The sequence below is a fragment of the Vibrio sabulosilitoris genome (genome assembly GCF_055391395.1).
On sequence record NZ_AP029599.1, the window covers coordinates 2068718 to 2183281 of the forward strand.

At 47.9% G+C, this 114564-nt stretch carries 114 protein-coding genes, 3 tRNA genes, 1 pseudogene and 1 riboswitch (2 of these 119 only partly in view); of the genes and pseudogenes, 84 read left to right on the plus strand and 34 right to left on the minus strand.

The features are described 5' to 3' along the window. The 16 genes from cobT to ACZ5R2_RS09805 form a co-directional block, all read left to right on the plus strand. Nucleotides 1-200: the end of a nicotinate-nucleotide--dimethylbenzimidazole phosphoribosyltransferase gene (gene cobT, locus ACZ5R2_RS09730; protein WP_464902064.1), read on the plus strand. It extends 826 nt beyond the left edge of the window; only the last 200 of its 1026 coding nucleotides appear in the window; the start codon falls outside the window, past its left edge; its stop codon occupies nucleotides 198-200. Nucleotides 201-502: 302 nt separating this feature from the next. Continuing rightward, nucleotides 503-634, plus strand: a riboswitch (cobalamin riboswitch). Between the two features lie 112 nt (nucleotides 635-746). Next, entirely contained in the window at nucleotides 747-1934 is a 1188-nt protein-coding gene (locus ACZ5R2_RS09735; RefSeq protein WP_464902065.1) for a cobalt-precorrin-5B (C(1))-methyltransferase, read from the plus strand. A gap of 47 nt (nucleotides 1935-1981) precedes the next feature. Further along, complete coding sequence (locus tag ACZ5R2_RS09740; RefSeq protein ID WP_464902066.1) at nucleotides 1982-2662, plus strand: precorrin-8X methylmutase; 681 nt, start codon at nucleotides 1982-1984, stop codon at nucleotides 2660-2662. Next, complete coding sequence (cbiE, locus tag ACZ5R2_RS09745; protein WP_464902067.1) at nucleotides 2659-3942, plus strand: precorrin-6y C5,15-methyltransferase (decarboxylating) subunit CbiE; 1284 nt, start codon at nucleotides 2659-2661, stop codon at nucleotides 3940-3942. Before ACZ5R2_RS09740 ends, cbiE begins: the two co-directional genes overlap by 4 nt. A gap of 57 nt (nucleotides 3943-3999) precedes the next feature. Beyond that, nucleotides 4000-4797 (plus strand): precorrin-2 C(20)-methyltransferase, encoded by a 798-nt coding sequence (gene cobI / locus ACZ5R2_RS09750; RefSeq protein ID WP_464902068.1) that lies wholly within the window; start codon nucleotides 4000-4002, stop codon nucleotides 4795-4797. Between the two features lie 21 nt (nucleotides 4798-4818). Further along, a complete protein-coding gene (locus tag ACZ5R2_RS09755; protein WP_464902069.1) occupies nucleotides 4819-6450 on the plus strand; it encodes a cobalamin biosynthesis protein in 1632 nt (543 codons plus the stop codon). Further along, nucleotides 6447-7286, plus strand: coding sequence for a sirohydrochlorin cobaltochelatase (locus ACZ5R2_RS09760; RefSeq protein WP_464902070.1), 840 nt, complete (start codon nucleotides 6447-6449; stop codon nucleotides 7284-7286). The genes ACZ5R2_RS09755 and ACZ5R2_RS09760 overlap by 4 nt, the downstream gene beginning before the upstream one ends. Further along, nucleotides 7279-8121, plus strand: a complete 843-nt coding sequence (gene cobJ / locus ACZ5R2_RS09765; protein ID WP_464902071.1) for a precorrin-3B C(17)-methyltransferase — start codon at nucleotides 7279-7281, stop codon at nucleotides 8119-8121. Before ACZ5R2_RS09760 ends, cobJ begins: the two co-directional genes overlap by 8 nt. Further along, complete coding sequence (gene cobM / locus ACZ5R2_RS09770) at nucleotides 8118-8894, plus strand: precorrin-4 C(11)-methyltransferase (protein WP_464902072.1); 777 nt, start codon at nucleotides 8118-8120, stop codon at nucleotides 8892-8894. Before cobJ ends, cobM begins: the two co-directional genes overlap by 4 nt. Before the next feature lie 104 nt (nucleotides 8895-8998). Further along, nucleotides 8999-9979, plus strand: coding sequence for an adenosylcobinamide-phosphate synthase CbiB (gene cbiB, locus ACZ5R2_RS09775; protein ID WP_464902073.1), 981 nt, complete (start codon nucleotides 8999-9001; stop codon nucleotides 9977-9979). Between the two features lie 11 nt (nucleotides 9980-9990). After that, entirely contained in the window at nucleotides 9991-11067 is a 1077-nt protein-coding gene (cobD, locus tag ACZ5R2_RS09780) for a threonine-phosphate decarboxylase CobD (RefSeq protein ID WP_464902074.1), read from the plus strand. After that, a complete protein-coding gene (cobU, locus tag ACZ5R2_RS09785) occupies nucleotides 11057-11599 on the plus strand; it encodes a bifunctional adenosylcobinamide kinase/adenosylcobinamide-phosphate guanylyltransferase (protein WP_464902075.1) in 543 nt (180 codons plus the stop codon). The genes cobD and cobU overlap by 11 nt, the downstream gene beginning before the upstream one ends. Before the next feature lie 57 nt (nucleotides 11600-11656). Further along, nucleotides 11657-13132 carry a cobyric acid synthase gene (locus ACZ5R2_RS09790; protein WP_464902076.1) on the plus strand — a complete coding sequence of 492 codons (1476 nt, stop codon included), beginning with the start codon at nucleotides 11657-11659 and terminating at the stop codon, nucleotides 13130-13132. Then, nucleotides 13129-14463, plus strand: a complete 1335-nt coding sequence (locus ACZ5R2_RS09795) for a cobyrinate a,c-diamide synthase (protein ID WP_464902077.1) — start codon at nucleotides 13129-13131, stop codon at nucleotides 14461-14463. Before ACZ5R2_RS09790 ends, ACZ5R2_RS09795 begins: the two co-directional genes overlap by 4 nt. Continuing rightward, complete coding sequence (locus ACZ5R2_RS09800) at nucleotides 14460-15014, plus strand: histidine phosphatase family protein (RefSeq protein WP_464902078.1); 555 nt, start codon at nucleotides 14460-14462, stop codon at nucleotides 15012-15014. Before ACZ5R2_RS09795 ends, ACZ5R2_RS09800 begins: the two co-directional genes overlap by 4 nt. A gap of 546 nt (nucleotides 15015-15560) precedes the next feature. Further along, entirely contained in the window at nucleotides 15561-16049 is a 489-nt protein-coding gene (locus ACZ5R2_RS09805) for a DUF6392 family protein (protein WP_464902079.1), read from the plus strand. A gap of 61 nt (nucleotides 16050-16110) precedes the next feature. On the opposite strand, the pseudogene ACZ5R2_RS09810 reads toward ACZ5R2_RS09805, so the two are convergent. After that, nucleotides 16111-16332: pseudogene (locus ACZ5R2_RS09810) on the minus strand (IS3 family transposase); the annotation flags it as partial. Nucleotides 16333-16810: 478 nt separating this feature from the next. Between ACZ5R2_RS09810 and ACZ5R2_RS09815 the strand changes: the two are divergent. From ACZ5R2_RS09815 to ACZ5R2_RS09850, 8 genes are all read left to right on the plus strand, one after another. Continuing rightward, nucleotides 16811-17470, plus strand: coding sequence for a GntR family transcriptional regulator (locus ACZ5R2_RS09815; RefSeq protein WP_464902080.1), 660 nt, complete (start codon nucleotides 16811-16813; stop codon nucleotides 17468-17470). Nucleotides 17471-17596: 126 nt separating this feature from the next. Continuing rightward, nucleotides 17597-18298 carry a type 1 glutamine amidotransferase gene (locus tag ACZ5R2_RS09820; protein WP_464902081.1) on the plus strand — a complete coding sequence of 234 codons (702 nt, stop codon included), beginning with the start codon at nucleotides 17597-17599 and terminating at the stop codon, nucleotides 18296-18298. A 34-nt stretch (nucleotides 18299-18332) separates the two neighbouring features. Further along, entirely contained in the window at nucleotides 18333-19364 is a 1032-nt protein-coding gene (locus tag ACZ5R2_RS09825; protein WP_464902082.1) for an ABC transporter substrate-binding protein, read from the plus strand. Nucleotides 19365-19367: 3 nt separating this feature from the next. Beyond that, nucleotides 19368-20504, plus strand: coding sequence for a M24 family metallopeptidase (locus tag ACZ5R2_RS09830; RefSeq protein WP_464902083.1), 1137 nt, complete (start codon nucleotides 19368-19370; stop codon nucleotides 20502-20504). After that, nucleotides 20501-22189: an ABC transporter permease subunit gene (locus ACZ5R2_RS09835; RefSeq protein WP_464902084.1), complete on the plus strand. Its 1689-nt coding sequence runs from the start codon at nucleotides 20501-20503 to the stop codon at nucleotides 22187-22189. Before ACZ5R2_RS09830 ends, ACZ5R2_RS09835 begins: the two co-directional genes overlap by 4 nt. A 1-nt stretch (nucleotide 22190) precedes the next feature. Further along, a complete protein-coding gene (locus ACZ5R2_RS09840; RefSeq protein ID WP_464902085.1) occupies nucleotides 22191-23192 on the plus strand; it encodes an ABC transporter ATP-binding protein in 1002 nt (333 codons plus the stop codon). After that, nucleotides 23189-24100: a dihydrodipicolinate synthase family protein gene (locus tag ACZ5R2_RS09845; protein ID WP_464902086.1), complete on the plus strand. Its 912-nt coding sequence runs from the start codon at nucleotides 23189-23191 to the stop codon at nucleotides 24098-24100. Before ACZ5R2_RS09840 ends, ACZ5R2_RS09845 begins: the two co-directional genes overlap by 4 nt. Further along, on the plus strand, nucleotides 24097-24885 hold the full coding sequence (locus ACZ5R2_RS09850) for an SDR family oxidoreductase (RefSeq protein ID WP_464902087.1): 789 nt from the start codon (nucleotides 24097-24099) through the stop codon (nucleotides 24883-24885). Before ACZ5R2_RS09845 ends, ACZ5R2_RS09850 begins: the two co-directional genes overlap by 4 nt. A 193-nt stretch (nucleotides 24886-25078) precedes the next feature. Here ACZ5R2_RS09850 and ACZ5R2_RS09855 read toward each other — a convergent pair. The 4 genes from ACZ5R2_RS09855 to ACZ5R2_RS09870 form a co-directional block, all read right to left on the minus strand. After that, nucleotides 25079-25155: transfer RNA gene (locus tag ACZ5R2_RS09855), tRNA-Val, on the minus strand. A gap of 35 nt (nucleotides 25156-25190) precedes the next feature. Beyond that, a tRNA-Val gene (locus ACZ5R2_RS09860) sits at nucleotides 25191-25267 on the minus strand. Between the two features lie 40 nt (nucleotides 25268-25307). Then, nucleotides 25308-25384, minus strand: a tRNA-Val gene (locus tag ACZ5R2_RS09865). 168 nt (nucleotides 25385-25552) lie between these two features. Then, on the minus strand, nucleotides 25553-26746 hold the full coding sequence (locus ACZ5R2_RS09870) for a class I SAM-dependent methyltransferase (RefSeq protein WP_464902088.1): 1194 nt from the start codon (nucleotides 26744-26746) through the stop codon (nucleotides 25553-25555). A 170-nt stretch (nucleotides 26747-26916) separates the two neighbouring features. On the opposite strand from ACZ5R2_RS09870, the gene yccX reads away from it, so the two are divergent. Further along, complete coding sequence (yccX, locus tag ACZ5R2_RS09875) at nucleotides 26917-27189, plus strand: acylphosphatase (protein WP_438459390.1); 273 nt, start codon at nucleotides 26917-26919, stop codon at nucleotides 27187-27189. A 53-nt stretch (nucleotides 27190-27242) separates the two neighbouring features. Here the strand turns inward: yccX and ACZ5R2_RS09880 are convergent, their stop codons facing one another. The 6 genes from ACZ5R2_RS09880 to ACZ5R2_RS09905 all read right to left on the minus strand — a co-directional run bounded on the left by ACZ5R2_RS09880 (nucleotide 27243) and on the right by ACZ5R2_RS09905 (nucleotide 32881). Further along, on the minus strand, nucleotides 27243-27572 hold the full coding sequence (locus ACZ5R2_RS09880) for a TusE/DsrC/DsvC family sulfur relay protein (RefSeq protein ID WP_464902089.1): 330 nt from the start codon (nucleotides 27570-27572) through the stop codon (nucleotides 27243-27245). A gap of 127 nt (nucleotides 27573-27699) precedes the next feature. Continuing rightward, a complete protein-coding gene (locus ACZ5R2_RS09885; protein WP_464902090.1) occupies nucleotides 27700-28362 on the minus strand; it encodes a Bax inhibitor-1/YccA family protein in 663 nt (220 codons plus the stop codon). A gap of 269 nt (nucleotides 28363-28631) precedes the next feature. After that, nucleotides 28632-29378, minus strand: a complete 747-nt coding sequence (locus ACZ5R2_RS09890; RefSeq protein WP_464902091.1) for an amino acid ABC transporter ATP-binding protein — start codon at nucleotides 29376-29378, stop codon at nucleotides 28632-28634. Nucleotides 29379-29398: 20 nt separating this feature from the next. Beyond that, entirely contained in the window at nucleotides 29399-30496 is a 1098-nt protein-coding gene (locus tag ACZ5R2_RS09895) for an amino acid ABC transporter permease (RefSeq protein ID WP_464902092.1), read from the minus strand. Nucleotides 30497-30513: 17 nt separating this feature from the next. Further along, nucleotides 30514-31725, minus strand: a complete 1212-nt coding sequence (locus tag ACZ5R2_RS09900; protein WP_464902093.1) for an amino acid ABC transporter permease — start codon at nucleotides 31723-31725, stop codon at nucleotides 30514-30516. 127 nt (nucleotides 31726-31852) lie between these two features. Then, nucleotides 31853-32881 (minus strand): amino acid ABC transporter substrate-binding protein, encoded by a 1029-nt coding sequence (locus tag ACZ5R2_RS09905; RefSeq protein ID WP_464902094.1) that lies wholly within the window; start codon nucleotides 32879-32881, stop codon nucleotides 31853-31855. A gap of 479 nt (nucleotides 32882-33360) precedes the next feature. Here ACZ5R2_RS09905 and ACZ5R2_RS09910 point away from each other — a divergent pair, with 479 nt between their 5' ends. Next, nucleotides 33361-34269 (plus strand): precorrin-2 dehydrogenase/sirohydrochlorin ferrochelatase family protein, encoded by a 909-nt coding sequence (locus ACZ5R2_RS09910; protein WP_464902095.1) that lies wholly within the window; start codon nucleotides 33361-33363, stop codon nucleotides 34267-34269. A gap of 58 nt (nucleotides 34270-34327) precedes the next feature. Here ACZ5R2_RS09910 and ACZ5R2_RS09915 read toward each other — a convergent pair whose 3' ends face one another. The 3 genes from ACZ5R2_RS09915 to ACZ5R2_RS09925 all read right to left on the minus strand — a co-directional run bounded on the left by ACZ5R2_RS09915 (nucleotide 34328) and on the right by ACZ5R2_RS09925 (nucleotide 36676). After that, nucleotides 34328-34792 (minus strand): fasciclin domain-containing protein, encoded by a 465-nt coding sequence (locus ACZ5R2_RS09915; protein WP_464902349.1) that lies wholly within the window; start codon nucleotides 34790-34792, stop codon nucleotides 34328-34330. A gap of 330 nt (nucleotides 34793-35122) precedes the next feature. Next, nucleotides 35123-35605, minus strand: coding sequence for a YajQ family cyclic di-GMP-binding protein (locus ACZ5R2_RS09920; protein WP_464902096.1), 483 nt, complete (start codon nucleotides 35603-35605; stop codon nucleotides 35123-35125). A gap of 9 nt (nucleotides 35606-35614) precedes the next feature. Further along, nucleotides 35615-36676, minus strand: coding sequence for a 3-deoxy-7-phosphoheptulonate synthase (locus ACZ5R2_RS09925; RefSeq protein WP_464902097.1), 1062 nt, complete (start codon nucleotides 36674-36676; stop codon nucleotides 35615-35617). Between the two features lie 226 nt (nucleotides 36677-36902). Between ACZ5R2_RS09925 and ACZ5R2_RS09930 the strand changes: the two genes are divergently transcribed. Together ACZ5R2_RS09930 and ACZ5R2_RS09935 are read left to right on the plus strand one after the other, a co-directional pair. Continuing rightward, nucleotides 36903-37721: a putative PEP-binding protein gene (locus ACZ5R2_RS09930; protein ID WP_464902098.1), complete on the plus strand. Its 819-nt coding sequence runs from the start codon at nucleotides 36903-36905 to the stop codon at nucleotides 37719-37721. A gap of 230 nt (nucleotides 37722-37951) precedes the next feature. Continuing rightward, complete coding sequence (locus ACZ5R2_RS09935) at nucleotides 37952-38989, plus strand: IS110 family RNA-guided transposase (protein WP_464900814.1); 1038 nt, start codon at nucleotides 37952-37954, stop codon at nucleotides 38987-38989. A 366-nt stretch (nucleotides 38990-39355) separates the two neighbouring features. On the opposite strand, the gene ACZ5R2_RS09940 is transcribed toward ACZ5R2_RS09935, so the two are convergent. Further along, nucleotides 39356-40741 (minus strand): hypothetical protein, encoded by a 1386-nt coding sequence (locus ACZ5R2_RS09940; protein ID WP_464902099.1) that lies wholly within the window; start codon nucleotides 40739-40741, stop codon nucleotides 39356-39358. 249 nt (nucleotides 40742-40990) lie between these two features. On the opposite strand from ACZ5R2_RS09940, the gene ACZ5R2_RS09945 reads away from it, so the two are divergent. Next, entirely contained in the window at nucleotides 40991-41833 is an 843-nt protein-coding gene (locus tag ACZ5R2_RS09945; RefSeq protein ID WP_464902100.1) for a CvfB family protein, read from the plus strand. A gap of 460 nt (nucleotides 41834-42293) precedes the next feature. On the opposite strand, the gene rsmF is transcribed toward ACZ5R2_RS09945, so the two are convergent. The 3 genes from rsmF to ACZ5R2_RS09960 all read right to left on the minus strand — a co-directional run bounded on the left by rsmF (nucleotide 42294) and on the right by ACZ5R2_RS09960 (nucleotide 48140). Beyond that, nucleotides 42294-43715 carry a 16S rRNA (cytosine(1407)-C(5))-methyltransferase RsmF gene (rsmF, locus tag ACZ5R2_RS09950; protein ID WP_464902101.1) on the minus strand — a complete coding sequence of 474 codons (1422 nt, stop codon included), beginning with the start codon at nucleotides 43713-43715 and terminating at the stop codon, nucleotides 42294-42296. Nucleotides 43716-44146: 431 nt separating this feature from the next. Continuing rightward, nucleotides 44147-46777, minus strand: coding sequence for a PqiB family protein (locus tag ACZ5R2_RS09955; RefSeq protein ID WP_464902350.1), 2631 nt, complete (start codon nucleotides 46775-46777; stop codon nucleotides 44147-44149). Between the two features lie 94 nt (nucleotides 46778-46871). Next, nucleotides 46872-48140: a PqiA/YebS family transporter subunit gene (locus ACZ5R2_RS09960; RefSeq protein ID WP_464902102.1), complete on the minus strand. Its 1269-nt coding sequence runs from the start codon at nucleotides 48138-48140 to the stop codon at nucleotides 46872-46874. 472 nt (nucleotides 48141-48612) lie between these two features. Here ACZ5R2_RS09960 and ACZ5R2_RS09965 point away from each other — a divergent pair, with 472 nt between their 5' ends. From ACZ5R2_RS09965 to rmf, 14 genes are all read left to right on the plus strand, one after another. Then, nucleotides 48613-49086, plus strand: coding sequence for a GAF domain-containing protein (locus tag ACZ5R2_RS09965; protein WP_464902103.1), 474 nt, complete (start codon nucleotides 48613-48615; stop codon nucleotides 49084-49086). Between the two features lie 98 nt (nucleotides 49087-49184). Next, nucleotides 49185-49805, plus strand: coding sequence for an RNA chaperone ProQ (gene proQ, locus ACZ5R2_RS09970; RefSeq protein WP_438459372.1), 621 nt, complete (start codon nucleotides 49185-49187; stop codon nucleotides 49803-49805). 17 nt (nucleotides 49806-49822) lie between these two features. Next, nucleotides 49823-51817 (plus strand): carboxy terminal-processing peptidase, encoded by a 1995-nt coding sequence (prc, locus tag ACZ5R2_RS09975; RefSeq protein WP_464902104.1) that lies wholly within the window; start codon nucleotides 49823-49825, stop codon nucleotides 51815-51817. 158 nt (nucleotides 51818-51975) lie between these two features. Beyond that, complete coding sequence (locus tag ACZ5R2_RS09980) at nucleotides 51976-52647, plus strand: hypothetical protein (protein ID WP_464902105.1); 672 nt, start codon at nucleotides 51976-51978, stop codon at nucleotides 52645-52647. 235 nt (nucleotides 52648-52882) lie between these two features. After that, nucleotides 52883-55495, plus strand: a complete 2613-nt coding sequence (gene pepN / locus ACZ5R2_RS09985) for an aminopeptidase N (protein WP_464902106.1) — start codon at nucleotides 52883-52885, stop codon at nucleotides 55493-55495. Between the two features lie 76 nt (nucleotides 55496-55571). After that, entirely contained in the window at nucleotides 55572-55793 is a 222-nt protein-coding gene (locus tag ACZ5R2_RS09990) for a DUF2835 domain-containing protein (protein ID WP_464902107.1), read from the plus strand. 234 nt (nucleotides 55794-56027) lie between these two features. Continuing rightward, entirely contained in the window at nucleotides 56028-60866 is a 4839-nt protein-coding gene (locus tag ACZ5R2_RS09995; RefSeq protein ID WP_464902108.1) for an NAD-glutamate dehydrogenase, read from the plus strand. A gap of 43 nt (nucleotides 60867-60909) precedes the next feature. Next, on the plus strand, nucleotides 60910-61920 hold the full coding sequence (gene pyrD / locus ACZ5R2_RS10000; RefSeq protein ID WP_464902109.1) for a quinone-dependent dihydroorotate dehydrogenase: 1011 nt from the start codon (nucleotides 60910-60912) through the stop codon (nucleotides 61918-61920). A 242-nt stretch (nucleotides 61921-62162) separates the two neighbouring features. Continuing rightward, entirely contained in the window at nucleotides 62163-62711 is a 549-nt protein-coding gene (locus ACZ5R2_RS10005) for a cell division protein ZapC (protein ID WP_464902110.1), read from the plus strand. Nucleotides 62712-63419: 708 nt separating this feature from the next. Beyond that, the gene (gene rlmKL, locus ACZ5R2_RS10010; RefSeq protein ID WP_464902111.1) at nucleotides 63420-65555 is read left to right on the plus strand and encodes a bifunctional 23S rRNA (guanine(2069)-N(7))-methyltransferase RlmK/23S rRNA (guanine(2445)-N(2))-methyltransferase RlmL; all 2136 of its coding nucleotides are present in this window, start codon (nucleotides 63420-63422) and stop codon (nucleotides 65553-65555) included. Between the two features lie 73 nt (nucleotides 65556-65628). After that, nucleotides 65629-65874, plus strand: coding sequence for a glutaredoxin family protein (locus tag ACZ5R2_RS10015; RefSeq protein ID WP_464902112.1), 246 nt, complete (start codon nucleotides 65629-65631; stop codon nucleotides 65872-65874). Continuing rightward, on the plus strand, nucleotides 65852-67771 hold the full coding sequence (locus ACZ5R2_RS10020) for an ABC transporter ATP-binding protein (RefSeq protein WP_464902113.1): 1920 nt from the start codon (nucleotides 65852-65854) through the stop codon (nucleotides 67769-67771). Before ACZ5R2_RS10015 ends, ACZ5R2_RS10020 begins: the two co-directional genes overlap by 23 nt. 4 nt (nucleotides 67772-67775) lie before the next feature. After that, the gene (locus tag ACZ5R2_RS10025) at nucleotides 67776-69497 is read left to right on the plus strand and encodes a DUF3466 family protein (protein WP_464902114.1); all 1722 of its coding nucleotides are present in this window, start codon (nucleotides 67776-67778) and stop codon (nucleotides 69495-69497) included. 278 nt (nucleotides 69498-69775) lie between these two features. Next, on the plus strand, nucleotides 69776-69949 hold the full coding sequence (rmf, locus tag ACZ5R2_RS10030; protein ID WP_438459360.1) for a ribosome modulation factor: 174 nt from the start codon (nucleotides 69776-69778) through the stop codon (nucleotides 69947-69949). 181 nt (nucleotides 69950-70130) lie between these two features. On the opposite strand, the gene fabA is transcribed toward rmf, so the two are convergent. Both fabA and ACZ5R2_RS10040 read right to left on the minus strand, forming a co-directional pair. Next, nucleotides 70131-70649 (minus strand): bifunctional 3-hydroxydecanoyl-ACP dehydratase/trans-2-decenoyl-ACP isomerase, encoded by a 519-nt coding sequence (gene fabA, locus ACZ5R2_RS10035; protein WP_464902115.1) that lies wholly within the window; start codon nucleotides 70647-70649, stop codon nucleotides 70131-70133. A gap of 88 nt (nucleotides 70650-70737) precedes the next feature. Beyond that, a complete protein-coding gene (locus ACZ5R2_RS10040; RefSeq protein WP_464902116.1) occupies nucleotides 70738-72414 on the minus strand; it encodes a S16 family serine protease in 1677 nt (558 codons plus the stop codon). A 224-nt stretch (nucleotides 72415-72638) separates the two neighbouring features. On the opposite strand from ACZ5R2_RS10040, the gene matP reads away from it, so the two are divergent. Together matP and ACZ5R2_RS10050 are read left to right on the plus strand one after the other, a co-directional pair. Beyond that, nucleotides 72639-73088, plus strand: coding sequence for a macrodomain Ter protein MatP (gene matP / locus ACZ5R2_RS10045; RefSeq protein WP_464902117.1), 450 nt, complete (start codon nucleotides 72639-72641; stop codon nucleotides 73086-73088). A 273-nt stretch (nucleotides 73089-73361) separates the two neighbouring features. After that, nucleotides 73362-73742, plus strand: coding sequence for a hypothetical protein (locus ACZ5R2_RS10050; RefSeq protein ID WP_464902118.1), 381 nt, complete (start codon nucleotides 73362-73364; stop codon nucleotides 73740-73742). Between the two features lie 293 nt (nucleotides 73743-74035). Here the strand turns inward: ACZ5R2_RS10050 and ACZ5R2_RS10055 are convergent, their stop codons facing one another. Beyond that, nucleotides 74036-74533, minus strand: coding sequence for a hypothetical protein (locus ACZ5R2_RS10055; protein ID WP_464902119.1), 498 nt, complete (start codon nucleotides 74531-74533; stop codon nucleotides 74036-74038). A 409-nt stretch (nucleotides 74534-74942) separates the two neighbouring features. Here ACZ5R2_RS10055 and ACZ5R2_RS10060 point away from each other — a divergent pair, with 409 nt between their 5' ends. Continuing rightward, nucleotides 74943-75461: a hypothetical protein gene (locus ACZ5R2_RS10060; protein ID WP_464902120.1), complete on the plus strand. Its 519-nt coding sequence runs from the start codon at nucleotides 74943-74945 to the stop codon at nucleotides 75459-75461. 587 nt (nucleotides 75462-76048) lie between these two features. On the opposite strand, the gene ACZ5R2_RS10065 is transcribed toward ACZ5R2_RS10060, so the two are convergent. Then, a complete protein-coding gene (locus tag ACZ5R2_RS10065) occupies nucleotides 76049-76312 on the minus strand; it encodes a helix-turn-helix domain-containing protein (RefSeq protein WP_464902121.1) in 264 nt (87 codons plus the stop codon). A gap of 355 nt (nucleotides 76313-76667) precedes the next feature. Here ACZ5R2_RS10065 and ACZ5R2_RS10070 point away from each other — a divergent pair, with 355 nt between their 5' ends. From ACZ5R2_RS10070 to ACZ5R2_RS10160, 19 genes are all read left to right on the plus strand, one after another. Beyond that, nucleotides 76668-76958, plus strand: a complete 291-nt coding sequence (locus ACZ5R2_RS10070; protein ID WP_464902122.1) for a hypothetical protein — start codon at nucleotides 76668-76670, stop codon at nucleotides 76956-76958. A 7-nt stretch (nucleotides 76959-76965) separates the two neighbouring features. Further along, nucleotides 76966-77208 (plus strand): hypothetical protein, encoded by a 243-nt coding sequence (locus tag ACZ5R2_RS10075; RefSeq protein WP_464902123.1) that lies wholly within the window; start codon nucleotides 76966-76968, stop codon nucleotides 77206-77208. Further along, nucleotides 77208-78956 carry a replication endonuclease gene (locus tag ACZ5R2_RS10080; protein ID WP_464902124.1) on the plus strand — a complete coding sequence of 583 codons (1749 nt, stop codon included), beginning with the start codon at nucleotides 77208-77210 and terminating at the stop codon, nucleotides 78954-78956. The genes ACZ5R2_RS10075 and ACZ5R2_RS10080 overlap by 1 nt, the downstream gene beginning before the upstream one ends. Before the next feature lie 30 nt (nucleotides 78957-78986). After that, nucleotides 78987-79160: a hypothetical protein gene (locus tag ACZ5R2_RS10085; RefSeq protein WP_464902125.1), complete on the plus strand. Its 174-nt coding sequence runs from the start codon at nucleotides 78987-78989 to the stop codon at nucleotides 79158-79160. Nucleotides 79161-79169: 9 nt separating this feature from the next. After that, nucleotides 79170-79628: a hypothetical protein gene (locus ACZ5R2_RS10090; protein ID WP_464902126.1), complete on the plus strand. Its 459-nt coding sequence runs from the start codon at nucleotides 79170-79172 to the stop codon at nucleotides 79626-79628. After that, nucleotides 79615-80139: a hypothetical protein gene (locus ACZ5R2_RS10095; protein ID WP_464902127.1), complete on the plus strand. Its 525-nt coding sequence runs from the start codon at nucleotides 79615-79617 to the stop codon at nucleotides 80137-80139. The genes ACZ5R2_RS10090 and ACZ5R2_RS10095 overlap by 14 nt, the downstream gene beginning before the upstream one ends. Then, nucleotides 80114-80842, plus strand: coding sequence for a hypothetical protein (locus tag ACZ5R2_RS10100; protein WP_464902128.1), 729 nt, complete (start codon nucleotides 80114-80116; stop codon nucleotides 80840-80842). Before ACZ5R2_RS10095 ends, ACZ5R2_RS10100 begins: the two co-directional genes overlap by 26 nt. Before the next feature lie 29 nt (nucleotides 80843-80871). Continuing rightward, entirely contained in the window at nucleotides 80872-81789 is a 918-nt protein-coding gene (locus ACZ5R2_RS10105; protein ID WP_464902129.1) for a hypothetical protein, read from the plus strand. A gap of 126 nt (nucleotides 81790-81915) precedes the next feature. Then, a complete protein-coding gene (locus ACZ5R2_RS10110; protein ID WP_464902130.1) occupies nucleotides 81916-82053 on the plus strand; it encodes a hypothetical protein in 138 nt (45 codons plus the stop codon). Further along, nucleotides 82053-82895: a major capsid protein P2 gene (locus ACZ5R2_RS10115; RefSeq protein WP_464902131.1), complete on the plus strand. Its 843-nt coding sequence runs from the start codon at nucleotides 82053-82055 to the stop codon at nucleotides 82893-82895. The genes ACZ5R2_RS10110 and ACZ5R2_RS10115 overlap by 1 nt, the downstream gene beginning before the upstream one ends. 15 nt (nucleotides 82896-82910) lie before the next feature. Beyond that, the gene (locus ACZ5R2_RS10120) at nucleotides 82911-83213 is read left to right on the plus strand and encodes a hypothetical protein (protein ID WP_464902132.1); all 303 of its coding nucleotides are present in this window, start codon (nucleotides 82911-82913) and stop codon (nucleotides 83211-83213) included. Between the two features lie 145 nt (nucleotides 83214-83358). After that, nucleotides 83359-83547 (plus strand): hypothetical protein, encoded by a 189-nt coding sequence (locus ACZ5R2_RS10125; RefSeq protein ID WP_464902133.1) that lies wholly within the window; start codon nucleotides 83359-83361, stop codon nucleotides 83545-83547. Beyond that, the gene (locus tag ACZ5R2_RS10130) at nucleotides 83544-83915 is read left to right on the plus strand and encodes a DNAase (RefSeq protein WP_464902134.1); all 372 of its coding nucleotides are present in this window, start codon (nucleotides 83544-83546) and stop codon (nucleotides 83913-83915) included. The genes ACZ5R2_RS10125 and ACZ5R2_RS10130 overlap by 4 nt, the downstream gene beginning before the upstream one ends. A gap of 3 nt (nucleotides 83916-83918) precedes the next feature. Continuing rightward, nucleotides 83919-84473: a chemotaxis protein gene (locus ACZ5R2_RS10135; protein WP_464902135.1), complete on the plus strand. Its 555-nt coding sequence runs from the start codon at nucleotides 83919-83921 to the stop codon at nucleotides 84471-84473. Beyond that, nucleotides 84470-85198: a hypothetical protein gene (locus tag ACZ5R2_RS10140; RefSeq protein ID WP_464902136.1), complete on the plus strand. Its 729-nt coding sequence runs from the start codon at nucleotides 84470-84472 to the stop codon at nucleotides 85196-85198. The genes ACZ5R2_RS10135 and ACZ5R2_RS10140 overlap by 4 nt, the downstream gene beginning before the upstream one ends. A gap of 2 nt (nucleotides 85199-85200) precedes the next feature. Beyond that, complete coding sequence (locus ACZ5R2_RS10145; protein ID WP_464902137.1) at nucleotides 85201-85968, plus strand: hypothetical protein; 768 nt, start codon at nucleotides 85201-85203, stop codon at nucleotides 85966-85968. Next, on the plus strand, nucleotides 85958-86440 hold the full coding sequence (locus ACZ5R2_RS10150; RefSeq protein ID WP_464902138.1) for a structural protein: 483 nt from the start codon (nucleotides 85958-85960) through the stop codon (nucleotides 86438-86440). Before ACZ5R2_RS10145 ends, ACZ5R2_RS10150 begins: the two co-directional genes overlap by 11 nt. Next, nucleotides 86437-86649 (plus strand): hypothetical protein, encoded by a 213-nt coding sequence (locus ACZ5R2_RS10155; protein WP_464902139.1) that lies wholly within the window; start codon nucleotides 86437-86439, stop codon nucleotides 86647-86649. Before ACZ5R2_RS10150 ends, ACZ5R2_RS10155 begins: the two co-directional genes overlap by 4 nt. Before the next feature lie 9 nt (nucleotides 86650-86658). Continuing rightward, a complete protein-coding gene (locus tag ACZ5R2_RS10160; protein ID WP_464902140.1) occupies nucleotides 86659-86826 on the plus strand; it encodes a hypothetical protein in 168 nt (55 codons plus the stop codon). Between the two features lie 69 nt (nucleotides 86827-86895). Here ACZ5R2_RS10160 and ACZ5R2_RS10165 read toward each other — a convergent pair whose 3' ends face one another. Next, on the minus strand, nucleotides 86896-87318 hold the full coding sequence (locus ACZ5R2_RS10165) for a phage protein (protein WP_464902141.1): 423 nt from the start codon (nucleotides 87316-87318) through the stop codon (nucleotides 86896-86898). Between the two features lie 856 nt (nucleotides 87319-88174). Between ACZ5R2_RS10165 and ACZ5R2_RS10170 the strand changes: the two genes are divergently transcribed. Then, the gene (locus tag ACZ5R2_RS10170) at nucleotides 88175-88519 is read left to right on the plus strand and encodes an NADH:ubiquinone oxidoreductase (protein WP_464902142.1); all 345 of its coding nucleotides are present in this window, start codon (nucleotides 88175-88177) and stop codon (nucleotides 88517-88519) included. 46 nt (nucleotides 88520-88565) lie between these two features. On the opposite strand, the gene ACZ5R2_RS10175 is transcribed toward ACZ5R2_RS10170, so the two are convergent. The 4 genes from ACZ5R2_RS10175 to ACZ5R2_RS10190 all read right to left on the minus strand — a co-directional run bounded on the left by ACZ5R2_RS10175 (nucleotide 88566) and on the right by ACZ5R2_RS10190 (nucleotide 92204). Then, the gene (locus ACZ5R2_RS10175; protein ID WP_464902143.1) at nucleotides 88566-88793 is read right to left on the minus strand and encodes a hypothetical protein; all 228 of its coding nucleotides are present in this window, start codon (nucleotides 88791-88793) and stop codon (nucleotides 88566-88568) included. Between the two features lie 25 nt (nucleotides 88794-88818). Then, the gene (locus tag ACZ5R2_RS10180) at nucleotides 88819-90561 is read right to left on the minus strand and encodes a response regulator (RefSeq protein ID WP_464902144.1); all 1743 of its coding nucleotides are present in this window, start codon (nucleotides 90559-90561) and stop codon (nucleotides 88819-88821) included. Nucleotides 90562-90583: 22 nt separating this feature from the next. Beyond that, nucleotides 90584-91756 (minus strand): FIST signal transduction protein, encoded by a 1173-nt coding sequence (locus ACZ5R2_RS10185; protein WP_464902145.1) that lies wholly within the window; start codon nucleotides 91754-91756, stop codon nucleotides 90584-90586. Between the two features lie 73 nt (nucleotides 91757-91829). Continuing rightward, a complete protein-coding gene (locus ACZ5R2_RS10190) occupies nucleotides 91830-92204 on the minus strand; it encodes a hypothetical protein (RefSeq protein WP_464902146.1) in 375 nt (124 codons plus the stop codon). Nucleotides 92205-92527: 323 nt separating this feature from the next. Between ACZ5R2_RS10190 and ccoN the strand changes: the two genes are divergently transcribed. The 11 genes from ccoN to ttcA all read left to right on the plus strand — a co-directional run bounded on the left by ccoN (nucleotide 92528) and on the right by ttcA (nucleotide 102886). Next, the gene (gene ccoN, locus ACZ5R2_RS10195; protein ID WP_464902147.1) at nucleotides 92528-93955 is read left to right on the plus strand and encodes a cytochrome-c oxidase, cbb3-type subunit I; all 1428 of its coding nucleotides are present in this window, start codon (nucleotides 92528-92530) and stop codon (nucleotides 93953-93955) included. A 10-nt stretch (nucleotides 93956-93965) separates the two neighbouring features. Next, nucleotides 93966-94586 (plus strand): cytochrome-c oxidase, cbb3-type subunit II, encoded by a 621-nt coding sequence (ccoO, locus tag ACZ5R2_RS10200; RefSeq protein WP_464902148.1) that lies wholly within the window; start codon nucleotides 93966-93968, stop codon nucleotides 94584-94586. 8 nt (nucleotides 94587-94594) lie between these two features. Continuing rightward, a complete protein-coding gene (locus ACZ5R2_RS10205; protein ID WP_464902149.1) occupies nucleotides 94595-94780 on the plus strand; it encodes a cbb3-type cytochrome oxidase subunit 3 in 186 nt (61 codons plus the stop codon). After that, nucleotides 94780-95757, plus strand: a complete 978-nt coding sequence (gene ccoP / locus ACZ5R2_RS10210) for a cytochrome-c oxidase, cbb3-type subunit III (RefSeq protein WP_464902150.1) — start codon at nucleotides 94780-94782, stop codon at nucleotides 95755-95757. The genes ACZ5R2_RS10205 and ccoP overlap by 1 nt, the downstream gene beginning before the upstream one ends. A 91-nt stretch (nucleotides 95758-95848) precedes the next feature. Then, complete coding sequence (locus tag ACZ5R2_RS10215) at nucleotides 95849-96328, plus strand: FixH family protein (RefSeq protein WP_464902151.1); 480 nt, start codon at nucleotides 95849-95851, stop codon at nucleotides 96326-96328. Between the two features lie 23 nt (nucleotides 96329-96351). Beyond that, nucleotides 96352-98721 (plus strand): heavy metal translocating P-type ATPase, encoded by a 2370-nt coding sequence (locus ACZ5R2_RS10220; protein ID WP_464902152.1) that lies wholly within the window; start codon nucleotides 96352-96354, stop codon nucleotides 98719-98721. 14 nt (nucleotides 98722-98735) lie between these two features. Further along, nucleotides 98736-98912, plus strand: a complete 177-nt coding sequence (gene ccoS, locus ACZ5R2_RS10225; protein WP_464902153.1) for a cbb3-type cytochrome oxidase assembly protein CcoS — start codon at nucleotides 98736-98738, stop codon at nucleotides 98910-98912. After that, nucleotides 98909-99595 (plus strand): sulfite exporter TauE/SafE family protein, encoded by a 687-nt coding sequence (locus ACZ5R2_RS10230; protein ID WP_464902154.1) that lies wholly within the window; start codon nucleotides 98909-98911, stop codon nucleotides 99593-99595. The genes ccoS and ACZ5R2_RS10230 overlap by 4 nt, the downstream gene beginning before the upstream one ends. Nucleotides 99596-99676: 81 nt before the next feature. Next, nucleotides 99677-100423 (plus strand): FNR family transcription factor, encoded by a 747-nt coding sequence (locus tag ACZ5R2_RS10235; protein WP_438459340.1) that lies wholly within the window; start codon nucleotides 99677-99679, stop codon nucleotides 100421-100423. A gap of 421 nt (nucleotides 100424-100844) precedes the next feature. After that, nucleotides 100845-101786 carry a universal stress protein UspE gene (uspE, locus tag ACZ5R2_RS10240; RefSeq protein WP_464902155.1) on the plus strand — a complete coding sequence of 314 codons (942 nt, stop codon included), beginning with the start codon at nucleotides 100845-100847 and terminating at the stop codon, nucleotides 101784-101786. Nucleotides 101787-101953: 167 nt separating this feature from the next. Beyond that, on the plus strand, nucleotides 101954-102886 hold the full coding sequence (gene ttcA / locus ACZ5R2_RS10245; protein ID WP_464902156.1) for a tRNA 2-thiocytidine(32) synthetase TtcA: 933 nt from the start codon (nucleotides 101954-101956) through the stop codon (nucleotides 102884-102886). A 93-nt stretch (nucleotides 102887-102979) separates the two neighbouring features. Here the strand turns inward: ttcA and ACZ5R2_RS10250 are convergent, their stop codons facing one another. From ACZ5R2_RS10250 to ACZ5R2_RS10260, 3 genes are read right to left on the minus strand one after another with little or no spacing between them, the layout of a single operon-like run. Continuing rightward, the gene (locus tag ACZ5R2_RS10250) at nucleotides 102980-103666 is read right to left on the minus strand and encodes a DUF2987 domain-containing protein (RefSeq protein WP_464902157.1); all 687 of its coding nucleotides are present in this window, start codon (nucleotides 103664-103666) and stop codon (nucleotides 102980-102982) included. Between the two features lie 46 nt (nucleotides 103667-103712). After that, entirely contained in the window at nucleotides 103713-104552 is an 840-nt protein-coding gene (locus ACZ5R2_RS10255) for a glucosaminidase domain-containing protein (protein ID WP_464902158.1), read from the minus strand. Beyond that, entirely contained in the window at nucleotides 104545-105408 is an 864-nt protein-coding gene (locus ACZ5R2_RS10260) for a DUF2189 domain-containing protein (protein ID WP_464902159.1), read from the minus strand. Before ACZ5R2_RS10260 ends, ACZ5R2_RS10255 begins: the two co-directional genes overlap by 8 nt. A 311-nt stretch (nucleotides 105409-105719) precedes the next feature. Here ACZ5R2_RS10260 and potA point away from each other — a divergent pair, with 311 nt between their 5' ends. The 4 genes from potA to ACZ5R2_RS10280 are packed head-to-tail and all read left to right on the plus strand — an operon-like array spanning nucleotide 105720 to nucleotide 109530. Beyond that, nucleotides 105720-106856: a spermidine/putrescine ABC transporter ATP-binding protein PotA gene (gene potA / locus ACZ5R2_RS10265; RefSeq protein WP_464902160.1), complete on the plus strand. Its 1137-nt coding sequence runs from the start codon at nucleotides 105720-105722 to the stop codon at nucleotides 106854-106856. Continuing rightward, entirely contained in the window at nucleotides 106840-107697 is an 858-nt protein-coding gene (gene potB / locus ACZ5R2_RS10270; RefSeq protein WP_464902161.1) for a spermidine/putrescine ABC transporter permease PotB, read from the plus strand. The genes potA and potB overlap by 17 nt, the downstream gene beginning before the upstream one ends. Beyond that, nucleotides 107697-108485, plus strand: a complete 789-nt coding sequence (potC, locus tag ACZ5R2_RS10275) for a spermidine/putrescine ABC transporter permease PotC (protein ID WP_464902351.1) — start codon at nucleotides 107697-107699, stop codon at nucleotides 108483-108485. Before potB ends, potC begins: the two co-directional genes overlap by 1 nt. A gap of 16 nt (nucleotides 108486-108501) precedes the next feature. Continuing rightward, on the plus strand, nucleotides 108502-109530 hold the full coding sequence (locus ACZ5R2_RS10280; protein WP_464902162.1) for an extracellular solute-binding protein: 1029 nt from the start codon (nucleotides 108502-108504) through the stop codon (nucleotides 109528-109530). A gap of 101 nt (nucleotides 109531-109631) precedes the next feature. Here ACZ5R2_RS10280 and cobB read toward each other — a convergent pair whose 3' ends face one another. Further along, the gene (cobB, locus tag ACZ5R2_RS10285; protein WP_464902163.1) at nucleotides 109632-110363 is read right to left on the minus strand and encodes a Sir2 family NAD+-dependent deacetylase; all 732 of its coding nucleotides are present in this window, start codon (nucleotides 110361-110363) and stop codon (nucleotides 109632-109634) included. Between the two features lie 298 nt (nucleotides 110364-110661). Between cobB and ACZ5R2_RS10290 the strand changes: the two genes are divergently transcribed. After that, on the plus strand, nucleotides 110662-110922 hold the full coding sequence (locus ACZ5R2_RS10290; protein WP_464902164.1) for a DUF2960 family protein: 261 nt from the start codon (nucleotides 110662-110664) through the stop codon (nucleotides 110920-110922). A gap of 179 nt (nucleotides 110923-111101) precedes the next feature. Here the strand turns inward: ACZ5R2_RS10290 and nagK are convergent, their stop codons facing one another. Together nagK and ACZ5R2_RS10300 are read right to left on the minus strand one after the other, a co-directional pair. After that, complete coding sequence (gene nagK, locus ACZ5R2_RS10295; RefSeq protein ID WP_464902165.1) at nucleotides 111102-112010, minus strand: N-acetylglucosamine kinase; 909 nt, start codon at nucleotides 112008-112010, stop codon at nucleotides 111102-111104. Nucleotides 112011-112180: 170 nt separating this feature from the next. Next, nucleotides 112181-112918 (minus strand): tRNA-uridine aminocarboxypropyltransferase, encoded by a 738-nt coding sequence (locus ACZ5R2_RS10300; protein ID WP_464902166.1) that lies wholly within the window; start codon nucleotides 112916-112918, stop codon nucleotides 112181-112183. Between the two features lie 90 nt (nucleotides 112919-113008). Here ACZ5R2_RS10300 and ACZ5R2_RS10305 point away from each other — a divergent pair, with 90 nt between their 5' ends. Both ACZ5R2_RS10305 and ACZ5R2_RS10310 read left to right on the plus strand, forming a co-directional pair. After that, complete coding sequence (locus ACZ5R2_RS10305) at nucleotides 113009-113794, plus strand: sterol desaturase family protein (protein WP_464902167.1); 786 nt, start codon at nucleotides 113009-113011, stop codon at nucleotides 113792-113794. 4 nt (nucleotides 113795-113798) lie between these two features. Continuing rightward, nucleotides 113799-114269, plus strand: a complete 471-nt coding sequence (locus ACZ5R2_RS10310) for an NlpC/P60 family protein (protein ID WP_464902168.1) — start codon at nucleotides 113799-113801, stop codon at nucleotides 114267-114269. A gap of 128 nt (nucleotides 114270-114397) precedes the next feature. Here the strand turns inward: ACZ5R2_RS10310 and ACZ5R2_RS10315 are convergent, their stop codons facing one another. Further along, nucleotides 114398-114564, minus strand: partial view of a DUF3802 family protein gene (locus tag ACZ5R2_RS10315; protein ID WP_464902169.1) — the 3' portion only. It continues 178 nt past the right edge of the window; only the last 167 of its 345 coding nucleotides appear in the window; the start codon falls outside the window, past its right edge; it ends in the stop codon at nucleotides 114398-114400.

Here is a 114564-nt window from a genome sequence, read left to right on the forward strand (position 1 = left end):
AGGTGCTATTGTTTGCTCATCAGTCAGATGAACACGCGCACCAAAGCGTATTAAAGTCGTTGCACGCCCAGCCACTGTTATCGCTGAACATGCGTTTAGGCGAAGGGACAGGGGCAGCGTTGGCCTATCCACTGGTGAAAGCCGCCGCAGAATTTTACAACAATATGGCAAGCTTTGAAGACGCTGGTGTGACCGTGTAACTACAGATGGAGCAAAAGCCATCGGTACCCGGTTAGTTTGGGCTTCGGGCTCGACTTCGTGATATTTATGTCACTGCCATGGCATCAGTAAGCTATTGATGGCTTGAGCTATTCTAGAAAATAGGTATATTGTTCTCCATATAGATAGATTACCAATCAGGAGCAGTCGCTGTTCACCTTGGTTAAGGGAGCCCATATAAAACGGCAATGCTAATGATGCATCGAAAGACGCCTCAGAATGTCTTGAGCGTTATGTGTCAACCCACTTATCCAGAGCAGAGAATACCTGAGCTTGGAATAAAACATTTAAAACTGTATTTAGTGGCTGAATACGTTCAGCCTCCAGTGAATCTGGTGAAAATCCAGAACTGTACCCGCAACTGTAAGCGAAATTCGTTTCGTAAGTCAGACCCTGCTAAATACACAGCACCAACACCAAAACTACCTGGGCGGGAGCACTCAGCGTCGTTTATCTTTCGATATCGACACCTGCCCGCATAACTTTTTTTAGGCGGACTCAGTGCATGCGCTGAGCAGAAGTAACTTGTGGGCAAACTCAAACGTTCAACATCCAATCAAGACTTACGCGGTGGTTACACCACAGGCGCGTGCGCGGCAGCGGCGGCCCGTGCGGCGGTGCGCGGCTTGATTGACGGTCAAGTTTCTCACCAAGTCAGTATTCAAATTCCCAACCGAGAGTGGGTCAATTTTACCCTTGCTCGCACCGAAATTGTGGCCAATCAAAATGCGGCGAAAGACGCGGTTGCTGCACACTCTGAGCGCTGCAATGTTAATTGGGCCGCTATCAATTCAGTGCTGTGCGGGGTGATTAAGGATGCGGGAGACGATCCAGATTGTACCCACGGACTCGAAATTCAGTGCCAAGCCCGTTTAGTCAACGCACCAGGTATCCACCTAAAGGGGGGCTTGGGCGTCGCTGTGGTAACCAAGCCGGGCCTTGAACTGCCCGTGGGGGAGCCAGCGATTAACCCTGTGCCACGCGCCAACATCATCGAGATGGCCCGCCTGGAATGGCTAAACGCCAGTGAATTATGGCAAGACCACTATGGCGTTGAGCTGACCATTATTGTTCCCGGCGGCAAAGTCGCTGCCAAAGAGACCATCAATGAGCGCCTTGGGTTAATCGGCGGGATATCCATCTTGGGCACTCGAGGCACAGTCATACCTTATTCAACCTCAGCCTTTGCCGCTTCTGTGCGTCAATCTATTCAAATAGCCCAGGCAAACGGCTTGTCACATGTGGCATTGACCACAGGCAGTCGCTCGGAAAAAGCTGCTCGACAATTGTTACCGCGTCTAGAGCCGATGGCCTTGATCCAGGCAGGAGATTTTATCGGAGTTGGATTGCGCGCAGCAAAGCGTTATGGGCTTGCAAGCGTCACCTTGGTGGTGATGATTGGCAAAATGGGTAAGCTGATTTCTGGGCGAATGATGACCCACGTTTCGGGCCATCGCATCGATTTCACGCGAATGGCCGTGCTAGCAGAGCAATCGGGCCTTCCCAGCGAGCTTTGTCAGCAAATCGCTCAGGCCAATACCGGGCGACATGTGCTTGATTTGGTGCGCAAGCACAGCCCAGAGCGTTATTTCAATCGTCTGTGCGATGAAGCCAAGGCGCACGCAAGCAACTACATAACAGACGCACTGGCCATCGATGTTGTGCTGGTTGATTTTAATGGTCAACCGCTCGGGCGCAGCGCTTCTTATCAATAGGATTAATTCGGATCGAGTTGTCGATTCTCTCACTACGGACTCACACAATGGATACTGTAAAAGCCCCTGCCAGCATGCAACAAATGACGGCGCAAGGGCATCAAATCGAAACGGATTCATTTTCAATTATCGACCGTGAAATGGAGACGTTACACGGTGGGCATCGCTTTGAGCCACAACAATGGCAGGTGGTGCGTCGTGCTATTCATACCACCGGCGATTTTGAATTTGCCAAGCTCTATCAATTTAGTCGTGGCGCAGTCGATGCTGGGATAACGGCGCTGCAGCAGGGTTGCCCGATTGTCAGCGATGTCAGCATGATCATCAGCGGTATCAGCCCGATGCGAACTAAGGTGCATGGTAATCAAACCTACTGCTTTATTAGCGACCCAGAGGTGATCGCTAAAGCCAAGCAAACCGGAGAAACTCGCGCGATTTGGGCAATGCGCAAGGCACGCGATCTCGGGCTATTAGATAGCGCGATTATTGGGGTTGGCAACGCGCCGACCGCCTTATATGAAGTGCTGCGCATGGTCGATGCTGGGGAAATTACTCCAGCCTTGATCATTGGCATCCCAGTCGGTTTTGTTAAAGCGCAAGAGTCCAAGCAAGCGTTAATCGAGCAAAATAATGTGGATTACATTGCCAGTGTCGGTCGCAAGGGCGGTAGCTCGCTGGTGGTATCCACCATTCATGCCTTGCTCTATCAAACGGTGGAGGTGTCATGAACGCGATTGTCAATCGTCCTCAGCCCAACATCTATGTCGTAGGCGTTCCCGAGGACGGCTGCGTCAGCTTGACCAGTAAAGCGGTCTGTATTGTCAGTCAATCTCGCGTGGTTGCGGGCCATCCAAGGCACAGAGCGTGGTTTCCGCAGTTTGACGGTGTGTTTCTCGATATGACGCAAGGGTTCAGCACCTGGCTCAGTCACGTGATTGATGAGAGCGAAGAGGGCGGTGTGGCGATCTTGGCCTCTGGAGACCCGCTATTTTTTGGTATCGGCTCGACCCTATTAAAGCACTTACCGGCTGAAGAGCTTGGCTTTATCCCTACCTCAAGCTCTCCCCAATTGGCGTTTGCTCGCCTTGGCCTTGCGTGGCAACAAGCGCAATTTTTATCGGTGCACGGGCGAGCGCTCAACGGCATCGTGGCGAGGATGCAAACTGGTGACCTGTTTGCGATTCTGACCGACAATCAAAACACACCACAAATATTTGCGGCTCATTTGCTGCAATACGGCCAAGTGGACTGGACATTACATGTGTGTGAGCAGCTAGGGGGCATTGACGAAACCGTTCGGACATTTACCCCGCAAGAGCTTGCCCACAGCATGATAGCGTTCGATAAGCTGAACCTGGTCATTGCCCAGCGCCAGCCATCCACTGTTGGCGCGGCTCAGCGCTGGGGTGGGTGTGGACAGTTTGCATCGGACCAAGATTTTTCCAAACGCATGCCGAAAAACGGCCTGATCACCAAGCAATCGGTGCGCAACCTCGCCCTGACGCAGCTTAAAATCTCCGCCCAAGATGTGGTTTGGGACATTGGCGCAGGCTCTGGGTCGATTGCGATTGAGTCGGCCAAATTTGCCATCCAGGGGCAAGTGTTTGCGATTGAGTCTAACGCCGCCTGCTTTGAGGCGATTGAAGCCAACTGCTTCGCCCATGCGACCGACAATGTCCATTTGATAAAGCACAAAGCGCCGCAAGCGCTGGCAGAGCTTCCCGCGCCCAACGCCGTGTTTATTGGCGGCTCACGCGGGCAGATGGCCGATATTCTCAATCACACATGGCAACGGTTACAACACCATGGACGGCTAGTGGTATCCGCAGTGACCGTGGATACCGTAGGGGAAATTTATCACTGGGCCAAGCAGGCCAACGCGCCGTTTGAGGCTCAGCTGGTCAATGTTTCGTCGCTCAAACCCTTGGCCCATTACCACAGTTACCAAGGTGAAAACCCAATCCATCTATTCACCTTTACTAAAGCACCCTTTGCAGTGTCAGTTTGACAAATCGGGGTCAACCACCCCGACATTATAAGGCTCATCAAAGCCAGGAGAAATTTCATGAGCAATACATCAAGTTGTCAATCAGGGCCACAGGGGCAACTTTACGCGGTTGGCGTGGGCACGGGTGACAGTGAATTATTGACATTAAAAGCCGCGCGCCTGATCCAACAGGCTGATGTGATCGCTATTCCAGAAAAGAACAAAGGCTCGGCGGATTCTTTTGCCTGGCAGATCGTCACCGGTGCCATCGCAGAGACTGATATCCCAGGCGAGCGCTGCTTTCTCCATTTTCCGATGACGCGCGACCCGTCAATTAATGTACCAGCATGGCAGGTGGCTACAGCGACTATCTACCAGTACTTACTGAGCGGTAAGTCGGTGGTGTTCATTACTGAAGGCGACCCCTCGGTGTTCAGTACATGGGCTTATATCCAAGAAGAGCTGGAAGTCCTGGCGCCGCAGATTGAGCCGGTCATTGTCCCGGGCGTTACCTCAATCACGGCCGTGCCAGCGGCGACGAAAATCCCGCTGGCCGACGGGAGAGAGCGTTTTTGTGTTGTGCCTGCCACCTATGGGATTGACTGTCTGGAAACTCTGGTCAAAGACTTCGATACCATCATGTTAATTAAAGTAGGGCGCATGATCCCAGCGCTGTCAGCCCAACTGAAAGCTCTGGGATTAGAGCATTGCGCCACTTACGTCTCACACGCCAGCTGCGATAAACAAGAGATCTACACCAATTTAGACCAGGTGCCACAGGAGCACCGTTACTTTTCGATGGTGCAACTGTCGATTCGTGAGCGCCGTGGCGTGCTGCGCGGCAAGCAGCCAGCCAAGCCCGAGTTGGTGGCTTAAGCGCGATAATGGAATACTAATATGAAAAAAATTGCGATATACGCGATTACCAAGCAAGGCGCCAAGCAGGGCCAGAGGTTAAAAAACAGCTTGCCGTTTGCCGAGCTGTTTGTCGCCCCTATAGGCTTGACGGATGACATGCACGCCACACCGCTGGTGCTGCCGCTGTCCTCCTTTATTGCCCCGCGTTTTGATCAATTTGACGCACATATCTTTATCTGTGCCACTGGTATCGTGATGCGAATGATCGCACCACTTATCAAGGACAAGCGCACTGACCCTGCGGTGGTGTGCCTAGATGAGCAAGCCACCTTTGTCGTGTCGATGCTATCGGGCCACCGAGGCGGCGCGAATCAATTAACCCATCGGGTAGCACACATAGTCAAAGCCACTCCCGTCGTCACTACCGCATCGGATGTGTCTGAAAACGTCTCGGCCGATATGCTGGGGGCCCGTTTTGGCTGGCAACTCGATGCCTTGTGTGAGGATGCCGTGACTAAGGTGAGTGCGGCGATAGTTAATGATCAATCAGTGATCATCGCGCAGCAAGGCGGAGAAAAAAATTGGTGGCAATATGACAAACGTATGCCGTCCAATATCTTGTGTCATCACACCCTTGATGGCATCGACCCGGCTGACTTTGACGCAGCGCTGCTAATAACCGATCAAGCCAGGCCGAACCTCACTCAGTGGCAGGATAAGGTGGTGCTATGGCGACCCAAATCCCTAGTGATTGGAATTGGATGCGATCGCAGTACCCCAATCTCGACCCTGTTAGCCGGCCTTGAGGCGTTCAGCGGCGAGTTCAACCTCTCAATCGACAGCATCAAGTTGATGGCCAGTATCGACCTAAAAGCAGATGAAGTGGGGTTGCAGCAGCTTTCAACGATGAAACAGTGGCCCTTTACCACCTTTGCCCCCTCACAGCTTGACAACCGTGAGGGCATCCAGAACCCATCGGAATACGTTAAAAAAGTGACAGGCAGTAACTCGGTCGCGGAGGCTGCAGCACTCACGCTGAGCCAAACCAAGCAGTTGTTGGTGCCGAAATGGACGTTTAAAAAAGACGGCTACAACATGACCATCGCCTGTTGCCGGCTAGAGTTCACCGAGCCGCTGATAAAACACAAACGCAAAAACTGGTGGGAAGCAAGCAAGCATGCCAGCCATGAGCGTCATGGAAATGCCAAGCTTAACGCACAGCCAATTAAGATCAATTTACACGGCAGTGAAGTGGTGGAGGGTTATCAATGTAAGCCCAAGCATGTCGATCTTGATCGTCCAATGCTGTTTCACACTCATCATGTTTTGCTGTGTGAGGGAACGCGCTGTGCCAAAGCCGGTGCAAAAAATTTAGCCCACGAACTGCGCAGCATTCTGAAAGGCATTGGGCTTGGCGAGGGTGATAAGCGCATTAAGATCAGTCGCACTATGTGCGCGGGTGCGTGTCGCAATCGAGCCACAATGGTGATTTACCAAAGAGCGACGCCTGATGAAGGCGATTTAACCAATCATGGGATTTGGCTGCGCGGTATTGACGAGTTCAGTGAGTCTCAATGGCGAGTGCTGTTTAAGGCCCTTGCCACCCACCAACCCCTTTATGAGGTGATTGAGCCTCGCTATTTTGCACCATTTGAGGAAGCCAAGGCATGAAACGATTACGACACTATACTCAAGGCACGGCGATTGTATTGAGCTGTTTTGGCTCAGTCGTAGAGCAAAAAAGATACATAGAGCTGCAACGCCAAGTGCAAGCTCGTTACCCTGCTTGTGAGGTCCGTTTGGCGGTGAGCTCACGTATGGTGATCAAAAAATTGGCGCAAGACGAGCAGCATTATATGCACTTACCAACGGTAATGGCGCAATTGGACCTGGAAGGCTACCAGCGCATTTTAGTCGTCTCATGCTACTTGTTTCCAACCGATGAACATAAGCAGGTTGAGATGATCACCGAGGGCTTTAAGCAGTTTTCTTTGTCGGCCATAGAGCATACCCCAGCAATTATTCATCATACCCACAACGCCACTGCATTGCTCAGTGCCTTAAATGAACGCTTTAGCCAAGGCAGTGACGTGAACCTATTTGTTCACCATGGTGCGCCCTATTTAGACAATGCCGGGCACCAGGCTATCACCTACTGCGACAGTTTGCTTGGGCAGTTGGCTGAAAAAAATGTCTCTTGCTCGCTAGAGGGGGCGACGCCGTTTAATTTGGTCAAAGGCGTGTTGCGCAATTCACTGACCCAAAGTCGTAGGCCAACCGTGCGGGTTATTCCGTTGCTGCTGGTTTCTGGCAACCATTTTGTCAAGGATATGCACAGCATTAAGCAAGAACTAGAGGCGTTTTGCGATGTTGAGCTGGCGAAAAGTGACAATGGTGATGCCTTTAATCTATTGGCACTGACCGAGGTGACCGACATTATATGTAAGCAGATCGACCAAGGCCTGATAAGACTACGAGCGCCGCAAGAGGAGAGGTCTCATGGCTAAGTTGTATCTAGTGGGTCTTGGCCCTGGTAGCCTCGATCTGATGTCCGTCAAAGCACAGCAAATCATCAAACAGGCTGATGTCGTGGTTGGTTACGGCCCATACGTAAAGCTCATTACTCCGCTGATTGACCAGCAGACGCTAGTGCGCACCGGTATGACGCAAGAGTGGCAACGCGCTGATGCAGCGATTGCCCATGTTCTGCAGGGTAAAAGCGTGGCGCTGGTGTGCTCCGGTGATGCGGGCATGTACGCCATGGCGCCGCTGGTGTTTGAGTTGATTGCGGCGAACAACACCGCGATTGCCGTAGAGACCGTTCCGGGTATCACGGCCGCCAATGCCTGCGCCTCACTGGTGGGGGCCCCGTTAGGCCACGACAGCTGCACTATTTCACTGTCTGATTTGTTGACGCCGTGGGAGGTGATCACGCGGCGTATTGAAGCCGCAGCGATGGCCGATTTTGCGATTACTTTCTATAACCCGCGTTCTAAAAAGCGCCAGCAGCATATCATTGAAGCACAGCGTATCTTGCTCAAACATCGCCCGGCTGATACCCCCGTGGCGGTCGTCAATGCCGCTTATCGTCAAGAGCAGCGCGTTGAACTATCGACCTTGGCTGAGTTTACCCAGCTGGAGTTTGGTATGAACGCGGCGGTGATTGTTGGCAATGAAAGCAGCTATCGTTTTGATGATTGGATTGTGACCCCGCGAGGCTACAAAAACAAATATCGTCTTGAGGATGGCCAAGCCAAAACAGGCCAGACGCCTGGGCGCTCACTGATTGACACCTTAAAGCCTTTTCCAGCGAAGGCTCAAGCTGATAAGGAATTAGCATGACCGTCTATTTTATTGGCGCAGGACCGGGTGACCCGGATTTAATCACAGTCAAAGGCGCAAAACTGATAGAAACCTGTCCTGTGATTTTGTACGCAGGGAGTCTGGTGCCCAAAGCGGTGATTGAACGTGCCAAGCCAGATGCAAAAGTGTTTGACTCAGCCAACATGGATCTCGATGAGATCACAAAGGTATATACCGACGCGCATGCTAAAGGGCAAGATGTAGCTCGCGTGCAAACCGGGGATCTGTCAATTTATTCATCACTCGCCGAGCAAACGCGTCGACTAGATGATTTGGCTATCGGCTACCAAGTTATCCCCGGCGTGTCGTCGTTTCAGGCCTCGGCAGCCGCGCTAAGACAAGAGTTGACGCTACCGGAGGAGTGTCAAACCATTATTCTGTCACGCGCCTCGGGGCGTACGCCGGTGCCGGACAAAGAAAACCTCAAATCACTCGCCAGCCATGAAGCAACACTGTGCCTGTTTTTGAGTGCCACCTTGATCCGTAAAGTCGTGCGTGAGTTGAGTGAGGTGTATCCACAAAACTGGCCGGTGTGTGTGGTCGAGAAAGCCTCACACCCAGAGCAGCGTATCCTGCGTGGCACCTTGGCAGACATCGCAGACAAGATGCATGCTGCTAATATTCGCTCTACCGCGATGATCATTGTCAGCAAGGTGTTTGCGATTGATGATTTCGTCGATTCTAAGCTGTATGACCCGAGCTTCTCTCATGCTTGCCGTAAGGCAAAAGTGGTGGAATTGAATGAGGCCTAAAGGAGTGACGATGAGCCGAGATAAGCTACTGGTGATGGGAACTGCCTTAGTTAGCCTTGGTGACGTTGTCACTAAGGTGAAAGGCTCACAATGCGAGTCGTCAGATGCTACTTGAACTTGGTACTTATTGGCTCAGTAGCGCCTTATCGTTACTCTTCGCGCTGCTTTTGGACCGCTGGTTAGGCGAGCCCAACCGGTTTCATCCTTTAGTGGGGTTTGGTTGGTTAGCCAATCAGGTTGAGCGCAGGATAAGAAGCTTAACAGCGGATCCCTCATCATCTGCATTAAAGTTTCAAGGGGGGATCGCATGGCTACTGGCGGTAGTGCCGATCACGGCGACAGTGGTAACCTTGACTGTGGTTGCGAGTCAAATCTCGATGTTACTGTTATTTTTACTCAATACCTTTGTCTTGTATCTCACTATTGGTGGCCGCAGCTTAGTTGAGCATGCTGAGCGTATTTATCAGCCATTGGTGATGGGTGATATAGAGCAGGCACGTTTTGCGGTGTCGATGATCGTCAGCCGCAACACTGAGCAGATGGGCGAATATGACATTGCCTCAGCTGCCATTGAATCGGTGCTGGAAAATGGCAACGATGCTGTGTTTGCGCCGTTGTTTTGGTTTGCGCTACTTGGCGCGCCGGGCGCCGTCGCACTTCGTTTATCCAATACCCTTGATGCGATGTGGGGCTACAAAAATCAGCGTTACCGCGATTTTGGTTTTGTCAGCGCCAAGCTAGATGATGTACTCGGCTATGTGCCTGCGCGCATTACAGCTTTGGTGTACACACTCCAAGGACAGTCAAGAGCGGCACTGCACTGCTGGCGAACCCAAGCCAAGTCCTGCGCAAGCCCCAATGGTGGTGTGGTGATGACGGCAGGCGCGGGTGCACTGGGCATAACCATTGGCGGCCCGACCTATTACGACGGTGTTCTGCACGATAAAAAACCGATGGGGGTAGGAAAGCTTGCCCAAGCAGAGGCAATCAAAAAAGCCAACGCACTGGTGACATCAGGTAGCTTTGGCCTAGCGATTGTCTGGCTGTTGGTCTGTATCGGTTGCTACACACTGATCACGAGTTAAAAGGAAACAGCATGATTCATCACGGCGGTAAACTTCTCAACGCCATCGCCCAGTATGGGGGCAATCAAGAGACATGGGTGGACCTATCAACTGGGGTAAGTCCTTTTACGTATCCGGTCCCGGCCATTCCAGCACAGGTGTGGAACCGTTTGCCACAAGAGCATGACGGATTAGAGGCTGTGGCGCAGCGTTATTACGGCGCGAGTATCCAGCCCCTCGCTATCGCCGGCTCGCAGGCGGCAATTATGTTACTGCCTGCCACACTCACTGATGCTCTGGGGCGATGCGGGCGTGTATGCTTGCCCGCGGTGGGTTATAAAGAACATCAGCATGCGTGGCAGAGCTTTCAAGCTTATGGTCAGCGTTGGAGCGTAGAGTTTTATCATCAGTTCCCGACACCAGAGCAAATCGCCGCGTCTGATGTGGTGGTGGTGATCAACCCCAATAATCCGACCGGTGACGTGTGCAGCGCTCGCCAACTGCAACAGTTGCAAGCCAGTTTGAGTCAGCGCGGTGGGTACTTGGTGGTCGATGAGGCCTTTATGGATTGCATGCCACAGCACTCATTGCTCAGCCAAGCAGAGCATACCGACTCACTGATTGTGCTGCGCTCAATCGGTAAGTTCTTCGGCTTAGCCGGCGCGCGGGCCGGTTTTGTCTTTTGCTGCTCCAGCATTATGCAAGGGCTTAAGGAGCAACTCGGGCCTTGGACAGTGACAGGGCCGACCCGGTGGGTGGTTACTCAGGCCCTGCAGGACACCGATTGGCAGCAACAGACTCGAAGTAGAATCTGTGAATCAATGCGTCGCTTGTGCTCGCTACTGCGGCAGTATTTCGATGCACCTCTTGCCTCGACCGATCTGTTCGTCACCTTACCGACACGCAATTTGCCAACATGCAATTTACCAACACGCAATGCACCTTGGCTGCATCAGCAGCTGTGCCAGCAGCAGGTGTTCACGCGCCTGTGCGATGAGGGCGACGCGATACGTTTTGGTTTACCGCACACTGAGCAAGAGTGGGTACAACTCCAACAGGCACTCAGTGTCATCACAACAACTCAAGCGGAGGTGAGCCATGCCGAGTGAAGGTGTCAATAAGGTTGAGCTTGTGCTTGGAGGCGCACGCTCAGGAAAAAGTCGTTATGCCGAGGGCGTCGCGAGCGCATCGTGCAAGCCCGTGGTGTACATCGCCACCTCTGAGGTGCGAGACGACGAAATGGCAAAGCGAGTGCAATTGCATCAGCAGCAGCGCCCCAAACAATGGACAGTGGTGGAAGAGCCCTATGGCTTAGCCGATGCGCTGCGCAAACACAGCCATGCTGACAATTGCGTCTTGGTGGATTGTCTCACTCTTTGGCTGTCCAACAGCTTATTTGGACAGTCACAGCAAGCCTGGACCGATATTAGGCAAGATTTTCTGCAAGCGTTGCTTGAGGTCTCCGGACAGGTATTGCTGGTAAGCAACGAAGTGGGCTGCGGCGTGGTGCCGATGGGCAAAGAAACGCGCCAATTTGTTGATGAGGCGGGATGGCTGCACCAAGCCATCGCCCAGCAGGTGGCAAAAGTGACGCTGGTGACCGCAGGGTTGCCCATGACTCTCAAAGGCGGTGAGTCTTGAGTCGGTCGATTTACATTTAATCTCGCTGCGTGATAGAAGCCAATAAAGGAAAGACAGATGCAATCAAGCTCAAAAGTACTCATGGTACAGGGCACCACATCAGACGCGGGGAAAAGCGTCCTTGCCACAGGCTTATGCCGCGTGCTGACTCGCAAACAGATTGCTGTGGCCCCGTTTAAGCCACAGAACATGGGGCTAAATAGTGCGGTCACCAGTGACGGCGGCGAGATTGGTCGAGCCCAAGCACTGCAAGCGTATGCGTGTGGCATCGAACCGACCACGGATATGAATCCAATTTTGCTAAAGCCCAACACCCATACTGGCTCGCAGGTTATCGTACAGGGTAAGGCGCTGCAGGACATGGACGCGGTGAGTTACCATGCCTTCAAGCCCAAGGTCATGAAATACGCGCTTGAGTCGTTTGAGCGTCTCAAGCTGCAATACGACACTATCGTCGTTGAGGGTGCAGGCAGCCCTGCCGAGATTAATCTGCGTGACCATGACATCGCTAATATGGGGTTTGCGACAGCGGCGGATGCCCCCGTGATCATCGTGGCTGATATCGACAAAGGCGGCGTTTTTGCCCATCTGTTTGGCACCTTAGCGTTATTGAGTGAGTCAGAGCAGCAGCGTGTCGTAGGCTTTGTGATAAACCGCTTTCGTGGTGATGTTACTCTGCTAAAAAGTGGCTTAGATTGGCTAGAGGAGAAAACGGGCAAGCCAGTGCTCGGCGTGTTGCCATTTTTGCATGGCTTGATGCTAGAGGCCGAAGATGCGATTAACGTCTCTCAGTTAAAGTGTGGTGAGCCTCAATTGAAAGTCGTGGTGCCTATGCTGCCGCGCATCAGTAATCACACCGACTTTGACCCTCTGCGTATGCACCCCAATGTTGACCTGATGTTTGCGCAAAAGAATCAACCGTTGCCCCATGCAGATTTGATTATTCTACCGGGCTCTAAGAGTGTACGCAGCGATCTCGCGTTTCTTCGTGAGCAAGGGTGGGCAACGCAAATTGAGCGCCATTTGCGCTTGGGAGGCAAAGTGATGGGGATCTGCGGCGGGTATCAGATGCTGGGCGAATCGATCTCAGACCCATTGGGCATTGAGGGCTCACCCGGCGAGAGTCGCGGCTTGGGCTACCTTGCGATAACCACAGAACTGCACAATACCAAGCAGCTTAAGCGTAGCCAAGGCTCTTTGAGCATGCCTGACCAAGACAGTGTTGATGTGCATGGCTACGAAATCCACGCCGGGATGACCCATGGCGTGTCGAGCGACGCACCGCTGAAGCTAGAGTGTGGCCCGGATGGTGCTATTGGGCTTGATAATCAAGTATTTGGTTCATACCTACACGGTATTTTTGAGTCACAAGCGGCATGCGGCGCAATCTTAAAGTGGGCCGGCCTGGAAGAGGCGACAGGTGTTGATTTTGAGCAGATGCGCGAAGAGGGCATCAATCGCGTGGCCGATGCCATCGAACAGCACCTAGATCTAACTAAGCTTTGGCCTGATATGAAGGAGTTTGCCGAATGAGTACGGTTCGTTGTCCAGCATTGGTGGTCGCCGCGCCAAGCTCTGGGAGTGGTAAAACCACCGTGGTCGCGGCGCTAGCGCGCTATTTCACTCTGCGTGGTAAAAAGGTACGGGTGTTTAAAACGGGGCCTGACTTTATCGACCCGGCATTTTTAGCATTGGCCTCTAACCAGCCCGTGTATCAGCTCGATTTTTGGATGTGCGGAGAGGAACACTGTCACAACTTAGTTGCGCAAGCAGCAGCCGAGGCAGATCTGATTTTGATCGAAGGTGTGATGGGCATGTTTGATGGCAAGTGTTCGAGCGCCGATATAGCGGCAACGCTTGGCATACCAGTGTTGGCCGTGATTGATGCGGGCAAAATGGCGCAAACCTTTGGCGCGGTGGCGCATGGGCTCGCCACCTATAGATGCGATGTTACTATGTTCGGTGTATTTGCTAACCGCGTCGCCTCGTCTGGCCATTCCGCTATGCTTGAAGCCTCGCTACCCGAATCACTGACTTATTTGGGCTACCTGCCCAAAGATGCCCAAGTATGTCTGCCAGAGCGCCATCTCGGGCTGGTGCAGGCTCAAGAGCTCAGCGATATCGAAGCGCGCCTTGATCAAGCGGCGAGGTTACTGGCGGAGCATACTGACATTGCTCTGCCACCCGTGGTTGAATTTGAGCTTTCGTCTCAAACGCTGAACCCAGCAAACCAGCTGGAAAAAAATACCGCAAATTCGCTAAAAGGCAGGCGCATTGCTATCGCCAAAGATGCGGCTTTTAGCTTTATTTACCCTGCCAATACCGAATTGCTGCAGCAGTTGGGAGCGCAGCTATGCTACTTTTCTCCAGTGCGAGGTGAGCGTTTACCGGAGTGTGATGCCCTCTACTTACCGGGTGGTTACCCAGAGCTGTATTTGACGGAATTGGCTGACAACAGCGCCCTCAAGGAAGACATTCATCAGCATGTCAATGCCAACAAGCCCTTGTTAGCCGAGTGTGGCGGCATGCTCTATCTGAATCGCACCTTAACCGACTCCCAAGGCAATTGCGCCGAGATGTGTAGCGTCTTATCTGCCGACTCTGTGATGCAATCACGTCTGGCGGCACTGGGGTTGGTTGAAGGGGAGTTGCTGCCTGGCGAGACCTTACGCGGACATACCTTCCATTATTCCACCACTTGCTCGCAAGAGCGACAGCGTTGTCAGCCTATCTCACAGAGGGGCAAACCACTCGATCCAGTGTGGATAAAAGGTAACCTTGTCGCCTCATATATCCACTGGTATTTCCCGTTTAACCCAGGGCTAGTGGCGAAACTGTTTTTAGGTCAAGGGGACATAGCGTGAGGCTAGTAGTAATACGACACGGTCAAACCGAATGGAATCGGGAGCAGCGACTACAAGGGTGGCAAGACAGTAAGCTAACTTCCCAGGCAAGAGCGCATTTGGCGACAATGCCCTTGCCAATCATGGCAAACCCTGTAGTGATAAGCAGCGACCTGGGTCGCGCGGTACAAACTGCAGCGATTATTGCTCGTCGGCTTGAGTGTGATGTGATCACTGACGCTCGACTTCGCGAGCGTCAATTTGGCCTGTTTGAAGGCAAGGTGATTGATTGCCAGAGAGGGTTAGCAGGTTCAGCATGGCGAGATTACCATGCGCGTCATCGTATTCCTCTGGGGGATCGCTATCAGGTCGAGCCTGAGCCGATATTTGAATCTAGAATCATTGAGTTCACAGCTTCGCTTAGGGCTCAGTATGATCAGCAAGATGTATTGCTAGTGTCTCATGGGGAGTGGATACGTGCTTTTTACAATATTCAATCGGGTACACCGTCGTGGCAATTGGGGCAGGGGATTGAAGCCAATGCTCGTCCGATAATCTTTGATTTAAGATAGATTAAATTCGTGAGGGTAATAGCTCTAAAGCTTGCTTGAACTACACAGTGTATGAGAAGTATAAAGTTTCATACTGATTGCCACAACCAAGCCTGAGTCGCGCAACAACTGGGAATTAAATTAGCTCTGTCTCTGTCATTGCCACACTGTCATTACCGCCTTTTGTAACTCACTTCTGGACAAAAGTGTGTCAGTGACTTTTCTGAATTAGCATTTGACGGATAATGTGAGGTATTGCAAATCATCTGAGCTATTGGTCAGATCAACTTACGCACTGCACCTAGATAACGCTATGTTGCATTAAGGTAGGGAGCATAGCTTGCTCATCAATTAACTAGCACGTTAACGAGATTAGAATTTGACTAACTTTTATCCTAAAAAAACAGAAAACAAGTAAGTTTAGTAGCTCATTTATCGTATGAAACGTGTTGGATTTGAGCCATCGAGTTAGTATGCTCCTACCCTGAGGTAGCATTTGAATAAAGACTCAAGAGATTTGAGAAAGGCTGTAGATAATAATTTTGATGCAATTAAGGGATGGTACAAATGATTGAAGTTGGTCGTATGATTTCTATGATGGGGTCTACTTTAGAGGAAATTATAGATGCAGGTCTTTTGAGGTCAAATCAAAAGCCTAAGCCTCGATTTTCTGGTGATGATGAACTTATTCTTGATATGGTCAGAGAAGGTGTTCTGTTGTCGTTTGATAGAGAAAACAAGGGACTGCAACGTATATCTTTAACTTTGCTTGATGAGGATAAGCCTAATTATCGTTTCCCCAATGACGACCTCCCTAGCCCTCTTAAGCCAGAGATGACAAAAGATTATGTTCATGAATCTATGGGAGAGCCTTTCGAATCTAAACCCTCGATTGAATTTGTGGGAAAAGTTTGGGGGGAAGTGGAACATTATCGTATGAGAAGAAATGTGTTTGGTGACCTATCTCAATTAGTTTCTTATATTCCAGGATCTCAAATGGTTAAGTCCCTCACGTATCTTTATACCAAAGATGTGTCATGGGGGGAGCTTCGTTAGAGATGGGATTGATCATTACCTTCTAAAGAGGAGGTTTCATGGGGCGTTCTGTTTGTAGTGGTCAACTAATATTGGTCACCGCTTTATAAGTTTCCCAGTTCTGCCTCTCCGATTCATTCGGTGTTAGGTCACCATTGTACTGGTGCGGTCTGATCTGGCTGTAATATCTAATGATGTAGCCAACAATACTTTTCCAAGCTTCGGATAAACTAGGGTAACCGCAAGCCGGCACCCATTCAGTTTTAAGGCTTCTAAAGAAGCATTCCATCGGACTGTTATCCCATTAACTTCCTCAAAGAAAAAAGCTCTGTTTAATGTGATATTGATCGCCAACCGTAGCGAGAAAAGTGCAGAGTATCGTCCATTAATGCACCTATGTATGCATCTACACGCACAATTATTGTGCATTTATCATGCAGGTTGAGGGGCGTTAAGTTAAAAACCTTATATTCTATATGGTCTACGCCGAACATTTATAATTGGCCCGATTAATGCTTATGGTATACCAATGGTATACATAACATTATTAAGGGGCTGATATGTTTGTACTTAAGGTTTGGTTTATATTAATGGCTTGTTTGTAGCACCACTACTCTTTAGCTCGTTATTCGTTTTACTGGTTGTGTAAAGCAATAACCCTGATGTCGTGATAATGACACATGCAATTAGGGAGCATTGACGGATAACGGTATAACCACTGATCTGCTTCTACAGTGAAACAAGTTTTTATAGATAGATTTACTAATTTAGTGGGCTGAGAGATGAAAAAGCAAGATCTCAATATCCAAATTTATAATCAGATGCTGGAATTGATTTTATCAGGGGATTTAAGCCCAAAAACACGACTTAATGAACGAACTATCGCGTCTCATATGTCCGTGTCTCGCACGCCAGTTAGAGAAGCTCTTATACGCCTCGAACATCAAGGTATCGTTGAACGTAGATATGCGGGTGTTTTGACGATAAAAGAGTTTAGTTTAGAAGAGTATCTGGAAATATTGGATATGCGGTCACTAATTGAAGGTGAAGCAGCATACCTAGCAACACAGTATGTTGATAAGCAAAGGCTAAACAGATTGTTGGATTCTCTGAAGAGCATCAACCAAGAGGATGACTTAAGATTGCATCACCAACTCTATGATGACAGAGTGCACTTGCTCATTTCTAGTTCATGTGGAAACAGATATATAGCAGAAGCGATACAACAACTGAGGTTGAAAACCAAGGTGTTTAATATTGATAAAATACCAGAGCGGACAGTTCCTGGGATTAATGAGCATATTATAATTTTAGAAAGTATGAATAGAGAAAATGCCAATGAAGCTCGCAATACGATGATAAGTCATATTCAGAATGTAAAGCAGAGCATTGTTGATTATGTTACCGCTCAGTTAAACAATTCAAGCCTGCCACCCAGTTAGCCTCTTTTAAAATAGGAAAGTACTTAATTGTTCTGGTGAGATTTAGATTTTAATTATAAGTAAACCCATTGCTCACCTTTCAAATTAACTATGTAAGTAATTAAAGTAAAAATATTAGGACTATTCATGACAAAACTTCTTTATCTTCAGTGTGGGTCACAAAAGCATGGTATTGCAAAACTGGAGGAGCGATTTGAATCATTAGGTTTGGAAGTAGACTATTACTGGGCATATAACGATCATTTTCCGAAGAGCTTAAGTGGTTACGGTGGAATATTTATCTCAGGAAGTCCCCATGGGGCTTATGAAGATATCCCTTTTATTCATCGGCTTCATCAGCTCATTCGATCCGCAGAAAAATTGCAGATTCCAATGCTCGGGATTTGTTTTGGCAGTCAAATTTTGGCATCTGCACTTTGCGGTAAAGATCAGGTGTTTGTGCGTCCCTATTGTGAGGTTGCCTACAAACCCCTACCGACGACACAGTCTGCCAAAAATGATTTGATAACGAAGGATTTAGCAGAGAGCGTATCAATTTTTGTTTGGCACAACGACGAAGTAAAGGACTCACATCCAGACATGGTGATACTAGCTTATTCAGACTTATGTGGAAATCACATATGGCGCTATGGAAATAGCAGAGTGTGGGGCATTCAAGGTCACCCAGAGATTTCAAGAGAGCAAGCGTTGCTTTGGTTCGAAGAGAACAGAGACAGATTGGAGCAAGATGGTGCGGACATCGAGGAGCTAAAGAGAACAGCACATGATGCTGAGATGGGTAAAACGATGCTGTCTAATTTTGCTGAGGTCTGTTTGCAAGGTAATTAAGTTACTGGTTAGAAATTAACAAGGAGAGTTACTAATGAAAAAGCTTATGTTGGCATCAGCTGGTTTATTGTTCAGTCTTTCAGGGCAGGCTGGAGAGTTGGTATTCGCGAGTTGGGGAGGAGCCTATCAAGATGCGATTAGGAATGCTTGGCTGACCCCATTTTCAGAGCAAACGAATATAGAAATTATTGAAGACACCGATCCTGAAACAGCAAAAATCAAAGTGATGGTGGACACTAATTCTATGATCTGGGATGTCGTCAGTGGTGGTGGTGTTGCTTTTATTAGAGGTGTTCAGTTGGGACTGTTTGAAGCCATCCCGCAAGATCAAGTTGACCAATCGCATGTGCTAGATGATGCGCGTAAAGCCTATGGCGTGCCTACAGAAATCTACAGTAATTTAGTCGGTTATTCTCTCACTTCATTTCCTGATGGCAAGGAACAACCACAGTCATTTGCAGACTTTTGGAATATAGAAAGATTCCCGGGTAAGCGCACTTTACCAGCGAAGCCGGAAACTGTCTTAGAAGCTGCACTGCTTGCTGAGGGGGTTCCACCTAGTGAAGTTTACGCCGTGCTATCAACACCGGAGGGTTTAGATCGAGCCTTTAATAAAGTAGAAGAGCTGCTTCCTCATGTATCTGTTTTTTGGTCAAGTAGTGCCCAGCCAGTCCAAATGCTCGGTTCAGGAGAGGTCACTCTTGCTATCGGTTCAAATGGCCGTTTTCAGAGTGGTATTGACCATGGTTTGCCTATTGCGATGTCATGGAATGAACAGGTCCCGCAAGTCGGTTACATGATGATTCCAAAAGGAGCTGAGAATATCGAAGAAGCGATGGCATTCTTGAACTTCATCTTAAAGCCAGAGAACAACGCAAAACTAAGTGAGTATGTCTCATACGGACCAATTACAGAAAGTGCCTGGGATTATATCGATGAGGAGCGAGCGAAGCGCCTTCCTTCAACGCCAGAGCGATTGGAGAGAGCAGTGTTTGTAGATACCGTTTGGTGGTCAGAAAATAGCTTAGAAGTGACTGAGCGTTATACACGTTTAATTAAGGGGTAGTGTATGTCTATTTATCAACCTTGGTTTAAGCCAACAGAATATGCAGAGCGCACTGATAAGGTCAGGAGTTTGCTTGCTAGCAAAAACTGTGTGGCTTTTGTCTCTTTCATGCCAGAAACGGTGACTTACTTAACTGGCTTTTTCACTCGTGGATACAGCTCGTTCCAGTTCGCCGTGATTCCATTGCACAATGACCCTGTTATGTTTTGCAGAGACGTAGAAGAGTTTTATCTCGACGCAACATGCATTTGGAAAAATCGGGTGCTGTGGAATGACTCCGATGATCAAATCGCATTGGCAGCAAAGACGATTAGGAATGTAGTTGGAGCAAAAGCATCAGTGGCGATTGATTTACATGCATGGCCCTTAAGCTATGGCCAATTTTCGGCATTAAAAGCGCTACTACCTGACATCACTTGGGTTGATATCAGTGCGGAGACATCCGCACAGAGATTTATTAAGTCGCCAGCAGAGATTGAGTATATGAGACAGGCGTCTATAGCTGCTGAAGCGGGTATGAAAGCGGGTATTCAAGCTCTTGGAGTTGGTGTTACCGAAAGAGAGCTTGCCGCTGAAATTTGCTCAGCGATGATCAAATCAGGGAGCGATCTTCCAGGGCCTGGGGTTTTGTCTTCTGGAGTGCGCGCCTTGCACCTCCATGGAGGATATTCGGATAGAGTACTCAAGGCCGGAGATACGGTACAGCTTGAGACAACGCCTAATGTAAAGCATTATCACTCAAGATTTATGCGTCCCATGAAGGTGCAACATGGGACGGATGAAGAATACCGAATAGTAGAAGAGCTCATTGATATACAAGATAGCGCGTTATCGACAGTTAAGGCAGGAGTTTTGGCGACGGTTCCTGATTCAATTTATCGAGAAGAAGCGTTATCGCGTGGTTTAAAGGAAGTTTATAGCAATAAAACGTTCTACTCAGTTGGCTTGCTTTTACAACCAAGAGGAGGAGAGCCACTTGAGGCTGAGCCTTCAGCAACATGGCGGTTTGAGGCAGGCATGACTTTCCATAGTTACATTCTAGCGAATGGCTTTGGTATGTCAGAAACAATCCTGGTTACTGAAACCGGATACGAACGCCTAACGAACTTTCCTCGAAAATTGTTTGTGAGTAGCTTATGAGTGTAGTTCTATCCGTTGAACAAAACAGTGGGATTAAATTGTCGGTAAGAAAAAAAACACTTGGATGGTTGGCTGTTTTACCGTTGCTGACTTTCTTAGCACTGTTTTTTCTAATGCCAGTTGGTGAGCTCCTATCAACCGCCTTCGGTGATACAAGCTTTAGTCTACAACATTTTCATCGGTTGTTTTCAGTCCCTGTATATACTGGGATCATTGCGAACACCTTCTTTATTTCAGCGATGGTGACGTGCCTATGTGTGGTGATTAGCTATCCAGTAGCCTATGCGATGGCGACAGTCTCTAGCAATTTAAGGAAAGTATTGTTGATTGTCGTGTTGCTGCCGTTTTGGACTAGTTCATTGGTGCGAACGACAGCTTGGATTGTTCTTCTCCAAAAAAATGGCATGCTGAATACTCTGTTGACTGATCTTAATATTATCGATGAACCGATCGCGTTTGTTTATAATTTATCTGGTGTGTTAATAGGTATGACTCATGTCTTGATGCCATTTATTGTTTTACCTCTCTATGCATCCTTCAAGTCGTTGGACACCTCGATACTTCGTGCTGCTGAGAGTTTAGGTGCATCTTCACTGACAATTTTTAGACGAATCATACTGCCTCTGACAGCACCTGGCGTAATTGCGGGCAGCCTGATCGTGTTTATGAATTCTGTCGGCTACTATATTACTCCAGCTTTGATGGGGGGCGTTAAGCAAACAATGATCGCACAGTTAATAGCCGATAACATCACAAAGGAGCTAAATTGGGAGTTCGCTGCGGCTATATCTGTGATGCTGTTAGTTATTGTGCTGAGTTTGTTTTTTGTTTTCCAGCACTACTTTGGGCTTGAAAAGTTAATGACCGGTAGTGGTAGCAAAACGGAAGAAACTTATCACGAAGGTTACCGACGTACATTAGGTGGAAAATTATCCTTGTTGATGTGTTTTCCTATCGCATTATTTTTGATTGCACCCATTCTCATTGTGTTTCCAATGAGCCTGGGCTCCTCACCTTTCCTAACTTTTCCACCACAAGATTTGGGCTTTCAGTGGTATGAGAGTTTTTTTAACAATGCTAAGTGGTTAAAAGCCCTGATGCAGTCGTTAAAAGTAGCTGGCTTAACGGTGATCTTCTCCACCATACTTGGGACGATGGCGGCGATAGGGGTATTTCGTATACAGGCTTCTTATCGAAAGGTTCTTGAGGCGCTTTTTATCATGCCTATGATCGTCCCCGTTATTATTTTATCTATTGGTTTGTATTACCTCTTAGTGCCTTATGGATTAGTGAGCTCAGTCTGGGGGTTAGTGATCGGGCATACCGTTATAGCTACCCCCTACGTGTTTATGACAGTTAGGGCATCGTTGGTGACTTTTGATAACAGTCTAGAGCTTGCAGCAAGAAGCTTGGGAGCACCGTGGTTGGTGTTTTTTCGGCGCATCCTTTTTCCATCAATTCTACCAGGTGTGATAGGTGGTGGTGTCTTTGCATTTATCTCATCATTTGATGATTTAATCATTGCGCTGTTTATGACTAATGTGCGGTCACGTACGTTGCCGAAGTTGATGTATGAAGGTGTAGCTCACGAGATTGATCCAACCATCATTGCAGCGTCTGGAATCATAATACTATTTACTATCGTCATGTTACTGACGAATATGGTTGTAACAAAAAGGAAATGAGATGAGTAATGGAAAGTCAGTAATTATTAAGAGCCTTAGAAAATGCTATGACGCCGTTACAGCGCTAAATAGCGTGAGTCTAAATATCAATCCTGGGGAATTCTGCACTCTCCTAGGTGCTTCAGGGTCGGGGAAAACCACTTTATTGAAGTGTCTTGCTGGTTTTGAAAATAGTGATCAGGGCGATATATATGTTGATGGGAAAGACATTCAACCGATTCCAATATCGAAAAGGAATATTGGGATGGTATTTCAAAACTACGCACTCTTTCCTCATATGACAGTCTATCAGAATGTCGCATTCGGTTTGGAAATGCGCAAAATGAGCAAGTCACAAATACATGATTCAGTTGAGGAAGTCCTAACTTTAGTCGAGTTGGAGGAATATAAAAATAGGCTTCCGAAAGAGCTGTCCGGGGGACAACAACAAAGGGTTGCGCTAGCGAGGGCGCTTGTGATCAAGCCTGACATCTTGTTGATGGATGAGCCACTTGGCGCATTGGACAAAAACCTTCGCAAGTCCATTCAAATCCAACTGAAAGACCTACACAGAAAAACTGGAATTACTATTATTTATGTGACGCATGATCAAGAAGAAGCACTCTTTTTATCCGACAAAATAGCGTTAATGGAACAAGGTGAAATTGTCCAGTGTGGTAGTCCTCAAGAGTTGTATTTCACTCCGGAGAATAAGTTTGTCGCAAATTTTTTAGGTGAATGCAATTTTATAATCTGTGATGGTGTATCAGTAGCGGTGCGCCCAGAGCGGATAAGTCTTGTTCCGTTTGCTAATGAAATCGAGCAAATATCAGTCCGCGCTATTGTAAGGAACATTATTTTCCTTGGTTTCGGCTATCGAATCTTGCTTGAACACGAAAGTAGAGAAATTAGCGTGATTACGATGGAAGATATATCAAATGTCAAATTAGATAAAGAAATAGAAGTTTATTTTAAGTCCAAAGAAATAACTCAAATAGAGGCATTTAAGGAGAAAGTCGCATGAAGTTAAACTTTGAGGTTAAAGGGGTATGTGTCATTGCGGTGACACCTTTTACCTCGACGGGTGATATTGACTACGAGAGTATCGATAGTATGACCGATTATTACATCGATGCCGGTGTTGATGCCATTACACTGTTAGGAATGATGGGAGAGGCACCAAAACTCACAATGGCTGAAGCGATAAGTGTCGTGGAGCGTGTTTGTAATCGAGTGAAAGGGAAGGTCCCAATTGTTGTTGGTGTTTCTTCACCAGGAATAGCATCGCTGGTGGAGCTAGCAAATAAAGTAATGAAGATCGGTGCTGGGGCGGTGATGGTAGCGCCCCCATCGTCTTTGAAAACGGACAGTCAGATATTTGATTATTACGCCTTAGTTTCAAAATCGTTAGGTAAAATACCCTTCGTGCTTCAAGATTTTCCTTTGGCCACTGGCGTTCAGATAAGTGCATCTCTTCTCGCTCGAATTATCAATGAACTCGATAATTGCATTATGGTAAAACACGAAGACTGGCCAGGTCTTGAGAAAATAAGTTATTTGAGAGCGCATTGTAAAGAGGTGTCCATTCTATGTGGAAATGGAGGCCTCTTTTTACCAGAGGAGCTTGGTCGCGGTGCTGATGGTGCTATGACGGGTTTTGCTTACCCAGAGATGATGGTAGAAGTATGTAAAGCGTTAAGAGAAGGGGAGCGGGATCGAGCCCATGATCTTTTTGATGCCTATTTACCTTTGGCCAGATATGAGCAACAACCTGGGCTTGGTCTAGCGATTAGAAAGTGGATCATGTTTAGCCGAGGCATAATCGCGAGCCCCGCTCTCAGGGCGCCAGGTACGATTTTAAGCTCAGAGGCAAAATATGAAATTAGTTATCTTATCGATAGGCAGAATAATAAGTTAAAAGGTATACAATGATGGACTTAGGGTTAGAAAATAAAAAAGCAATCGTTATTGGGGCAGCAAGAGGCCTCGGAGCTGCAATCGCACAGTCGCTACTAGAAGAGGGAGCGGAAGTGATTGCGTTCGTTCGTGATACGCAAGCGCTGACAGAGGCCCATGCGCATTTGCCTGAAGAACAGAAGCAAAGGCTCCACGCGGTATCAATGGACTTAGGTGATATACAATCAGTGAAGGCTGCTGCTTTGAAAGCGGAGGAACTAGGTGGTGCAGATATACTGGTAGGCAATTGTGGAGGACCACCACCTTGTGCAGCCGAGGATGCTATTCATGCGGATTGGCTCAAACATTTTGAAGCCATGGCAGCTAACTTGTTTTGGCTGACACAATCGTGTCTACCAAAAATGAAAGAGCAAGGCTGGGGGCGAATCGCATACATCACGTCCTCGGGTGTCGAACAGCCGATACCGCGCCTGGCGTTATCAAACTCTATTCGTTCTGCGGTTGTTGGCTGGTCAAAGTCATTGGCAAATGAAGTTGCTAATAAAGGGGTGACAGTAAACTGTGTACTTCCAGGTCGGATCCACACGCACCGAGTAGACCAACTTGATCAAGCAGCAGCAACAAGACAAGGCAAGAGCGTAGAAGAGGTAGCATTAGCGTCTAAAGCTTCAATTCCTGCTGAAAGATATGGCAGCCCACAAGAATTTGCAGATGTTGTAACCTTTTTAGTGAGTGAAAGGGCTTCTTATGTGACTGGCGGTAAAATACGTGTCGATGGAGGCGCAATACGGTCCATTTAGTATCTGTACTGTGAAATGTTACTCTCAAGTGAACTTAAATTTACGCTCATTCGATTAAAAGTAAAGAGTACAGAGCATTACCTACTTCGAGAAAAGTTAGGATGGTGTAGGAGATAGTTTAGTTTATTAGTTGCACCAAATACAACAAAGCCCGCTAAGAGCGGGCTTTGTCATTGTTCTATAAGAACGAATATGGTGGATCCGGGCGAACTCGAATCGCCGACCCCCGCCATGTCAAGGCGGTACTCTAACCAACTGAGCTACGGATCCAGAATGTTGTTCCTGAATGATTATGCAAGAAGAAGTGGTGGGTCCGGGCGAACTCGAATCGCCGACCCCTACCATGTCAAGGTAGTACTCTAACCAACTGAGCTACGGACCCACATTTTCTTGCGTTCAACTACTTAAAAAGTAGCAGGAAATGGTGCGTCCGAGTGAACTCGAATCACCGACCCCCACCATGTCAAGGTGGTGCTCTAACCAACTGAGCTACGGACGCATTTCCTTGGGAACGAGATGAATATTAGCGATTGCTTGGGGGAGGCGCAAGTACAAAATTGCTTTTTTATGACTGTTTGCTTTGATTGTGAGCAAAGTGATGATTTTGTACGCTTTAGTGAGTAAAAAGAGCCGCTTTTGCGGCCCTTTTTGATTTGAATTGCTGAGATTACAGCACTTTACACGCGAAGCCTTTGAGGTAAAAACCTTCTGGGTAGGCGGTATCAGTCGGGTGGTCGGCCGCTTGCTCAAAACGTTCAACAAATTTTACTGAGCGACCGGCATCTAATGCCGCATCTGCGATGATTTTTTGGAACAAGTTTTGGTCCATCAAGCCAGAGCAAGAGTAGGTCAGTAGTGTGCCGCCTGGTTTTAGGATTTGCATCGCGAGCATGTTGATGTCTTTGTAGCCTCGGCATGCCCCGTTAAGCTGCGCCTTGGTGTCGGCGAACTTTGGTGGATCCATCACGACGACATCAAATTTAGTGCCTTGGTCGCGGTATTCACGCAGCAGTTTGAATACGTCGGCGTTAAGGAATACTGCGCGTTTTTTCGAGATGTCGAAACCGTTTTCAATTGCGTTTTGCTTGGCTTTATCGAGCGCTGGCTGTGAGACATCGGCGTTGATCACGCGCGCTGCGCCGCCTTTTAATGCATAGAGGCCAAAACCACCCGTGTACGAGAAGCAGTTCAGCACTTCTTTGTCTTTCACGTACTTCATTGATTGCTGGCGGCTATCGCGTTGATCTAGATAAAAACCGGTTTTGTGACCATTTTGGATATCGACGCCAATCTTGATGCCGTTTTCTTCAATCCATACATTCTCTGGTGGCATTTCACCGTGAAGTACGCCAGTGACTTCTTCAAGGCCCTCTTTCTTGCGGATTGCAACATCAGAGCGCTCGTAGATATTGCTCTCCGGGAACACGCTTAGTAGTGCTTTGACTAGGGTGTCGCGATGCAGATCAGCACCAGCGCTGAGCAGCTGACAGACCAGGTAGTTGTCGAATTTATCGATAGTAATACCCGGCAGGCCATCGTTTTCTGCCGCGATCAGGCGAAAACCGGTTAGGCCGTCGCGCTCAATGACGTCTTCACGCAGAACTAGCGCATCACGGATACGCTTCTCGAAGAAGCTTTGATCGATGGTGGTTTTCTCAAATGACCATACGCGCGCACGGATTTGTGAGTTTGGCGAGTAAGCGGCTTTTGCCAGCCATTGACCCTTGTGGCTATACACATCAACCGTGTCGCCAAGTTGTGGTTCACCTTCGACGCGTTCAATACCGCGCGAGAAGATCCATGGGTGACGGCGTTGCAGTGATTTTTCACGACCACGGGTAAGATAGATGGCTGGTTTCATAAATGAGCTCGTATCCAAACAGATGGGAAATGGGGCGTTATTTTGTATAAAGCGTAGAACAAAAGCAACAATTGCGAGTTAAGTTACGAAAAATGAATGAGTAAGCGAAGTTTTTCTAGTCGTTCTACACTTATAGCCAAGTCATTATCGCCGTAACTAAGGAGAGTCGAATGTCGCTAGTATCGAGAAAATTCATTGTATCTGGCCATGTGCAGGGGGTGGGCTTTCGCTATCACACCTGCCATGAGGGGCTGAAACTGGGGTTGAATGGTTATGCTCGAAATCTGGCGGATGGCAATGTCGAGGTGATGGCGACCGGTGATGACGGCGCTGTCGAGCAACTCGAGGTTTGGTTGAGCGATGGGCCAAGAACGGCGAGTGTCGATTCAGTGGTCAGTGAGCCGGTCGCTCTAGTAGAAATGCGCGGATTTGAGATCCAGTAATTGGAGACGGCCAGCGCAGCGGCTAGCCGTCGATGTTTACGGGCAAGGCTTTTTTACAAGCACTTAGCCGGTTTTGGTAAGCCGGCGAGCTTGGTTGCTTGCTTAGCAGGGCCTTGTTTAAACAGCTTGAACAGGTATTTGCTGTTGCCTTTTTCTGGGCCGTATTTCTTTTCCATCGCCTTAACCAGCATGCGCACAGCAGGGGATGTGTTGAATTCTTCATAAAAGGCGCGCACGAAGTTCACCACTTCAAGGTGGGCTTCCGTCAGCTCAATGCCTTCCATTTCTGCCAGGGTTTCGATCATCTCTGGCTCCCAATCTTTGTGATTAAGAAGGTAGCCCTGAGCATCGGTTTCGATTGATTTGTCTTTATATACGAACATAGTCAGTCGCAGTGTTTTGTGTTCCGTCTTGTCAGTGTAATCGCTATTGATACGGATGAAAACAAAAAGCCCGAGCTAGGCTCGGGCTTGGTAACAGTTTGATTAACATCCAATCAAAACAGACGAATTAGTCGTTGTTCATGATGCCTAGAATGCTGAGTAGGCTGATGAAGATGTTGTAGATTGACACGTAAAGGCTTACGGTCGCAGAGATGTAGTTAGTCTCACCACCGCGGATGATTGACTGAGTCGTCAGCAAGATCACGCCAGTAGAGAACAGGATGAACATTGAGCTCATTGCCAGTTGTAGCATCGGCATTTGTAGGAAGATGTTAGCAATCATACCCACAAGCAGAACCACGAAACCTGCCATTAGCATACCGTTTAGGAACGATAGGTCGCGTTTGGTAGTTAGGGCGTAAGCCGAAGCACCCATAAATGCTAGGGCAGTACCACCTAGTGCGGTGATAACAATGTCGCCCATGCCTGCACCAAGGTACAAGTTAAGGATTGGACCTGTGGTGTAGCCAAGGAAACCAGTGAATAGGAACGTGAATACCAGACCCATGCTGTTGTTACGGTTCTTCTCGGTTAGGAAAAGCAGGCCGTAGAAACCAACCAGCATCAGGATAAGACCTGGGCGCGGTAGGTTCATTGCCATTGAGAAGGCAGCAACTACTGCAGACCATAGCAGCGTCATTGATAGTAGGGCGTAGGTGTTGCGCAGGACCTTGTTGGTTTGCAGCGCACTCTCTTGTGTTGCCGTGCGGCTAAACATTGGGTTGTTCATAATCTTCCTCTTGAAAGAATGATAGTTATATTCCCTTTATGGGGGTAAAGCTGAAGAAAATCAAGCCCAAATCCATTAGGGATATTCATTAGTAGCATCAAAACGACACTAAGGATCAACTATTTAATCATAATAGATTTGCTAGTGAAGATATCAGCTCAGTTGTAACATTTTGTGTTGTTAATCCCTGATATATACATGGTTTTGTTAGCGTAGAAACAGCAAAGGGAGAGGCATTGCCTCTCCCTGATGTGATTTCACTCGCCAGATTAGTGATGCAAAATCTGAGCTAGGAAGTTTTGGGTTCGATCCGATTGAGGATTCTCAAAGAAATCAATCGGGTTGTTCTCTTCGATGATCTCTCCGGCATCCATAAAGATAACCCGATCCGCGACCTCTTTGGCAAAACCCATCTCGTGGGTCACACACAGCATGGTCATGCCTTCTTCCGCAAGCTCGACCATAACATCGAGCACCTCACGCACCATTTCTGGGTCGAGCGCTGACGTTGGCTCATCAAACAGCATCACTTGTGGGTTCATACACAGCGAGCGAGCAATCGCCACGCGCTGCTGTTGACCACCGGAGAGCTGGCCTGGGTACTTCTCGGCTTGGTCAGGGATTTTTACCCGCTCAAGGTATTTCATCGCGACCGCTTCGGCTTCTTCTTTGGGCATCTTTTTCACCCAGATTGGCGCCAAAGTGCAGTTCTCGAGCACCGTCAGGTGAGGGAAGAGGTTAAAGTGCTGAAAACACATGCCTACTTCACGGCGTACGGCTTCGATGTTTTTCAGATCTTCGGTCAGCTCGTTACCGGAAACGTAAATGTGCCCCTTTTGGTGCTCTTCTAGGCGATTGATGCAGCGAATCATGGTGGATTTACCCGAGCCAGAAGGACCACAGATAACGATTTTCTCGCCTTTTTTAACTTTCAGATTGATATCCTTTAGGACATGAAACTCACCGTACCACTTGTTCATATCATTGATTTCAATCACTAATTCTTGTTGTGTCATAATACGTCCTTGATTAAATTCTATCGTTTGTGACCGGTGTGGAGTTTGTTCTCGAGCCAAATCGAGTATCTCGACATGCCAAAACAAAATACCCAGAACACTAACCCAACAAATACATAACTTTCTGTGGCAAAGCCGAGCCACTCGGGGTCGGTATTGGCCGCTTGTCCAATACCTAGCACATCAAACATGCCAATGATCAACACCAGACTGGTGTCTTTAAACAGACCGATAAAAGTATTTACGATCGATGGAATGGTGATTTTCAGCGCTTGCGGTAAGATGATCAGGCCGGTTTTCTTCCAGTAGGATAAACCGAGCGCATCGGCCGCCTCATATTGTCCTTTCGGTATCGCTTGCAGACCACCGCGGACTACCTCTGCCATATAGGCGGCACTGAACATAACCACACCGATAAGGGCGCGAAGCAGTTTGTCAGTATCTGCACCTTGTGAAAGGAACAGCGGCAACATTACAGACGCCATAAACAGCACGGTGATCAGTGGTACACCACGCCATACCTCAATATAGATAGTACAGATACTGCGAATAATCGGCATATCGGAGCGGCGACCGAGCGCAAGCGCCACGCCAATCGGCAAAGAAACGACGATACCGACCAGGGCAATAATCAAGGTGACCAGTAGGCCACCCCAGCGGTGGGTTTCGACTACTTCTAAGCCAAACACACCACCATAGAGCAATGCTGCAACGATAAATGGATAGATGTTAACGAAGAACAGGAATATCCATGTGCGTTTTGGCGTTTTCTCGTAAGCCAACAAAACAGTAAAAATCGCTAGCGTGGCATAGAACAGGCGAGGGCGCCACAGCTCAGCCTCAGGATAAAATCCATACATAAACTGTTGCCAGCGCACGCTGATAAACACCCAGCAGGCGCCGTCGCGTGTACAGGCATCGCGGGTTTCGCCCACCCAGTCAGCCTTAAGAATTGCCCAGTCAAACACGTTCCAGATCAGAGTGATGGCTAGATAAGCCAGCACTATGGTCATCACGGAGTTGACCGGACCGTTAAATAGATTGCGTTTTAGCCACCCAACAATACCCACCGTATTAGCTGGCGGCGGCAGGTCGGGTTGAAATTGATGTACCTTCATATTACTTCTCCACCACATTATCTCTCGACGAGAGCCACTTTACGGTTATAGATATTCATCAGCGCTGAGGTGACCAGGCTTAGAGTTAGGTAGACTGCCATGGTCATCGCGATAATCTCGATCGCTTGTCCGGTCTGGTTAAGGGTTGTGCCTGCGAACACCGAGACCAAGTCGGGATAACCAATCGCCATCGCTAGCGATGAGTTCTTGGTTAAGTTGAGGTATTGGCTGGTCAGTGGTGGAATGATGATCCGCAGGGCTTGGGGAATGACGATCAGCTTTAAGGTACGTGAGCGTGGTAGACCCAGCGACATCGCCGCTTCGGTTTGACCGTGATTGACCGCGTTGATCCCTGAGCGAACGATTTCGGCAATAAATGACGCGGTATAGACACTTAGTGCAATCAGTAGGGCGGCTAATTCAGGGATGATGCTGACGCCACCTTGAAAGTTGAAGCCACGCAGAGCGGGCAGATCCCAGCTTAGCGGTTGACCCATAATGAAGTAGACCACGAGCGGCAGGACAACACATAGCCCAAGTCCAATGCGTCCCATAGGGGTCTGTTGGCCAGTCAGTTTCTGCTTGTTGTTGGCCCAGACATTAATCAAGGCCGTGGCAATGATGCCCACGATCAATACAGCAAATACGATGCCGCTGCCTTGCTCAAATACAGGGGCAGGGAAATAAAGACCACGAACGTTGAGGAAAATGGCCTCACCAAGGCTCAAGCTTTGGCGTGCAGAAGGCAGTGCTTGAAGAACCGCAAAGTACCAGAAGAAGATCTGCAGCAGTAGGGGAAGGTTGCGGAAAATCTCGATATAAACCGCAGCTAAGCGACTAACAAGCCAGTTTGAAGACAGGCGGGCAATACCAATCGTAAAGCCAAGCACGGTGGCAAGAATAATCCCTAGTACAGAGACGAGTGCGGTATTGAGTAGGCCGACGACAAAAGTGCGACCATAAGAAAAGGTTTCATCGTACTCAATCAAAGACAGGCCGATACCAAAACCGGCTTCTTGGTCTAGAAAGCCAAACCCGGTGGCGATACCACGCGCTTCAAGGTTGGTCAGCGCGTTGTTGACGATGGTGTAAAAAAAGAAAATCAGCCCGAGAATAGCGATAATTTGAAACGCTGCCGAGCGAAAAGTGGGGTTGTAGAGAAGATTCGATTTTGATTTCGAATTCGACGCATTACTGGACGTCGAGTGATCGACTTGTGTGGTTTTCATACTGCTATAACCTCAGTCCATTCCTGTCATCACAAGAGCAGAAGCGCTTGTTAAAAGGGGTAGCCAAGCTACCCCAACTTTCCATTGCGTTATGCATACTTGGTGTTATGCAAATTGATTAAGCGTATTAGCGCAGTGGTGGCGCGTACATGAAGCCACCTTGATTCCATAGCGCGTTCACGCCACGAGAAATCTCTAGTGGAGAGTCCATACCCACGGTGCGCTCGAAGCTTTCAGCGTAGTTACCCACTTGCTTGATCACTTGGTAGCCCCAATCGTCGCGAATGCCTAGGCCTTTGCCTTGTGGGCCATCAACACCCAGGATACGCTTGATGTTTGGATCGGTTGACTTAAGCATGTCGTCTGCATTGGCGGAGGTAATGCCGTACTCTTCAGCGTTAACCATTGCACTTAGTGTCCACTTAGCGATGTTAAACCACTGATCATCACCTTGACGAACCACAGGGCCTAGCGGCTCTTTAGAAATGATCTCAGGTAATACAACCGCTGAGCTAGGATCTGATAGGTTTAGGCGTAGGCCATAGAGACCTGATTGGTCGGTTGTTAGGGCATCACAGCGGCCAGCGTCAAAGCCTTTTGCTGTTTGCGCCGCGGTATCAAAGACCACAGGCTTGTAGGACATGCCTTGATTGCGGAAGTAGTCAGCTAGGTTGAGCTCGGTTGTGGTACCAGATTGTACACACACCGCAGCACCGTCGAGTTCAGTTGCGCTGCCGACACCAAGGTCTTTCTTGACCATAAAGCCTTGACCATCGTAGTAGTTCACCCCAACAAAGTTCAGGCCCAGTGCGGTATCACGGTGCAGTGTCCATGTGGTGTTACGTGATAGTACGTCAATCTCACCAGACTGCAGTGCGGTAAAGCGCTCTTTTGCTGTTAGTGGAACGTATTTCACTTTCGTCTTGTCACCAAGAACCGCCGCCGCAACGGCTTGACAATACTCAACGTCAATACCTTCCCATTCACCTTTCGAGTTTGGGTTAGAGAAGCCCGGTAGACCGGTGCTCACACCACAAGAGACGAAGCCCTGTTTGGTTACTTTGGCTAGTGTTGTCTCGTTTGCAAACGCAGTAGACGACAGTAGCGCAGTTGATGCCACAACAGCTGACGCGATTAAGGAGAGTTTCTTAGTCATGTGTATCCTTCCTGTTAGTTCCGTTCTTTTCAGGTGCAAGCCTGAAATAATGTTCTGAATAAATGTATTGTTCAGCATTAAGTATTTTGTCAGGTGACGCTTAGTTGCATACAATGCAGAAAGCCATTTAAGCGTAGGTAAGGTTTTGCGTTTTCTCAAACGGCTAATAATAAAAAGGTTTTTGAACCAGCCTCACCAAAGCTGTGCAACTTAGAATGGACAATTGTTGGTGCTGTGTAAATAGTGCAACATTGAACCAACATAGTGCGTTGCGATCTTGTTCTGAACACACCTCACAGGCGTCATTTTGTGTTATCGAATAATTGTGAATTAGTCGTATTGGCTGGAAGGTTGGGTAAATTCAGAGTGAAATCTTTTTGATTTATGCTTTTGTAATGTAATGTGCACCAAAATGATGATTTGGGGTATTTTTATACTAAATAGGACTTTGAGTAAAAATGCAGTATTTCCCTCTATTTATGAAATTGACTAACAAACCTGTATTGGTTGTTGGCGGTGGAGAAGTGGCTTGTCGAAAGGTTGAGGCGCTCTTGAAAGCAGGGGCTAACGTAACAATAGTCTCCCCTAAACTGCGTCCTTATCTGCAGGAGTGTGTGCAGAGCCAGCAGTGTGATTGGATTGCCAGTAACTATAATAGTGAATATTTATCCAATAATTTGGTTCAGGTTTGGGCGACTACAGACGATAATTCAGTCAATCATCAAGTCTATAATGACGCTAAAATGCTCAATTTAATGGTTAATGTGGTCGATGATCAGCCATATTGCGACTTTATTACCCCGTCTATGATTGAGCGGGGTGATATTCAGATCGCGATCTCCAGTGGCGGGGCATCACCCGTGCTGGTGCGAAATATTCGCCAAATGATCGAGGCAAACCTGGCACAAAATGTTGGCTTGCTCGCCAAGTTTGCCGCGAGCAAGCGTGATGATATCAAGCAGCGACTGCCATCAGTCGACCGACGCCGTGATTACTGGCAGGTGTTTTTTGAGCAGAGTGAGGTCGCTCAAGCAACGGAGCTAGCGCAGCTTGAGAAAATCTATCAGCGCTTACTGGATCAAGATACAGCAAGCAACCCAAGCATAACCCTGATCGAACTACCCTCAGCGGTTGATCTGCTAACATTGCGTGCATTGCAGCAACTGCAACGCGCCGAGTTGGTGTTGTACCCAAGCGATTGTGACTATGAATTGGTGGATATTGCCCGCCGAGATGCAGAGCGCGAACGCTACCAGGATATTGAGCAATTGATTTTGCAGGCCAAGCAACATAACGAATTGCAGCTCTGTGTCTATGTTCGCTCTGATGAGTTATCAAAGGTTAAGGCCGCTCTCCCGAACGGTGTGGTTTGCCAGTGTGGGAAGTAATCGCTGAAAGCAAAAACGACAGCGCAGTGCTGTCGTTTTTCTCCGCGCTGTTTGGCGGTTATTGAGGAAGAATCACTGCATCAATCACGTGGATCACGCCGTTTTTGGCTTTGACGTCTGCGGCAATAACAGTCGCGTTGTCGACCATCACGCTATCGCCCTGCGTTGTTACTGTGATAGCTTGTCCTTGCACTGTGGTAGCCTCGTCGATACCCATTACATCGGCAGCCATGACTTTACCTGGGACGACGTGGTAGGTCAGAATGGCGACCAGTTTTTCCTTGTTCTCTGGCAGCAACAGCATCTCGAGCGTCCCATCTGGCAGCGCAGCAAAGGCTTCATCCGTTGGTGCAAACACCGTAAATGGACCTTCTCCTTTAAGCGTGTCGACCAGATCAGCCGCTTGCACAGCGGTTACTAGCGTAGTAAATGACCCATTAGCCACCGCCGTATCGACGATATCCATCTTTTTCATCCCATGCTCATGCGCGGCAATGCCTGCAGAGAATAGGAGGGCGGTCATCAAGCCAAATGCAGTTGCGAGTAGTGATTTCATGATTGTGTTTCCTTTGTCTGAGGGAGCGAAAATAACTACGCGCGACGCGTTGATTGAGATCAACGAGGTTCGAGGTGCGGGGACGGGCTTCGCCCTTCGAGGAGCGAGGAGTTTGGCGAACTTGAAAGGTATCGAGCGCTTGCAACAATTGAAGAGTAGAGAGTGAAGTAGTTTTTCTTGGGTAAAAGAGTCTTAAGCACTATTTGCGACCACATCTCGATTCTCGCAGCACAGCGATCTCGACTCTCGCCTCTTCCCGCAGGGAATAAAAAAGCAGCTAAAAAGCTGCTTTTTTTACTAGTCGCGGAAGTTATTGAATTGGAACGGCTGTCCCAGCTCACCTTCACGCACAAGCTGCATGGTAGCTTGAAGGTCATCGCGTTTCTTACCAGTAACGCGCACCTTGTCACCTTGGATAGCAACCTGCACCTTAATTTTTGAATCTTTTACCAGCTTGACGATCTTCTTCGCGATTGGCGTTTCAATGCCTTGCTTGAAGACACAGGTTTGGCTCCACATCTTGCCAGATTGGCTGGCTGTTTGTGCTTCCATTGCGTTGACGTCAACGCCACGCTTGGTTAGGTTACCGCGTAACATGTCGCGCATTTGCTTAAGTTGGAAATCACCCTCAGCTGAGAGTTTGACCGTTTCATCGATCATCTCGAAGCTGGCTTGTACATTGCGAAAGTCAAAGCGGGTCGATAGCTCACGGTTAGAGTTATCAATTGCATTACGTAGCTCAACGCTATCAATTTCAGAAACAATATCAAAAGAAGGCATGGGTTATCCTTATTGGTGATTACGACGGGCTTTCACTGCCGCAGACAGCATATCAAGCATCTGATGAGTGTGATCCCAGCTTAGGCATGGGTCAGTGATCGATTTACCGTATTCCAGATTATGGATATCAGCCATCGATTGATTGCCTTCCTCGATAAAGCTCTCCGCCATGATGCCAGCCACTTGATGACTGCCGCCAGCCATTTGTTCACAGATATCTTTTGCGACATCAAGCTGTTTGCGGTGCTGCTTTTCACAGTTGGCGTGGCTGAAGTCAACAACTAGACGCTCTGGAAGGTCGAACTCTTTCAGTTTGCCACATGCCGCAGCAACTGACGCTTGATCAAAGTTAGGACCGGTATCACCACCACGCAAGATCACGTGACCGTATGGGTTACCCGCAGTACGATACACCGTCATGCGCCCATTTTTGTCTGGTGAGTAGAAGTAGTGTGATGCTTTTGAGGCGCGAATCGCATCGATCGAGATCTTCACGTTGCCATTGGTGCCGTTCTTAAAGCCAACCGGGCATGAAAGCGCTGATGCCATTTCACGGTGAATCTGCGATTCAGTGGTGCGAGCACCAATCGCGCCCCATGAAATCAGGTCAGCGATGTATTGACCGGTGATCATATCAAGGAACTCGGTCGCCGTAGCCAGGCCAAGCTTGTTGATGTCGAGGAGCAGTTTACGCGCTTTATTCAGACCCGCTTCAAGAGCGTATGAGCCATCAAGGTTTGGATCGGTAATTAAACCTTTCCAACCGACAACGGTACGCGGTTTTTCAAAGTAGGTGCGCATTACGATGAAGAGCTCATCTTTGTACTGCTCTTGGATGGCCGCTAGGCGCTCAGCGTAATCAATCGCTGCTTTGGTGTCATGTACAGAGCAAGGTCCAACGATGCACAGAAGACGGTCGTCTTCGCCAGTTAGGATTTTCTCGATTTGACGGCGTGATAGCTCAATACGCGCAGCCACATCTTCGGTGAGAGGATGTGCTTGGCTCAGCTCCGCAGGAGTAGGCATAGGCCCAAGCGGCTGAGTGCGCAGTTCATCTGTTTTTAGTGGCATAAAATCGCCTAATTATGATTATAAAAGAGCAAAGATAGCGAAAAATCGCGTCAGTTGAAACCGTTTAACCACAACTAAATCAATTTAGTCAATAAATGCAGTTAAATCAGCACGATTGATTGATTTTTATTCGAGTGGTGCGAGTTGAGCCCTTGTATTCCGGTGGCGCACTCGGTAAGGTCTCTAAATACTATGAAAACACAATAAAAAGTACCAAAGGGATAGCATGGAGCAATCAATCGTATCAGCCCAGCAAGAAGGGCAGTTCCTTCCTAGTGCACAACCAAGCACCGGCGCATTCTACTATTTTTCTCTCGGCGACTGGCTACAGCAGGCCGAGAATATCAAGCACCTACACACTACTGAATCGCTCGAGGCAAGCAAATCGCTATTGATTGAGCGCATTGTTGCTGAGGTAGCGAGTGTGGCATCTAAAGAGGACGTGCTGCGTGTGAGTCTGGATAAACTGACCAGCGAGCAGATCATCGCGGCCAGCGAACAATCGGCAGCAAAAGAGAGTAACCCTCTGATGGGCGTGCGTGGTGTTGCCCGTTACGCCTCAGCGGACTATCTGGCGTGGTTTCAGCTTGAGTGCACCCTTATCAAGGCACTGCGTGAGCACTTTGCCAATGTGACGGTTGTGGTTCCGTTTGTGCGCAGCCTTGCAGATGCTGCTCGTATCATTGATAAGTTAGCTGAGCAGGGACTGCCGCGTGGGCTTAATGGGCTCAAGGTGCTGTTCTCAGTCAATGTCCCTTCCTCAGCGCTACTGGCAGAGCGTTTGCTGCACTACTTTGACGGCTTAGTGATCGACAGTGAGGACTTGACTCAATTCACCCTTGGCGTCGACAAGCACAACCCAGATCACCAACACAGCTATGCACCAGACAATGAATCTGTATTACAGCTAATCAGCATCGCCTATCAGGCCGCTCAAGCCTTTAAAAAACCAGCCATATTGCTCACAGAGCAACTAGCGACCAATCGCGCATACCAGCTACTCCTTAGCGAACAACCAGACCTAAGTGTTGTCGTGACACAATAGCGCTAGCGCTTGAGGGGGCGGGGTTCGAGGACACTTCGTTTCGAGGAGCGAGTAACATGTCACGTGTGAATAGCTCCTCGCATCTCGTAGGGCTCAGCCCGTCCCCGCACCTCGAACCTATTATTAAGGTTCGAGGACACTTCGTTTCGAGGAGATAATTGGACTCCCCCAACCCCGAAAGGTTGACTAACATTTGAGTTGTAAAGCCTAAATGTTAAAAGGAGTCCAATATGAAACGTATAGTATCTGGTGTTGATTTAGCAAAGAGTGAAATCCAAGTTTGTGTTACGCAACACAGCAAAGTGCGTTCCAATAAGGCAATGACACCTCAGGATTTTAACCACTGGCTTATAACGTCTAAACCGATGACCATCGTTTTCGAAGCGTGTGGCACCTCTAACTACTGGAAGCAACAAGCTATAGCGTGCGGGCATGATGCCAGACTCATTTCAGCTAAGCTGGTTGCCAGTATTCGACAAAACCAAAAGACCGATAAGAATGATGCATTAGCTATCGTTCAGGCTTCGCAAGTTACTGATATTCAGTTTATTAATGGCAAATCTAAAGAGCAACAAGAGAAGCAAAGCCTTATTCGCCTACGAGACCTTGCAGTGAAACACAAGGTCGCCAGTCTCAATCAACTCTCTTCTCTATTACTCGAGTTCAATATCCGTATTTCGCCGAGTAAAGGGGGAATAAACGGTGTTGTTGCATCGGCTCTAGAAGATGCAGAGAATGGTTTTTCTAGTGAATTTAGGGTGGCACTTAATACGGCCTGGCAACAGTATTTAACCCATGTTGAAAACGTCGACCAATATGATAGCTGTATAGAAAAAGCTGCACATAGGCAGAAGGAATGCAAAAAGCTTATGGCGATAGAGGGTGTAGGCCCTTTGAATGCGATTAATCTATATATTTCTCTTGGTTGTGGCGAGATGGGTTTTTTCAAAACAGGGCGTGATGCAGCAGCTTGTATTGGCTTGACCCCAATACAGCACTCTTCTGGTGGTAAGACCAAACTGGGCTCCATAGGTAAGTATGTCAAAAATAAAATGGTTAGGAGCTACTTGGTGAGTGGAGCGATGTCGGTGATAAATCAAGTAATGCGCCGCGAAGCCAGAACCAAAAAAGAACAGTGGATCCAACAGTTGGTTGAGCGACGAGGAAAGCGCTGTGCTGCTGTGGCTTTAGCAAATAAAACAGTCAGAACAGCGTTCTCTATGCTAACCAAAAATACCGAATACAAAGCCGAGCCTTTAGAGGCTTAAAGCGTTAAACAACAGTAATGCTCAATAAAAGATGAAAATCAGCTCGTAGAGTCAGTATCTCGCTAGGAGCATTAAGCTCGCCGAGGAGAGTTGACCACGAGTTCGCGTAAATATCACAGAGCCAGAGATAGCTTCTCAATCAGAGCTCGTACATAAGCACGCATTTATTCTTTATTTGTTAATTACTGCTGTTGACAAGGGGGAGTCCACATAAGCGAGTAGCACATCTCACGTGTTGAACTCCTCACATCTCGTAGGGCAATGCTCGTCCCCGCACCTCGCACCTGTTATTCAGGTTTGAGGACACTTCGTTTCGAGGAACGAGTATCAAGCCACGCGCGCAAAGCTCCTCGCTCCCCGCAGGGCTCAGCCCGTACTCGCCCCTCGAACCTGCTCTTTTATAGGTATTTCTTCTACATCGACAATCTTGCTGCGATTCATGACCAGCTTCCAACGGTAGTAGTGTGCCTGCTGTTTATCATCGATCTCACGCACGATTAGATTTAGCAGGTGACGTTTCTCCACCGAGTCACGTAATACCTGTCCTTTTTGCAGGCGGTAAACACGGTTGGCGCCCTTATCCATCAGGCGGGTAATAAAGCGCAGGTTGATATAGAGGTTTTCGCGTGTTTGCTCATACCCACTAAGAAAGCGCGAGGTGCTCATCTCGACATCGGCGCGATAGTGCAGGATTTGCTCCTCGCGCTGGGCAACGCGTTTTTTCCTGATCAGCTGAATGCGATCTGGTAATCGACTTAGGCTGGTAAATTCAAGCCACTCTAGCTTTTGGCCTACCGATGATTTGGTTGAGGGATCTTTAAACTTACGTCGCCATTTCGGTCTTCCTCGACGCAGTCGGCGCCAGAGGATATCACGCAGGTCATCTTTAAAGATCTCACGCAGTGCATAGACAAACGACATGGCAATAATGAAAGACGCCGTGATCTCTCCCCAATAATCACGCGCCATGATTGCCGTGATGGTCACGAAAACCATCACAAACCCGGTTGCCACACCTTTCACAATCCGCTGTACGGTGGCCCCTAGTGAGGTGAGCTCTTCGTGAAGCACAATGGGATACTCAATCAATCGGCGCAGCAAGCGCATCTTGTTACTCATCCGCGTGGCAGACTTGCGCACATTGGTGGAGTTGTAATCGTGCAGCTTGCGGTGGGCGATCTCACGCTCCGCAATGGTGATCAGGCGCTGCTTAATTGTTTTGTATTCACCCTCGCGGGGTAGATGCGCAACCAAAGAAAGAAAACGCTGCTCGGTATACCATGAGACATAGTTATCAATGTTTGCGTAGTAGCGTTTAAGCTCTTCTTCATAAGGAACGGCTCGGCGCAAGCGTTTAAGAATATCGAGCGCAAGCTCTATCACTTCATCGATGTGATCCTCGTTGACTGACTGCTCCTTATCGGCGAGTGCACTCAAGTCCGCAATCGACTTATCTAAAGCGACAACGTACTGATAGGCATAAAGGCTAAGACTCACTCGGTATTGGTTAGAGGAGACCTTGCCTCGCTTAGCCAGGCGACTGTGCACTAAGGGCAGCAGTGTCTTATCACTAAAATAGGTACGCTTTTGCTGCAAAGCGCTGAAGTAAATCTCGCTTTCCTTGATGACGTCAGGCCCGAGCCCAAGCTCACCAGGCACAAATAGGTAGCAGTCTAGCTGGCTGCGCTTACTGGCAGGCAGGACTTGAGAGAGTTTTAGAGTTATTGCGTCTTGTTTGTCAACCGTGACCAAATCATACCTCGAGGAGAAAATATTTTACTGAAAGACTAAAACAATCGTTAAGTTTGGGTATAATCAGCGCCAATTTCCTCTGGCAAAGACGATTTAGCTGCGAGAGAGCCAAACTTCTTGTTTCACACTATAGTTTGAATGAAACGACCTAAGTTTACAAAACCTTATCGCTACTACTGTTGAATACTTTTTGTTAGCAGAGTTCACTTATCAACCAGCCGCTTTTCTACAAAGCGCAAAGAGAGCATTATGATTCAAATCGGACGCATCAATTCACTTGAAGTAACCAAGAAAACTGACTTTGGTGTATTTCTCGACGCCGGAGATTACGGCAGCGCCTTGCTACCTAACAGACTATGCCCTGAGGGTATCGAGGTCGGTGACCGTATTGATGCTTTCCTGTATTTTGATGCCGACAGCCAAGTTGTGGCAACCACAGAGCAGCCAATTGCCCAAGTAGGCGAGTGGGGCCTGATGAAAATTGAAGGGATCAATGCCACTGGTGCCTTTGCAAGTTGGGGTATTAAAAGCAAAGATCTGCTGATCCCATTCAGTGAACAGCGCACACGTTTTCGCGAAGGACAGAGTGTCTTAGTTTATGTCTACACCGATAAAGCCTCTGGACGCATTGTCGGCACAACCAAGTTCAACAAGCTTCTGAACAAGACGCCAGCCAATTATCAGCGTAACCAACAGGTCGATTTGATCATTGCCGAGCGCAGTGATCTAGGCTTTAAGGCGATCGTCAATGGTCAACACTGGGGCATGCTGTTCCCATCAGACGTAATTGGTAAGGTTTTTGTCGGTAAAAAGCTTAAAGGGTTCATCAAAAACATTCGTGAAGACGGCAAAATCGACCTAGCTCTACAAAAGGTTGGTGTCGAGAAGATGGACGACCTAAGTGAAAAAATCCTCGCTCAACTCGCCAAGCGCGACGGTTTCTTACCCCTAAGCGACAAGTCAACGCCTGAAGCGATCTTCGATGTATTCCGCACCAGTAAAGGCACGTTTAAGAAGAGTATCGGCGGATTGTATAAACAAGGCTTAATCCGCATTGAAAAAGACGGCATCTATCTCTCTGAAGGAGAGTAGAGGCGAGAGGCGAGTAAAGCAGAGGCGAGAATCGAGATCAGGCTTTTCGCCCTTCGAGAGGCGAGGAGTTAGTCGCGCGTTGTTCGCTCAAAGCGCTTCTTGACTGCTATCTGCTCTCTTAAAACGGATCAGACGCAGGGTTGGGTCAGCAATTGACTCGGAAAAGCAGCGATCACCCTCTCGTCTCTCGCAGCGAAGCGATCCCGCCTCTCGACTCTTTCCCAACGGGAAAAAAAAAGCCCGAATCCGATCCTGATTTGGGCTTAGGGGAATGGGCTCTTATCTGAGCCTGCGCTAAGGTTAGAACGCTTACGAGTTACTATTCAGACTAGCTCAGAGTTGAGAAACTTCCAGTTTATAACAAGAAAGTGCTACTTAATCCCAATCTCTTCTATATGAATCAATAGGTTAAAGTAGCGCCTTGTCATGTATTCTATCAATTACCGACTGAGCCTTTGGCTTAGAACAAGTTTTTGTCGCGAACCAGTTCGCGAGGTAAGCCGTTTTTGATTCGATTGCCGACCCATTTGCCAAGGCCTAAGATCATACCTTGGTAGGCAACTAGGGTTTCACCGCTTTGGCCCGATAGAGCTGGGCGTACATCTCGTCCCATGTACCACTCTCGAGCCTCCTCACGGTTTAACTCCACCACTGGGCCGCCCTCGGCATTGAGTGCCATGACGACTTGGTGGGTCCAGCGGTATCCCTTTTTGTGCGCTTCGGCGATCTTAATCCCCATTCGAGAGAACTTAAATTCAGTCAAAAGTGGTGCCAGGGTTTGTGGGAATAGCCAGATATCGTTGTCGCGTTGCCATAGCTCTGTATCGGCAGGCAGTGTGATGCCAAGGCTCGCTTTAAGGCGTTGCTCGATGTCATTAGCTTGCTTAGAAGCGATAGGGGCAAATGGGAACTTACCTAAACGCTTTTTGACCTTGGGCGGCGTAACGCTAGCAAGCTTTTTAAATTTAGCAATAAAGAAGCCTTCACTGTCATAAACTTGCGGGAATACATGCAGGTAGCCTTCTTCTGTCAGGGCTTTTTCTGCGCCCGAGAAGAGCGTTTCAAGTGTGAGGGTGGTGACGGTGTCACCAAAAGTATCAAGCAGGTGCTGACAGACTTGTTGGTTTTCTTCATGGCTTAACGTGCAGGTCGAATAGACCAGTTCACCGCCGGGTTTAAGCGCGTGAAACGCACTCTCGATAAGCTGCTTTTGTGTGTCTGAGATGGCGTGAATAGAGGTCATGCTCCAATTTTTTAAGGCGTCTTCATCTTTACGCACCGTGCCTTCACCACCGCAGGGCGCATCAATGAGTACGGCGTCAAAGGTTTCTGGTAGCCATCCACCAAACACTTGGCCATCATAATTACTCAGAGCTGCGTTGCGCACGCCGCAGCGTTCAATGTTGGCGTGGAGCACCTTGACCCGGCTAGAAGAGTACTCGTTGGCCACGAGTAAGCCTTGGTTGTCCATCAAGGCAGCCAGTTGGGTGGTTTTTGAGCCAGGCGCAGCCGCCATATCGAGCACACGCTCATAGCCCGGACTATTTTGATGATAAAGCGCAATCGGCGGAAGCATTGAGCTGGCTTCCTGGATATAGAACCAGCCTGCCATATGTTCAGCGGTATTGCCCAGCGGCACCTGTGACTCATCGGCATCAATCCAAAAACCTTCCTCACACCAAGGAACCGGCGTCAACGCCCAGCCATTAGCCTCAGCCACCGAATGAAACTGCTCAATACTCACTTTTAATGTGTTGATGCGAATACTTTTTCTCAGTGGACGTTGGCATGCAGCAATAAAGTCTTGCAGACTCTCGCCTTTAGGCAAAATCGACTCAATATGCTGGAGAAATTCAGATGGAAGATAGACGTTTGGATGCACGGGAGATCTCAAAGAATGGGGGGAAAACGGGAAGTATATCAGACGTAAAGATAGAGTCGAGAAGCGAGATCGTTTTACTGCGAGAACGCGAGGGTAGAGGCGAGAATTGAGATCGGGCGTTGCCCTACGAGAGGCGAGGGGAGTGTGTTGCACTGTCAGGTGAAAAGCTAAAGTTCTTACGGTTTTATTTATCATCCATATGAAAAAGAGTTGACACTGTCATGTCAATCCCGAAGAATTCTCTCGCCTCTCGCCTCTCGCCTCTCGCCTCTCGCCTCTCGCCTCTCGCCTCTCGCCTCTCGCCTCTCGCCTCTCGCCTCTCGCCTCTCGCCTCTCGCCTCTCGCCTCTCGCCTCTCGCCTCTCGCCTCTCGCCTCTCGCCTCTCGCCTCTCGCCTCTCGCCTCTCGCCTCTCGCCTCTCGCCTCTGTCAGTTAAGGTTTTGGTATCGCAGTGCGCCACTGTGACCATTCAGGCTTGGCTTCGTCGTGAAGAAAGTAGGTTTCTCCTGAGCGAGCCGATGGTTGTAGGGTGTCTTGTGGTGTAGCGAAGGCGATGCCACCTTTAACGATACTGTCTAGCGTACCTGAGCGCACCTTGGCACCGGTGAGGCCGATTGAGACGTCCAATCCGGACATATTCCAAAACAGGCTGTTGCTGCGCACTAGGTAGCGGTACTCTGGGTCGATGGTGATGGTGGTGATCACGCGATCAGCGAACTCACCCAGAGAGACACCAATCACACTTCCAACGTGCATATCCCGGTAAGTGATGGGTGTGCCGACTTGAACCGAGCCGCGCTTTTCGCTTTGCAAAGTCAGCACAAAGTCGTAGCGCTCGATGACGTTGTTTTGCAGTTCAAAATCGGTTTGCAGCGTCCCATTTCCAGGAATAACCGACACTTGAGGGCTAAGCGCTGAACGAAGGTTTCTCACTCCGGCCAGGCTGACTTCAAGCGGAGCGATGTAAAATTGGCTGTCGCTGCGGGCAATATCATCAACATATTGCGAGTAAATCCGCGCGCCAAAGGTAAAGGTGCCATCGTCAAAGTTTGGTGTGACATCGATGATCTCACCCACATTCACCGCGCCATAATGAACCTTACTGCCGATGCTTAGTTCATGAAACTGAGAGCCTTGGAGAGTAATGCGTTGACCGTAGTTCTGCGCGTCATCATAGCTGTTGTACAGTTTCCAGCGCTGGTCGACTTTGTTGCTGATCCCCGGCACACGGTCAAAGGCGATACCACCGCTAATTAATGATTTTAGTGGCGCCGCACTGACTTTAACGCCAGCTAGGCTTGCATCAATCTCAACCCCAGAGCGATTCCAAAATACAGTATCTTTTTCAATCAGGTAGCGATAGCGCTTATCGATACTGACTTTGATATCGACGCCATTCCTAGACAGAGAAAAGTCCTTCACACTGCCGACTTCGATATTGCGATAGAGCAGCGGCGCACCGACAGAAATAGAGGGAAGGCTTTCAGCAAACAAGGTGATGGTTTGCGAGCCTGATTGATCTTGCTTGGCTAACTCAGAGTGCGATTGGCTCTTGTACAACGTATAGTCCGAGCGGGCTACAGTACTGCCGTCACTACTGAAGCTAATGCTGCCCTCGAGCAGCTGTTTTGCCGGTGGGATGTGGACATCGAGACCTTGTTCATCAAACTGGACGCTGGCCGTGCCGGCAATAAAAAAGCGGTTGTCTGAGCGGATCAAATTTGCATGCTGGGCATCGATTAACAGTTCAAACTTGACCGAGCTTTTGGCTAAGCGGATGTCCGTAATAGTGCCAACCTTGATCCCTCGATAGTTCACCGCGGCGCCAGCTTCAAGCCCGTACGCATCCTCGGCAGTCAGTGTCACTGTGACGGCATCGCTGCGTTGTCGGTTAAACTCATCTTGACGCAAGGCGACGAACTCTCGAGCGCGCTCGCCTGCTTGTGGCTCTATGGTGAGAAAGTTACCAGTGACGAGGTTACTGAGGTTTTCCACCCCAGATAGCGATAGCTTGGCCTCTTGCAGAACAAACTGGGTTTGATCAGTGAGCATATCGACGAACACGGGTTGAATAGCGGCTCGCGCGATTATCTGTGCTCGATCGCGACTGAGTTCGACATTGGTGATCTGGCCCACTTCGATACCGCGATAAAGAATGTTGGTTCCACTGGGAGAAATATTATGATCGTCAGGCAAGGTGATTTGGATTGGGATGCCACGACCGGCGGTTTTGACATCTTTATACAAATGATACTCTCGATTATCCTCTACCGCTTGTCCACCATCGGGTGAGTCGACCGCGATGGCGCCATTGATCAGAGCGCTGACACTTTCAAGTCGCATATCTACGCCTTCAAAACCAATACTTGCACCGATACCGGAAACATTCCAGAAACGGCTCTGATCGGTAATGATATGGCGATACTCTGGGTTAATGCTCGCATTGATCATGACATTCTTGCTGCTCTCATCGAGATGAAAGTTATAGACCTCACCAATTGGGATCTTGCGGTAGACGATTTGCGAGCCCACTGAGATACCCCCCAGGTCGCGAGCTTTAAGCACGATATTTAGCCCCTCATGAGCCCCTTGATCGGTAGGGGGGAAATCTAGGGCGCGGAACGTGGTTTGAGGCTCAGCACCGGCCTCACCCGGTTGAATGGCGATATAGTTTCCGGACACTAGCGCATCTAAGCCGGAGATCCCAGATAAGCTTGCCTGAGGCTTAACCAGCCAAAAGCGGGTATTGTCGGTGAGAAGCTTAGCCGCCTGCGGGTAAATATCGACATCCGCGTAAATGGTTTCTAGGTCATCCGATAAGTTAATGTCGCGCACAACACCGACCTCAAGACCTTGATAACGCACCATTGTTCGCCCGGCAACCAGACCTTGTGCATCAGAAAACTGCACTTGTATGCGTTGACCAGCATCATGCACAGCTTTGAACACTAGCCAACCTGCAAGTACTAAGGTCAAAATCGGCAGCAGCCACAATGGCGAGATCCCGCGGTTTTTCCTCACTTCGGGTTGGTAGGCAGTGGGTGTCGATTGTTGTTTGCTCATTCCTTTACTCTTAGTTGACTGACTCAGTTTTTTTCGAGTTTTCATTTTTTTTACACCTAGCTTTTAAAGGCTCGGGATAAAACTCTTATTGTTGTTAATGGTGTTGCTCTACTGGCTTGGGCTCTTGGTTATCAGACCAGAGTAGCCGCGGGTCAAGGTTCTCTGCCGCCAGCATGGTCAGGACAACAACAGCTGCAAATGCGATCGCGCCAAAGCCTGGTGTGAAGTCGAGGATCTGTCCGCGGTCCACTAAGGTCATCATAATAGAAATCACGAACAGATCCATCATTGACCACTTGCCTATCCAACTGACAAAGAAGAATAATTTCATTCTGTGACGCTGAGAGCGTGGGCACTGAGGTCGGCTATGTTTGAGTTGAATGGTGATCAGCAGGTAAGCAAGCCCCATGATCTTACCAACCGGCACCACAATACTGGCGATAAAGATGATCGCAGCGATAAAAGGCATATCATTGACTACCAGTGACGCGACCCCAGAAAAGATCGTATCTTCCAAGCGCTCACCATTAGTAATCAAAATGGAAATCGGCAACAGGTTCGCAGGGAAGACTGCGATACTCGCGGCAATCAGGTAGGCCCAGGTTTTCTGGAGCGAGTTGGGTTTGCGTTTTTCAAGGCCTGCGTGGCAGCGAAGACAGCGGTGGTCTGGGTTGTCCGGTTGTGAGAGGTGGCAAGAGTGACAGTGTAACGACTCGTCTGAGAAGCCATAGCTCGACTCATCGCGCCACGCTTCCCAGTAGCGGCGGATACTCACTCGACATAACAACATCACAGTAAATATCTGCAGCGCAACCAAGCCAACTAAACCGGGCTTAACATAGATATCGGAATAGTCTTGCAGTTTGAAGCAGGAGATGGCAACGCTGACCAAGAAAACGTCAATCATGACCCAGTGCTTAAGATGGTGGATACACCACAGAGCATGCTTAACCGTGTTAAATGAGCGATACTTTAATCCAATATGGGTGAGAACCACCGATAGGCACATGATTAAGGGAGCGATAGAGCTGCAGAAAAAGACCAGGATTGCGAGTGAAATAAACCCTTCTTCAAATAGAGTAAAAATGCCACTTGGTAGGGTGGCGGGAATCATCACACCAAACAGACGAATCGAGATAAAGTCAAAAAAATGCGAGGGAATAAAAAGCAATAAACAGGTTATCGCAATGGCCAAATTACCGTTAAGAGAAGGGCTACCTCCACGGTAGAGCTGTGTGCCGCATCGGGGACAATAAGCGCTTCGACCTGCGCTGACTTCAACACTGGCGATGTGCAGATCGCAGCCTTGACAAAGCTTGGTCTTAAGCGATTGTTGCTGATCTGGCTCTAACGTTTGGCTCATCAGACTGAAAGTTCCATATTTGACGGTGCAGGGTTTTAATCATGTAAAGTTGAATCATGAATCGTTTTCGTCGCGCCCAACGCTATTCGCACAACATTCTTCATTGGGATGTAGTGTTGGTTCGCCCGAGCACTTGCCTATCTTGAAAAGCATAGATTATGTCTTAAAGTTTCAACAAAAAGAACAGCTTGTTGTTTACTAAGTGCTGTTTTGCCTGCAAACACCTAACCTTGTCTTAGCGTCAACATCAAGCGCGACTTTTTCGCATTGAGAAGAGCTGCAAAAAACGCAAATATGTTAGCGGAAATTAACACTATTTTTGACTTTTCGCTTGTGTTCTTTGACCAGAGTGGCTAAAAGTAATCGGATTGAAAGCCATGACGCTTCGGCTAGGCTAGTTCAAGGCCTTTCGCAGTGTCATATTAAGTAAAAAGTAGATAGTCTATCCCCTGACTATCAAAGGATAGTATAAATGAATTTAGAACAATACCAGCGACTTACCAAACAAGCCGCTGCTTTGTTGGAGTCTGAACCCAATTTAGTTGCCAATCTGTCTAACTTATCAGCACTGCTTAACATGGAGCTTGCTGACATTAATTGGGTTGGTTTTTACCTGATGGAAGGCGAACAGCTGGTACTAGGACCGTTCCAAGGTAAGCCGGCCTGTGTACGTATTCCTGTTGGGCGTGGCGTGTGTGGCACGGCCGTGGCAGAGAATCGTGTTCAGCGCGTTTATGACGTACATCAGTTCGAGGGTCACATTGCGTGTGATGCCGAGAGTAACTCAGAAATCGTGATTCCATTCTCGATTGACGGCAAAGTGGCGGGTGTGTTGGATATCGATAGTCCATTAATTGGTCGATTTAGCGAAATTGACCAGCAAGGACTGACATTTTTGATGCAGGAAGTAGAACAGTTGCTTAATTCACATGCTATTGACCGATAAATTCGCTCAAGGCGGTGGTTTTTCGCTTTTAGGTCTCTATAATAGCCAACAATATTTATGTAATGCTCGCGGGCAGGCCGCACGAACCAGGAATTTTCATGGAAAACACTGAAAAGCTAAAAAACAGCAAAGAAGTTATCGCGTATATTGCTGAATGTTTCCCAAAGTGCTTTACTTTAGAAGGTGAAGCAAAGCCATTAAAAATTGGTATCTTTCAAGATCTTGCTGAACGTCTTGCAGAAGACGAGAAAGTAAGTAAAACACAACTACGTGCTGCACTGCGTCAGTACACTTCATCTTGGCGTTACCTACATGGTGTTAAACCTGGTGCTGTTCGTGTTGACCTTGATGGCAACGAGTGTGGTGTTCTGGAAGACGAGCACGTTGAACACGCTAAGACAACACTGGCAGAGAGCAAAGCTCGTGTGAATGCACGTCGTAAAGAGCAAGCTCAAAAGGCTAAGCAAGAAGCAAAGGCAAACAAGCCAAAAGCGAACAAGCCGAAACCACGTCGTAACCCGGCTAAAGCAAATAAGCCTCAACCTGTTGAGACTCGTCCACTAAACGCTGATGAGATGATCATCGGAAAACAGGTGAACGTAAACATGGGTAAAGGCAACATGGGTGCGACCATTGTTGAAATCAATAAGGAAGATGTGCGAGTTCAACTGGCAAACGGCCTGCAAATGGTCGTGAAAGCGGAGCACTTGCGCGCTTAAAGGAGATCCTCCTAAGCATGAAATGCCGTTCTAAAGTGACAATTATTGCTGCTAGCCTTTGGCTAGCGGCAACACCCGCGTTGGCTCTCGATGCCGACATTTCAAAGGACGACCTACCGTCTCTCAACCCGGAGGCGCAACATGCGACAGCCAGTAAGCGGATCACCAAGCGCTTCACTCGCTCGCACTATAAGCACTTCACCCTCGATGATGAGTTTTCTCAAGCGATATTCGATCGCTACTTAGGGATGCTCGACTACAATCGCAACATCTTTACCCAAAAAGACATTGACGGTTTCTATCAATCAGCGCGTGACCTTGACCAACAACTTAAGTCCGGTAGCAGCCAAGTAGCTTTTGACGTTTACAATCTTTCGATGGAAAAACGTTATGAGCGATTGAATTATGCGCTAACCCTGTTGGATGAAGAGATTAAGTTTGACATCGATGAGACCATTTTAGTCGATCGCTCAAAGGCGGATTGGCCAAAAGACGACGCTGAACTTGATGAGTTGTGGCGCAAGCGGGTTAAATATGATGCGCTTAATCTCAAGCTCACCGGTAAAGAGTGGCCTGAGATCAGTGAGATGTTGGGTAAGCGTTATAACAACGCCATCAAACGTCTATCGCAAACCAAGAGTGAAGATGTTTTCCAGCTCTACATGAATGCGTTTGCGCGCGAAGTTGATCCTCACACCAGCTATCTTTCACCACGCAGTGCCGAACAGTTCCAATCTGAGATGAATCTGTCTCTGGAAGGGATAGGTGCGGTATTGCAAATGACCGATGACTACACAGTGATCCGTTCACTGGTAGCTGGTGGTCCAGCTTCAAGTAGTAAGCAGTTGTCTGAGGGGGATCGCATTATTGGTGTTGGCCAAGATGGCAAAGATATCGTTGATGTTATTGGTTGGCGTCTTGACGATGTGGTGCAGTTAATTAAAGGCCCTAAGGGGACCAAAGTTAACCTGCAGATCTTGCCAGAAGGTAAAGATGCCAAAAGTCACGTTGTCACTATTGTTCGCGACAAGATCCGTCTTGAAGACCGCGCGGTCAAATCAGAGGTGATCGAGAAAGCGGGTAAGAAGATTGGTGTCCTTAATGTACCAAGTTTTTACGTTGGGTTGGCGCAAGATACCGACAAGCTGATCACCGAACTGAGACAGCAGGGCGTTGACGGTATTGTGGTCGACCTGCGCAATAATGGCGGCGGCGCTCTTACTGAAGCGACTGCGTTAACGGGCCTGTTTATTGAAAGTGGTCCTGTGGTGCAAGTCCGTGATGGTTATAACCGAGTCAATGTGAATGCTGACACGGACGGAGACATTTCTTACACCGGTCCTTTGACGGTTTTAATTAATCGTTACAGTGCCTCGGCATCAGAAATTTTTGCAGCCGCACTGCAAGATTATGGCCGCGCTATCATTGTGGGTGAGAACTCGTTTGGTAAAGGCACGGTTCAGCAGCACCGCTCGCTCAATCATATTTATGATATTTTTGATAAAGAGCTTGGTTACGTCCAATACACTATTCAGAAGTTCTATCGCATCAACGGTGGCAGTACACAAAATAAAGGTGTAGTGCCGGATATTGCTTATCCAACCGCTATCGATGCCGATGAAACGGGTGAGAGTGTTGAGGATAACGCCCTGCCTTGGGATCAAATCCAGCCGGCGAAATACTCCGTGCTGAAAGATAAGTCTCCTCAAATTGCTAAATTGACCAACAAGCATATCAAACGAGTATCAACCGATATGGAGTTTGGTTTTATTCTTGAGGATATTGAGCGTTACAAATCGGAAAAAGATGATAATGCACTGTCTTTGAATGAAGCGACGCGCAAAGCCGAGTCAGAGAGAACCGAGCAGCGTCGTCTGGATCGAATTAATCAGCGTCAATCCAGTCAAGGATTGGAGCCATTTAAGTCATTAGACGATGTGCCAAGTGATTATGAAGCGCCAGATCCATACTTGGATGAAACAGTCGCAATTATGGTTGACATGATGGGTTAGCCATTCACAGCGTGATTGTTCTGACAAGATACAAGCGAGTTCATTTGTGAGCTCGCTTTTCTTTTTGTTTTCTCAAATATAACAACTGTGAACTAGATCGAATATTTCGCATAATTTCATATCTACTTCTATGCTCAAAGAGTAAAGGGGAGATGCTTATGAAGTGGATAACTATAATTCTTGCTGTATTTAGCTTGAGTGTGAATGCGAACGACGACGATCAATCAATCGACTTAACCCAATTTGACCAACCATTTTTACTCGGTGACTGGTATCTACTCAACCCAGATCCGAGCAACTCAGCCGAGAATTTTATTGCCATCAAGCTGTCTCTGGACTCTGGCTACAACTTTTCAATCGATATCCAAAAGAAAGACTACTCAGTTGATCATTGGGAAGGCTTTTATCACGCGAGTGAAGACACCATAGTGCTTGGCAGCAACAGTGATGATCCACAAATCTACGAATACAACCTCAACCATAATGCGCTGCAACTCAATGGCGTGGTGTTTCGCAAGGCCTTGTCCAACTCGTTGGCAGGGAATTGGACCAGTGAACACCTAACCGGCGACGATATGGCCGCAAGTGATATTAATCAGATGGAGTTGACACTGCGTCCTGATTTTGTGTTTGATTTCCGCGTGACTAACGACGAGGGGGACGAGAAGAGTCATCAGGGCGTTTATATCACCGAGGGTGACCAGTTAATCCTGCTTTACAAAGATGGCGAACAGTCGACGCGCTATATATTAGGCAGCGACGAGTTAACCCTCAAAGGTGAAGATGGCAGTACGTTTGCGGTGTTGTCGCGTGATAGCCACCGGCAATAAATAGGTGATAGGCAAGAATAACTGAGTGTAATGGCTTTGCTACAAACACCTTTTATTAAGGTCTTGGTCAAAAGCCGTTCAGTCTGAAACAGCACCGATAAAAACGCCTCGCATTTTTGAATAAGACAGAGTAACGTTATGCTTTTGGCATGTATGCCGAGCATAACGTTTTTTTATGTGAGTCATCCTGTTATGGCTCACCACTGCCTTAATGATTGTCGAGAGGAACGAGACAATGACTCAATCAGCAACCGCACAACCCGTTGCAAAATATCGCAAAGATTATCAATCACCCAGTCATGCCACATCTGACATCGAGTTGTATTTTGATCTGCATGACAATCACACTCTGGTTACCGCTACATCAAAAGTTAAGCAGCTAAAACAATCGACCACTCTCGAGCTCGATGGTGAACAGCTTGAACTAAAAAGTATCAAGGTCGATGGTCAAGTCTGGGCAGACTACCAGCTGGTAGAGGGTGGTTTGCATATTCATCAGTTACCCGAGCAGTTTGAGTTGACCGTGGTCACCGAGATAGATCCCGAGGGTAACACTGCGCTAGAGGGTCTGTATAAATCGGGCGGGGCATTCTGTACTCAGTGTGAGGCCGAGGGCTTTCGCCGCATCACCTATTATCAAGACCGCCCAGATGTGTTGGCGCGCTTTACCACTACAGTTGAGGCCGACAAGTCTCAATACCCGCATTTATTAAGTAATGGTAATCGTATTGAGGCAGGGCTGGCGAGTGATGGCCGTCATTGGGTCAAATGGCAAGACCCGCACCCAAAACCTGCTTATTTGTTCGCTTTGGTCGCTGGTGATTTTGATGTCCTTACCGACCAATACACCACGCGTTCTGGTCGAGAAGTGGCGCTGGAGATCTTTGTTGATAAGGGCAATCTTAATCGAGCAGAGCATGCGATGACATCGTTGATCAATTCGATGAAGTGGGATGAAGATCGTTTTGATCTTGAATATGATCTCGATATCTACATGATCGTTGCAGTTGATTTCTTCAACATGGGTGCGATGGAAAACAAAGGCCTAAACGTGTTTAATTCCAAATACGTCTTGGCCAATGATCAAACAGCGACCGATAGCGATTACTTGGGGATCGAAGCGGTGATCGGGCATGAGTATTTTCATAACTGGACCGGCAACCGAGTGACCTGCCAAGACTGGTTCCAATTGAGCCTTAAAGAGGGCCTCACCGTATTTCGCGATCAAGAGTTCTCCTCAGATCTTGGCTCGCGTGCGGTCAATCGGATCAATAATGTTCGCATTATTCGTGGGCCGCAGTTTGCTGAAGACTCAAGCCCAATGTCACACCCAATTCGTCCAGAAAAAGTAATAGAAATGAATAACTTCTATACTCTGACTGTGTATGAAAAAGGCAGTGAAGTGATCCGTATGATGCACACATTGCTTGGTGAAGACGGCTTCCAAAAAGGCATGAAGCTGTACTTTGAGCGTCACGATGGTACCGCGGCGACGTGTGAGAACTTTGTCGCAGCGATGGAGGATGCCAGTGGTGTTGACCTGAGTCAGTTCCGTTTGTGGTATAGCCAATCTGGCACACCTGAGCTGACGGTGCGCGGTGATTATGACTCTTCGCTACAAACTTTCACTCTGACAGTTGAGCAATCGACGGAGCCCACTCAAGATCAGGCGGAAAAATCGCCGCTGCATATCCCACTGGATATTGAACTGTATAAATATACAGGTGAGGTGATTTCACCCATTTCTAACGGTCAAGCCATATCCAATGTGCTTAACATTACTGAGGCCAAGCAGACGTTTGTGTTTGAACAAGTCACCGAGCAGCCAGTGATCTCACTGCTTCGCGAGTTCTCAGCCCCAGTGAAACTCAACTTTGATTACAGCGATGATGAGCTGACCTTCTTGATGCGCCACGCAACCAATGCGTTTGCGCGCTGGGATGCAGGGCAGATGCTGCTGGCGAAGTACATCAAGCAGTACGTTGCCAAGGGCGCGAGCCATGTTGAGTTGCCAGAGGCGGTGGTCGATGCGTTTCGCGGCGCCTTGCTCGATGCGAGCCTTGAGCCTGCCTTTATTGCCGAGATGCTGACACTGCCTTCCGCCAATGAGGTTGCGGGTTGGTATAAACAGGTGGATGTTGATGCGATCTCTGCGGTGCTCAAGGCGATTAAAGTTGCGTTGTCACGTGCGCTTATCGATGAGCTCTCTGCGACTTACTACAGCCTGACCCAATCCGATTACTCGATAGACCATGCCCAAATGGGCCAGCGCGCGCTGCGTAATGTGTGTTTATCATTCCTTGCCTATAATGAGGGCGGCAATCAACTGGTTGAGAAGCAGTATCGTGACTCAAACAACATGACCGATACCATGGCGGCAATGACTGCGGCGAATATGGCTCAGTTGGCATGTCGTGAGGGTTTGATGCAGGACTACAGCGACAAATGGCAGCACGATGGCCTAGTGATGGATAAATGGTTCGCGTTGCAAGGCACCAATCCAGCGAGTAATGCGCTCGAGGTGATCCGCCAGACAATGTCGCACCCTGCGTTTAGCCTGAAAAACCCAAATCGAATTCGCAGCTTGATTGGGGCGTTTCTAAATAATAACCCAGTGCAGTTCCATGCTAAATCGGGTGAGGGTTACGCGTTTGCTGGAGAGATCTTGCGTCAGCTTAACGAGAGTAATCCGCAAGTCGCGTCTCGTTTGCTTGATCCGCTGCTGAAGTACCGTCGTTATGATGATGGACGTCAACAATTGCTCAAGAAAGAGCTGGAGACCCTCAAGTCAATGGACAACCTGGCCAAAGACTTATTTGAAAAGGTGACTAAGGCGCTAGAGTCTTAATATCCCTGATGCCCTTTGCCAAAGCCACTATAGCTTGGTAAAGGGCCACTATCTTTAATGTTATTTCCTTTCGTTCATGAACCAGTATTGCTTTAGTCTTAACATCAGCTACCAACAATTTATGCGTCATTACTCAGGGGCTGCCAGTACCGTATTGGTGACCACAACCACAGGTATGCGTATTCAGCTCCCGGCAGCGAGATTGAGACCCTTTCTTTCTCAACTGGGTTTAAGAGGGCGCTTTCGCCTGACCACTGATCAGCAAAATAAATTTAAGCAGCTAGAATCGCTCGGGTAGAGCGATTCCTATCACGCCGCCTGTGCGCCACTTTCCCTTCGCGCTATTAATCCCTACAAGCGTAATTCTGTGTCCCTACTGAATACACGCATCAAATTTTCACCCCCTACTTAAAATATTGTTATTAAATCGTTACCTAGAGCAGAGATAAATTTCACTATTACTCCCATTATTAAGTGGGAGATACCCTATGCTTATAGCGATCTAATAAAAATAATATTGTGGAGTGATCTTATGTCTGAGCGAGAAACCATTGTCCCCGTACTGCTAGAAAAGGTGATCAAACTTATCCAAGATAAGGTGCAGGCGAATGATTGTCCGCTTGTCACTCAGTTGGCTGAGCATCTTTTTAGTAATGTCTCACACGACGACTTGATTAACCGCAACGAGTCGGACCTCTACGGCGCTCTGCTTAGTCTTTGGCACCATCTAGGCGAGACCAAATCGAAACAAATTTCGGTCAGGGTGTTTAATCCCACCGTCAGTCGACGTGGTTGGCAGTCGACTCATACCATTGTTGAGGTGGTGGTGGATGATGGCCCATTTCTGGTCGACTCGATTAAGATGGCTTTATCGCGGCTTGGCCTGACAGCACACTTGATGCTGCACGGTCCAGCACGCGTTGAGCGCAGTGGGAAAAGACTTGAGAGCTTTAACACTGAGCAGGGCGATTTGGTTTCTCTGTTCCATATTGAGGTGGATAGACTCAATACTGCCAAAGAGATGAAAGCACTCGAATCTGAATTGAATAAGGTGCTGAAAGATACTGGCATGGTGGTGCGGGACTGGCAAGCCATGGCTGAAAAGCTCGAGCAGGTGACACAAGAGCTTGAGCAGCAAAAATCGAATCAGTTTATCGATACTGACCACTATAAAGAAGCGATTCAGTTTCTCCGTTGGTTAGCCGACCATAATTTCACCTTTATGGGCTATAAAGAATACAAGTTGGTCACTGATAATGATGATATTGAGCTGCAACCAGTAAAGGGCACCGGTCTTGGCTTATTTTCAATACCAGCGCGCGCGCGCTCTGTGAAATTATCTGACTTTCCCGACTCCGCTCGTTTAGAGGCGCAAAAGCCGTATTTATTGATCCTGACCAAGGGTAATGTTAAATCGCGGATCCATCGCCCGGCGTATTCTGACTATATTGGGATCAAAAAGATCAATAGCAAGGGCAAAGTGATCGGGGAACATCGCTTTACTGGCTTATATACCTCGGCGGTGTATAACCAAAGCGTGCAATCGATCCCGCTGGTGAATCATAAAGTCCAACGAATACTAAATAATAGTGGTTATATGCACGGCTCGTATGCGTATAAGGCGCTGAATAATATTTTAGAGAACTTTCCGCGTGATGAGCTACTTCAGGCTAAAGAGAAGGAGCTGCTTGAGGTAGGGACTGGCGTGGTGCAGATGCAAGACCGCGATATGTTGCGACTGTTCGTGCGTAAAGATCCGTTCGGTCGCTTCTTTAGCTGTATGGTATACGTCAATAAGGAGCGCTATAACACCGAGCTGCGCCGCCAAACCCAACGGATCTTCCAACAGTACTTTGGCTCCAAACAGGAAGTCGATTTCACCACTTTTTTTTCCGAAAGCCCTTTGGCTCGTACTCACTATATTGTCCGAGTTGAGAACAATAATATCGATATAGACGTGAAAATGATCGAACAAAATCTTATGGAGGCTTCATCAACTTGGGACGATCGCTTGTCCTCGACGATTATCGCCAATTTTGGTGAGAGTAAGGGTGTTCCTCTATCCAAGCAGTATTTCTATGCTTTTCCTCGCTCATATAAAGAGGATGTGCTGCCGGCCGCAGCGGTGAGTGATATTGAGCGGCTTGAAAAGATTAATGAGGACAATAAGCTTGGCATGCTGTTCTATCGTCCACAAGAGCTGGCGGCAGATTCCAATGCGGTGAGACTCAAGCTTTATCATGGTGATGAGCCTATCCATCTATCAGATGTGATGCCAATGCTGGAAAATTTAGGGTTGCGAGTGATTGGTGAGTCGCCGTATGAGATCAACAAGACCAATGGTCAGACATTTTGGATCCTCGATTTCTCGATGCTGCATAACGGCGGTGGCCGTGTGGATCTGCGTGATGCAAGGGATCGTTTCCAGCAAGCGTTTGCCGCCATCTGGTCAGGGGATCTTGAGAATGATGGCTTCAATCGACTGGTATTAGGCGCAGGCTTAACCGGAAGAGAGACCTCCATCCTGCGAGCCTATGCGCGCTATATGCGTCAGGTTGGTTTTCCGTTTAGTCAAAGCTATATCGAAGATACCCTGAATAATCATCCGCAACTGGCGACTGCGCTGGTGGAGCTGTTTGCTCATCGATTTAATCCTCACATGAAGGAAAGTGAGCGGGCTCAGCATGAGGTATTGGCTGAGCTGACTGAACTGCTCGAAAGCGTAGAGAGTTTGGATGACGATCGAATTGTACGGCGCTACATGGACATGATTGTCGCGACGTTGCGCACCAACTACTACCAGGTGGATGACCATGGTGCCCTCAAGCCTTGGTTATCTCTCAAGATGCAACCCAGCTTGATTCCTGAGATCCCACAACCGGTGCCTGCCTACGAGATCTTTGTCTATGCCCCGGATATCGAAGGGGTACATCTGAGAGGCGGCAAAGTTGCGCGTGGCGGACTGCGTTGGTCCGATCGCCAAGAGGATTTTCGCACCGAGATCCTTGGATTAGTGAAAGCACAACAGGTCAAGAACACCGTGATTGTGCCCGTTGGTGCCAAGGGCGGGTTTGTGTGCAAGAAGCAGCCTAGTCTCACCAGCCGCGATGAGATATTTGCTGAAGGACAGCATTGTTATAAACGCTTTATTCGCGCGCTACTTGATGTATCCGATAATATTGTCGATGGAGTGGTGGTACCGCCAGCGAATGTGGTGAGCCATGACGAGGATGATGCTTATTTGGTGGTAGCAGCAGACAAGGGCACTGCCACGTTTTCTGATCTGGCCAACTCGGTGTCTGCCGAGTATCAATTTTGGCTCGGTGATGCCTTTGCCTCTGGTGGGTCAAACGGCTACGACCATAAGGCAATGGGCATTACTGCAAAAGGGGGCTGGGAGTCGGTCAAGCGTCATTTCCGAGAGCTTGGGGTTGATTGTCAGTCAACCGATTTTACCGCAGCAGGGATTGGTGATATGGGCGGTGATGTGTTTGGTAATGGTATGTTGTTGTCAAAACACACGCGTTTGTTGGCAGCTTTTAATCACCTGCATATCTTTATTGATCCCAATCCCGATTCAGCTTCGAGCTGGCAAGAGCGTAAGCGTCTGTTTGATCTACCACGCTCAAGCTGGGAGGACTATGATCCTAAGTTGATCTCCAAAGGTGGTGGTGTCTTCTCGCGGCGAGCAAAATCAGTTGAACTCAGCGCTGAAATGCGCACATTGCTCAATACGGATCATAAAACCTTGGCGCCCAACGATCTGATTAAGCTGATATTGCAGATGCAAGTGGATCTTTTGTGGAATGGTGGCATTGGTACTTATGTCAAATCAGCGCAAGAGACGCATTCTGAGGTTGGCGATCGCGCTAATGACGCACTGCGCGTTGATGGCAGCCAGCTGCGTGCCAAAATTGTCGGTGAGGGTGGTAACCTTGGTCTGACTCAGCGAGGGCGAATTGAGTTTGCCCTTAATGGTGGCCATGTGAACACCGACTTTGTCGATAATGTCGGCGGGGTTGATTGTTCTGATAATGAAGTGAATATTAAGATTTTCCTTAATAACCTAGTGACAGCGGGTGATCTAACGGTTAAACAGCGCAACTCAATCCTCGAATCGATGGAGGGAGAGGTCGGTGAGATTGTGCTAGATGATGCCTACCATCAATCCGAGGCGATCTCGGTTGCAGAGCACCAAGGCGTAAGCACAGTCAAAGAGTTGGTGCGTTTTATCCATACGATAGAAAAATCTGGTCACTTGGATCGCGCTCTGGAGTATATCCCTGATGATGAGAGTCTATTTGAGCGTGAAAAACTCGGTCAGTCATTGACTCGTCCAGAACTGTCGGTGCTGGTGGCCTACGCAAAAATGATGCTCAAAGAGCAGCTTGTTCACCCTGCGATTTCGCAAGACCCGTTCCATGGTCGGCAGCTTGTCAATTACTTTCCCACAGAGTTACGCCGTAACTACCTGAGTGCAATGGATTTTCATCCTTTGAAAGCGGAGATTATTGCCACTTCTCTGGCTAATCAGATGGTAAACGAGATGGGGTGTAATTTTGTCACTCGACTGCAAGATGAAACGGGTGCGGACGTGATTGACGTGACCAATGCTTATGTGGCCGCTCGGGAGATATTTGAACTCGGTCGTATCTACGATCATATCCGAGAGCACGACAATCGCGTGCCAACTCAGGTGCAATACGAGATGATAGTGATCGTCAGACGCAGTATACGTCGTGTCGCGCGCTGGCTACTGCGCACTCATCATGGCAACTTGCAAGTGGTTAGCGCGGTTGAACGCTATAAACAAGATGCGCAGACGGCGATATCAATCCTGGATAGTTGTCTGGTACAGAGTGAGGTTGAGGAACACAATAACCTCGCCAAAGTTTGGATTAAGCAGGGCATTGATGACGCATTGGCTAATTTTGTCTCGCGTTTGTCGAGTTTGTACTCGGTACTGGATATATCAACAGTATCTAAAGAAACCGGCACTAGCGTCAAAGATTGCGCCACGCTCTACTTTAATCTTGGTAACCGTCTCTCGCTGCACTGGTTTTTACAGCAGATTAATAACCAGACGGTTGATAACAACTGGCAAGCCCTGGCACGTGCGGCATTTCGCGAAGACCTCGATTGGCAGCAACGCCAACTCACTCGTCAGGTGCTCGGCTGTGGTTGCAATAGTGACAAGGATAGCGTGATAGACAAATTAGAGCAGTGGATAGCGACTAATCAGCAGCCTCTGGTGCGCTGGAATAGCATTTTGAATGAGTTTAAGGTCGGCTCGGTGCATGAGTTTGCGAAATTTTCCGTCGCTTTGCGTGAATTGATGCTTTTAAATTTGAATTGTTCGTCAAATGAGTAAATAATAGCGCCCCGTTTACTACGGGGCTTTTATCGGAGGCACAATGCTTTACCGTCTTGCCAGAACTGGCATTTTTCAACTCGATCCTGAGAAGGCGCACGATCTTGCGATTGACAATTTCAAGCGTTTTACAGGCACACCTATTGACCTTTTTTACCGTCAAAAACTTCCTAATCGCCCAGTAGAGTGTATGGGGATTACCTTCCCAAACCCTGTCGGTCTTGCCGCTGGCCTAGATAAAAATGGTGAGTGTATCGAAGCCTTTGATGCAATGGGCTTTGGTTTTGTCGAAGTGGGCACAGTGACGCCTAGGCCTCAACCAGGTAACGACAAGCCACGTCTATTTCGTCTTATCGAGGCCGAAGGCATTATCAATCGCATGGGTTTCAATAACAAGGGCGTTGATTTCTTGGTTGAAAATGTCAAGAAAGCCAAGTTTAACTGTGTTCTTGGCATTAATATTGGCAAAAACAAGGATACGCCGATTGAAAAAGGGACCGAAGATTACCTGATCTGTATGGAAAAGGTCTACGAGCACGCTGGTTATATCGCGGCGAATATCTCCTCACCAAACACACCAGGGCTGCGCACGCTTCAATATGGTGAAGCGCTTGATGAACTGCTTGGGGCATTGAAAGACAAGCAGGCTGAATTGGCCGAGAAGCATGGCAAATATGTCCCTTTAGCTCTGAAGATTGCCCCAGATTTGAGCGATGAAGAAATTGAACAGATTTGTCAGTCGCTGATTAAATACAAAATTGATGCTGTTATCGCCACCAACACGACACTTGATCGCTCTTTGGTCGAAGGTATGAAGCATGCGACAGAAATGGGGGGCTTAAGTGGTCGCCCTGTTCAGTCACGTAGCACGGAAGTTGTGCGTAAGCTTAAACAGCAACTGGATGGTCACTTGCCAATTATCGGCGTTGGCGGGATCGATTCTGTGATTGCAGCCAAGGAGAAGATGTCAGCGGGCGCTGAGTTGGTTCAAGTCTACTCTGGCTTTATTTATCACGGACCTGGCCTGGTGCGTGACATTGTCAAAAATATTTAGGATCTTGTGACGCCGTCACCTTATAAATAGTTGATCTTTAATCAATCCAACAAGAGGAAATGAGATTTCATTTCCTCTTTTTTTATTCCAATCCACTCATAAACTACAAGTCAGTACACATGAAAACCTGCATCACCAGATTACCTTGAGTGCATGTGACCTTGAACACATTTGACCTTGAGTAAATGCGACTTAGAGCACATGTGACTTTGAAAACTTGGAGCGATGAGAGAGTGGGACACATGCTTAAACCGAGAGACAATTGGACGTGGTATTTTGATGATATGGAAAATCACCTGATGCTCGATGTAGGTGACAACATAGTGTTCAAAACCAACTTATCACGCAAACTGCTGGTGGAGTACGCAATTGGAACCAATAACTTTTGTGTCGATGATGCCAGTGCCTATCAAACGTTCAAAGAATCCTTAACTCATCTTGACTTATCCGAGCCACGTCAAGCTGAGCTAGCGCTGTACTGTGTCGCGGCAAGGCGATTTCATAAGCCAGTTCAACCCAAGAGCTGGTTCTTCCATGCAGGACAGGGCTCTAATTGTCGTCTGCACGAGGGGAACCTAGTCAAGTTGAGTAACGAGTTTGGCGAGGGGGTATTCATTATCCTTGAGGTCGCTGACGCGGTGTGTCTCATCGCACCTGTCGAGCTAGATGGCTTCACTCTGAGTGATAGTAAGCAACTGGCCTTTGGCGAGCCGATTAAGGTCATGCACGACCGGATTGGCCCTACAATGCATGAGATCATGGATACACCCAGCGTGGCAATGGCGGTTTAAAATCGCTAGTGATACTCCTTTCAATTAGACGTTTTCTTTCCTGTTATATTTCCCGCCGGCCTTGAGCCGGCTTTTTTTTTGCTCCCTGCCAGGGAAGAGTCGAGAGGCGTTCGGGTAGAGGCGCTCGGCTAGAATTGGTCGTGGGAATATCTCGATAATGTTCTTTTTTGCAGGTTCGCGCTCATTCCGAGGTGAACATTTTTGCTTAAAAAGCAGCCTATTTGCTGCCTAGCTTTCTATAAGTGGCGATTATTCATCCTCGTTGTAGGGGAAATTTTCTACACCAAGGTCACGTTTTTTATTCTTCTTACCCTTTGATCCTACCTAATTCCATTTGCTCTCAAGCCTATTTATTCCCGTTTTTAGTGCTATTTGTAGTTAAATTACCATCACTAACGCCCTCTGGTATATACCAATAATGCAGTGAATATGTATGCACTTACTGGGCTTTGCAACCAGTATTTTGCTGGTAATGGAAATTCTGTTTGCGTTAGCAAGCATGATTTAAGCTGCTTTTCCGCAATCGCTAGTGACAAGAATTTGGAGTGATTTTCTTACGTTTATTGGTCATTAGAGTTAGGCTGCGGGCCGTGCTGGGTGGGGGATTTGCTTGTTTGGTAGGCAAGTAAACACAAATGTGCCAGTAAATTTATCAATCGTGACCATTGTCAGTTATAATCTGACAAATTTTCCTGTTAAGAATCTCTTATGCATCAATACCTCGCAGTCACATCAAACGGTCTTGAAAATCTTCTCGTTGACGAGTTGGCTAAACTGGGCATCGAAAACCCGAAACCGGTTCAGGCTGGCGTTAAATTTAAAGCCAGCCTCGAGCAGGTCTATCGCTGCTGCCTTTGGAGCCGTTTCGCATCGCGCTTTGTTCGAGTACTTTCTGAGTTCCGCTGTCAGGACGATATGGATCTTTACCTTTCGGTGAACGCCATCAATTGGGCAAACCATTTCCATGGCTCGAAGAAGATAGTGGTGGACTTTAATGGTACTAACCGTGAGATCCGCAACAGCCAGTACGGCGCTATGAAGGTAAAAGATGCGATTGTTGATTCATTTGAAAAGAAGAACCTCGCTCGCCCCTCTATCAGTAAAGAGCAGCCAGACCTGCGCATTCATGTGCGTTTGCATCGGGATAATGCCATTCTAGGTATTGATATGGTCGGTGGCGGCTTACATCAGCGCGGCTACCGTCCAGAGTCGGGTCGCGCGCCTTTGCGTGAGACGCTGGCAAGTGCCATTGTTCAGCGCAGTGGCTGGCAATTTGATAAACCACTGCTTGACCCTATGTGTGGTTCGGGCACCTTGCTGATTGAAGCAGCGATGATGGCTGCCAACATGGCACCGGGTGTGATGCGCAAATACTGGAGTTTTGAAGCACTCGAGGACTTTGATGCGCAGCTGTGGGCTGAGATCAAATCTGAGGCATCCGTGCAAGCGAGACGTGGGATTAAGAAAGTAAGCGCGCGTTTCTACGGGTTTGATAACGACCCTCGCGTGCTAAAAACTGCTCGCGATAATGCGCGCCGCGCTGGTGTTGATTCTCTTATTGAGTTTGCCCAGGGTGATGCTGCATTGGTTAAGTGCCCAGCCAACTTCGAACAGGGTACGATAGTGTCTAACCCACCTTATGGTGAGCGTCTGGGCACTCATCCGGGTTTGATTGCGCTTTACACAGCCTTTGGCGCTCAGCTAAAGGCTGAGTTTGGTGGCTGCACCGCGTCGATTTTCTCAAGCTCTGATGATCTGTTGAGCTGTCTGCGCATGCGTGCCGATAAGCAGTTCAAACTGAACAATGGTGCGTTACCGTGTCACCAAAAGAACTACTCGATCACAGCACGCGCTCAAAACGCGAGCGAGGCCAATCAAGCGGAAGGGACTCAACAAGCGTCTTCGATTGCACCAGATTTTGCCAATCGTCTGAAGAAGAACATGGCAAAAATTGGTAAATGGGCCAAGCGTGAGCAACTCGATTGCTACCGTATTTATGATGCCGACCTGCCGGAATACAATGTTGCGATTGATGTCTACCTCGATCACTTGGTGATCCAAGAATACGCCGCGCCAAAAAACATACCTGAAGAGAAGGCCAAGCGTCGTCTGACCGATATCATTCGCGCAGCGATTGACGTGACAGGGACGGATGCCAATAAGGTCATTCTTAAAGTCCGTACAAAGCAGAAAGGCAGCTCTCAGTATGAGAAGCTTTCGCAGCAGTCCGATACCATGCACGTTAACGAGTATGGCGTGAAGCTGATTGTTAATCTGCAAGACTATCTCGACACAGGTCTGTTCCTTGATCATAAGATCACTCGTCGCCAGTTAGGCCAGATGGCGCAGGGCAAGAAATTCCTCAACCTATTCGCCTATACGGGCTCGGCCACTGTACACGCCGCCTGTGGCGGTGCAACCTCGACCACCACGGTCGATATGTCGAAGACCTATCTGCAGTGGGCACGCGATAACATGGCACTGAACGGTCAGGTTGGCCGCCAGCATCAGTATGTACAGGCAGATTGTCTGCAGTGGCTTGAGCAAGCGAGCGACAAATACGACCTGATCTTTATCGATCCGCCCACATTTTCTAACTCAAAGCGCATGGAGCAAACGTTTGATGTGCAGCGCGACCATATTCAACTTATGAAAAACCTTAAGCGTTTGCTTGATGAGCAGGGCACCATTGTGTTCTCCAACAACAAGCGCCACTTCAAAATGGATATGGAAGCGTTAGCTGAGCTTGGCTTAACTGCCCAGAATATCTCACATAAAACCTTGCCAATGGATTTTGCGCGCAATAAACACATCCACAATTGCTGGATCGTGACTCACGCATAGGTAAGTCACTAAAATACAAATAGAGGCTGAAGGACGTATAGACCCTCAGAATAAGTAACAGGTAAGTTCAAGGATGAAGATTACATTATTCAGTACAGAAGGCTGCCACCTTTGTGAGCAAGCCTTCTCTCTTTTACAACAGGTTGGTGTAGCCAATAAGGTCGACATTGTCGATATCGCCTTCGATGATCAGCTATTTTCTCGTTACGGCGTCACCATTCCTGTGCTTAACTTCAATAATAATGAATTAAACTGGCCGTTTGATGCGTCTGGTTTAAGCAACTGGTTATCAGCTAATGGCATTACTCACAATTCATAATGGTTTGCTAGGTTTCGGCGACCACCCTCTGTTAGATCATGTTGACTTTGCACTGCAAGAAAATGAGCGTGTTTGTCTGGTAGGGCGCAACGGTGCCGGCAAATCAACCTTAATGAAGGTACTCAATGGTGATGTTTATCTCGACGATGGTAAGCTGCAAATTACTCAAGATGTCGTCGTTTCACGCCTAGAGCAAGATCCACCTCGTAATGAGCAGGGTACCGTTTACGATTACGTTGCCAAAGGTTTGGCAGAAGTGGGCGAGCAGTTGAAGATCTACCAAGATCTTCTGGATCTTGTCGCCAAGGAGCCGACTGAGTCGAATATCAAACGTCTTGCTAACACCCAAGAGCAGCTTGAGCACTCTGGCGCTTGGCGCTTTGAGGATCGCATCAAGAACGTACTTGGCGCGCTCAAACTGGATGGCCATACCAAGCTGACCGATTTGTCGGGTGGTTGGCAGCGCAAAGCGGCCTTGGCACGTGCCCTGGTGCGTGATCCTGATGTATTGCTGCTTGATGAGCCAACCAACCACTTAGATGTCACCACGATTGAGTGGCTAGAGAACTTCCTTAAAGATTTTCGTGGCTCAATCATCTTTATCTCGCACGACCGTGCGTTTATCAAATCGATGGCAACGCGCATTGTTGACCTCGACCGCGGTGCTCTGAGCTCTTTCCCAGGTGATTATGAAAACTACCTGGTAGAAAAAGAGGAGATGCTGCGTGTTGAAGAGATGCAAAATGCGGAATTTGATAAGAAGCTGGCCCAAGAAGAGGTATGGATTCGCCAAGGCATCAAGGCGCGTCGTACCCGTAATGAAGGGCGAGTGCGCGCGCTGAAAGCGCTGCGTGAAGAGCGTAAGGACCGTCGTGATGTACAAGGCAAGGCCAATATTCGTATCGATGATGCGGCGCGCTCAGGCAAGATTGTGTTTGAGGCGCAGAACCTTGGCTATGAGATCGACGGTAAGACGATCGTTAAAGACTTCAGCTTTAACATCATGCGGGGCGATCGCATTGCCCTGATTGGGCCGAACGGCTGTGGTAAAAGTACGCTGCTTAAGCTGTTACTGGGAACCCTAGAGCCGTTACGCGGTAACCTACACTGTGGTACCAAGCTAGAGGTTGCGTATTTTGACCAATACCGTGAAATCCTCGACCCTGAGAAAACAGTGATTGATAATCTTGCCGATGGTAAGCAAGAAGTAATGGTGGGTGGTCGTCAGCGTCACGCATTGAGCTATCTGCAAGACTTCTTATTCTCACCAAAGCGCGCCCGCACGCCAGTCAAAGCATTGTCTGGTGGTGAGAAAAACCGTCTTTTGCTTGCGCGTATCTTCCTAAAATCGAACAACTTGCTGATCCTCGATGAGCCAACCAACGATCTTGATATTGAAACATTGGAACTTTTAGAGGATTTGCTTGCCAATTATCAGGGTACCTTGCTCTTGGTGAGCCACGATCGTCAGTTTGTTGATAACACGGTCACCTCAAGCTGGATTTTTGAAGGCAATGGCATCATCGAAGAATTCGTGGGTGGTTATCATGACGCGCAGCAACAGCGCGCTCAGGTAATGGAAAGCCGCGGTGTGATGGAAAAGGCAGCAAAAGCCGAAAAGGTGGTTGACCCAACTCCCAAAACCGCAGTAAATAAAGGTAAGGGTAAGAAGTTATCTTATAAACTGCAGCGAGAGTTAGAGGCATTGCCTGAAAAGCTTGAACAGCTTGAGACGGACATCGAACAGATGCAAGAGCAAGTGAACAGCCCAGAGTTTTTCACTCAAGGAGTCGATGTGACTCAACCGGTTTTAGATAAGCTCGCGGAACTTGAACAAGAGCTGGAAATTGCCTTCGAACGCTGGGATGAGCTCGAAGCAATGCAACAGGATAGTTAATTGAATGAGTAGTAAGAATTTTAAGCTGAGCGTGGTGACAAGTGCGCTACTTTCAGCCTTTGCAGTCAATGCAGCACCTATGTATCAAGTGGTACCTGTTGAGGTACCGAGTGAAGTGGCCAACATTAGTTTTGTTGAGTCACACGGTATAGCAATTCAGCCTTCAAGTATTGAAAGTGAGCTTGGTTGCTTCGATCCAGCGCTGACTGCCGATGAGAAGCAAGCCTGTGCTGGCTACCTTCTTGGTGGTGAAGTGCGCAATACGGTGGATGGCTTTAGTTTAAAAGATGAAGTGCCGTTTGGGATGGATGCTTCGTTCGGTTACATTGAAGAGCGCCGTGACTTTAGAAGCTATTGTTATCGTGAGCTGCTGTACGCGACGTGTGACGAAAGCTGGTCAAGAGAATACTGGTCTGCCTGGAATAACGAGCTTAACGGCGTGCCGAACCTATATGCCTTTGTTGAGGGCGAAGAGATCGAGTATGAGAATAAGGATCACAACAATGTGATTACTCGTCTCGACTCTCAAGGCAACCCTGTCGGTATGCAAGGTACCAGTGCACCAAGTAGTGTATCGGCATCGAGCAGAAGTATTGTTGCCGTTACTCCTTATGAGCTTGAGGCTAGTCTTGATGATGGTGTTGTGGATCATCGAGCTTGGGCAACATGGGTTAGCGAAGACGGCCTTACCGTGCATGTGGTTGGAAGTAGCTCGCAGATAGTGTCCAATACAAATGGCAATCACACCACATCAAAGGCAACGGTTTGGAGCTCAATCGATGGTGGTGAGACTTTCGAGTACACGGCAATTAATTGGCCAAGTAATAAGCCTAAAGATGGTGAGCGCTTGGCACAGGGAAGTATTAGAGATATCACCCAGGTCGGTGATGATATCTATGCCGTTGGCTACAACACTTATGATAGTAGCGAAAATTACCTAGAGGCGTCGATTTTCAAGCTGGGTGAAGAGGGCTTCGAGAACAAAAGTGGCGTGTCGGGCGCTCGAATTGAGAACAGCAAAGATGAGCGAGTGAACAGTAACACTCAACTGGTCTCAGTCAACCGAAACGGTGTCGCGATTGGTGAGTCTAAGCTGCGTGGTAGCCGTCCAGAAAACGGTGCTGCTGCCAATCGTCCGTTCGTGGTATTAGATATTACCGACAGTCCAACAGCCAAGTACTTGCAATCGTATGACCAAGGCCTGTTCTTTTCTGGTATGGGTGCTGACCTAGGTGCAATTAACAGACACAATGAGATAGTGGGTGAAATCGATGCCTCGCGCTTGCGTGAGAACGATGGTCAGCCTCGTCGTCGTCGCGGGTTTATCTTCACTGTCCCTGATCTAGATAGCCCACGTGAAGATCTCTATCGTCAAAAGGCCTGGTTGTTAGATGATCTTACCAATGATGGCGATGCAAATGGGTTCAACAACCAGTATCGCATCATCAGTGCAAGTGACATCAACGACGCGGGCGTGATTGCTGCCACGGCTATCTTCTGTGAGGGTGGTTATGATGATACGGCGCACAATGCTTACTGTGATAACCGTCAAGGTGAAGAGAAAGTTGTTGCGGTTAGACTGGTACCAAATCAGCTAAGCGCTGAAGATGAGATCCCAACAATCACTCCGCGTGAGTTAAACGATCCTCCGGTTGAGCGTCAGGGTGCTGGCTTTGGTTGGCTATTCCTAGCTGCATTAGGTGCGTTTGGTTTGCGTCGCCGATAAAGTTTTTTTCTGAACAGAGCACGCGCTCACATTATTGAGTGCGTGCTTTTTTTATACCTTGTGTCTGAGCGTTTTTTGTACGATGGTTATAAGGCAGTCACAAAAACTTCATCAAAGTTGATGCCAATGCCAAAGGGAGGTCATTTCACTTGGCAGGTGTGAGCAAGCTGTCGTGACTCAGCTGCGATTAATAGCCAATGCCAGGGTATGAAAGACACTCACAGACCTTTGGTTGTCATCTCAACGTGAACAACTTATACGTTTTAGAGGACGACACAATGAAGAGACAGAAACGAGATCGCAACGAAAGAGCACATTCACAAGGGTACAAGGCAGGGTTGAATGGACGCTCTTCGGAAGAATGTCCATATACACAAATGGAAGCGAAATCGTATTGGCTAGGTGGATGGCGAGACGCCAGGGATGATAAGAACGCAGGCTTATACAAATAACGACCGACACTAGTAACGATTGGTACTAGTAACAAGAAACGAAGATTAACCGAATTGAGAGAATCAAGGCCCCTGAAAAGGGGCCTTGGTGTTTTTCCTAATGAGAAAAGGGCTACTTGATTGTCTTTTTGGGGTGTAGCTGGCTGACGATTTTCTCAGGAAATCAATGATTGAGCGCCAATTAGAATGCAGATGTGTCCTGGAACAAGCCTACTTTAAGATCTTTTGCTAAGTAGATCTCTTTGCCATCAACAAGTACACGGCCATCAGCAAGACCCATTACCAATCTACGATTAACCACACGCTTCATATGGATCTCGTAAGTGACTTTTTTCGCCGTTGGCAGAATTTGACCGGTAAACTTCACTTCACCCACACCAAGGGCGCGGCCTTTGCCTTTACCGCCAACCCAGCCAAGGAAAAATCCTACCAGTTGCCACATCGCATCCAAACCTAGACAACCCGGCATAACAGGGTCACCTGGGAAGTGGCAATCAAAGAACCACAGGTCAGGGGTGATATCCAACTCCGCAAGAATAAGACCTTTACCAAAGTCGCCTTCCGTTTCCGACATTTTGGTAACGCGATCCATCATTAGCATGTTAGGCGCTGGCAATTGAGGATAACCAGGACCGAACAGTTCGCCTTGGCTTGACGCTAACAGTTCTTCACGATTGTAGGATTCTTTTTTGTTCTGCATTGTACTACTCCATATGATGTTAGCAGCATCTTAGAGAACACGTGTAAGCTAAACAACCCCGACCAGTGTAAAACTGTGAGGTTGAGGCCTAAAACCAACTCTTGATGCGGTCTAACCAAGTTTCAGGGTGAGCGTGGCGGTCAAAAGCTTGAATTCTTTCAGCAATTTTGCCAAGTACCGTTTCGGTTTCTGCCTCTTCTTGTTCAGGTTTATCACTGCGAAATGGGGTGTTCATTAGGATAGGCACCGCTTCATCGACACTAGAAACAGACCAAATATGGAACTCGCCCTTGCGGATACTCTCTACCACGTCTCGATTGAGTGCGAGATGTTTAAGATTAGACTTGGGCAAGATGACACCTTGATGACCAGTTAAGCCTTGATGCTGACAAACGTGATAAAACCCCTCGATTTTTTCGTTTAAGCCACCAACGGCTTGAACTCGGCCAAATTGATCAACCGCACCTGTCACGGCGATCTGTTGGTTGATTGGGCTTTCCGATAATGCGCTGACAAAACAGCACAACTCAGCCAGTGAGGCACTATCGCCATCGACCTCACAATAAGATTGCTCAAACACTAACGAGGCAGAATAGGGTAGCGGCTCGTCGAGCTGCAAAGCGCTGCTGACAAACGCCTGCATAATCATCATCCCTTTGGCGTGCAGATTGCCCCCAAGGTCGGCTTTACGCTCGACATCGGAGATGTCGCCATCACCAAAGTGGATAACACAAGAAATACGCGCTGGCTCACCGTACGAGCGTGGGTGTCCTGGTACGTCAATCACCGTCAGACCATTGACCTGACCAATCTGTTCACCCTCGGTCTCGATGATCACTTGTCCATCACGAATATCCGACAAAGCACGGTCAGGCAGGTATGACTCGCGGTAGAGACGCTGCTGAAGTACCTGCTCGATATCATCATCAGTAATGATTTCACCGTTGCTTTGCTGCGCTGCTTCCTCAAGCAGAGACATATGCCAGAGCAAACCCAGTGGCATATAGCGCTGATCTTCGGTCTCTCGAGCACCGGCTATCATCAGTCGGTGGATAGCAGAGCTGGACAGCGTCGGCAGCTGGTATTGCTCTAGTAGCCCCTTAACAAAGCCAAAATAGCGTTCGGCAGACTCTGGATTGAGTCCCACTTCTAGCTCTAGTTCACTAAATAGCGCTAACCCGGAATGAATTTCATCATCAAGGTATTCGAGCTCAGCAAATTGGGTCCGATCGCCCACAATCACCACCTTGATATCAAATTGCTTCTTTGGCGCTGGAGACTTGCCAAAGCGGCGGTCTGAACAAAGCGGTGAGATCGCTTGACCCAGCACTAGGGCTTTCACCGTCAACCATAAGGGCGGATTGGCTAATAGGAAGTTGGCGCTCAACACCAGTACACCGCTGCCCAGCTGATCAACCAGACCAGGTTGCTCAATAACATCACCAGATTCTGAAATGCGATAGCTACCAAACACATCAAAGCCATCCAAGCTGTCACCAGCCATCACGCTTTGAGTCGAGGTTTGCTTGATCTGGGCCACTATCTCACCGAAATAGATCGGATTGTCTGGTGCGTTAACCAGTAACATGCGCGACACTCCAGCTTCCTGACGTACCGCTGATGGCGACGTGAATGTAGCCAATGCCTGTGTAAATCGGTCTTGCAGCGCCATAAAAGAGCAGGGAGCAAGGCTATCAAAGCGCTCGATACTCGGTTGATATTGGTCATATTGCGGGCAGACAGCCTGCCATGTTTGTTGATTCATACGGTCCAGTCAGCGGTGTATTTCAGAGTGAAGGGCGCAATTATACCCGTATCTTCATAAAGATGCGCGCCTGATTCATTATCTGGCAACATTCGCTTGGGCATAATGTAAGCTTTCTATATTGCACCAGAGAAATTGATCCTGGTCGCTGTTTTTATCACTGATGATTCACTTACTTACCATTTTGGGTTACGCTGTCACCCATGCAACTTGGGGAATGACGAATGAAATACCAACAATTAGAAAACCTTGAATGTGGATGGAAGTGGCAGTACCTGATCAAGAAGTGGAAGGACGGCATCAACATCACTCGTCATATTGATACCAGCGAGCAGAAAGCCGCGGTAGACCAGTTGCGTGAAATGGAGTCTATTCCAACCCTTGTGCTTGAATGGATTGAAGAGCACATGTCGCCGGATCTGGATGTCAAACTCAAACAGGCCATTCGTGCCAAACGCAAACGTCACTACAATGCAGAGCAGCTTCATACGCGTAAAAAATCGATCGATCTCGATTACCGCGTGTGGGAGAAACTCTCGTACCGCGCCAATGAACTTGGCTGTACCTTATCCGATGCGATTGAATATCTGCTCTCAGAAGCTTCTCGTAGTGAAAAAGCAGCGCAGAAGGTCAATACGCTTAAAGAGGATTTAAGTAAGCTCCTCACTGAATAATGTGTAAATGGGCCTACATTTGCCACTCAAGTCTGTCAGCCACATTTTTACGCCCTCTCTTGTTTCCTCCTCGTAAACACACCATTAATCAAGCCAATCACAAGCGTTGTGATTGGCGAGACATCGAATGCACTCCATGCAAAAAGATTGCGCGTAGCGTCCTGTAGGTCATTTCCAAGTGATGCATTTTCAAGCGATAGGCGGTGCATTCGTCTCGACAGGTCACGCTTTATCGATATACTGTATATTTAAACAGTATATCGAGGTTTCCTTATGTATCGAGCTATTCAAGTAGCGGCCTCCTATCGAGTTGATAGGATCAACGCCAATGGCCCTGTAGGGAACAACCACAACAATGATGGCATGATCGAGGCCTACCTGCGCAGTGGCAGTACATTCCGTGCGCCCTTTGGTGGCTTTATCGAAGCGGGAAACCTGGTTGGTCTGCAACGCGTCAAGTTGATCAATATTACGGTGATTTGCGAGGATGAAAGGGCGGAGATACCAAGCTACCGCATTCCGAAAAATCATTATGTTGTTGGGGTTTACTTAGACAATCAGCTTTACGTCATGCTCAACAAGGGAACAGTCATTCACTTCGTTGACAAGTACCAAGAGAATGATGGAGATGGTACGGTTCATCCGATTTTCTAAAAAAAAACCAATCACAACGAGCGATTGGCTGTATACAGATGGAACTATCTAAGTTCGCTAAATGTCAGTTGGCTAGGTGACTCTCGCCTGAGCCAGAGTCGTTTATTACTTTGCATTACGCGTGCCAACGATAGAAGGTAACTATTTTTCAATACCTTACCTAAAAAAGCCACTTGATATGTCAGAAGTTGCATTGCAATTTGGTAATTGATTTGCAAACTGCGTGCTAGATAGTCGCATTTTGCAAATTTGTGCAGGGCGCGGGGTACTGGTGTTAGTTTCGCGTTATAAGCTCAACGTTTGATAAGGACACCTATTCTCATAATGACCTTTCGGATGGAGGAGCACAACCCGTATATTGAGGCTAGGATAAGTCCCGTACCAATAAGCCCCATCACAACATAAGCCACAAATAAAAACTGAGAACGGTGGGGGTTACGTTTTCTAAAAATGACATCCACTTTTGGTGAGGAATGATTTGGATCATCCACATAAATGATATCTATTCGTCCATTTTGTGGTGGCTCCCAGCCAATTCTGACTTTCTCTCTGCCTTTATGCTCAGTGCCTTTCTCACTTACCCACGTGTAGGTCATGTATTGATGGGTTTGGCTCTCGTGACGCTCTTTGGAATGCCTACTCAAGCCTCTTTTCTCCATATAAACCTCAAACCCAGTCACAGTCGCCTGTGTCTCTATTCCGTGTGAGTCCATTGATTTGGTGTGTTGGATGCCAAAGGCTGACAAAAGAATAAGAACAATACCGAGTCCCAATAATCTTAAAGCTGTCATGAATTTAATGCATGTGTGTTGGAAAAGTTGTGCGCAATATACGTGTTAGTAACTATTGTGCAAGAGTTGGCGACTCGTTTGATGGATTATTGTTCGTTACTCTTAATCACGTATTGAATTATCGAGTTTATAGAATAGGTGAGCGGGGAGGGTGAGTATCAGCAGCCAACAGAGAGACATGATTGGCCACCGATAATAGTTAGCGCCTAATAAGTACGATTGTTTATTGCGCGACTTCCCACGTGCGAACCCATTTGTATCGAGTCGCACGATCGATGAGTGGTCGTGTCTCACCATTTTCTAGCATACACCGGCGGATGATGTTGATAACTTTCACGCCTAGAGTGCTTGTCTTATCGTTCAATCATGGCATCATGCCCGTTTATATAAGGCTAAATAGTGGCTAGCTATGCTAAAAAACTTGCTTCAAATCAGCTTATTGACTGCTGCGGTTCTGATAACTTTCGAGCTTGATAGAAGAGTTTTTCATCCTTGGGAACTGATAGGACTGACGGCTCTCATAGGGCTAGCCATGGAAGCCTCGAGGATTTTGGCAAAAAAACACCTAAATAATAAAGACTTATATGCAGGGTCTAGATTTGACACACCGATAGAAAAGAAACCTTTCGGATGGGCGTGTATTTTAACCGTTTCTTGTTCAGTGCTGATCATGGGCATCCTATGTCTCTATACATCTGTTGGAGATAGCCATGAAGTATCTGCTGTAATTACAGATAAGCGAGTTAATGGAGGTAAAGGCGGCCTCAGATACTCAGTGTCCGTTGAGCATGATGAGTATGGAGTAACTTACCTAAGCGCAGACCATAAAACATGGGAGAGTTCCCAAGAAGGTGATCTGGTTCTTTTAACCGTTAACAAGAACTACTTGGGTTACTATGTTGTAAAGGACTTTACACAACTTAGGTAACAGTCGCGAGATCATGAAAGCCAGCCATGGTTGGATCAGTTCACCAAAACAAATTCGACGGTAGCGATGTTGATAGATTCGAGGTTTTCTTTTCGCGTGTGGCACCCAAACTCCCTCGGCAATCATCCATTGCCGGAGTGTTTCTTTGGAGACCGTCAAGTTGTGTTGCTCGATGAGTTTTTCGAGGTAAAGGTCGGAGAAAAGTCAGCATACTGGGCTCGAACTATCTCCAAAACATGTATCCGAAAGTCATCCGCACAACGACGGTGACTTGGTCGACCGCGTGCAGCATGAGCAAAGCTTTGTGCACCATGAAGGCTTAGTTGAACAAGTAACCGCCGAACTTGTCGTGGAGTAATGTTGAGGATCTCTGCAGCGTCAACTTGACGAAGACTACGGTCATGGACATATTGCAGTACTTTAAATCGATTTAGGTTTTGGTCACAGGAATTAACATCGGTTTGGGTCCTCAGCAACGAACATCGAAGACTTAATACGAGGACATTTTAAATCTGGCTCAAACCGGACATTACTAAATAGCTCTTACACCTCTAGTGCGCATTATGTATAATGTGGTAAATGAAATGTTAAATTGCTTCCGTTACACGTAAAGCATTGATAAGGCGGGGGTTTTTATACTTCTCTGTTAGCAAATTTTGCACGACAAATTGATCGTCCAATTCCAGCATATCTGCAATTTCAAACACTATATCCCAATCCATAGGATTGCGCTCGTTGCGCCAATTAGAAACACGAGCTCGCGAAACGTTCAAATGCTTTGCCAATTGGTAGTCAGAGGTAAGCGCAAAGCGGGTTTTCACTCTGTCTAATAGAACGTTTGTAAAGTTCATAGCTTCCCTAACTGAATTTCCTAACATTCGTCAATTTTAGCCCCTCAAATCCGCTTTTGTACATAGTAAGGCTACGTTGTACGTGTATAAATATTTGTATATGTTCGTTTCCGTAACGTTTTTAAGACTTGCGGAGGTCACGAAACATGGAAGTAACGAGCAAAAACAAGGTATTAAGCCCAATTCATTTGCCATGCCCCGATATGGCGGGGTGTGCAAACCCAAATCCAGAGCTTACCCAAAAATCCCGTGAATGGGTGGCACGTTGCCTAAAACGTGTGCGTCAGATCAAATCAAAACAGCCTTCTTCTCAATACATCCCCGCGCGTTTCGCTCGCGTCAAAGGGGGTGCAGCATGATTAAGTTTGAAATTGAGCAAGCATTAGAGGGTAAATACCTACTTTTAAACGTGTTTTGCCCGCAAGGGTACGTTTGCACAATACATTTTGATCGCGTTTTGTTAATGGAAAACAGCGACCGTGCCGCCGTGGTACTCAACGGCGATATAGTCACGACCGTCCCGAATGTCGTGTATGAAGAATTTCAACAGTTCCGCAAGCAAGGGAGTGCGCCCGCGCAGGGCGCAAACTCTTTTCTTGATCAGCTGATTGAGTTAGACGCACGCGGCGCAATGATTGGGGAGTGATAGCGATATGGCAAGCCAATTCAAAATCAGCGTACCAGCCGCCTACCTAAGAGGCGTGATAGAAGGTGCGATCGTCTCCGAGCTACTGAATGACTTACACCAAAAGAAAGGCGACCGAATCCGACTTACTGACGGGGCGAACTATGCCACGGTGCTAATCAATCGCATAAAGGTACTCCACCAATGCGAAGGCGCACCGATTCAAGTGTTCTTTACCCACATTGGCGGCGGTCGAGAGGCGTTAAGTTGATGAATGGTTTGATTGCGCCCATCGAGCAGGAGCTAAAACAGCGCGTGACCGCTCGCCAATTGCGAAAAAATGCCACGGCGTTAAACGTGTCGAATTTTCGTGATGAGCAGCGCGCGAAACTCGCCCCAATTCAAGCGCACATCAAAAACCAATATCCTGATCTCTTTGGTGAGTCGGCGCTGCTGACTCACGAAAAGCTGATCTCAATTTCTCGCCTGAAAAGCCTATCCAACGCCGCCGCCGAAGCGGGTTTAAAACTGATGCAAGAAATCACAACGCATCATCAAGGCGACTTTGCCGATTTTCACGAAACCATTCGTTATGTGGTGGGTGAACAAAACAAACGCGCCCGCGCTCTACTGATTGAGCCGCCGATTGATTTGGGGGCAAAATTGCCGCCAACCGAGGCCGAGCTAGAAAGCGCCGCGCTAAAACTCGTTGATCCCTCATGGTACATGCGCCGACTCATGAAGTTACGCGGGCAATACAAAGAGTATTGCCAAATTGCGCTTGGCTATGTGGGCGAAGGGAAAAATCAGCACAAATACGTATCTAAGGGGGCGTTTAATGCGTGGAAAGAAAATCAAAGGCAAATGCAGGAATATATTAAAAACATGGCGTTACTCGATGAGGAGAACGGCGAAAGTATCGCGCTAGAAGATGCGATCAATTCGAGTACCGCGAACCCCGAAAACCGCCGTATTGAAATGATGGTGCGTGCCCGTGGCTTTGAAGAATTGGCCGAGGAAAAAGGATTCACCGCGCTATTCATTACATGGACGTTGCCAAGTCGCTTTCACCGTAATTCGTACAAGTGGGACGGCTCAAGCCCTGTAGACGGTCAAGCCGAGTTAATGAAAACATGGGCGCGTGGCCGTGCTCGCCTTGCTAAACGTGAAATTGAATACTTTGGTTTTCGTGTTGCCGAGCCGCACAAAGATGCCACGCCGCACGCGCATTACTTTCTGTTTTGTGCTCCAAAAGACGCCGAGCAAGTGAAAAAGCAGCTCGAAATTGTGGCCTGTAAAAACGACCGTGAAGAATTGGGCGACAATACCGAGGCACGTTTTAAAGCGGTCGATTGCGATCCAAGCAAAGGCGGCGCAACGGCATACATTGCGAAATACGTATCAAAGAACATTAACGGGGCTTATCTTGCTCAAGACGAATACGGCGAGCCGATCGAGTTTGCCGAGGCCGAGAAAAGCGCCTTTAGTGTTCGCGCGTGGGCGAGCCTGTTTAATATCCGTCAGTTTCAGCAATTCGGTGGCGCGTCCGTGTCATTGTGGCGTGTGATGCGCAAAGCCAAACCAAGCCAAACCCAATTTAATCAGAAACTTGAAGCTATCCGACAAGCGGCCGACTCATCTAAATGGTCGCTGTTTTGCGAGTTGGCGCAAGGCGTCCAACTGGCTTATGAAGAAAAGCAGAATCAATACCAAGAAACCATCAAACGCGTGATTGGTTTCGAGTGGTTGAGTGGTGTCATTCAAACCGCACGCGAGTGCGGATTGAAGTTAGTCCCGAAGGCGAAAGCCGAGGGGCTTTTAAAAGCGCGGAGCGCGTCCACTTGGAGCACTGAGAATAACTGTAACCAAGCAATTAGAGAGCAAATCAAAACGGTGACAGGTTGGAGCAGTGCGCAGTTAACGGAGTATGTTTCGCCACTCATAAAGGGGCGAATATTCAAAGTAGACCAATATCAAACCATCAAAATCAGAAACGGGCGTTTATTGGTTAGCAACTAAATCACTAATGACAGTCAAGGAAGAAACTCAATGAATCAATCCGATGTGATCACGGCAGAAATTGAAAAGGAAGTGCAAAAAGCCAGCGGGAATATGATGTTAAAAGCGTTTACCGCGCCGTTGCGTCTGCTTGTGGTTTGGATGAAGCAAACCAACCAACGCTTGCTTGAGCTTGAAAGCCAAATGCAGAAAAACGAGCTTTAGGGGGCAGTCATGGCGAGCAAAAACCCGATAAAGGGCTTTATTCATTGTCACATGCCTGATTGCGGTTGTGTGTCTACGGTTCATGCAGTCGGTGAGCACAAGATATTAACCACGGGCGAGCCGCCAAAGAATCAACGTAATACAGGGCGATTGTATTTCAATTGTCCGAATTGCGGTTTCCAACAAGGCAAAGGCGAGCAGTTTCAAGCGTTCATCAAAGCCAATATGAGCGAAACTAAAGACGGGCTAAAAGACGTTGAAGCCAATGAAACCGAGGTTTCAAAGCCAAAAGCGCCGCCAGTTGTAGCCGAGCCAATGCCAACCGTTGAAGTCATACAAGAAACCAAGCCGAAAGCCGAAAAAACAAGGCTTGAAACCTTAACGCCATATTTAGCGGCCGCCGCCGCTCTTATTGCACTACTCATCTTTATCAACAAGGGAACGACAAAAAACCATGCAACAGCCTGATAATCACGGCATTGAAGCCGAAAGCCACGAAGTGACCGACCATAACGCGGCATTTAGTCAATTAGATGATATTGATGCCATTGAACGTGGCGAAACCCCACAAAGTGAAGCACCCAGCGAACAAAGCGAAGGCGTGCAAATTGGTGAAGCGGAGGCCGCCGCTGCTGCAATGATGCTCGATTATGGGCTAGGGCTATCAGAAGGCGCGATCTCTATGATGGCGGGTGTCGAATTTCACTATGACGAAGCTCAGAAAGCCAAGTTTATTGAAGCCGCACAACCCATCATCCAGAAATACGGCGGTACATGGCTCGAACTAGCTGATAAGTACAAAGATGAAGCCCTGTTGCTATTGGCGGCGGGCGGTCTGACCATATCAAGCGTAGCGACAATTAAGCGCCTTAAACTTGAGCAATTCGCCGCACTAGAAGCCATGAAAAACCAAGCGGCAGCCAATGACGAAACCAAAACGCAAGGGGGTGAACATGGCGAAGAAAGCGCAGCCGCTTAAATTGCCAAGCCCTAAAAATGCAAACCAAACCTTGCCCGCACTACATACTGTTTATGTGGCGGGTACGGGTGGCGGCAAAACAACGGCTATAAAAAAGTTAAACCTTGTGCCGCGTGGCGCTCAAGTCGTTTTCTTTGATCCCTACGAAAACTATTGTAATGAGAAATTCAAAGGGCAAAACGTTCAACGCTTCACCGAGTTCTCACCATTTGCGCGGGCATTAGTGGCAGCACGAGCAAAAAACACCAGTTTTAAATGTGCCCTGGTAAAACCCGCAACAATGGAAAACCTCGAAATGTTTGCCGCGATTGTCTGGAGTGTCGGAGATGGATTAAAAAAGCCCCTCCATGTTGTCATTGAGGAATTAGGCAGCGCCGCTGAAACGAGTACTAAACTCAATGGCCGTGCAGGAGAGCTATGGCGTGGTGGTCGTCAATTTGGGTTGGTGGTCCATAGTGCGTTTCAACGTACACAAGAAGTGCCTAAAACTGTCATTACTCAAAGTCCAGTTTGGTGGGTGGGCGGTTTATCTAGCCTTACTGATGTAAACGCCATTCACAGATTACGAGGAACATGCCTCGATAAACTAAGATCACTAAAAACTGCGGCACAAAACAACGGCATTGCTGAGTATCTGATCATTGGAAATGGCGTTGATAATGTCCAACAAGGGGAGTTAATATGTAAGCAAAACAAAAGCTAACATAGCTGTACGTATAGAAGAGGTCTAGGTTGAAAAGTAAAAGTCTTTTTTGGGAGCGTGAAATCTTTGGGATAACTATAGTCTGGATAGGTTTCCTGTTGGCGTCAGTAATTGGAATTACGTATGAGTTATACGAATCAAATGCCTACGAACTGCACTATGGTAAGCAGGCATGGAGTAATTTTGTATCAATCTACGACTTTCCGCTCAAACTTACGGCTGCATATTTCGCAGCCTACAGTTTATTAAGCATTAATATTCGGTTTAAACAAACGAAACAACAACTTGATGTCACAACAGCGCAAAATCGGTTCACTAACTATTTTAAACACCTAGAAGAATTTGAAAAATATGCGAATACAATTGATCGCGAAGTAGATAGCCGTATTGCGCATGCACAGCTTTTCCCAAACATGATCATAACAGGTGATATCAAAGTAAATATGGCACTTGTTCATGATACTCTGTCTGATATTGATAGAGCTTTATACTCGCTAACAATACATCTAAACGATAAGGAAAACGCTCCGTTTTCTAATGAGCTTGCGACTAAACAGTATAGGGCTATCGATTCATTAACCCTTCCTTTGTCATTAAGTAGTGGTAACGACAAGCTATCCATTAGTCATCTAGTGTACCTTGAGAAACAATTAACAGTTCATGATTGCGAGTCTATAACTATAGACATATTGAAGTATGCTAACAAATATCTCTCTATAGTGTCATTCGATCCCAATATGGAATTCAAAGAATTTAATATATACAAGGACTCGATTAATACACTCTTTTCTAGACTTCAAGCTCAAAAAAATAGCGGGTATGAAGAACCAGACACAGGTCGCTTTATATATACACCTAAGAGCTTCAGCGTCGAAGAATATACTAAGCACATTGACGCAATCAATCTGCACAGTACTTTAGTAAAATCACGTTTGATGAAATTTTGAGTTCCACGTTACCTAATAGGTTAGTGTTGTAGCCTATTAGGTTTTACCTCCTACTCAACAGCTAAATCCCTTGCTTTCATTAGTCCTGTTTTCAACGGCATAACGCCATAACTAAGCAGGTAAACAATGAAAGTCACTACTCGAACAGTGAAACCGATGCTAGTTACCGCCTGTGTAACTATCGTCATCCTCGCACTTATCAACAACGTTGATTCGTTAAAGCCAATCAAAGAGCAAGTAAACGGCTCTAAGGGTTGGTTTTAATGGAAATGCTAACAACACCATTCAACCCACGCCCAAAAGAGCTTGATCCAGTAGAAGGCGTGTCATGGGGCAACCAAGCAACCTTGCGTTTGGTGTCGGGTCCAACTTACCAAAATATTGAATTAGTCACGGATATTAGCGATCCGAAAGACATTGAGCGCGTCATGCTCAAGCTCAACGGTAAAGAGATCATCAACCTAACGGGCGAAGATCTTGTGAACCTTCAAAAGCACCGCAAGCAGTACACGCAAGAAGGTCGTTACATCATCCCATTTGCGGATATTTCGCTACGTACTAAAGCGGGCGTTCGCACGGGTGAGCTTGTCACGCTAGGCGGTGAGATTTGGATGCTCTACATCCAGCTAAAAGCCAAAGATGCGGGCACAGCAGCCCCAATCATTCGCGCCCGTGCTCATACCACGGCCGCACAAGCGACACGTTATTACATGCCGCGTTTGTACTCTTTGACGTGGTTTGCCTCCGCAACAGGCCGCACGCCGTTTGATTTTTCCGAGCGTTCGCCATTCCTAACCCTTAAACGTGTTCACTTTAAAGATGCGTCCATTGAACGTATTCGCGTTCTACGTGACGACCGTGAAGAAATGAACGTGTCAAAAGTCGATAACGCCTATGACTTGGCATTGGCCGAGCTTGAGCAAACCGCAGGATTTTTCACGCTTGATTTTGTGCGCACGGGTTTCGGCACAGAAGGCCGACTGCCAACCAACGCGGCTAAACAACTGCAATTTGAGCTTGAAAAATCAGAGGCGGGCAGCGTACCGCTTGTGATTGAAGCTATCGAGCAAGTGGCCACACTGCCAGCACAAGGCGCAGCCAAATAACCAAAGGGGGTTTGCATGGATTGGTGGAATGACTTACTCGAAACGGGCGGCGAACTAGTCGGCGGCGCAATTGATGCCGTGGGCGAGTTAGGCGACAACTGGCTCAATGCCAAAGTTGACCAAGAGGCCGATCGCGTTTCATCCGCAAACCCTGATGAAAACCGCGCCAACGAAAACAACTACCAACAGCCCAACGGCGAGCCTGTCCAAAGTGGCGGCGCTGGCGGGTTCACCATTAGCAAAGATATGGCAATCGCGGCGGGTGTTGCGGTGGCGATTTGCGGGGTGTTGTACGTGGCTACGAAGGGGAAAAAATAATGCCTTTGATTTTTCTTCCCTTCTTAGGGGGCGGCGCTCTTGGGGCTTATCTTGGATTTTCGGCCAGTGACGGATTTAACCGCCTAACGTGGTTAATCGTACTCGCGCTGGCGGTCTTTCTCTCTATCAAATTGGGGGTGTTCTAATGCTTTCAGATTTTGGAAGTTTAACCAATACCGCGCCGATCAATGGTGGTCAAGCGACCAGCGGCGCGGATGGTGGCACAAATTCTAACGGTCAATCAATCGGGTCTATCAATATGGGTAATCCTAACAAGTGGCTAATTGTCGTGGGTGTGGGGATTCTCGCCACGCTTTGGTTCACGAAAAAATGATTGAGTGCGTATCCGCGCAACGCGGGGCTATTGAGCGACTAAAGCGAGCGTTTCGAGCGTGCCCGAAAGACTTTGATTTGATGCAGCAAGAAATCAAAGCGGGGCGCGTGTCGGTGTATCACTTAACGGGTGAGCGCTTTGATGTGGTGGTTGCGGGCGAGGTTGTCGGGGAGTCCTATTTTTTGTGGGGGCTGGCGGGTCGCGGCATGGTTGAGGCCGTGCGCGAGTTGCGTCACTACGTAGAAAAGGCGGGGTTATCGAGCATTGGCGCGGATACGCATTTCAAAGGGGTAGCGAAGTTATGCCGTGCACTTGGCATTAGTGAAAGTCAGTGTGACGGGGTCACTTCTATGAAATGGGAGTTTTAAAAAGTGGGTGGTAAATCCAGTTCTAGCAGCAGTAATCAAACCACTAATGTCAGCGGTCAAACCGCCATTAGCGGCGATAACTTAGGCACGAATCTCAGCGGCGTTAATAACTCAGAAATTAACATTACAGCGACCGATCACGGCGCGGTCAAGGGCGCGTTAGAGCTTGGCGGCGAGGTGATTGAAGCGGGTCAAAACATGTTTTCCGATGGTGTCGAGTTCGTGCAAAACTCGCACGAAATTAACTCCGCTTTGGTGCGTGATACACACGATACCAACACGGCGTTTTTATCCGATACGCACGAAATTAATACCATGTTTGCCGCGCACGCGCTCGATGAATACAGCAGCACCAACAGCGAGAATTTATCCATGATTGCTGGGCTTGCTGGCAACCAAGCGGCGCAAAATAGTGCGAATCTCTCGTCAATGATGGAGCTTGCCAAGTTCAAACAAGACGGCGGCAAAAGCGAAAGTGATACCAAACAAATCGTGCTGATCGTGGTGGTGTGTTTGGTGTTGGGTGTGGTGTCCTATGGAGCGGTGGCGAAAAAATGATTATTCAGTTAATTGACGGTCAGCCAATGCCTTTGACCATTGGCGCAAAATGGGTACACGTTGAAAAAGCCGATGCACCGTTCACCATGACGATTGATGAAACGAGCGAGTTGGTCAAGCTCGCAGAAACCGCCGTTTATCACCATAGCAGTGATGAGATTGGGCGCGTCTTTCTCAGTGGTCACGGTGAAATTCATATCGAAACGGGCGCGGGCACATTCACGCCGCCAGTAAAGGGTCAACAAGTCGAAGTGGCCGCCATGCCAGCGGTGGAAGTCTCCACACTGCCAGCGGTCGAGGTATCTACCATGCCAGCAGTCGAAGTGAGCAAAGTGCCCGCCGTAGACGTGGCAACCATGCCAGCGGTGGAGGTGTCCGCACTGCCCGCCGTGGAGGTAGCCACCTTGCCAGCGGTCGAGGTAGCGACACTGCCAGAAGTGGAAGTCTCCAAAATGCCTGCCGTAAATGCGTATGTGCTCGCCTCTGGGCGATTTAAAACGCACGCCTTTGATACGTTCCCCGCCAGCATTGCAAAAGACGATGCGCGCAAGGGTGTGACCATCAAAGCGCACAAGGATAATGCGAGCGCCATTGAATTGATGGACGCGGAGACGGGCGCGCAGGTGTACGAGCTGGACGCGGGCGAGGTGTTACAGCTTGCCGCAAAAGGCGAAATTTTTCTTAATGCTCAAGCGGGTGATCGCTTGATGGTAATCGAGGTTTAACAATGGGTTATCCAAAGAAAAAAGCCGATGAAATCGCTATCGGTGAAGTGTTCGACAATCTGCCAGAAGGCGATCCGCGCAATAAGTTGGAGTATCTCGCGCAATTTCTGGACGGGCTAAATCTAGGCGGTGAAACGCCGTTTAATTGTGCGATGCAGTGCGGATTTAATATCCGTGAAAATGGTCGTGACGGTGGAGAGTATAAAATTCACCTCTCGCCGCATTACGAAAAAGTCGGCAAGACAGAGTTATTTTATCGCTATGATTCAGCGATTTACACTAACTGTTTAAACCCACTTGAAGCGCACAAAGCGTATTTGCAACACGGGCGAAGTGAGCCAATCCCAGACGAATGGGTAACTCAAGCCGCCACGCGCTTTGGTATGTCAATGACATTTAACGGCGCGTTTTCCATATCAGACAGCAGTTTAATTACTCAAATTGAAGCGGCTAACGAGTTGCGGTTACGCATCTACATTGAAAATGGATTCGGCGCGAGTGTGTATCTGCCCGCCTATTGGGACGCAAGCAACAAACGGTTAAATTTCTCCGGTCATTTTATGGATTGGCTCGCCGCTAACCCTGATATGTTCATTGATTGGCAAACGGGGCTTGCGTCACATGAGCGCGCCGATATGACAGCGAATTTCTATGTTTGCGATGCACAAGGGACGTTGTCACATTTGGACTCAACCAGTAAAGGGTCGGTGTACAGTATCGGCGGCCAAATCCGCGTTTTTGATGCAGAGGATACCGAATATGGCGGCTAAATCACTGATTTTGGCCTTTGTCATTCTCGCGTTAATCGGTGTATGGGGAGCACGTAACAGCAAAATGAGCGATTTACTTTTACCGCGCGGAGTGCGCAACAATAACCCGCTAAACATTCGCATTGGCAACGCTTGGCAAGGTGAAGCGGGCGCATCCAAGGACAATGAATTTGAAACGTTTTCACATCCTAAGTATGGGTTTCGTGCAGGTGCGAAGATCATGCAGAATTATCAGACCAAATACGGGCTTTACACGCTCGCCGAGATGATAAATCGCTTTGCACCGCCAAACGAAAACAATACCAAGAACTACGCGGCGTTTGTCGCGGGAGAATTGGGCGTTGATGTCAATGAGCGGCTCGATATGCAAGATCGCCATTTGTTAGCGCGTACCGTTCACGCGATGTCAGTGATGGAAGTTGGACGCCATTACACGATTGAAGATGCTATCGAGGGAGTCGCATTAATATGATGAAGTTTAACCAAAAATCGACGTGGCGCGGGCTGGCGCTGATCGGGTCGGCGGTGGCGCTGCTTTCGGGCAATGGTCATTTGTTTAACGCCGAGTTAACCGACACGGGGTTACACCTTGGCGGCGTGATTGGCTCAGCGGCGGCAGTCGTTGTACCGATTGGCGTGGGTCTGTGGGAAACGCTGCGTGATGAGCTTAAAACGGGCTAGGGTGGCACTATGGCGGAATTTCCAGCGGTCGCACTCATGAGTGAGTTGGGTTTTCGACCGACTGAAATCATTTTCCTTGGGATGCTTTGGTATAACCAACGGATACACAAAGAGATTTTGAACAAATTGATCGAGAAAGTGCGTGATATTGAACTGACCATGAAGCACTTCAACTAACACAAAAAGCCCCTTAATGGGGCTTTTGTCATTAGTGGCACATCAAAAATCAAACAGTCACAGTGTCACTTATTTGTATTTTGTCGGTATCCAAATCGCGGCTTTTGGACGGCGACCGCCACGAAACGGAAAATGGTTTTCCTTGGCGGGATAAACTTTCGGTGCTTCAATGTGGCCGTAGCGTTCGACAAACTGGCGGTGTTCGTCTTTATGGATAGCAAAGCTGTCGAGCTCTTTGGGGCTGAACTCGCGACCATCGGGCGTGGTAATGATGCCTTTTTGCTCGTTGATGCGAAAGCCTGACCAACGCACGTCATTGGGCAAGTAGCCAATGGATTTGATGATCAGCAGCTTTTCCGCCATCGGGTTAATGTGGGATGTGCCGTCTAGCCAACGTTGCACGGTGATCGGTTTGACGTGAAACCAGTCAGCGGCAGACTGAACGGAATCAAAGTTTTTGAATAGCAACTCTTTAAATGATGTATCTAGCATTGTGATATTTCTCACAGTTCTGAAATTAAAATTAAGCCGCTTTTTAATCGGATGTGGCTATTAATTTGAAGGGGTTCAATAGTCACGCGCTATTAAATGGGGACGCTCAAGGCGCTTATAAAAGTTATGTTTTTTCGCGTTACCGAAACAAAAGCGAAACAAACGTATAGAAAAAGTGATATTGGTGCAAAAACTCTAGGGTTTACGGGGGCTGTAGCGTGACGAGGTTCGCAAAAAGTCGTTGAAAATCCGTATGTTAACAAAACAACCTCCAGTGCGTATTATGTATATTATGTTAAATATGACTTATGTAGATATACTTGTATTCACATCCATTACTCCCCTCATCTTCAATCAGCCAACGTATTGAACATAATTGTATTTACCATAAAATAGCTAATAATCATCTAATTATCTATCGATTAATTAGATGATTATTAGCTGGTTATGCCTTTTACCATCTATCAGTCGCTAAACGCTTAAAGCTGTTAGTTCGTTGTTACTCTCTGAGCATCACGACATTCAAAGCCTGCCTGTGTGCCGGCTCAATGCCAATAAAGACGCGAGCATTTGAAAAACCGTCACTCGTTGCAGTAATTAGAGTTTACCAAGATGATCGGTATGGCGGTTTGACAGTCAATAATGAGCGTTGAACCGGTCATTTGCTGTGGCAATACCACTATTGAGCCTTGTGATGAATGTATGCTTTTTTGCCGCTTTTGGTTAGAAAATTAGACAAACCAGACTAAATCGTCGATCTTAGCTTGCATTTGTGGCGAATAAATAGACAATGGCAGCGTTGATTGATTAACGCTTGAATGAATGGATTTGAATCGAACCCTACGGGAGTCTGTTAATGAAATTTATCTGTGTCTTGGTCTGTCTTGCCTTGTTTGGCATCTCTTCAATTGAACACTCTGAAGCTTTTGCAGCTGGCTCGATTGTGGCCTTATTATCATTAGGTGCATGCTACTGGATTGCATTTCAGCGGACGTCGATGCCGCAACTTGCGATGGGAATGCTGTTCCTTGGCTTACTGGCTAAACTGGTAATCACTTCGTTGGGCTTATCGCTTACCTTTATGGCCAACTTGGCTTCTTCACCTTTGATAGCGATACTGGCTTACTTGTACACCTCGATTGCTGCATGCATTTACTGGTATCGTAAACAAAACCACCGCGCACAATTGAATGCGGCTTAAGGCAGTTTGGGTCGCATGCGTTTGGGTAGATGGTATCGACCCAAATTTATGATCGTATCAAGCCAAGTGCGACGAGACGAATAAAACGCACCACACCAGATTGCAACAATGCAAAGCTCAGAATGCCGACCGCCAATATATCGGTGGTCGCATTACCTGTTATGCTCAATAATCGCAAGCCAACGATCCGCAACACAAAATCGCTAACAAATAATAGACAACTACAGATAAATACCTCTGTGATACTCTCCACTAAGTTACGCGTATTTTTCATGATATTTATCTCATTAGACTATGATTTAGCAATCGGTATACTCAAGTTCAATGTTGGTCGCTAGTACTTGGTCTATTGTCCCGACCACCTCACTTTGTCGAATCGGTTTACAGATGAACTCATTCATCCCACATTTAAAGCATTGATTTTTATCTGTTTCCATTGCGTGCGCGGTCAGTGCGATTATCGGCGTGTGGCAATTAAACTCACGAATTTTCTTTGTTGCAGTGATGCCATCCATCACTGGCATTGAGATATCCATAAGAATAATATCAACTTTGTTTTGACTATTACGCATATAATCAACGGCTAGTGCGCCGTTATCAACCGTTGAAACTATAAAACCACTGTTTTCTAGAATAAGTTTTGCGACAACTTGGTTGGTTTTTGTGTCTTCTACAACCAGAACATGCTTGCCTACCCTAGCCTGCGCTGATCTTGAAGCATTACCTTCATTCGCAAGAGCCTTACGTGTTTCCAGTGGCATCTTGATTTCGACCGTCGTCCCTTTAGATTCTATGGAATCGAGGTGAATAACCCCACCTTTCAGCTCGACAATATGTTTGGTGATACTAAGTCCCAAGCCTGACCCGCCAAACTGTCGGGTAATGCTTGAGTCGGCTTGGACAAACGGCACAAACAGCTTATCCAAGTTCTCTCGTGCAATGCCGATCCCTGTATCAGTAAACGTAAGCAGCAACTCGCCATTGTTAAGCGAGGCGTAAAATGAGACTGAGCCCTTGTCGGTAAATTTAACGGCATTGCCAAGCAAATTGAAAATGATCTGCGATAGACGACTAGAATCCATGTAGGCATTAAGGCCTTCCTCGATATCAATCACGTAATTGAAATCGAGCTGTTTACTTTTCGCCAGTGTTTGATGGTAAGCAATGCTGTTTTCTAACGTTTTCCTTAATCCTACCCAACTGCGGTTAAGTGGAAAGCTACCACGCTCGATTTGGGTAACGTCGAGAATATCACCGATTAGTGCCAACAGCATTTCGGCGGATGTGGTCATTTGGGACAGTATATTTTGTGATTCACTGCCCTTCACCTGTTGTGATAACACATCGATGTAGCCCAATACCGAGTTAAGCGGAGTACGAAACTCATGACTCATCATGGCAAGAAACTTGGACTTCGCCTCATTGGCGTCGATGGCTTTTCTTTTGGCATGCTCGAGCTGAACCGTTCGCTGACGAACCAAGATTGTAAGCTGTTCTTTATGCTCGATATCGAATACCGCGCGCTCTAAGAGCGGGCGAAAGCGATTAAGTGTCTCTCTGGTCTCAAGCGAAAATTGGCCGGGTTTATTACCTAAAAGTAATATAATCGCATCAGAGAGCTCACTGCAGACACCAACTAATAGCGCGGAGTTGATTGATGGGCTTATACGTCGGTTAAGGGTCTGAATTTCTTCGATACGTGTCGTATCGAAGATAACAATTGTTTCTCCCTCTAACACGCGGTTAAATTTTGCGCCATGCTTCCAATAGACAGAGTTGAATTCCGGTGATGTCGCTTGCAAACAGGCATAACTGGTTTGCATTTTACTTTTGGACAAGACCAAAAATTCGTCAAATTCAATATAGAGAGAAAGTACTTTGTGCAGCTCTTGAAAGATCTGCTCTTTGTTTGAAGCGCCAGTTATCTTTGAGATAGCGTCAAGAATAGTCATATTCTCTTTGAGCAGAGCGGCCTCTCTTTCTCGGCTGCGATTAAGCTCAAACAGGGCTTCTCTCAGTTGTTCCTGACTTCGATTTGGCATTGTTGCTTGTCCTTGCTTATTTCTACTGATGGAAGACCGCAGAGGTCACCATCAAATTGGCATGTGCAATTTCACCGCCGATGAAGCGCCCTTGTTCACCGAACGTAAATGGTGATAGGAATGGCGTAGAGCCTAGTGCATCCACAATGTGATGATAGACTTGATGAATATCCTCTTTGAGATACATCATGGGACCTGCGCAAATAACAAAAATGGCACCCTGCGGAGTATTGCCGACGGAAGCATCTTGCAGTACTCGCGCGGGGCGAAGGATCATCTCATCTTGATTGCCATCCATCATAGTGACCCTGTCACCCTCTTGAATGTCAGTAAATAGGAGAATCGCTCCCTCTTGATTACTGACTCTGATTGGATGCGATAACTTGTAATAGCTATGATCAAATAGCTCACCCACCTTACGCCCGAGCGAGTACTTGGTCACGAGATCAAACTCAAAGTGCAAAGGTACATCCACATTGGCGTACTCGGCAATCCAGCGTCGGTAGACCTGTTCTGCGGGCTCTCCATCTATTTCAAATATCTCTCGCCCGCAAGACTTGGTAACGACGCCAGAAAACGGGGTTTTTGAATAGCCAGAACTAAAAGAGTGTGTGCATTTGGCTTGGGTGTAGAACAACATCAACGCAACTCCAGACTGAGTGCATTGGTTCTCATCAAACAGTGACCATAGTCCCCAGACTCGGTTATCAGACGCACTGCCGCCGACAATGGGCACCGGTGAAATGAAATACTCATCAATGGCAGACACGACACTCTCCTCAAGCCCAGGAGTTGGATGGCAGAGTATAAATGATGGCAGCTCTCCGATGCGGTCAAGCTGCTCGAGGGCTGAGTCAAGTGCGGTATGGATTGACTGGCGAGTTTGCTCATTCGTAGGGATCTGCGCGACCAAGGTGGTGTAGCTACTGGCTGCATCATCATAGATCGCCATCACACCAACCACAGTGCCAAAGTGGACACCTTTATCACTGAACACGCCACGACAAGTCGAGCATGCCACGATGGGAGTGCCCGGAAATGCGTTTTTGAGTTCAGATTGCAGCTGATTTGGCTCGAACTCCTGACTGTAGTAGCAAATGATGCTACTAGGCTGCCCATTCGGCAGTTGTGCACGTATCTCTAAAACCGCTTGGTCAGGTTTATTAAGCTGGCTAATACCCGTTGCAAACTTCATCAAAATTCGTCGATCTTCGGTTAAAGTGAATACATCTTAGCGCGTATACTAATCCAATATGTCGAAAAAAACATTAATCTAAAGCAATGATGAGATCGATCGCTTGCTGATTGTTCATTTCTGTGAGTTTTAGTTCTATTTCACCAAGTTGCTCGTTTTCTAAAGCAATGGAATAACCTTCCTCTGTTTGATGCAAGTTTACACCAGCTTTGTCGGTGAGCTGCCAGGTTGGCTTTAAGCCTGAGATCAAAACAGTGCCCAGCTCAGTGCGGACGGCAGTGATGGTTACGCCTGCATCGATCTGGCATACCTCACCAAGCATACACTCCACTGGTTCTTGCTCTGCCCGATTGTAGGCAGCCGTGCGCCACCAAAACGCGGTAATTAATACAGCAAGTGTGATTAATATTTGTACAATTCTTGCCTTGGTTAACGGTTGCGCTGCCATCTCCGATTTACCTCGTGTTACAAACTTCAAAGTTTTGAAATAAAGGATCTATTTCCAACTCACTACCAGGTTAACACCCTGTCATTGAAATGTTAACTGCAGTATAGTTGATAACGAAAATGTCACTTTTATAAAAATCATCAGGGAAGATGGTTAAAGTTATATGTTTCAATTCTCTTCTCTCAAATGATTTTGGTGGCATTACGACGCAAGTCGTGTTGGAAGTAAAGTGTAGTTAATACCCATCAACTTACCCCTGCGATCATGATGTCTCTGATCTCGGGTGTGAATGGTGTGGTATGTTTGAAATTGGAAGCATGTAAATGAGCCAAGAAAAGCAGCTAGAAGAAAACTACAACTACACCGTGGTTCGACAGTTCACCCTAGTTACTGTTTTATGGGGCATTGTCGGCATGGCCGTAGGTGTATTGATTGCCGCTCAATTAGTTTGGCCACAGCTAAACTTTGATACGCCGTGGTTGACGTACAGTCGGTTACGTCCGTTGCATACTAATGCGGTTATTTTTGCGTTCGGTACCAGTGCTCTGTTCGCGACCTCCTATTATGTCGTGCAGCGTACTTGCCAAACCCGCCTGTTTGGTGGGCCTTTAGTGCCATTCACCTTTTGGGGGTGGCAAGCCATTATCCTTTCTGCAGCCATCACACTGCCTCTGGGACTCACGTCTGGTAAAGAATACGCCGAACTTGAGTGGCCAATTGATATCGCGATCACCCTCGTTTGGGTGGCGTATGCCATCGTCTTCTTTGGCACCCTTATTAAGCGAAAGACCTCGCATATCTATGTGGCCAACTGGTTCTTCGGCGCCTTTATACTGACTGTCGCCGTTCTGCATGTGGTTAACAGCATGGCGATACCCGTTTCACTCGGGAAGTCCTATTCGGTGTACTCAGGCGCAGTTGATGCCATGGTCCAGTGGTGGTATGGACATAACGCGGTAGGCTTCTTATTGACAGCGGGATTTCTGGGTATGATGTACTATTTCGTGCCCAAGCAAGCAGAGCGCCCGGTCTACTCATATCGCCTATCGATTGTCCATTTCTGGGCACTGGTTTCTTTGTATATCTGGGCTGGTCCTCACCATCTGCACTATACGGCCCTGCCCGACTGGACCCAATCTCTTGGGATGGTCATGTCACTGGTTTTGTTTGCCCCTTCTTGGGGTGGCATGATCAACGGTATCATGACACTGTCAGGTGCCTGGCATAAGCTGCGTTATGATCCTATCCTGCGATTCCTGATCGTTTCCTTGTCTTTCTACGGCATGTCGACCTTTGAAGGTCCGATGATGTCAATCAAGACTGTCAATGCGTTGTCGCACTACACCGACTGGACCGTAGGTCATGTTCACTCAGGCGCACTGGGCTGGGTAGCCATGGTTTCAATTGGTTCGGTTTACCACTTGATCCCACGCCTATTTGGTCAAGAGCGGATGTACTCAGTTAGCCTGATCAACACCCACTTCTGGCTCGCCACCATAGGCACCGTGCTTTATATTGTGGCAATGTGGATCTCGGGAGTAATGCAAGGATTGATGTGGCGTGCGGTGAACTCGGACGGCACTTTAACCTACAGCTTTGTCGAGTCCGTTCAAGCCTCCTACCCGTACTACACGGTTCGCTTTGTCGGCGGATTTATCTTCCTCGCTGGTATGTTCCTGATGGCTTACAACGTCTACAAGACGGTTGTTGCGCCGCAAGGCAGCCTCAAAGCTCAACCTCAACCGGCATAAGGAGACGATAATGAGTTCTAATTCGAACAATCGCCACGAAATCGTGGAGAAAAATGTCGGTCTATTGGCAATATTGATCATCTTTGCCATTAGTTTGGGCGCGTTGGCTGAAATCACGCCGTTGATTTTTCAAAAGCAAACCACAGAGCCTGTCGATAATCTTCGTCCGTATACCGCACTCGAAATGGAAGGTCGTGATATTTATATTCGTGAGGGCTGTAACGTGTGCCACTCGCAAATGATCCGCCCTTTCCGCTCGGAAACTGAGCGATACGGTCACTACTCTGTTGCCGGTGAGCATGTTTGGGAGCACCCATTTCTATGGGGCTCGAAGCGCACTGGTCCGGATTTGGCACGTGTTGGCGGCCGTTACTCCGATGAGTGGCATCGCGTGCATTTAATCAACCCACGAGAGTTGGTTCCAGAGTCAAACATGCCAGGTTTCCCATGGCTTGAGCAAAATGTGCTCGATGGCAAATTGACGCAGAAGAAATTAGAGATCTTCAAAAACCAATTTGGCGTACCGTATACTGACGAGCAAATCGCGAGCGCTCAGAGTGATGTGCGAGGAAAGACAGAGATGGATGCCATCATTGCCTACTTGCAATCCCTTGGCCACGCAATGAAATAGGAGGCGTTATGGATATTGGTACATTCCACGGTATTTGGACCATCGTGCTTTTTGTCAGTTTCATTGGCGTTGTGTGGTGGGCTTATGGAAAAAGCCGCAAATCACGCTTTGAGGAGGCAGCAAATCTGATTTTTGATGATGAACACCATCACCAATCTGCCACTAAGCAAACACAACAGGGAGTGGATAAATAATGACAACTTTTTGGAGTTTATGGATCATTATCATCACTATCGGCACATTAGTTGGCTGTGTGGCACTGTTGGCTTGGTGTCAGAAAGACAAGATGGGAGTTGAAGATGGTGCAGATATGGGGCACGAGTACGATGGTATTCGTGAACTGAACAATCCCCTGCCTAAGTGGTGGTTTTACTTATTTGCCGGGACATTCGTGTTCGCCGCGGTCTATTTGGCACTTTATCCTGGCCTAGGCAACTTCCAAGGCCTACTTGGATGGCAGAGCTCAGATCAAACCGTCAAGTCACTAGCGGAGTCTCGCGCATCGATCGCCAGTGCTCAGTCTGAGCGGCGCTTGGTGCAATACGCCAAAGAGCTCGATGATGCAGATAGCTATTTTGGTGAAAAATTCACTCAACTGGCCAACCTCAGTGATGGCTCGGGTCTTAAGCCCTTAGAGGAAATCGCTTTGGATCCTGAGGCGCTCAAGGCTGGACAAGGGCTGTACTTGCAAAACTGTTCTCAATGTCATGGCTCAGATGCGCGTGGCCAAAAGGGCTTCCCTAACTTGACTGACAACGCTTGGCTGTATGGCGGTGAGCCTGAGGCTATCATAACCACCCTTATGGAGGGTCGAGTTGGTCAGATGCCGGGATGGATCGATGTGCTTGGTGAAGATGGTGTACGCGAGGTTGTTTCATACACGCTCAGCCTCTCTGGCCGCTCGGTGAACGCCAAAGAAGCAGAGGCCGGTAAAGCGCGCTTTGTGGTCTGTGCCGCTTGTCATGGCACTGACGGCAAAGGTAACCCGGCGGTTGGAGCGCCGGACTTAACCGATCAAATCTGGCTGTTCGGTGGCTCTCGCGCCGACGTCACGGAAACGATTGTCAACGGTCGCTCTGGTGTGATGCCAGCCTGGAAAGACATCTTGGGTGAAGAGAAAGTCCAGCTTGTCTCAGCCTACGTTTGGAGTTTGAGCAATTCCGATCAATAAAACGTAACAAAACGATAACGGCCCCTTTTTTTAGGGGCTGCAATTCCCTTACATTTTACTCTCCACTTTTACTTCTTTTCGAGAGCGTTTTATGCAAAAACCTTGGTATAAGCAGTTCTGGCCGTGGTTCCTCATTATTCTCCCAGGTACTGTTGTCGTATGGACCATCATCACTGTCATCATCTTTTCGAAAAACTCCGTCGACCTTGTCACCGAGGATTACTACAAGAAAGGCAAAGGCATCAACATTGACCTGTCGAAGGTTAATAAGGCGAAAGAGCTTGGCTTGTCGGCACAAATTGATCAAAACGGTGAGCAGATGGTGATTCGTTTGGCGCAAGGTGAGCTCAGCCACTTCCCCGCAATTAAGGTCATGTATGCCCACCGTACTCTGCCTGATCAAGATTTTGAGATGCTGGTGACCGCCGATGCACAGGGCATCTATCGCTTTACCCCGCCAGCCAGCATCTCAGGGCCCTGGTTCGTTGAAGTCACTCCGCATGATGATCAGTGGCTGATCCAAGGGCGGGTGTTCTTTCCATTAGAGCAACCAACACCACTCACTAATTAGCGTTACAGGGAGCACTGTCCACTATGTGCCAATCGTGTTACCACTGCGGTGAAGCTGTACCAGAGAGCACGAACTTTGAAGTCGAAATCCTAGGCACAATTCGCACCATGTGCTGCCTGGGATGCGAAACGGTCGCGCAGACGATCGTTGATAATGACCTAGTCTCTTACTACCAATACAGAACCGCCCCCGCCGAGCGAGTTGAGCTGGTTCCCGAGCAGCTCAAAGCTCTGATTCATTATGATAATAAGGATGTGCAGGCTGAGTTTGTTCGTAGTACGGACAATAGCTCGGAAGTGACATTGTCACTAGAGAGCGTATCTTGTGCGGCGTGTGCTTGGTTGATTGAAAAGCAAGTTGCGGCCCACCCTGGCGTGCTATCAATTAGCGTGAACACCACGACACTGCGCGCACTGTTGGTTTGGGATGATACGGTGACGCGCCTTAGTGAAGTATTGTCGATTATCCATCAACTCGGCTACAAGGCTGCGCCCTTTGAAGCGGATAAACATGAGGCGGCATACCATCGGCAGATGAAGCAGTATCTCTATCGTCTGGGCATTGCCGGACTTGCCACAATGCAGGTGATGATGCTGGCGGTGGCTTTGTATCTTGAGGTCTTTGGCGATCTTGAGCAGGAGTTTAAGCATTTTTTCCGCTGGGTGAGCCTGATTTTTGCCACGCCTGTCTTGCTCTACTCGGCATTGCCCTTTTATCTCAATGCTTGGCGCAGCCTGAAATCACGCACCTTGGGTATGGATGTGCCCGTCTCGTTGGCCCTGATCTTTGCCTATGTAGCCAGTGTGGTCGCCACGGTTGAACAAAAAGGTGAAGTGTTTTTCGAGTCGATCTCAATGTTCACCTTTTTTCTTTTGGTGGGGCGCTTTCTAGAGATGCGTGCTCGACGTAAAGCCGCCGCTGCAAGCGGAAATTTACTCAAACTCATCCCCGCAGTCGCGACCACCTTGGAGGGTAACCAAGTACCAGTCAAAACACTGCGTCCTGGCGATCAAATACGTGTCTTGCCTGGAGAGCATATTCCTGCCGATGGCACGGTTCTTTCTCAAACTGAACTCCTCGTTGATGAGTCTATGTTGACCGGAGAGTCACTCCAGGTGAGAAAATGCAGCGGCAGCGCGGTGTATGCGGGTACGCTCAATGGCGATGAAGCCTTTGAGCTCGAAGTCACTGCGGATAAGCACAACTCAGTACTGAACAACATCGTGCGCTTACAAGACTCTGCCGAGCTGTCCAAGCCACGCATTGCCGAGGTGGCGGATGTCGTGGCGCGCTACTTTGTTGCCGCAATATTGCTGATCTCAGCCGTGACCTATTGGTATTGGTCGCAGGCCCGCCCAGATGATGCATTTTGGATCATGTTATCCGTACTTGTTGCCACCTGCCCTTGTGCACTCTCACTAGCGACGCCAACCGCCCTAACCTGCGCGACCTCTCAAATGAGTAGCTTGGGGATTTTACTGCGTAAAAACCATGTATTTGAGACTCTGTGTAAGGTCAATCACCTAGTGGTCGATAAAACTGGTACCCTAACCGAGGGCAATATTGAGATAGCCAAGGTACGCATTGAGCCTGGCTTTCACTACGATGATTGTGTATCGCAAGCCAAAACCCTCGAAGCTCATGCCAATCACCCTATTGCAAAAGCATTTACGTCACTTCCTGGCAAGTTGTTAGAGGCCCAGGAGGTTGATAATCATATCGGTTTAGGGGTTGAAGGCACCATTAATCAACACAGAATAAAGGTAGGTAGCGCCGACTATGTAGTGCCTCAAGGTACTGGCGAAGATGAGAACAATGCCGTTTATTTGTCCATTAATGGCCAGCATGCTGCCACCTTCTTCTATCATGACCCAGTACGTGAAGAGAGTAATGCCTTTATTCGTAGTTTCATTGAGAGCGGTGCCAAGGTGACCCTATTGACCGGGGATTCAATGCATAACGCTCGCCCAGTGGCCGACAAAGTCGGGATTGAGCACGTTGTTACTAGCGCTTCACCACAAGGAAAATTGCAGTATCTGCAATCGGTGAAACAGCGTGATGTCACCATGATGATTGGTGATGGTATTAATGACGCCCCCACCTTAGCCGGAGCCCACTTATCGGTTGCTATGGGCGGAGGGACCGATGTGGCGAAGGCATCGGCTGATATGGTATTACTGGGGGACAAGCTTGATCGCATCCTTAATGCCAAGCAGCATGCAGATAAAACACGTAAGATCATCGCACAGAACCTTGCCTGGTCACTGGGGTACAATATGGTTATCTTACCACTGGCGGTGGCAGGACTCGTTGCACCATATGTCGCCGTATTAGGCATGTCAGCAAGTTCAGTCATCGTAGTGACTAACTCGTTACGTTTACTTAAACAATAATCAATGAGGTGAGCATGGAAAGCATTTATATCCTTATTCCTATCGCCATTATATTAGTCGCGGTTGCGGTCGGCGTTTTCCTTTGGGCGGTGCGTAACGATCAGTTCGAAGACCTCGAGCGACAAGGACACAATATCTTGTTTGACGATGACGCCCACATGACGGGCAACAAGGCGGATAAGAAATCATGAACTTGGATCTTATCGGTGCATTTATGGTGGGGATTGCAGGCTCCGTGCATTGCATGGGAATGTGTGGTGGAATCGCCTCTTTGGTTTCACTAGGCGGTGAGCAGCAAGTTTCTTCAGTCAATAAACTACCTAATATTGTCGGTTATAACCTTGGACGCTTATCGAGTTATGCCCTATTCGGAGCCCTACTCGGTGGCGCCTTGGCGAGCCTTCTTGAACTCTCAGAGCTAACCCAAGCTTTTGTCGTGCTCAGGCTCCTCGCTGCGGTGATTATGATCGCTCTCGGTTTGTATATCGCCCAGTGGTGGTTTGGCATTCTCAAGATAGAACAGCTAGGCAAAGGAATTTGGCGGATTATTTCACCATTAACCAAGCGATGGCTACCGATTCGCTCACCGTTGTCGGCGATACCCCTCGGCTTTCTGTGGGGCTGGCTACCCTGTGGGTTAGTTTACTCAATGTTAACTTGGGCCGTCATCTCTGGCGGGGCCAGTGAGGGGGCATTGGTAATGCTGGCGTTTGGGCTAGGTACGATGCCCTCTATGCTAGCGTTTGGCATTGGCTCTGCGGCAATCCATCAGCTAAAAGCCTCCTCACTTTTTAAGAAAATAGCGGGCGTCGCATTGATCGCTTATGGTCTCTATAGCGCGGTACATGTAATAACAATGATGACATTACATTGAACTGGCTCTTGTTTTTTTACTACCCCTACAGGTAAGATGGTGGTAAAATATTGATGTACATCAAATTGTAAAGCGGTTGTTATGATTTCGGAAAAGCCTTCTGTAAAACGTATTCAGTCTGGTGGCTGTGCTATCCATTGCCAAGATTGTAGTATTAGCCAACTCTGTATTCCGTTCACTCTCAATGACAGTGAACTTGATCAGCTTGATGAGATCATCGAGCGCAAAAAGCCGATCCAAAAGGGTCAAGAGCTGTTCAAGGCGGGTGACGAGCTTAAGTCGCTGTACGCGATCCGCTCAGGCACTATCAAGAGCTACACGATTACCGAACAAGGTGACGAGCAGATCACTGCTTTCCACCTGGCCGGTGATCTGGTTGGTTTTGATGCTATTACCGGGGACATGCACCCAAGCTTTGCCCAAGCGCTAGAGACTTCGATGGTGTGTGAAATCCCATACGAAATCTTAGATGACCTCTCAGGCAAAATGCCTAAACTGCGCCAACAGATCATGCGTTTGATGAGCAATGAGATCAAAGGCGACCAAGAGATGATCCTGCTGCTGTCGAAAAAGAACGCCGAAGAGCGCCTTGCCGCCTTCTTGTTCAACCTATCGACGCGTTTCTCACAACGTGGCTTCAGCCCTCGCGAGTTCCGCCTAACCATGACCCGTGGCGATATTGGCAACTACCTGGGCCTAACGGTTGAAACCATCAGCCGCCTACTTGGCCGTTTCCAAAAGTCCGATATCTTGAGTGTAAAAGGCAAATACATCACCATCATCGACCACGAAGCACTGATGGATCTCGCCGGCGTCAGCAAAAAATAAGCCCAAACACCACAAACAACCCTTTTTCGAAAGCCCTGACTTAATGTCGGGGCTTTCTTTATTTTCCCTCTGGGAAAGAGTCGAGAGGCGAGATCGCTGCGCTGCGAGAATCGAGGTATGATCGTGGAGATTAGGCATGTCTTTTTCTACCTTTGGGACAATACGTAAGTTCTCTCTTGCGCTCTGTGTTAAATACTTAAAGCGAGTAACACCGCATTTTGAGTAACGGAACCTCCACAGCGAGCGCGCCTTTCCTCGCCTCTCGCTTCTCGAATCTCGCTTCTTTGTTTTATGATTCTCGCCTCTGTCCCTTAAGATAATGAGCTAAATCATACTTCTACACACAATTGGCCGCTTTTAGTAAACCTTATGCATCGCTTAGGCTACATTAGAAATAAGTCCTCTGTTTTAGGAACGGATTATGAGTATTTATAGCAAAATTCTAGTTGTTGCCGATATCAATCATGAAGAGCAACCCGCCCTGGCGCGCGCGATGCAGCTTGCATCAAAGTCGGTGAGCAAAAGCCACGTTACCCTATTCTTGTCGATTTACGACTTTTCTTATGACATGACATCTATGCTGTCCATCGATGAGCGTGATGCGATGCGTCGTGGCGTGATCCAGCAGCGTGAAGCCTGGATGCGTGAAATTGCCGAGCCTTATATCAATGACGATATCGACTTTGACATCAAAGTGGTCTGGCATAACCGCCCTTATGAAGCGATTGTGGCCGAGGTGTTTGCTGGAGAGCACGATATCGTTATTAAAGGGACACGCAAGCACGATGTACTTGAATCTGTATTATTTACCCCTACCGATTGGCACTTGCTGCGTAAATGTCCAAGCCCTGTACTGCTGGTTAAAAATGCTCATTGGCCGGAGGATGCCAATATTATGGCCTCAGTGCATGTTGGCTCTGAGTATGATACACATATTGACTTAAATGATCGTATGGTAGAACAGCTGAAAAGCTTGTCTGAACGGCTTCATGCAGCCCCCTATCTTGTCAACGCCTATCCGGTCACGCCAGCTAACATTACGATTGAGCTGCCAGAATTTGACCCAAATACTTACACCGATGCCGTGCGGGGTCATCATCTCACCTCAATGAAGGCACTGCGTCAAAAACATGGACTCGATGAGCAGCAAACCATTGTTGAGCAAGGTCTGCCGGAAGACATTATTCCTGATGTTGCAAACCGTCTAAACGCGGCGATGGTCATTCTTGGCACCACTGGTCGGACAGGTTTATCAGCCGTGTTTATTGGTAATACGGCAGAGCATGTCATCGATAAAATTGACTGTGACGTTCTTGCGCTTAAACCGCAGGGCTTTATCAGTCCGCTTGAGCCTGGAGAATAGTCTAAAGATAAAAGTGACTTAAAAATAAGTTATTTCAAACAAGGCGAGCAGGATGTTCGCCTTGTTTGCACTTGTGGTCAGCAAAATTATCGGTATCATACGCAGTTCATTTTTACCATGTGAGCGCTGTCAGTATTATGGCGGCCAAACTGAGCGAAACAGTCTTTATGAACGAGCAAACCAACGAACTTACTAAAGCGCAGCAATACAACTTTAATAAGTTACAAAAGCGCATCCGCAGAAACACCGGTCAAGCTATCGCTGACTTCAATATGATTGAAGACGGTGACCGCATTATGGTGTGCCTATCGGGTGGTAAAGACAGCTTCACCATGCTTGATATCCTGATGAGCTTGCAAAAAAGCGCGCCAGTTTCATTCTCACTGGTTGCGGTCAACTTGGACCAAAAACAGCCAGGTTTCCCAGGTCATATCCTGCCGGAATACCTAGAAAGCTTGGGTGTTGAATACAAGATTGTTGAAGAAGACACCTACTCTATCGTTCAGGATAAGATCCCTGAGGGTAAAACCACCTGCTCGCTATGCTCACGCCTGCGCCGTGGCATTTTGTACCGCACAGCAAAAGAGCTTGGCGCAACCAAAATAGCCCTAGGTCACCACCGTGATGACATCATCGAGACCTTGTTCCTGAACATGTTCCACGGCGGTAAGATGAAAGCGATGCCACCGAAGCTGGTTTCGGATAATGGCGAGCACGTGGTGATCCGCCCATTGGCCTACTGCCGCGAAAAAGACATCATTAAATACGCTGAAATGCGTGAGTACCCAATTATTCCGTGTAACCTGTGTGGTTCTCAGCCAAACCTGCAGCGTCAAAACATCAAGCAGATGCTCAACGATTGGGACAAGCGCTTCCCTGGCCGTATCGAGACTATGTTCCGTGCGATGCAAAACGTAGTACCAAGCCACCTAGCCGATTTCGATTTATTCGATTTCAAATCGATTGATAAAGACTCGGGTGTGATCAACGGCGGCGATATCGGTTTTGACAAAGAAACCATGTCAGAAAGCACTCCAAGCGAAGAGCTTGAAGTACAGCAGTTCGACCCATCACTGCAATTAGATGTAACTAACATCTAAAATCAGGCACGAGGTGCGGGTTACACTTCGTTCCGAGTAACGAGGTGTTTGATGCGAGAGATAAGTTTTGTGCTAACTCTCGCTTCCCGCCTCTCAAATCTCGCCTCTTCCGTCAGGAATAAACGGCATCACACGCAGAGTTTCTGCTGGTAACGAGAGTTTGGTTGATGCGTCAAGCTCACGAAGATCGATGGAGGCGCGGTGATTTTGAACTGGCAACTGCTGGCCGTTATCCAAAGTGATCACCCCTTGGGGCTGAGAAAATTCTAAAGTAACTCCCTCAATGTTTGGTGTAAACCAGCGTGCAAACATCCCACCTAAACTGGCCTGCATTGATTGCATATCATCTCTTATCAGCACCAACTGCTGGTGACTTACCTCCTCAAATAGAGGCTCGCGGCTAACCACGACCATAGAAAAATCACACTGCACGGGCTGTTCAAGGTGGACATAAACCAAAGGGTTAGCTTGACGTAAGTTACTATCGAGCGGCAGGTTTAGCTCACCACTTGGCGAGACACTTAACGGAGCATAGTGCTTCGGGTTTTCCATCCAAGCTTTGTCAATATCACACGGAAAGCCAGTGCTGGTATCGACAAAAAACACGCCCAGCCGCACCAAACTCTGCTCGTGATTGAGGTTATGTTTGAGTTGAGAGAACAGTTTTGAATAGGTAAAACGATATTCTTGGGGATAAGCAAAAGAAGACGCCACCGCTAGGCTGGCTAGCAGCGGCGTCACGACTCGAAGGCCAAAACGGCCTATCTTTGTCTGTTGCATATAACGTCCTTGTCATTCTTTAGGGGTGATTACCCTGTATTAACGGTCATTGCCAATAAGAGTGGTTGTGGCGGATCATCGCACGAATATCATCAACATAATACTGACCACGCTCCGAATAACGAGTCAAACCACCAGCTAGGATATTGGCCGCGTCAATACTTTCGATATCTTGGCCCTGCTCACGCAGCTCGGTACGCATCTGGCGCAGTTCCACGTAAGCTGAGTTACGATTAACATTCATAAAATAGCGATGGGTGGACTCTGCTGCCGATGAAAACTTCGCTACTTCATAGGTCATGCCCGAAGGACGCTGGTTAGGCACTAATCCACAACCCTCACTGTAACACCACTGACCAAAATAGTTGTTTGCTTCTGTTGCGAAACGTGACGCCCCCCAAGCGCTCTCATTGGCCGCTTGAGTCAGTACCAAGGCTGGCGGAAGAGCGTCTACGCGCTGCAGCATCACTTCAAACCAGCGCTGAGTCGACTCTCCCTCTTTAGGGAAAGTCAGGCGATACTCTTCACCCAACGCCACCAGCTGCGCTCGCTCTTTGGCTGACAAGACGGGTTGTTGCGCAAGCTGTTCGATCAACTCGCGCTCTTTGGCAATACGCTGGTTTTCAACAGCGATACCGGGGCGTAGGTAGTCAAAAAAAGTCTGCTTTTTGGTCGGGATATCAGCAATGGCATCAAAATCAGGCTTATGTGTTGGAAGCTCTATTGCTTCCTCAATCAACGGCTCATCTTGTTCGCTCTGCTCGGATTGTGACTCAATTTGTTCTTCAACTGGCGATTTTGTTTCGCGTGAAGTTTGATAAGAGACACAGCTGGCGATTGCAACGATACACGTTGCAATCACGACTGATACTTCTATTTTACGCATTAAAAACCTTGCTATTACCTGATTGGTCGCCACCCGATGAACCATTGCCCGGATCATTATCAGAGTCATCATCGGAATCATTGTGCTGATCACCAGAGGAAGGCCCTTGGGTTGCGATAACTTTTAAACGAATACCGAACATTTCTCGGTAGATGATCGCTTTTACATGGAAGAAAAGCGGTAGGACGAAAATTAATCCAATGCCATAGAGCATTGCACCCATAAAGAACAAGCACATCATGATCAAGTAGATCCCAGTCAGTGGCAGGATCTTCTTATTCACTGCGCGCAGTGACAGCCACAAAGACATCATCGGTGTCACGCGCTTTTCACAAATCAGAAGTGTTGAATTTGTGAAAGCGAGGGATAGATACAGCGACACAAACGGCAGTAACATCCCAACCACGCCTTGTAGTAGCAAAGAAGCTAATGTAGCAAGGATAACTGGAACGGTAAATTGAAGACCTTTGAGGATGTGGCGAGTCTGCGTCTCAAGGCCTGCAGCATGGCTCATCGCCATCAGGCTAACACCGGCATAGAAAGGGGCGCTGATCACTTCATAGCTAAAGTTAGCTAAGAAAATTGCCTGAACAATATTGGCATCAACGTTTTCTGGATTGGTGACGAGATCAAAGATCTGCGAGACATCGCTGATTTGCAACTTAAGGGCGACGTAAAATATCATCAGCTGCGCGATCAGAAGCAGTAAAATCGCTGGAGTAAAACGCATAAATTGCTTGGTTGTCAGTCTGGTGGCTTCCCTCAATACATCACCAGTTTTAAGACTGTAATCGCCTGACAAAGCCCGCTCAATGCTGCCGCCAACATTGAATTCTCGTTGTAAATTTTGAGTCATTATTGATCCATGCCTCATGGGCAAATATGAGTGTCATAAAGCGACGATTATACCCGCTTAGTGGTTTTATGCAGCAATCTATTGACTTGTTCTAGCGAAATTTAACGTTTAAACGCCATTATATTTGTGCCCTTGAGTACATTTTGTACTGTATGTTGCAGAGAGTCATTATGTATAAAACTCGTGTGTTTTCATTGCTGTTTGACTCAATCTATACTCAATCTCCGATGCGTTATGCCGAGTTTCGTCTAAGCTTTTATCTACAAAACAGTGGGATTTCCTAAGTAGAGACATAAGGCATTTTGATTGATATGCAAACGTATCCGGATAATGAGTCGCGAAATGACACACAGCAAGGTTGCTTGATTTCAATCCAGGGTCTGGAAAAAAGCTTCGATGGCAAAACGATTATTGCGGACTTTGATCTCATGGTTAATCGCGGAGAATTTCTGACCATTTTGGGGCCCTCTGGCTGCGGTAAGACGACCATTTTGCGGCTGATAGCGGGGTTCGAGCAGGCCGAACGTGGCCAGATAGCCCTCGATGGTCAGATGATCAGTGATCTGCCCGCTGAGAAACGGCCAGTGAATACCGTGTTTCAGAGTTACGCTCTTTTTCCTCATATGACAGTATTTGATAATGTCGCGTTTGGCTTAAAAATGCAGAAAACCCCAACTGATCAAATCGAACCTCGAGTAATGCAAGCCTTACGTATGGTGCGTCTTGAAGAAATGGCACAACGCAAACCCCATCAGCTCTCTGGTGGGCAGCAGCAACGTATCGCCATTGCCCGCGCGGTTGTTAACCAGCCTAAAGTCCTTTTGCTCGATGAATCTCTCTCTGCCTTGGACTATAAACTGCGTAAACAGATGCAAATGGAGCTTAAACAGCTACAACGTCAATTGGGGATAAGCTTTATCTTTGTCACTCACGACCAGGAGGAGGCGCTATCAATGTCGGATCGAATCATAGTGATGCGGGCCGGTAACATTGAGCAAGACGGGTCACCTAGAGAGATATATGAAGAGCCGCGCAATCTTTTCGTTGCCCGTTTTATTGGTGAGATTAATGTATTGCCAGTGACCGTTATGGAACGTATCGACGCCACTCGAATCCGCGCGAGTATCGAGGGAGTGGCAAGCACCATTTACTCGCAGCTAGCGGTTGATATCGGTGAGACTCTGCAGGTTTTGCTTCGTCCCGAGGACCTGCGCCTTGAAGAAGTGAAGGAGTCGGTCGACAAAGGCATTACTGGGCACGTTATCGAGCGTACTTATAAGGGCATGACATTAGATTCTGTGGTGGAACTTGATTCTGGCCAACGCGTGATGGTGAGTGAGTTCTTCAACGAGGACGATCCTGATGTCGACCATTCTATTGGGCAAAAGGTGGTAGTAACTTGGGTGGAAAGTTGGGAAGTGGTGCTGAAAGATGACCAGTCGGATTAGTCTGCAAAACAGCATCATCTTGGTGATTGTGGGCTGGTTGGCCCTGTTTGTTTTCGTGCCCAACCTGATGATCATCTTTACTAGCTTTCTTACCCGTGATGAGGCGCAGCTTATCGAGTTCGCCCTGACACTCGACAATTATATCCGTCTCGGTGACCCACTCTATGCTAGGGTCATGCTGCACTCATTCTATATGGCCATCGTAGCAACTCTTGTTTGTCTCCTAGTGGGGTACCCTTTCGCTTACATCGTCACCCGTATGCCGACAAAGGCCCAGCCGTTTATGCTGTTTTTGGTTATTGTGCCCTTTTGGACCAACTCATTAATTCGTACCTATGGGATGAAAATTGTCTTGGGAACACAGGGGATCCTGAACAAAACCCTACTCCATCTCGATATTATCGAAAAGCCAATTCGGATTATGTTTACCGAAACCGCGGTAATGATAGGCCTTGTGTACATCTTATTGCCGTTTATGATTCTTCCCCTTTATAGCTCAATTGAAAAGCTCGACCATACCTACCTTGAGGCGGCTAAAGATCTTGGAGCTAATAAAATCAATACCTTTGTACGTGTCGTACTGCCACTGACTGCGCCCGGTATAATCGGTGGGTGTTTGTTGGTTCTTCTGCCAGCGCTTGGTATGTTTTACATCGCCGATCTACTTGGCGGCGCGAAGAATCTGTTGATAGGAAACGTGATCAAAAGTCAGGTGCTGAACGCGCGTGATTGGCCTTTTGGCGCCGCAACCAGTATTGCATTAACCTTGGCAATGGCGATTATGCTGCTGGTGTATTACAAGGTAGGCCGATGGCTTAACCATAAGGGAGAGCTTGAATGATGACAAAGCCCCTGTTGCGTTATTCCTATTTGACTTTAGTCTACCTGTTTCTTTATTTGCCGATCATTGTGTTGATAGTCAACTCCTTTAACGCCAACAAATTTGGCATTAAATGGGGCGGATTGACGACCGACTGGTACGTGGCGTTAGTCAATAACCACAGTCTGATGCAAGCGGCTTGGCATTCACTGAATATTGCGCTGTTCTCTGCCACAGCCGCGACAATGATTGGAGGACTGACCGCCGTGGCTTTGTATCGTTATCGCTTTAGAGGCAAACGCGTGGTTAGTGGCATGTTGTTTGTGGTGATGATGTCACCTGATATCGTGATGGCGATATCGCTGCTGGCGCTATTTTTGGTGCTTGGCGCTCAGCTGGGCTTTTTTACGTTATTAATCGCCCATATCACTTTTTGCCTGCCCTTTGTGGTGATCACGGTATACGGCCGTTTGAGCGATTTTGATACGAGAATGCTAGAGGCTGCCAAAGATCTTGGCGCCAGTGAATGGATCATATTGAGTCAAATCATCTTCCCACTTGCAAAACCGGCCATCGCAGCAGGATGGCTATTGAGCTTCACGCTTTCACTGGATGATGTGATTGTCAGCTCGTTTGTCACTGGTCCCACCTACGAGATACTGCCACTCAAAATTTACTCGATGGTCAAAGTTGGGATCACGCCGGAAATCAATGCGTTGGCAACTGTGATGCTGATTGTCTCTTTGTTCTTGGTTGGACTGTCACAACTGGTCGGCCGCCAAGGCGTCAAATCAAATCGAAACCCTTAACCCTTGGGAGTGAGTCATGAATACCAAATGGAAAACCGCCCTTTTCGCTGGCACGTTCGCCTTATCGCTATCGTCTCTACCCAGTCAGGCTGAAGAGCTGGTATTTATGAACTGGGGGCCGTACATCAACAGTGCTTTAATTGATCAGTTCACTAAAGAGACCGGGATTAAAGTGATTTACTCCACCTACGAGTCAAATGAAACCTTGTATGCCAAGCTAAAGACCCACAATCAGGGTTATGACCTCGTGGTTCCCTCGACTTACTTTGTGTCTAAGATGCGTGATGAGGGGATGCTGCAGAAGATTGATAAGAGCCAGCTGAGTAATTTCGCTAACCTTGACCCTAATTATCTCAATAAGCCTTACGATCCAAACAACGACTACTCCATCCCGCACGTCGTTGCGATTACGGGGCTTGCCGTCAATACCGACATGTATGACCCAGAAGATTTTCAGAGCTGGGCAGATCTATGGAAACCCGAGCTCGAAGGTCAGTTGATGTTGATGGATGATACGCGAGAGGTGTTTCATATCGCCCTGCGTAAACTTGGCTATTCGGGGAACAGCACCGATGATGAGCAGATTGACCAAGCGTACGCACAACTGCAGCAACTGATGCCAAATGTGCTGCTATTTAATTCAGATAACCCCGGAGCGCCTTATATGTCTGGCGAGGTCGGTCTTGGTATGCTTTGGAATGGCTCTGCAGCAGCGGCACAAAACGAGGGCCTACCTATCGAGTTGGTTTATCCCAAGGAGGGTGGTATTGGCTGGGTTGACAACTTTGCCATCAGCAGCGGCGCACGCAATGTCGAAGCCGCGCACAAGATGATCGACTTCCTACTAAGACCAGACATCACAGAGCAGATTACGCGAGACACCGGTTACTTAACGGGCGTAAAAGCCTCCAACGAAAAGTTTAGCGACCTCGCGCCGCTCTTCCCCAACCAAGACGATCTGGATAATGTTGAATGGCAGGCTGATGTCGGTGATAAGACTTTGCGTTATGAAGAGTACTTCTTACGCCTCAAAGCTGGGCAATAAATCAGAGTCGAGAAGCGAGAGGCGAGAATCGAGGAGTTAGTCACGCGCGGTGAACTCCTCGCACCTTGGAACGCAGTGTAACCCGAGCCCCGCCCCTTTTTTTAAGACGCTATGGACATTTCCCCACGCAACAATTCCGCTACAATCTTCGGCACTTCAACGCTCGCCAGTCCGTAGCGTTTTTCTGCGAATTCGCTTTCGATGGCGCTTGGTTCGAGGTTAATCTCAACCGTGTGAGCACCGTGCATCTTGGCGTCATGGACAAAGCCAGCGGCAGGATAGACGACGCCTGAGGTTCCGATTGAGAGAAACAAATCAGCTTGTTGTAGCAGGGAGTAGATGTCACCCATTTTAAGTGGCATCTCGCCGAACCATACCACATGGGGGCGCAGTTGATTGGGCAGTTGGCAGCAGTGACAGGTATCGCCCAATTGGATATCAGATTCTAGGCTCACCAGTTGGTTGGTCTCTGGACAGCGCGCCTTGAGTAATTCACCATGCATGTGAATAACATGTGAGGAGCCTCCTCGCTCGTGCAGGTTATCAATATTTTGCGTTACAATGGTGACTTTGCCCGAAAAAGTCCGCTCTAATTGTCCTAACGCCTCGTGCGCAGCATTGGGTTTAATGCTTGGTCGAAGTAAACCTGCGCGGCGCTGGTTATAGAAGTCGAGCACCAGCTGTGGGTCGCGTTGATACCCTTCTGGCGTGGCAACATCCTCTATGCGATGGTTTTCCCAAAGACCATCGTGAGCACGAAACGTCTTGATCCCTGACTCAGCCGAGATCCCTGCACCGGTTAACACCACAATATTATTGATTGTCTTATTCATGATACTTCCCTGTCCAACGTATGGTTTTAGCCTAACACTAGAGTGGTAGTTTTGCCTCATTGTCTAGATTAGACATTGGTCTAACTGGGTCGTTCATCAATAACCATGAATCAGATGGGTTTCCTGACTATACCTTTAACTCGCAAAACTAAATCATGCCCGGCTAATGACTGAGCGAAAACCTCTTTTAAGCCGAAATAACGGCCAAAGAAACGTGACAATGTGACGCCTTGGGGGCACAATCAGCAGCAACGATCGGCGGCAAGCGTTCGCAGTGAACTAATTTTAAGGAGCGACCATGGCAAGAACCATTATCTATACCTACAAAGACGAAGAGAAGCGCCTAACCTTCTCTTACCAGCAGCATCGTAATATTCACGAAGCCGTTGCTGAAGCCGAAGGTATTGATATTAGCGACTATCTCAAGATGGAACAGCAAATCGAGGCCATCTCAGACACCAAGGCGGTACGAAACTACCGAGACAATCACTTTAAAAAACTGGGATTTGGTAAAATCACGCTTGAGCAGCGTGAAAACCGAGGCGTAGGGAAAAAATAGGCTCGAGGTTCGAGGACGGGCTGACGCCCTACGAGGTGCGAGTAGTTTATCACACGCTATGAACTACTCGCACCCGATGATTCAGAAGCGAGAGGTGAGAATCGAGGAGTTTACCACACGCGATGAACCACTCGTACCTCGGAACGCAGTGTAACTCGCTCCTCGCTCCTTTATTTAAGTTACTTGATGTTCAGGAATGCCGCACCACGCACACCACCTGAGTCGCCGTGCTTGGCTTTGATGATGGTTGGGCACTTGGCTACTGGTAGCAAGTATTTTGGAATACGCTTTGGCATCTCTTCATAGATAAGGTCGTAGTTTGACAGACCGCCGCCCAATGCAACTACATGTGGGTCGTTGGCCGTAAACAGCGTTGCAAAACAGATCGCCAGCATCTCCATAAAGCGTTCAACGTGTTCAGTCGCTTTCTCACAGCCCGCTTCGCGCGCTTGGATAATATCGATGGCCTTTTTCTGCTCGCCAAAGTAATGCGCGTAGATTAGCTCAAAGCCGCGACCAGATAGGTAGCTATCCAGACAGCCTTTTTTACCACAGCCACAGCCGAGTAGCGGTGCGTTTTCACCAAGGTGGAACCATGCATCGATTGGTAGGCGCATGTGACCGACCTCACCAGCAACGTTGTTACGGCCCGAAAACACCTTACCGTCATAGATTAGGCCGCCACCAAAACCCGTACCTAGGATCAGACCCATGACGGATGGTGAATCTTGCAGCTCTTCATCCCATGCTTCAGAAAGTGCAAAACAGTTGGCATCGTTCTCTATTTTTACGCTGCGACCAATACGCGCTTCCAGATCAGCACGTAGAGGCTTACCGTTTGCACCAGGAATGTTTACCGTCAATACAGTGGCATCATCGGCATCTTCCATCCCAGGAAGGCCTAGGCCAATCTTACCCTCACAGCTAAACTGCGCATCGTATTTTTCGACAAGACCTGTGATGGTCTCCACCAACTGCTGATAGTCATCGGTTGGCGTTGCCACACGCTCAGTAGCCACGCGGTTAAGCTGCTCATCAAAAGCACCAAACTCGATCTTTGTCCCACCTACATCAAAGCCGTAGTACATTGAATTCTCTCCTTACTTGACCTGGCAAATCATAACGTTAGCGCCAGAAAATCATTAACTGACGACATTATCCATATAGCTACGCCTACAAACCGTGATGAAGGACGAATTATTTTCCGATTTGATGCCGTTTGAATAAAGCTTCATCACTCAGTATTCAATAATGAGAGTTAATTCTCGTTATTGATAAATTGCTTCCACTGATTGAACGCAGGTCTGTTCGGATCAGACTTATAACGTGTTTTACTCAGCATATAGGTCTCACGAAAGCATTCGAACCAGCCCTGAAGTGCTTCTCCCGCCTGTCCATCACCTAACTGATTGAGAACCATTGCGGCGACCTCTGCAGTAGAGAGGTGCTGCTCGTTTTCAGAGCTGCGCATCAGGTACTCAGAGATTTGTTCAGGCTCGATAGACAGAACAGGCAAGTGTGCCAGGTAGTCAGAGCGGCGGAACATTTTGCGTGCCTCGCGCCAACTGCCATCCAAAAAGATCGGCAATAGTGTTTGCGACGGCTTAGTTTGACGCAGTTGGCAGCTTGTCGTTAAGCGACTCTGATCATCCACATAGTCATCAGGAAAAACCACAAATGGTAAGTAATTCGAGTCTTGCAACAAGGCTAACAGCTCTGGTTGTGGCTCAGTGCGATTCCATTGATACACATGGGTCTGTTTTAGCGTATCAGCTATTAAGCGACCAGTATTACTCGGCTTAAAGGTCTCGTTGTCTGACACAATGATCACCGCCGCGGTCTGTGCGTCGATGTCGGGCTGATACGCACACAGGCAATTATGCTCTGCGACTAAGCAGTATGAGCAGCGTGATACCTTCGCTCCACGGGCATTAAAAGGTTTAGTCGAGGCCTTAAGGCGCTCCTCGCGCAATCGGTGAAAGGCATGTATTCTCATAGGTAACGCGGCTCATTAATAACAATAAAAACGAGGCGCATTTTACACATAGAGTTACAGGCTGTGAACCAAAGAAAAGGAAAGTAGCGGATGAATGTAGACGTCCTTCGATTGGTGTGCTTTTTGAGCATCTTTGTCGCCTGTGCGATATGGGAGCGACGCAAACCACGGCGGGTGTTGTCACGATCCAAATGGCACCGTTGGGGCAATAATCTGAGTTTGGTTATGCTAAATAGTGTTCTGCTCAAACTCCTGCTCCCCGTCTTGGCAGTCGATCTCGCCTATCAACTGTCGGCAACCGATATTGGCTTGTTGAATATCTTCAGCCTACCCTTGTGGCTCTCGATGTTGCTGACGGTACTGGTGCTTGATTTTTCTATTTACTGGCAGCATCGGCTCTTTCACCAGGTTCCCTTGCTTTGGAAGCTGCATCGAATGCATCACAGCGATCAGGATATTGACGTCACCACGGGGACACGATTTCATCCAATAGAGATCATTGTGTCAATGTTGATTAAGCTGGTTATGGTTGCACTGCTGGGTGCACCGGCTCTCGGTGTCGTGGTGTTTGAGATAATCCTGAACGGCAGCGCTATGTTCAACCATAGCAATGCTCGTATGCCACTCAAGCTTGATCGCATTTTACGCAGCTTTGTGGTCACGCCAGACATGCATCGCGTTCATCATTCAACCATTCGCACCGAGTGTAGCGCCAATTATGGCTTTTTTCTGTCAATCTGGGACCGACTATTTGCTAGTTATATCCCACAGCCCAATCTTGGTCATTTAAATATGCAGATTGGAACCCTGAACTTTCGCGCTGATGTCGAGCAAAGAATCGACAAAATGCTCACCCAACCTTTTCGGAGTCATTAACAAGATGCTCAAGCCCACTTTATTCGCACATTGTTTGATTGTTCTCACGCTCACTGCTTGTGCGAGTAAACCAGCAGAGGATGCACTACCTGAGAGTGTCTCTAGCGAGGCCTATCTCAACTTTTATCATCAGTGGCATGGGGTTCCCTATCGATTAGGCGGGAATAACAAGGCTGGCATTGATTGCTCTGCGTTCGTTCAACAGGCTTTTCGAGAGTTGCATCAGATACCACTACCACGAACGACACGTGGACAAACTCAGGTAGGTAAACGGGTTGAGTATGAAGATGCGCGCCAAGGTGATTTGGTCTTTTTTAAAACAGGTCGCGAGTTGCGTCATGTTGGTATCTATCTACAAGGTAATCAGTTCTTGCATGCATCGACATCACAAGGTGTGATCATCTCGCGCTTAGATAACCCCTATTGGGCAGGTCGTTTCTGGCACTTTCGTCGAGTGAAGGACGTTATTGACTGAGAAAATAACCAGGACGAAAACGGCGCTAGTGTCGCCATTTCAGGCCGTTTTAAGTGACGGTGCTCTTTGAAGATAATAGCTTTGAGAACAATCGTCTTTGTGAGTGATAATCTTTGTCACGATTAACCTTAATCGTATTTCGCTACGGCAGTGTCGAATAGGTTTTTGACCAATCCAACATACTCGTCGAGAAAGTTAACCTGGTCATTGGTTGCGGCTTTTTGCCAAGCACCGGCCAGTACCTCGCCGAGATCAGCCACCACAGAGTCTGCCTCTTTCAGCAATTGGAAACGAA

Coding starts and splice junctions, on each gene's coding strand:
- ACZ5R2_RS10280 (WP_464902162.1), top strand. CDS start 108,502: ATGAATACCAAATGGAAAACCGCCCTTTTCGCTGGCACGTTCGCCTTA.
- ACZ5R2_RS09930 (WP_464902098.1), top strand. CDS start 36,903: ATGGAGCAATCAATCGTATCAGCCCAGCAAGAAGGGCAGTTCCTTCCT.
- ACZ5R2_RS10140 (WP_464902136.1), top strand. CDS start 84,470: ATGATTATTCAGTTAATTGACGGTCAGCCAATGCCTTTGACCATTGGC.
- cobJ (WP_464902071.1), top strand. CDS start 7,279: ATGGCTAAGTTGTATCTAGTGGGTCTTGGCCCTGGTAGCCTCGATCTG.
- potB (WP_464902161.1), top strand. CDS start 106,840: ATGACCAGTCGGATTAGTCTGCAAAACAGCATCATCTTGGTGATTGTG.
- ACZ5R2_RS09920 (WP_464902096.1), bottom strand. CDS start 35,605: ATGCCTTCTTTTGATATTGTTTCTGAAATTGATAGCGTTGAGCTACGT.
- ACZ5R2_RS09850 (WP_464902087.1), top strand. CDS start 24,097: ATGATGGACTTAGGGTTAGAAAATAAAAAAGCAATCGTTATTGGGGCA.
- ACZ5R2_RS10055 (WP_464902119.1), bottom strand. CDS start 74,533: ATGACAGCTTTAAGATTATTGGGACTCGGTATTGTTCTTATTCTTTTG.
- ACZ5R2_RS10290 (WP_464902164.1), top strand. CDS start 110,662: ATGGCAAGAACCATTATCTATACCTACAAAGACGAAGAGAAGCGCCTA.
- ACZ5R2_RS09835 (WP_464902084.1), top strand. CDS start 20,501: ATGAGTGTAGTTCTATCCGTTGAACAAAACAGTGGGATTAAATTGTCG.
- ACZ5R2_RS10190 (WP_464902146.1), bottom strand. CDS start 92,204: ATGGCAGCGCAACCGTTAACCAAGGCAAGAATTGTACAAATATTAATC.
- ACZ5R2_RS10160 (WP_464902140.1), top strand. CDS start 86,659: ATGGCGGAATTTCCAGCGGTCGCACTCATGAGTGAGTTGGGTTTTCGA.
- cobU (WP_464902075.1), top strand. CDS start 11,057: ATGCCGAGTGAAGGTGTCAATAAGGTTGAGCTTGTGCTTGGAGGCGCA.
- ACZ5R2_RS10130 (WP_464902134.1), top strand. CDS start 83,544: ATGATTGAGTGCGTATCCGCGCAACGCGGGGCTATTGAGCGACTAAAG.
- ACZ5R2_RS10080 (WP_464902124.1), top strand. CDS start 77,208: ATGAATGGTTTGATTGCGCCCATCGAGCAGGAGCTAAAACAGCGCGTG.
- cobM (WP_464902072.1), top strand. CDS start 8,118: ATGACCGTCTATTTTATTGGCGCAGGACCGGGTGACCCGGATTTAATC.
- cbiB (WP_464902073.1), top strand. CDS start 8,999: ATGCTACTTGAACTTGGTACTTATTGGCTCAGTAGCGCCTTATCGTTA.
- ACZ5R2_RS10065 (WP_464902121.1), bottom strand. CDS start 76,312: ATGAACTTTACAAACGTTCTATTAGACAGAGTGAAAACCCGCTTTGCG.
- ACZ5R2_RS09760 (WP_464902070.1), top strand. CDS start 6,447: ATGAAACGATTACGACACTATACTCAAGGCACGGCGATTGTATTGAGC.
- ACZ5R2_RS10310 (WP_464902168.1), top strand. CDS start 113,799: ATGCTCAAGCCCACTTTATTCGCACATTGTTTGATTGTTCTCACGCTC.
- ACZ5R2_RS10060 (WP_464902120.1), top strand. CDS start 74,943: ATGCTAAAAAACTTGCTTCAAATCAGCTTATTGACTGCTGCGGTTCTG.
- ACZ5R2_RS09910 (WP_464902095.1), top strand. CDS start 33,361: ATGAAATTGACTAACAAACCTGTATTGGTTGTTGGCGGTGGAGAAGTG.
- ACZ5R2_RS09830 (WP_464902083.1), top strand. CDS start 19,368: ATGTCTATTTATCAACCTTGGTTTAAGCCAACAGAATATGCAGAGCGC.
- ccoS (WP_464902153.1), top strand. CDS start 98,736: ATGGAAAGCATTTATATCCTTATTCCTATCGCCATTATATTAGTCGCG.
- ACZ5R2_RS10150 (WP_464902138.1), top strand. CDS start 85,958: ATGGCGGCTAAATCACTGATTTTGGCCTTTGTCATTCTCGCGTTAATC.
- fabA (WP_464902115.1), bottom strand. CDS start 70,649: ATGCAGAACAAAAAAGAATCCTACAATCGTGAAGAACTGTTAGCGTCA.
- ACZ5R2_RS10235 (WP_438459340.1), top strand. CDS start 99,677: ATGATTTCGGAAAAGCCTTCTGTAAAACGTATTCAGTCTGGTGGCTGT.
- potC (WP_464902351.1), top strand. CDS start 107,697: ATGACAAAGCCCCTGTTGCGTTATTCCTATTTGACTTTAGTCTACCTG.
- ACZ5R2_RS09995 (WP_464902108.1), top strand. CDS start 56,028: ATGTCTGAGCGAGAAACCATTGTCCCCGTACTGCTAGAAAAGGTGATC.
- ACZ5R2_RS09880 (WP_464902089.1), bottom strand. CDS start 27,572: ATGTTCGTATATAAAGACAAATCAATCGAAACCGATGCTCAGGGCTAC.
- ACZ5R2_RS10215 (WP_464902151.1), top strand. CDS start 95,849: ATGCAAAAACCTTGGTATAAGCAGTTCTGGCCGTGGTTCCTCATTATT.
- ccoP (WP_464902150.1), top strand. CDS start 94,780: ATGACAACTTTTTGGAGTTTATGGATCATTATCATCACTATCGGCACA.
- ACZ5R2_RS10015 (WP_464902112.1), top strand. CDS start 65,629: ATGAAGATTACATTATTCAGTACAGAAGGCTGCCACCTTTGTGAGCAA.
- ACZ5R2_RS10170 (WP_464902142.1), top strand. CDS start 88,175: ATGAAATTTATCTGTGTCTTGGTCTGTCTTGCCTTGTTTGGCATCTCT.
- ACZ5R2_RS09740 (WP_464902066.1), top strand. CDS start 1,982: ATGGATACTGTAAAAGCCCCTGCCAGCATGCAACAAATGACGGCGCAA.
- ACZ5R2_RS09820 (WP_464902081.1), top strand. CDS start 17,597: ATGACAAAACTTCTTTATCTTCAGTGTGGGTCACAAAAGCATGGTATT.
- ACZ5R2_RS10020 (WP_464902113.1), top strand. CDS start 65,852: ATGGCATTACTCACAATTCATAATGGTTTGCTAGGTTTCGGCGACCAC.
- ACZ5R2_RS10075 (WP_464902123.1), top strand. CDS start 76,966: ATGGCAAGCCAATTCAAAATCAGCGTACCAGCCGCCTACCTAAGAGGC.
- ACZ5R2_RS09905 (WP_464902094.1), bottom strand. CDS start 32,881: ATGACTAAGAAACTCTCCTTAATCGCGTCAGCTGTTGTGGCATCAACT.
- ACZ5R2_RS09935 (WP_464900814.1), top strand. CDS start 37,952: ATGAAACGTATAGTATCTGGTGTTGATTTAGCAAAGAGTGAAATCCAA.
- cobD (WP_464902074.1), top strand. CDS start 9,991: ATGATTCATCACGGCGGTAAACTTCTCAACGCCATCGCCCAGTATGGG.
- ACZ5R2_RS10085 (WP_464902125.1), top strand. CDS start 78,987: ATGAATCAATCCGATGTGATCACGGCAGAAATTGAAAAGGAAGTGCAA.
- ACZ5R2_RS09755 (WP_464902069.1), top strand. CDS start 4,819: ATGAAAAAAATTGCGATATACGCGATTACCAAGCAAGGCGCCAAGCAG.
- ACZ5R2_RS09795 (WP_464902077.1), top strand. CDS start 13,129: ATGAGTACGGTTCGTTGTCCAGCATTGGTGGTCGCCGCGCCAAGCTCT.
- ACZ5R2_RS10300 (WP_464902166.1), bottom strand. CDS start 112,918: ATGAGAATACATGCCTTTCACCGATTGCGCGAGGAGCGCCTTAAGGCC.
- ACZ5R2_RS10175 (WP_464902143.1), bottom strand. CDS start 88,793: ATGAAAAATACGCGTAACTTAGTGGAGAGTATCACAGAGGTATTTATC.
- ACZ5R2_RS10110 (WP_464902130.1), top strand. CDS start 81,916: ATGAAAGTCACTACTCGAACAGTGAAACCGATGCTAGTTACCGCCTGT.
- ACZ5R2_RS09895 (WP_464902092.1), bottom strand. CDS start 30,496: ATGAAGGTACATCAATTTCAACCCGACCTGCCGCCGCCAGCTAATACG.
- ACZ5R2_RS09960 (WP_464902102.1), bottom strand. CDS start 48,140: ATGAGCCAAACGTTAGAGCCAGATCAGCAACAATCGCTTAAGACCAAG.
- ACZ5R2_RS10025 (WP_464902114.1), top strand. CDS start 67,776: ATGAGTAGTAAGAATTTTAAGCTGAGCGTGGTGACAAGTGCGCTACTT.
- ACZ5R2_RS09840 (WP_464902085.1), top strand. CDS start 22,191: ATGAGTAATGGAAAGTCAGTAATTATTAAGAGCCTTAGAAAATGCTAT.
- ACZ5R2_RS10180 (WP_464902144.1), bottom strand. CDS start 90,561: ATGCCAAATCGAAGTCAGGAACAACTGAGAGAAGCCCTGTTTGAGCTT.
- ACZ5R2_RS09965 (WP_464902103.1), top strand. CDS start 48,613: ATGAATTTAGAACAATACCAGCGACTTACCAAACAAGCCGCTGCTTTG.
- ACZ5R2_RS10070 (WP_464902122.1), top strand. CDS start 76,668: ATGATTAAGTTTGAAATTGAGCAAGCATTAGAGGGTAAATACCTACTT.
- ACZ5R2_RS10250 (WP_464902157.1), bottom strand. CDS start 103,666: ATGCAACAGACAAAGATAGGCCGTTTTGGCCTTCGAGTCGTGACGCCG.
- ccoN (WP_464902147.1), top strand. CDS start 92,528: ATGAGCCAAGAAAAGCAGCTAGAAGAAAACTACAACTACACCGTGGTT.
- ACZ5R2_RS10095 (WP_464902127.1), top strand. CDS start 79,615: ATGCAACAGCCTGATAATCACGGCATTGAAGCCGAAAGCCACGAAGTG.
- ACZ5R2_RS10145 (WP_464902137.1), top strand. CDS start 85,201: ATGGGTTATCCAAAGAAAAAAGCCGATGAAATCGCTATCGGTGAAGTG.
- ACZ5R2_RS09945 (WP_464902100.1), top strand. CDS start 40,991: ATGATTCAAATCGGACGCATCAATTCACTTGAAGTAACCAAGAAAACT.
- cbiE (WP_464902067.1), top strand. CDS start 2,659: ATGAACGCGATTGTCAATCGTCCTCAGCCCAACATCTATGTCGTAGGC.
- ACZ5R2_RS09805 (WP_464902079.1), top strand. CDS start 15,561: ATGATTGAAGTTGGTCGTATGATTTCTATGATGGGGTCTACTTTAGAG.
- potA (WP_464902160.1), top strand. CDS start 105,720: ATGCAAACGTATCCGGATAATGAGTCGCGAAATGACACACAGCAAGGT.
- ACZ5R2_RS09900 (WP_464902093.1), bottom strand. CDS start 31,725: ATGAAAACCACACAAGTCGATCACTCGACGTCCAGTAATGCGTCGAAT.
- pyrD (WP_464902109.1), top strand. CDS start 60,910: ATGCTTTACCGTCTTGCCAGAACTGGCATTTTTCAACTCGATCCTGAG.
- ttcA (WP_464902156.1), top strand. CDS start 101,954: ATGAACGAGCAAACCAACGAACTTACTAAAGCGCAGCAATACAACTTT.
- uspE (WP_464902155.1), top strand. CDS start 100,845: ATGAGTATTTATAGCAAAATTCTAGTTGTTGCCGATATCAATCATGAA.
- ACZ5R2_RS09955 (WP_464902350.1), bottom strand. CDS start 46,777: ATGAGCAAACAACAATCGACACCCACTGCCTACCAACCCGAAGTGAGG.
- ACZ5R2_RS10005 (WP_464902110.1), top strand. CDS start 62,163: ATGCTTAAACCGAGAGACAATTGGACGTGGTATTTTGATGATATGGAA.
- ACZ5R2_RS09815 (WP_464902080.1), top strand. CDS start 16,811: ATGAAAAAGCAAGATCTCAATATCCAAATTTATAATCAGATGCTGGAA.
- ACZ5R2_RS10115 (WP_464902131.1), top strand. CDS start 82,053: ATGGAAATGCTAACAACACCATTCAACCCACGCCCAAAAGAGCTTGAT.
- ACZ5R2_RS09980 (WP_464902105.1), top strand. CDS start 51,976: ATGAAGTGGATAACTATAATTCTTGCTGTATTTAGCTTGAGTGTGAAT.
- ACZ5R2_RS09915 (WP_464902349.1), bottom strand. CDS start 34,792: ATGACCGCCCTCCTATTCTCTGCAGGCATTGCCGCGCATGAGCATGGG.
- pepN (WP_464902106.1), top strand. CDS start 52,883: ATGACTCAATCAGCAACCGCACAACCCGTTGCAAAATATCGCAAAGAT.
- ccoO (WP_464902148.1), top strand. CDS start 93,966: ATGAGTTCTAATTCGAACAATCGCCACGAAATCGTGGAGAAAAATGTC.
- ACZ5R2_RS09990 (WP_464902107.1), top strand. CDS start 55,572: ATGAACCAGTATTGCTTTAGTCTTAACATCAGCTACCAACAATTTATG.
- ACZ5R2_RS10155 (WP_464902139.1), top strand. CDS start 86,437: ATGATGAAGTTTAACCAAAAATCGACGTGGCGCGGGCTGGCGCTGATC.
- ACZ5R2_RS10220 (WP_464902152.1), top strand. CDS start 96,352: ATGTGCCAATCGTGTTACCACTGCGGTGAAGCTGTACCAGAGAGCACG.
- ACZ5R2_RS10040 (WP_464902116.1), bottom strand. CDS start 72,414: ATGAATCAACAAACATGGCAGGCTGTCTGCCCGCAATATGACCAATAT.
- ACZ5R2_RS10165 (WP_464902141.1), bottom strand. CDS start 87,318: ATGCTAGATACATCATTTAAAGAGTTGCTATTCAAAAACTTTGATTCC.
- ACZ5R2_RS09870 (WP_464902088.1), bottom strand. CDS start 26,746: ATGAAACCAGCCATCTATCTTACCCGTGGTCGTGAAAAATCACTGCAA.
- prc (WP_464902104.1), top strand. CDS start 49,823: ATGAAATGCCGTTCTAAAGTGACAATTATTGCTGCTAGCCTTTGGCTA.
- ACZ5R2_RS10125 (WP_464902133.1), top strand. CDS start 83,359: ATGCTTTCAGATTTTGGAAGTTTAACCAATACCGCGCCGATCAATGGT.
- ACZ5R2_RS09845 (WP_464902086.1), top strand. CDS start 23,189: ATGAAGTTAAACTTTGAGGTTAAAGGGGTATGTGTCATTGCGGTGACA.
- nagK (WP_464902165.1), bottom strand. CDS start 112,010: ATGTACTACGGCTTTGATGTAGGTGGGACAAAGATCGAGTTTGGTGCT.
- rmf (WP_438459360.1), top strand. CDS start 69,776: ATGAAGAGACAGAAACGAGATCGCAACGAAAGAGCACATTCACAAGGG.
- ACZ5R2_RS09925 (WP_464902097.1), bottom strand. CDS start 36,676: ATGCCACTAAAAACAGATGAACTGCGCACTCAGCCGCTTGGGCCTATG.
- rlmKL (WP_464902111.1), top strand. CDS start 63,420: ATGCATCAATACCTCGCAGTCACATCAAACGGTCTTGAAAATCTTCTC.
- ACZ5R2_RS10100 (WP_464902128.1), top strand. CDS start 80,114: ATGGCGAAGAAAGCGCAGCCGCTTAAATTGCCAAGCCCTAAAAATGCA.
- ACZ5R2_RS09890 (WP_464902091.1), bottom strand. CDS start 29,378: ATGACACAACAAGAATTAGTGATTGAAATCAATGATATGAACAAGTGG.
- ACZ5R2_RS10305 (WP_464902167.1), top strand. CDS start 113,009: ATGAATGTAGACGTCCTTCGATTGGTGTGCTTTTTGAGCATCTTTGTC.
- cobI (WP_464902068.1), top strand. CDS start 4,000: ATGAGCAATACATCAAGTTGTCAATCAGGGCCACAGGGGCAACTTTAC.
- cobB (WP_464902163.1), bottom strand. CDS start 110,363: ATGAATAAGACAATCAATAATATTGTGGTGTTAACCGGTGCAGGGATC.
- ACZ5R2_RS10255 (WP_464902158.1), bottom strand. CDS start 104,552: ATGCGTAAAATAGAAGTATCAGTCGTGATTGCAACGTGTATCGTTGCA.
- ACZ5R2_RS10050 (WP_464902118.1), top strand. CDS start 73,362: ATGTATCGAGCTATTCAAGTAGCGGCCTCCTATCGAGTTGATAGGATC.
- ACZ5R2_RS10090 (WP_464902126.1), top strand. CDS start 79,170: ATGGCGAGCAAAAACCCGATAAAGGGCTTTATTCATTGTCACATGCCT.
- ACZ5R2_RS10120 (WP_464902132.1), top strand. CDS start 82,911: ATGGATTGGTGGAATGACTTACTCGAAACGGGCGGCGAACTAGTCGGC.
- matP (WP_464902117.1), top strand. CDS start 72,639: ATGAAATACCAACAATTAGAAAACCTTGAATGTGGATGGAAGTGGCAG.
- ACZ5R2_RS09885 (WP_464902090.1), bottom strand. CDS start 28,362: ATGAACAACCCAATGTTTAGCCGCACGGCAACACAAGAGAGTGCGCTG.
- ACZ5R2_RS09790 (WP_464902076.1), top strand. CDS start 11,657: ATGCAATCAAGCTCAAAAGTACTCATGGTACAGGGCACCACATCAGAC.
- proQ (WP_438459372.1), top strand. CDS start 49,185: ATGGAAAACACTGAAAAGCTAAAAAACAGCAAAGAAGTTATCGCGTAT.
- ACZ5R2_RS09825 (WP_464902082.1), top strand. CDS start 18,333: ATGAAAAAGCTTATGTTGGCATCAGCTGGTTTATTGTTCAGTCTTTCA.
- ACZ5R2_RS10260 (WP_464902159.1), bottom strand. CDS start 105,408: ATGACTCAAAATTTACAACGAGAATTCAATGTTGGCGGCAGCATTGAG.
- ACZ5R2_RS10185 (WP_464902145.1), bottom strand. CDS start 91,756: ATGAAGTTTGCAACGGGTATTAGCCAGCTTAATAAACCTGACCAAGCG.
- ACZ5R2_RS10230 (WP_464902154.1), top strand. CDS start 98,909: ATGAACTTGGATCTTATCGGTGCATTTATGGTGGGGATTGCAGGCTCC.
- yccX (WP_438459390.1), top strand. CDS start 26,917: ATGTCGCTAGTATCGAGAAAATTCATTGTATCTGGCCATGTGCAGGGG.
- ACZ5R2_RS10205 (WP_464902149.1), top strand. CDS start 94,595: ATGGATATTGGTACATTCCACGGTATTTGGACCATCGTGCTTTTTGTC.